This is a genomic window from Tigheibacillus halophilus, from assembly GCF_042683165.1.
In the GTDB taxonomy this organism is placed as follows: domain Bacteria; phylum Bacillota; class Bacilli; order Bacillales; family Amphibacillaceae; genus Tigheibacillus; species Tigheibacillus halophilus.
In genome coordinates this window covers 220,857-336,199 of record NZ_JBHUIZ010000006.1, presented here as the reverse complement: position 1 = coordinate 336,199, position 115,343 = coordinate 220,857, and the positions used below count along the sequence as shown (strand labels likewise).

The window sequence follows — 115,343 nt, the reverse complement described above, 5'->3', positions numbered from 1 at the left end:
ACGGCATTCAACGCCCCTAACCGAAGGAATTTTAAAAATGAGGTGATGGCTACCAACACCCATGGTCGGTTTTTAAACATTTCTTTTAAAGATTCCGATAATTTTTTTCGATCTTTTGCTTCGATATACTCTGAGTAACGCTCTTTGCAGTTTTTAAATGTAAGAAAAAAGAGTATTCCCGCTATAACCGAATACAAAGTTATTGTAAGTGGAAAACCAACTTGTTCATTACCTTTGCCTAAGAAGTTAACTAATGGCAAAGTAGCTGCGGAAACGATTACGGTACCCACTGCAAGCCCCATAGCTCGATAACTGCCTAGATCTACTTTTTCTTTAGAATCTCTTGTCATTGTAGGTGCCAGTGCACCATATGGTAAGTTAATTGCTGTATAAATCATCCCCAATAGCAGATAAGTAACATATGCGTACATCAATCTCCCTGTATCCGAGAAGTCTGGGGTGATAAAAGTTAATACACTTATAATCCCTAACGGAATTGCAAGATATAGTAAATAAGGTCTTGCCTTCCCATGCTTCGTTTTCGTCCTGTCAACAATCACACCCATAATCGGATCATTTGCCGCATCCCACAATCTAGTTATCAAGAATAAAGTACCGGCTGCTGAGGCAGAAATTCCATAAACATCTGTGTAAAAATAGAGTAGATAACTAGTCACCATCCCCCATACAAACGCAGACGCCATTTCTCCATACCCATAACTTATCTTTTCTTTTAAACTTAGTTTATGTCGCTCACGACCTAGTTTTGTTTTCTCTCTCGCAAAGGCTTCCATATTTTAACTCCCTTTTTTTAGATTACGAGCAATTACACGCTTTACGTATAGAACTACGCCAAATCATCTAATGTTGTATATCATTAGATGACTGGCGGCTGTTAAAAAAGAGAAAACACCTCAAGAATTTATATCCATTCATTTTTCAATTCTGCCAACAAAACTAAAGGGGGTGTCTTCTACTTGGTTAAAGCTCAGAAATTAATATGACAACTAGCAATGAGGGAAGGATCTTTTTATACTTTGAACAATAGATTTTTGTACATGAACCTATTCAAGTTCGTCAATTTGCACAGATTGACCTGTTTCAGCTGATTTATAGAGCGCTTCCAGTATCTGCGTTACTACATAAGCTTGTTCTGGTTTCACCATCGGTTCTTCGTCATTCACCACGGCATCTATCCATCGTTTAGCCTCCAGATAGCCTATATCTTCCTCCGCTTGCAGGGAAGGCATCAAATTACTTGGCTGCGTTTCCATTTCTAGCAATTGGTCATGTTTTGATGTATTCAATACCACATATCCTTCGTTTGCATCTGCATCTCCAAACATCTCGGCTCCAGCTTCTGTTCCACACAATGTTACTTGACTTTCTTTTGGGTTAATTACATTAAGCGCCCAAGAAGCCTCTAAGGTAATAGTTGCACCATTTTCCATTTTTATATAACCAAAAGCAGAATCTTCTACACCAGCAAATTTTTCAGGGTCCCAACGCCCAAAAATATTCCCATCTGGTTTATCATTTAATTTACTATATGTTGAACCCATGACTGATTTCGGCTTATAATTATCCATCAGCCATAGCGTTAAATCCAAGGCGTGTGTTCCTATATCGATTAGTGCTCCGCCTCCTTGTTTTTCCTTATCTAAAAACACTCCCCATGTAGGAACGCCTCGACGCCGAACAGCATGGGATTTAGCAAAATAAATTTCACCTAATTCCCCATCCTCAATTAGTTGGTTTAAAAAGAAGGAATCTCTTCTATGTCGATGTTGGTATGCTACAGTCAATTTTTTTCCTGTGCGCTTTGCAGCCTCCACCATTAGTTTTGCTTCTTTTGAGTTAATGGCCATTGGCTTTTCACACATTACGTGCTTCCCAGCTTCTAATGCATCTACAGTGATATTAGCATGTGAAATGTTTGGAGTTAAAACTTGTACGACATCAATGGATTCATCTTGTAAAAGTTCTTTATAATTCTCGTAAACTACAGCATCTTTTGTTCCGTACTCAGCTGCTGCCTTATCCGCTCGTTCCTTAACAATGTCACAAAATCCTGCAAGAGATACTTTGCTGCCTAACTTTGATAATGAAGGTAAATGCTTTTGAAACGCAATATTTCCACAACCGATAACGCCTATTCTCACTCTTTCTTTTGTCATAATGTCTGTCCTCCTAGAACTTATATTTACCGATTAATGCCACCAACAACTTCTAGTTATTGTAAACCGGCTTTTACAAATACCTCTGCCATAGCTTGACCCGACCTCTCCGCAAGGATTTCACTTGACTCTACGGGCTCTTTTTCAGTAAGAACCTCTTGTGAAACAACCCCAGCGTATCCTACATCTTTTAATGCCTTTAGGAAACCAACAAGATCGATGATACCTTCACCAGGGTATAGCCTTCCGTTGTCGAGTATCTCTTTTCTAGGCAACTCAGGTCCATCATTAATATGAACATAAGCTATTTTTGCGGGATCAATAGCTGTAATATCCTCAATTTTTCCTCCAGAAGTATACCAATGAATGCTATCCAGTAATACTCCAACATTCGGCTCGCCAATCATGTCAATCCATTCTAGAGTTGTTGGCAAGTCCCAAATAAATTCATTTTTGAACAACTTCCTCATGTGATATGGTCCAACAAATTCTAAAGCAATATTGCAACCATATCCCTTAATCATTTGTGCACATATCTTTATTCGATTCGTTAACTTCATTAAATGCTGAAGAGGATCTTGATCCGTGGAAGGCATGAAAAATGTATTAAAAATTTTGCACCCAAAAGCTTTTGCTATTTTTGCATCTTCCAGTAAGTCTGGTAAATCATTGTAAAATGCATCGTCTGAGTTTCTCCAATCGACTGGAAATTGAATTGCGCCAATTTGCACCTGATTCTCCTGTAAAAATTGCTTTGCACCTTCGATTCCTTTTGCCTCGATTAGCTCTCTTAAGGCATTTCCATCTGTATCTACAACATCAATATCATTTTTTGCAGCAAGTATAATGTGTGTTTCAAGATTTTTTAGATTACCTAGTCCGTCTCTTGTCAAACCCTTAATCATTGATTTTCACCTCTAATGATGTTAATTGAGTACTGTTATCTGCCAGTTGATCTTTATCACCAACAAAAACCAAGCAAATATTGTGCTAAGACCAGTTGCAACAAACTGGGTAACTCCTTCTACGGCTTTTGAAGTTTCTATAAAATATACACAATCGAACGTATTACATAAAAGGGCTTACATTTATGCAAAGTACTTTACTAATTTGCGGAAATTGAATGTCAAATTTGTACTTTGCCACTTTTATGAATCCCTTTTATTTAATACAGCAACAGAAAATAAACTTTTTAAGGCCGAATCCCCCCTAATCCCCTTCATTTATTAATATGAGTTTAATAAATGTCACTTAAATTGCTCAGTTCTTTATTTTTATATGATATACAATCAATTAAATCTTCACATTAATAAACTAAGTTTGTTAATTGAATGTTAACACTATATTTCTTGCTACGCAACTGTAATTATATAATTTTCCCATTTGTCTGTTCAGGGGAAATATTCTATTGGTTCTAAATAAGGAGTGATTGTATATGGCAAAATAAAAGTACATAGTAATGCAGCGTAAAATACATAACACTGCACATGAAAAAGCAAAAAATAAAAAGGCTTGCCAGCCTCCAAATTCCCTCCACTGTTATTGATGTCTAATCAAAGCAGCGGAGGCCGGAAGGAATGCTGACAATGCCTACATTCCCTGAAAACCATTTTGTATTACCGAATAAGTAAGTTTCATAGCATTTGCAGTCTTCATATCTCTCAACTAAAAAGTATTTTAAAGTTTCTTACACATTTATGATAAAATAACTAGAAAGCTTGAAGTTTTGTAAATAATATTCCCAGTTTAGGCTTGTATAGCCAGGGAACTTAAATAGAGATCCTTCAAGTAACCCCATGTTAATATATACTATGAAAGAAGTGGCGTATCGAATGTCGAAAACAAAGCGGAGCTTACTTTTAATTGCATATTTTTTAATATTATTTTTCGTCATAAAAATCAACGCAACAGCTATTGTTGAATGGTTGAATAAAAGCATGTTTCCAGATTACACTATTGATTCTACACAAGACTTTCATGATTCTTTTTCCAACGGAATTTCTTTAATATTTATCTCGACGATATTTCTATATTCAATCCTTGGGACAGCAATTGTCAGTATTTTGATTATAGATATACTTATGATTGGCCTGATTTTTGCAAACCAAATCAAAGTTGTGGAACGAAATGAGTTTATCACTTTCTCAGAGATCAAAACAGTTGCGTCGCCCAAAGAGCTTTTATCTTTCGTAGATGTTTCCCCTGCTTTTGCGCTAGTAATAGTTTGTACAGTTATATTAATTCTAGCTGGTTTGCAATTTTTGATAATCAAACTTTCAAAGAAGCTTCACTTTTATATTAATAAGTGGATCCGAGTAACTTTATTGCTATTGTCATTAACGTTTCTCATCATGATATTCATCAAACCCAACTACTATAATGCACATCTTTTAAAATTCGAAGAGACCCATAGCCATAATTTCAATCCCTTAAAACGTGCCCGGATGGATGGATTTTTACCAACTTTTATGCATACTGTCAAACCTATTTATATGGATAGACCTGCAGGGTATAACAAGGTTAAGATAAAAGAAATTTCACAGAAACATAGTAAGTTATCCCAGAGAATTAATAAAGAACGCGATAAGTCTTTAAACGATTCCGAAACACTTCTTTATTTAAGTGAATCATTCATGGACCCTAAACAGCTTCCAGGACTTTTATTAAATGAGTCACCAATTCCTTTTATTACTCAAACAGTTAAAAATAATATAGGCGGTTCTATGTACAGCCAATATATAGGTGGCGGCACCGCTAATTTAGAATGGTCAGTTTTAACATCTTTCAGTTTGGAAGTTTTTAATGAACCACTAGTGGTGACCCCTTACTCTGATTTCTATGCAGATTCAAAAAACAAACATACCATATTGGATTTTTATGACAAAGAAAAGGTTGCTGTCCATCCTTATACTGCACATCTTTACAATAGAAAAACAGTCTACGAAAAAATAGGGTTTGATAATTTTCGATACCTAAATCATGGAATTAAACATACAGACAAGTTGGGAAACCACAAAAGAGTTTCCGACGAAGCTTTGAATAAGGATATTTTGGATGTGATGGATAAAAACAATGTAGGTCTTATTCATATTTTATCTATGCAAAATCATTCGCCATATAATAAAAAGATTCCAGAAATGGGTTACAAACCTGAAATAAATACAAATATTTATCCGAAAAAGAAAGCGGAAGGATTATTCAACTATTTGCAAGGAATCCATGCAACAGACAATGCAATTAAAGATTTAGTGAATGAATTGGGGAAATCCAACAAAGATGTTAATTTACTGTTTTATGGTGATCACTATCCCAGCGTTTTCAGAGGCACAGAAAATCAATTTAAGGGCGATGAACTCCATCATACCCCATGGTTTATATTCATGAATAATGGCAGAAGCCAGGAGGGGATGCAGCTTGAAGATCTATCACCCGCATTCTTTGTCCCATTATTATTAAAGGAAGGAAACTATTATGTTTCACCCTATCAAGGGCTTATGAATACTTTACTGACAAAAGGGGTCAAACGAATAGGAAAGGATTATGTTGTCACAAACGAAGGCAAACTGTCCGATAATCAAGTTCCAAAAGATTTATTGGCAATGGTCAACGACTATCGGATTATTCAATACGACGCACTTTTTGGCCATAATTGGTTAGCTGATGACTTTTATACAAAAGTAAAATAGAATAAAAATAAAAGGCATATCAACCATCTTCAAACATCTAAGATGGTTGATATACCTATATTAACTATTTCGTCTTCTTCGCTTTAACACTAGGAACAGCAGAACCACTAGTACAAGGATTAAAACACTCATTATAATCATCATCTGTGTTTCATTTGTCTCCTGCTCTGATTTCACTTTCTCTCCGCTATTCTGATGCCCATTGATATCGCTTAATGGGAATGCATATACTTTCGAATCCTGACTACCGACAAATAAGGTATCATTGATAATGACTGGACCTGCAGGGGCTAGCTTGCCATTTAGTTCTTTTCTCCCAACTTGCTCACCAGTTTTGGCATCCAAAGCATACACAAAACCCTTCGTATTCGTAAAGTATACAATGTCATCATTTGCAACTGGAGGAGCCTTCATAACTTCATCTTTAAATTTCCACAGCTGTTTACCTGTTTTCAAGTCATACGAATAGAAGGTTTTTGCTATAGGGCTTCCTACATATATATTATCTTTGTAGATAATCGGGGCACCAGATTTATTGTTTTTAACAAAATCTCCTTTACCCATGCTTCGTTTCCAAACAATCTCCCCTGAGTCCACCTCCATCGCATAAAGGAAATGTTCAGGATCCCCCTTATCTCCCTCAACTGCTGTTGTGACGACTAAATTGCCGGAAATAGCTGGCGGAACATCATCCAATCCCGCAAATACACTTGGAAACTCAGTTTGCCATTTGAGTTCATCGTTTTGCAAATCATACGCGGAAAAAGTGAAAGGATTTGGACTGCTACCTCCAACATATAATGTCTCATCCTTGATATTAGGTGCAGACATGCTTACGGTATGTCCAATATTTTCTTTATGTAATAGCTTTCCGGAATCCGGATCCAATTTATATAGATGCCTGTCTCCTGTGACAGCGTACACATAGCCATCGTTGTACGCAGGCGTCGGCATAACCTCACCTTGTGTCTTATATTCCCAAAGCGTGTCCCCCGTTTTAGCATCCAATGCGATTATGCCGCTTTCACCTGTTCCACGTATCCCATTTTCCTGAAAGAACCGATTCCCGTAGCCCACATATACTTTACCTTCGTTGTAAATCATTTCAGAATGGATCCAGTTTGGGGCCTTGCTTTGCCAAATTTTTTTACCCGTATTGATGTCAAAAGCAAACAAATCTCCTGAATTATGATTTCCTATGAACAGTTTATTCTCCGCAATAACCGGCGTAGCTCTAACCTCATCCTCTGTCTGAAATTCCACGTACTCCAATGGCTCAGCACCATTATCAAATACAGCGTTTTTATCACTTTTCATACGGTATTGATGCCATTCATCCGGCCCAAAATTTTTTGCATCTATGTGTAGGGGGGATGGACTCAAAATGATTGACAGAAACAAACCTATACTAACTATGTTAAACTTAATTTTTGCCAAATTTAGCCTCCTATAAAAGTATCTTTACTCATTAGCCTGTTCATTAATTACTTCTTCCCACTCTCGTTTAAATCTCTCTTCGTTATATTTTCCGGCCGTATTTAAAGCATTATCTGACATTTTCTTCCTTAAATTAGTATCATGCATTATTTGAATGATTCTATCAGCCATTTTTTGAACATCGCCCATTGGGACAATAAAACTATTAATCCCATCTTCAATTAAATCCCCTGGTCCGTATTTTGTATGGTATGAAATAACTGGTGTTCCAACAGCCATGCTTTCTGTAATAACCATTCCAAATCCCTCTTGCCTGGATGTTAAAATTGAACACGCAGCACCATGGTATGCATCTCGGACATTATTTGTATAACCCATTAAATATACATGTTTACTCAGATCGAGTTCATTAATCAATGTCATAAGATTTTCCTTCTCTTCTCCAACACCATATATGTGGTATTGCGCATCCGGAATCGCCGAAACAACATCCTTAAAAGCGCGAATTGCTTGGTCCAACTGCTTATCTCTATGCAACCGAGCTACAGTTATTGCCAAATGAGGTCTATAGGTTTCATTTTTATCACTCTCATTTTTGATATCATTTATTTGCTCACTGGAATGAGGAATAACAGAGATGTTATTTGCATTGTTGTATATTTTCTGAACATCTTGCTTTTGCTGCTCTGTTAAAAAAACGAGGCGGTCAAAATATCCAGCTTTTTGAAATAAACGATGAAATCTTTTTTTCACTTTCTTTATATTAGTAAAAGGTTCTCCTAAATGGTTGAAGTGTACTACAGCTATTTTTTTAATGTTATCATGAGTAACATTCATTAACATCTCATCGAACTCTCTTCGTTCCACCATTACTGTCGGATGTTTATATGCAGCTAATAACTGGTTCAACCATACTGTCTGTAAATCGTATAGATTATCATATTCTGCTGCCGTATCCCCAAACGTAAGTGTTCTTTGTTCCTTTGAATTCTCTGGATTAACCCATACACTCATAAAACAATTTCCTCTGGCATCGAAATATCTGTCCAGGCTAGGCTTGTTATAACTTAAGTCCATTTCCCTTGATCGAATCAATAAACCATCGTTATCGTATTCCTCCCTGCATTCACGTTGTCTGCCTCGACTCATATAATCTATAAACTCTAGCTCACCTTTCTTATTAAACCGTTTATACTTGATATACAAACCATTAGTGTAGTAACGAAAAGCCCTTCCATCCGCTAACCTGTCATCTGGGAATGCAGTTAAACCTTTTTCTTGTATTTGATACTTTGCTTGCTTGAAATTTTGCTTCTTTTTCTTTTCATTACTTCTCATCTCATGAAAAAAATTCAACACTTTAACATTCCGGGATAGTTCTTTTCTTTTTTTCAATTGATTTATTTTCTTGGTGAAATACTGTTGGTAAAGCATCGTAATAATAACAACTTCCTCATGCAATTCAGCCAAGGCATTAGCGCGCGTAAGCACTGCTTTGGTCACACCGCCTCTGTTAGTATCAAGTGAACTGGTCAGGATAATAGGTGTTCTGTTTAACATATTAACTCTCCCCATATAGTATTTTTAAGCGGATAAAACAATGTTTAAAATTCATACGTAATTGGACACATTTATATTCAAACATACTCCACCATGAAACAGCCTACCCCCAAATTCGTTTAACAACTCTTTCACTAGACTTGCCGTCTTCAAGGCGACAAAATCTCTGGCAGAATGCCTCTACCTCTTTATCTGCTTTAAAATGCTCATGTTCTAACTGCCTTACCGCTGCAATAATTTCATTTGTGGTTTTTACCAATGGACCAGGTGCCTTTTGTTCGAAGTCAAAATAAAAACCACGTAAGTTATCCCGATAATCATCAATATCATAAACGAAAAAAAGCATTGGGCGTTTTAAATTCGCGTAGTCGAAAAACACGGACGAGTAATCAGTAATCAGAAGATCAGAAACCAAATACAAATCACGAATATCCTCATAAGCAGAGAAATTATATACAAAACCTTGATAGTCACTCAGATCAATATTCTCAGCAATCAGGTAATGCATTCGCAACAAAATTACATATTCATCGCCAAATTCCTGCTTCATTTGTTGCAAATTCATCTGAATATCGAATTTATATTGTCCTTTTTGATAAAATTGATTGTCTCGCCACGTTGGCGCATAGAGGATGGTATTTTTATTTAAGGGAATCCCCATTTTTTCTTTCAACGTCTTTATCTTCCCGGGGTTATTATGCGTAATTAAGTAATCATTTCTTGGATACCCGGATTCAATAATTTGTTTATCAAAAGCAAAAGCATGTTTAAAGATTTCCGTAGAATACGGATTGGGAGAAATCAAATAATCCCATTTGCTTGCTTCAAATAAAAAATTCTGTTTATATTTTTCCGTATCAGTTCCAGGCATCAACACTTGTTCCATATCCGCTGCAAGACGTTTCAATGGAGTGCCGTGCCAGGTTTGGATATACTTTGTGCGAGAGTCTTTTGGGATCCATAAAGGCAATCTCGTATTGATTACCCAATACTTCGCTCTGTTCATGATCCATAACCACTTCAAAGATAAACGCTGCACATATTGAATATCATTTTCTGAAAATGTTGCCATATGTCTGCGGTCAGCACTCCATATTAACTTATATTCAGGGTGTTTTTCCCTTAGATATTCATAAAGGGCACGAGGGTTATCACTATACTGTTTCCCGTGAAAACTCTCAAAAACAATCATTTTCGCATCTTTTGAAATTACCTTCCCTATAAACCAAAATAGGAGCTTATAGACCTTTAATAATAAGGAATAAATATTATTTTGCATGTGCTTCACCAACTCTAAAAAAGAGGGAGTGGCTTCGCTCCTCCCCGTTATTCATTTTCGAATACAACCTCAACAGTTTTTTTCGATGCATCTCCATCATCCCATTTACAAAAGCGTTCGTAAAATATTCTATATTTATCCCTATAGGACATTTGCACACCGTCTATGTCTTTAATCGAACGAACTATTTCATCCGTCGAACGCAAAATGGGACCCGGGACTTCATTTTCCACATCTATATAGAAACCGCGCAACGTATCACGATACTTTTCCAAGTCGTACATAAAGAAAAGAATTGGACGCTTTAGATTAGCATAATCAAAAAACACAGAAGAATAATCTGTAATAAGCATATCTGATACCAAATATAATTCGGCAATATCATCATAGCTGGAAAAATCATAGGCAAACTGCTCGTATTCAGTGATGTCCAGTACTGATGCAATAAAATAGTGCATCCTCAGAATGATGACATATTCATCTCCAAGTTCTTTCTTCATTTGATCCAAGTTCATCTGCAAAGTGAATTTATATTTTCCCCTGCCATAAAATTCATCATCCCGCCAAGTAGGGGCATACAAAATTACCTTTTTGTCCAAAGGCAGCCCCATTTTTTCTTTCAATGCACGTATTTCTTTTTCAGTATCTCTCTTATACAAAATATCATTACGAGGATAACCAAACTCCAACATTTTCCCATCGTACTTAAAGGCCCGTTTGAAGATTTCTGAAGAGTACTGATTAGGAGAACTTAGATAATCCCAGCGCCTTGATTGGTCATAAAAATGTTGTTTATAATTAGGATCTGCTGAATGGACATCATCCATATCGAAGACCAAATGCTTTAAAGGAGTACCGTGCCAGGTTTGCAGATATATGTTTCCTGCAGGTTTATCCAAATATCTTGGAAGTCTGGAATTGCTGACCCAATACTTTGATTTGGCGAGATAATAAAAATACCTCAGGCTGAAACGGATTACCTGTGTTGCATTCCCTGGGATATCTTTTTTTTCATTGAAACTCCATACGAATTTATATTCAGGATTATTTTTTAGCATATACTCGTATATATATTTCGGGCTGTCTGAATAATTTTTGCCCAGAAAGCTCTCAAAAAAGACTAGTTTTTCGTCTGCTTTTCGTTTTAAGAAGAATTTTTTATAGATATAAATATAAAATTTTCTTTTCTTCTTAAGACCATTTCGCAGCTGTCGCAGTTCATGATGTCTCTTGCTGACTCTAATATATTTTTTCAAATTGTTGACGAGGATAGGCTTTGCTTCATTTTTCAAAACCCAGCTATACTTGTTAAGTTCTTTAGAATCAATCAATTGAAAGGATTCTGCCAGTTCATTAAATAAAGGCATAATCCTCGTTTCATCTAAAAAATAAGAGACAATGGTTTTACGATAAAAGTTCAAAAAATGCCTGTCCAGATAATCCAGCGCTTTTTGTATGTCTTCTGCTTCCTCTTCTGTTTCACTTTCATCTAAAAAACTAATGGCTTGTTTTTTTAATGAATTGTATACTCTCATGTAACTTTTAATTTTTACCTCGGTATCTTGCTGGCTCAACGACGGATTATTAATTGCATCATTTCTTTTCCTTTTAAAATAAACCGCTTCTTTCACATATGGTATTTGGCCAGCAACCATAAATGCCGGCACCATAAATGTGAGGTCAGAATAAAGCCGCACATCTTCGTCAAAGGTCAATTGATTATCACGGACGAAATCCGCCCTAAATAAACTATTTAGTACTGATTCATTCTTAATCAACGTATACTTTTTATCTCCATAGATTTTTACTTGGTAGAGACCATCCAGAATGACAGCTAACGCACTGCTAAAATACACTTTTCTTGTTTGACCTCTTATTATATTGAATTCTTTGATGTGGTTTATTAAAATTTCAATTGTCTGCTTCGGTAAGTAGTCATCACTATCCATAAAATAGAGAAACTCGCCTGTCGCTTTCTCTATTCCAAAATTTCGGGCAGCAGCTACACCCATGTTTGCAGCAAAGTGATGAAGCTTTATTCGTTTATCTTGCTTTGACAGTTCTTCCAAGGAATTCGAACAAGCAACCGAACTGGCATCATCGATCAATATGATTTCAATATTTTTATATGTTTGTTCTATTAATGAGCCGATACTTTTTTTTAGAAATTCTGTCGTGTTAAAAACAGGGATAATCACCGATACCTTGCCCATATACTAATCACTCCGTTGTTTTTCTAAATAAGTTATATTTTCTTCAATAGTATATCACAATTAACCTTTATTATATTTATTATACGTTACCCTAATCGACATGAAATTAAAAAAGCCCCGCGGGGACTTTTTTAATTTTTTCTTTTTAAAATAGCGAATTGCTCATTTAGAACGAAACATATTTGCAGTCTTCAAGGCTGCTTTAACGGATTTTCTATTCAAAGTGCCTTTCAGGTATTTTATTTCTTTATTCTTTTTCTTTAAATCGGATTGCAACTGTTTTATCGTTGTATTTTTAGCAGACATTTTTTTAGCATTTTTTTCTTCTATCATTGGATAGTAGGACTCAAATCTATAGGCAATTTCTTCCATATTGCATCCGCTAATGGGATTTACAGGTTTCTTGAACTCTACTTTTTTCAGTTGCTCATTCAGCGGTACAATTTTAGGTTCTCCATTTTTATAAATATGGTCCAGGTCATTTTTATTTAGAAAATCAATGAAATGATCGAAATTCTTGCCCTGTTTTTTTGTAGGACTTTGGAAATCTGCTTTTTCAACCAAATCCTCAAGACGTGTTTTCTCAGTAATATCGTTCCACCATACGTGGGTCAAACCATGGTACTCAGTTAATTCGCGCATGCGAGCGTCTTTTGGTATCAGAATACTTGGTGTTCCAGCAATTGTCGCTGTTATATTTCCATGCAACCGTGCTCCGAAACTCAAATCAGCTTGCCTAAGGAAATCAAGCCAAGTTGGTACATTTAAAAAGAACCTAACCCTATCGCTCATATATAAATGATCTGACATTTTTACAGGATAATTATCATTGGACTTTTCAATAGGTGGAGCACCAACATAAGCCAATACCAATTCTTTCATCCATTGTGGAATGAAGTAATGATTAGGGTAATCGTCCAAACTCCTAGTAATGAAATCTAACACGTTGTTTTGAGAAAGCTTTGATGAATTTACGCAGATCATGGAGTCTTTGGTAATATTGGTATTCCGAATTTCTAATTCTCTTCCAAAGGAATACATAGAAGGACAGCCTATCACTGTATGGTCAATACCTTCCCTAAAACCGAGACGATTCAGATATTTAGACGTAATTTCTCCACGGAGACCAATAATATTCGACTTTTCCAGAACAGCACTAACGAATTCTTTTACGTCTTTATCAAAAGAAAATCCTTCATTCAACTTTGGTTCAAATGGGGCACGGAGCCCCACTCCGATTACATACACAGGAATTTTGAGCTTTTTGATCAATTTCGTATATTTACGTAAAGTTGGAACGAACTGGTCACGAAAAGCATCCGCTAACGGTATGATATAGCCATCATATTTTTCATTGATCTCATCCGCTCTACTTGGATCATAATTGTAATAGTCTGGCGTGATTGTAACATCTTCTGTCATTAGTGTCCTGAACACACTATATTGATAGACAAGGTTTCCAACATTCCCTCCAATTGAATTATTGGATATAATATGGGTTGCATCAAATGTATCAAACGGTGACATTCCAGATCTTATTAGATAATTTTTCATGTTATCAGTTCCCTTCTATTTTTTATCAAAACTTTTGCATGCTGTATCTAAACTTTTGCTTATGACTGTTCTTCCTGTTCAGCAATCGATCGCTCAAACAGTTCAATTCTTGAGGTAGGCGGAGAAAGTCTGATTTTCGTTTCCTTTTCTTCTTTGCCATCGTCTTCCAAGCTGGGTATTATCAATTCATCCACTACGTTTTTGGATGCCTGTCCTAAAGTATCACCGAAGAAATACTGCACGAAGGGCTTGATTTTCTCCATTTCGAAGTCTTTATTATCAATTGTTTTCAAAAGTTCTTCCGTGGATTTAACCAACGGACCAGGAATGAAATCGAAATAATTATAATAAAAATCCCGATCCTGTATATATTTCTCCACATCGTAAGCAAAGAATAACATAGGCTTATTCAATAATGCATATTCAAAGCAAACAGAGGAATAATCCGTAATAAGTAAATCCGTAATCAACAATAAATCATTAATTTCCCTGTAATCACTTAAATCATAAAAGAAATCTGCAAATTCATATGGTATATCTAATTTATTTTGCACAAAGGGATGAATTTTAAAAAGGAATACATACTCTTCATACAGCTGTTCATACAATTTTTTCAGATTGAGCACTTCAAATGGATAATGTGCAGAGGCTTGCCCATTTCCCCGGAAAGTAGGTGCGAATAAGATCACCTTTTTGTTTTTTATAAATGGATATTTTTGATAAAGCGTTTTGATAACATGTTGTTTGTACTCTTCATCAAAGAAGATATCCGACCGTGCAACACCCGTGGCAAAGACATTATCAATGGATACCCCAAAGCCTTCTGCGTAATTTTTTCTGACACCTTCACTGCTAACTGCCACTTTTGTATAATTCCTGTGATTTTTAGATCTGGGAGATGGCCCGCCAGGTCTGCCCAGCCTGCTGAATCCAAATGTCTTGAAGGCGCCCGCAGCATGCCAAACTTGTATCAAATCAGCGTTTTTACGTATTTTCAGCGGATAAATCATAGGATAAAAATCATCCAGTAATATAATCTTGGATGTAGCAAAATGAAAGGCTATCCGAACTAAATCAAAAACTGATTTTTTATTGTTAATCCTTTCGTTGAATAAAAATTTGATATCCAAATCCAGGTTTCGCTTATACAATTCTTCGTAAACGAAAAAGAAGTTACCATTCAGCTCTGAGCGACTGTCTGAAGCAAAAGCTACTTTTTTTTGCTTTACTGGAAGTATGCAGAACAAAATGTACATAAGCTTGAAAAAGCGACGTTTCAGCGCCTTCGTGTATCTACCTTCATATGCCTCGCTGTCTTCAACCAGCTCCCTCGGATCATAAGATTGCAGCAGGGAATTTTTTAATTGTAGTGTTTTCGTATATTTATCTAGAACAAAAAGCAAATTATATTTCAAAACTTTTTTGGTTGAGAAGTAGTGAAGCTTTGTAGTATACAGCCTGTCTCCCAGGAATTTTTTTGCACTTGAGAGCGGGATGATTTTTTCGTATTTCACATCATCCTTGTCCTTCTCCATCTGTTCCAATTTTATATATACATCATACTGCCCCGCATCCAAAGGCCTTTCGTGGTTAATTGTGGATAAATCAATGCTTCCTTGGAAGCCGCTCAACTGTTCCATATCGCCTAGCTCTGCCTCATCAGAAACATCCCGTAATGGACAATTGGTCAATGGAATCTGGTACATTTCTTTTTCAAGAATTTCATCATCCGTTAATTCCACACATGATTCATCCTCGTTATCTGTGCATACACTGTTAATTTGCCGATAATTATCGAAGTCTATTTTAGGTATGAGCAGCAGGGTTTTTCTGATTCTATCCTCTTCATAAGTGGGCAAGCCATCTACTGAAGCATAACCTTCAATGTCGAGATATGGCCCGTATATGCTTAACTTCGTAATGTCACTGCTCACTCTGGCATGCCGTTTGATTTCGGCTTCTTTATTATCGATGGATGATATAAACAATAAAAACACCTCTATTTCTCAGTTGACAGGAAATGCTTGACAATCCTGGCAGTCGCATGATCAACATGGTCAAAATTATATGAAATCATTCTGCTTGAATCGAAATATTCTCCCTTATTTCTTGCGTTGATCCAAGCAGCCAATTGATTCGTTTCCTGTATCACTGCTGCATCAGATATAGACTCTATATCTGTGTAAAACCCGCGATTCTCCCTATATTCATCCAGGTCTGGGACGAAATGTGCCATCGGTTTATGCATTAGCGCAAATTCAAAGACCGAAGAAGAATAGTCTGTAATGAATGCATCCGCAACCAACATCCATTCATTGATCCCTCGGGAGTCCGCAACAATTATATTGGGACATTTCCTAAGTTCTTCAATAGATGAACTGTTCATGTATGGGTGTGGTTTAAATATAATACATTTATCCCTATTCAATAGACTGGATAATTCAATTACCGCTTTCGCGACATCCAGCTGTGTTTCATGGTGGGAACCTTTTGCGCGGTATGTAGGAGCCATCAATATATGAACGTTATTCTTATTCTCTAAGAATGGATATACTTTATGCATTTCAGTCTTCAAACGATGGGACAGAGCTGCATTAGTTAGTAAATCCGTTCTTGGAATACCCAAAGCAAAAATACGTTTCAAATTCATATGGAATGCTTCAGCGTAAAATGAAGCAAACTTTTGTGCAGATATGTAAACAAAGTCATAATTGGAATGAATGGGAACCAACTTAAGGTAAGATGTTGTGGGTCCGAACTTGCTCCCAACTGTACTATGTCCAAATTTCTTAAAGGCCCCCGCAGCATGCCATAATTGAACCACTTTCAGCTGTTTATCTGGCTCAACAAGATAGATTGGCAAATAATAATCATCCAAAACCAGATAACGTGCATTTGATAAAACAATAATTTCTTTAAACAGCTTAAGATTCATCTTGTTCACTCCATGAACAAGATGAATCTTCATTTCCGGGTTCTGTTTTAGTACTTCTCTATATACCAATCGCAGATTATCATCTAATTGATCAGTTCTATATAATGCGATGACCATTTTTTTACTATCTTGTTTCCGAAGAAGACAAGCACACTTATAAACAACTTGAAAACATATTTTGTAAATCACCACATAGATATTCTTCAAAAAACGAAGATATTTCATTTAGATCTTCCACCTCATGACAGTCTTGCCCCAGGAACTGGATAAATCACTTTCAAACGCCTCAGTGATCTCACCAAGTTTTGCAACATGATGTACATTGCCAACAAGTGTACCTAGATAATCGACTACTTCAGGATAGGCTTTATATATATCGACAGTTCGTTGAAAGTCTGTAGCGCCACTTCTGCTGCTGCCAAGCACGGTTAGTCCTTTTTCCAATACCATCCTTGTGTTGACTTCCACTGGGTATTCACTTACCCCTAGCAAACAAACAGTACCTTCAGGATTGATATGATCGATAATTTGATCGATTGCATATTGACTGCCTTTGCCTCCTGCACATTCAATCGCGTGATCGATGGTAAGCGTTTCAGGAATTTCATCAATTTTCACAGCGTCATCAACAAAGGAAAAATGGCTTAATTTATAATCTGTTTTTCCAAAGATGATCACTTTACTGTCTGGATAGAGTTTTTTCAAAATCAAGCAAGCGATATACCCCAAATTGCCGTCTCCCCATACACCAAACGTATCTCTCTTTTGATGTGCTTTATGTTCAAATCTGCTTATCGCATGGACAGCAATTGTGACAAGCTCTGTGAACGCTGCAACATCCATATTCAATTCTTCGGGTAGTTCTACTAAACGATTTCGATTCATGAATACATAATCCTGCATGAAGCCATCGTAGCCGCTAGACCTAAACTTGCTTGTCCGTAAATAATTTTCAGCGATATAAGGATCCGCCTCTGTTGGTGTATTCGGTACCATCACTACCTTCGTACCAATGGGAAGCTCTTTTGCCGGATCGAATACCACCTCTCCAACACCTTCATGGATTAAAGCCATCGGGAGTTTCTTTTTCATTGCTTCTTTCCCTCTGGAACCTGTATAGTACCGTTGGTCCGCAGCACAAATCGAAAGATGTGTAGGGCGTACTACAACATCGTTTGCGATAATACTTTTGTCCTTGTAAGTAATCTCAAACTGCCTCGGCGAAACAAGTCGGTATACTTGGTTGATCATTTATCAATGCTCTCCTTAATAATCGCATTGGCAACTTTTAAATCATAAGGGGTAGTTACTTTAATATTGAATATTTCTCCTTGAACCAACTTCACTTTTTCATCACTAAGTGAAAAAATCTTACAGGCATCGGAGAGTATCTTCTTGTCCGCTACTGATAAATTGCCATAAAGTTCTTTTAGTTTTTTTATATGAAACGTTTGTGGTGTCTGTCCTTGATACATATAATCTCTTCGCGGAATAGAAGAAATAAATGTTTCATCAGTAGATTCCACAATGGTATCAATAGCCGGGATTACAGTATCCACAGCGCTGTTTCTTAAACCATGCTCAATATTCTCTTCAATAATACGATGTGTCAAGAATGGTCTTACTGCGTCATGGGTAACGATGATATCATCATCATTCAGACCGTTCTCTTGTTCGATATAATCAATGATATTCATAATTGTTTCGTTTCTATCCGTTCCGCCACTAACGACTGTCACTACTGGAAGGTCTATACTATATTTTTTCAATATATCATTCGTATGGTTAATCCACTCTTTAGGTGTTGCAATAATAATTTTTTCGAATTTGTTATTTAACAAGAATTTCTCAATGGTGTGTACAATGATTGGCTTGTCGTTTAATGTCAAAAATTGTTTAGGCATTGGAACATTTCCCATTCTTGTTCCTTTTCCACCTGCTAAAATACCAGCATAAATCAACTTTTTCACCTCGTAATGGTTATTATGGATATTATAACATATTGTCGAAGAAGTTCATCCTTCAGCTGAAATTTAATGGTTTTGGTCTTCTAAAAATCAAAACCTCTTGTATAATAGTCAGTTTAAACAACCATTACACAAGAGGCAAAATTAAACTCCTAATAATTCTTTTTGTTTTTGATACCCCTGTTCCTTATACGTTTCTCTTTCTTCTTTACTCATTTTCTTCCATTGCTTCAGAAACTTCTGGTACTTAGGCATTACTTCTTCTACAGTTCCGAAATCCTTCACCATTCCATATTCCAGCCATAAAATTTTCTCACAAAACTGTTTCATTTGGCTGATGGAATGACTGACAAATATCATTGTTTTACCTTGGTCTTTAAACTCTCTCATTTTGTCAAGGCTTTTTTCGGCAAATGCTTTATCACCAACAGAAAGTGCTTCATCAATGATTAAGATATCTGGATTGACACTGACAGAAATAGCAAACCCAAGCCTGGACTTCATCCCACTGGAATAAGATTTCACAGGCTGGTCGATGAATTTATCCAGTTCTGAAAACGAAATGATATCCTCTTCCATTTCTTTAACTTCTTTTTTAGAGAAACCAAGCATTAAACATTTTAACTCAATATTCTCTCTGCCTGTGAGTTCCCCTTTCAAACCCGCAGAAACAGCGATTAAAGCTGCCTCTCCGTTCACCTGAATTGTTCCGGAGGTTTCCGGTACTATCCCGGCAATGATATTAGATAAAGTAGATTTACCTGAACCGTTTATCCCGATAAAACCTACAACGTCTCCTTTTTCAGCTGTAAAATTAACATTTGCCAACGCGTAAAAATCCTGGCCATAGTTTTTCGAAGTAACTACATCCAACAATTGCTCTTTTTTCCGTTGATATAATTTATACTTTTTAGAAACATTATTTACAATAATTGATTTTTCCATAAATGTCACAAGCCTTTACAGGAAGTCGATGAAATGTCTTCTGAACTTGACATGCAATTTCGCACCAATCAGGAACAGTACTATTACTAATCCCCAAAAATAAATCGTGTATTCCCAATGGGTGATGAAATACCAATCTACACCGAACAAGGCAGAGCGATATCCTTCAATTAGGTAAATAAGTGGATTTAATTTCAGTATTTGCACCATTTCAGGGAAACTTTTATTCAATATAGAGAGCGGCCACAGTATACCCGATACATATAATAACATTCGCAGCGAAGAATTAAGCAACATATGAAAATCCCTTACTATTGTCGAGAGTGTCGACGTGATTAACGAAATTGCAAAAACCAAACAATACGCTGCAAACATAAAATAAATGATCTGAAGGTAATATATATTCACATAGAACCCACTAAGCTGTAAGATACCAATCGATACAATCAGCATGATGATATGAATATACAGTTGAGAAAAAATAATGTAGCTCGGAATGACACTCATTGGGAAATTCATTTTTGAGAGCATCCTAAGCTTTGTATAAATCGACTTCGATCCTTGAATAATTGATTGATAACAGAAATTCCACAGAAAGAAAGCTGCCAGTAACCAACTGAAAAACTGGATCTCCACTCCCCCTACTTCGACCGGATCCCTGCTTCTCAAAGTACCAAAGACAAACCAATAAATTAGGATTTGGATGGCCGGGTTTAAAAACTCCCAGAGTATTCCCAAATAGTTATTTTTATTTTTACTTTTCAATTCATATAACGATAATCTTCTGATCAAATAAAAATTTCTTATCTGTTCCTTGATAACAATAAAAGCTGATTTCATAAGTATATCCTCTCAACTTGTACATATTAAATTTATGGCTGTTTATAATAATTTAACTCATTAGTACCATTTATAGATTATACAAGTTTCCATTTTAAAAAACAATCGTACGAAAAGGCCTACTTTTTTAAGCAGGCCGATTGATAAATTCCTACCTTTATAGGAAAGAAACACATATATCTAATCTTCACTAGCATCCCGGATACCAATCGTTATCGACTCAGCATTATCATTCTCCGGTAGGTCGATTATATAATAATATTTACCTCCAGAATACATTAAGGCATTTTTAGATTTCAATTGGGGTTCACCTAGTCGTGCAGTAATCATATCTTTAGCGGCAGGGTTTGTCTGTAAAGTAACAGAAGTTATTTTACCATCTTTCACAGTATGATCTCGGTCAGCATATTCCATTGTTTCCTCATTCTGCCCTAATATTTCGGTATGATTATTCAAATCAATCCCCAATAATTCATCTAAGCTAGCTACCAAACTATCATCTGAAGAATTGTCTTTAATGATTGTCAATAGCTTGGAACTGATCCAACCAGTTTCCTTATCGGAATCCACGCTGGTAACTTGCAGCCATTCCACATCATTTTCTTCATCGGCGTATGAGTCACTCACTTTGTATGGGCTGCCAAAACCGGTCACAGATGATGCTTCACTGTCCAAATCATGTTCAGCCCGAATATAAGCACTACGCACATTAACATATCTTATATCATCTTGCTCCTCCATCTGATTGTCATTATCCTTATTTTGATTATCAGAAGAAACGACCGGATTATTGTTAGGCCCTTCTGTGTTTAGATTTTTATCCGTTTCATTTTTAATAGCCGTGTCTGCAAAAAATCTATCTATCAAGTCAAATTTATAATTGGTAAACATCCCAGCTCCAACTAACAATAAAATAAATAATATGACAACAAAGTATTTTATTCTTTTCTTAAAAGATTTAATACTGCTCCTTGTTACCCTGGAAGCCGTTAAGGTCTTATCTTCCTTTTTCTCTTCAATTACAACTGACTGTTCCACTTTCATCAGTTTACTGCGTTTTTCATTAACCATTTTCTTGAATTGAAGTTTTTCTTCTTTTGACATGGCTTTGTATTCCTTTAGAAAAGTCTGGTATTCGGGAACAACTTCTTCTATTGTTCCGTAAGCCCTGACCATTCCAGCCTCCAGCCATAACGCCTTTTGACAAAACTTTTTCACCTGTCCAATCGAATGACTGATAAAAAAGATCGTTTTCCCTTTTTCCTTGAATTCATTCATCTTATCAAGACATTTATTAGCAAAAGTTTGATCTCCAACTGACAATGCCTCATCTATGACAAGAATATCCGGATCAATATTAATCGATATAGCAAATCCAAGCCGAGATTTCATACCACTTGAATAATTTTTTACCGGCTGATCAATAAATTTACCAATATCGGCAAATTCTTCTATATCAGGCATCAGTGCCTTCGTTTCCTTTTTACTGAAGCCGAGCATTAAACATTTCAATTCAATGTTTTCCCTTCCAGTCAACTGACCGTTCAAACCAGAATTGATAGCAATTAAAGCTGCTTGTCCATTGAGTTTAATTTCCCCTGTAGTTGGAGGAGAAATTCCTGCAATCAGGTTGGATAAAGTTGACTTTCCGGCTCCATTAACACCAATCACACCAATGACATCCCCTTTTTTCGCCGTAAAACTTACATTTTGCAATGCGAAAAAGTCCTCCCCGACTTTTTCGGGGAGAATGACACCTTTTATTTTATCTTTTGGATTGTCGTACATTTTGTATTTTTTTGTAACGCTTTTAAAAACAATAGAATAGGGCATAATTGTATACTCCAATTTAGGTGTTTATGTTCTGTTTTTGCTATACTGCATCAGACGTTTATTATCAATAGATTTATAATTCAGCAGTTTATTCATTTTGTTAGATTTCAGTAGAATATAAAATATCACGATACTCTATCTGTATTTCTTCTTGCTCCAGCCAATTAAATCATATTTCAATTTTGTTGGGGTTAAAAGCTTGTTTAGTTATCAGCCCAATCCCACAATTATTTGCTGTTTTTATTAAACTTTCGTCTTTTCTTTTTATCACTCCTTGGATAGAAAAGTCCCTTACCTCCTCCAACGTCTGCTGAATCGTTAATTTTATTGTGCTTACAATTTATACTTTACTAATCAACTCTACTTTTGACGACTTATAATTCACCCTTTTACATTACCTAATTAAATATTTTTCTTGTCATACCTTTTTTTATTGGATATTTTTATTTAACAGATATTTGATAGTTATATCATCTAAATGATTCATAAAATCCTTATAATAACTGGAATTAAGATGGTCTGGTGTATTATTTTCGGGATGGTTATAAAGAGAATAATATTCTTTCTTTTCAAGGTTAATAATGTTTATATTTGGTAATAATTTAATAAAGTATTCTTCCATATATTCAAACAAGTAATTACTGCGTTTTACATGTTTTATTTTACCTTTAAATTTCTCTATTTTACCATCTTTTGTTTTGTATTCCTCCGTCTTCCGTACTCTCTGTAAAATAATTCTTTCTTGAGGAATGATTTGCACAATCTTTTCAACAAATTTATCTAATGCTTCTTGCCATAATTGTAAATAGCTATGAATATTCTGATGAGATAAAACATCAGAATTTTTATCTACTTCATAAAAAAAATTCATATTTTTTCTTAACATATAATTAATAGTTATTATATGATTAGCATCTAAGTACAATATATCCTTTGATCCATCAATGTAGAAGTCCAATATAAGAAAATCAGGGTTAGTTAACTTCAATTGAGTAAAAAAGTCTTTCTTAAAATCGCTTCTTAAATAGTTCACTTCTCTATCGTTAAACCCTTCAAATTTATCTTCGGGAAATTCCACGGGGCTACTCATTAAACTGATAATAGAAGAATGGAATTGTGTATACACTAACTGATATTTTTGCTTGTAATCAGGATTGTAAAAATCATTTGAGCTAAAAGCTAAGCGACTAAAGCAAGAACCCGAAACAGCTATCTTTACAGTGTTACTTGCAGTCTTATATGTTTTAGCTTTACAATTAATTGCTAATTTATAATTAAAAGAAGTTAATCTCATCTGATAATTTTTATTTAATTTAATATTTTGATCTGGTATTGACAGTTCCCTATTTATATAAATAGGTGCATGAAATATTATACCCGTTTTTCGATCTCTTAATTCTCCAAAAAAAGTATAGACTGCGTCGTCTTCAAGTCTTATTTCATTTAGGATTTTCATTATTGGAATATCCGCGGAAAAATTATTATTAAATTGGTGACATGTTAATTCCCTGACAGTATTTATTAACTCTCCATTATCAAACGTTGCTTCCTTTTTTAAAATAAATTTGTCAATCGTCAACCCTTTTACTATTCCTTTTAGTTTTATTGACTCTTCAATTTCAATATGATTCAGTTTAAATAGAGATTTATTAATAGAAATAGTTAGTGATAAGGCATTCATATAGTTTTTGTAAAATTTCATTTCTACTGTATTTAATATGTAATGACGAATACCGACAATCCCTGAAGACAGATTAATATTAAATGGATATTCATTCATTAAATTTTCTTTTTCATTCCAGATTTTAATATAAACGTCCCAAGTCGATTTAGGTTGAACAATTTCATATTTAATTAGTTCTAATAAGTCCACTTTTGCCGAGTAATAATTTTTATTTTTTTCAAATACCGGAAAAGTGATAACTTGATGGTGATACAATATGTCTGGCTGAATCCTCTTTTTAAATACAAGAGATATGTTGCTTCTACTTTTAATATAAACTAAGGAATCAGCAAATACAGATAAATCTATCAAAAATTGATTATCAACTATCATCCCATTAACGGAATTTATATGGACCTCTTGTTGTTTTACCATTATTGCCAAAGTGTCTATCTTTGTTTTATACAGCTTTGCTTCATAAAGTGGAATCTCAGCAGATAAAGACACCGGTGAAAAATCGATTTGCTGTATAGAAATTTTTTCGACTTTATTTCCAACAGAAATAAAACAATCCCATACTCTACTTTCAAAGAATTTTCCTTTTAGTTCATTGATACTAATTACAGCTGTAAAAAAACTTTCCCTCCAATTTATTTCCAAAAAAATTCTTTTTGGAATAAAAAAATCATCATAGTCAAGTCTTTCTTGAAAGAAGATACTAGGTTTATTCGTAATTAAATGCTTTGCAGATACCGAAGTCTCACCACTCAATAAAACTTTACTATTATCTTGGGAATATTTAATTGAAACAAATTTGGCCAACATTTTTATAATCCCCTATTTCTTAAATATTTATCCAACATCTGAATTATTATAAGATAGGTACTTTACGTAATTGAGAAAGTACCTATCCATCTGGATAAAAACAGATATCAGTTAGATAATTATTAATTTTATTTTGATAGACAAGTTTCGAAGTTATCCATTGCTATAGAATTATATTTATAATAATCAAACCGTTCCATTTGAACCACATTTTCTTCGTTTGCAATAAAGTTTAACCCTTTTTCAAGGCCTCGAATACTATTCTCTACAAGTAATCCGAATTTCCCGTTTTCCAAAACTGTTCGATTTGCTACTATATCAGTTGCAATTATTTTCATACCCAATGTCATCGCTTCTAATAACACCATTGGCTGCCCCTCATAATGAGAAGAAAGCACAAAACTATCACACTTTCTCATAAAAGTAAAAGGGTTTTCTAACTGCCCCATTAGATAAACGGAATTTTCCAAATCCAAATCACTAATTATGTTTTTTAAATATTCTTTCAATGGACCTTTCCCCAGAATATATAGTTTACTATTTTTGTGTTTTTTATGGAAGTTAGAAAATGCATAAATCAGATTATCCTGAGCTTTTTCGGGAGAAAGTCTTCCCATATTGACAAAATTAATGTTTTTCTTATCAGGATATGGAACAAATTTATTATCTACCTCTACTCCCAACATTTCTCTTATGATTAAGGCATTTGTATCTAACCAGCCTAACATCTCTCCTCCTTTCATTATTTGCGCATACGTCCCTTTTTGAGTTACTACTTCTTTTTGAATTTTTACTAGACTATAATTATATTCTTTCATATTTGTTGCTATTTTCTTAGCTCTCTCTAAACCATAGGGTTTGTCCCAGAAATAGTCTTTATACCTTGGTTTGACCGTAGCAATATAAGATATTTCCTTTTCCTTTAACAACACTGGGTCTTTAACAATATCAAACGCCCTAGAATCTAGCCAACCTATCTTTGTATTCTCTATCTCAAACAAATAATAAGTTCCTTTTTTCGTATCATTTATTGTTATTATTTTAGCAACTTCTCCAGTAAACTCCTTAGCCATGGCTACTTTCTTAAAACCAAAATTAGGATAAGCTTTTGTCCAAATCGTATGGTTTTCTGGATTGGCTATTTTTCCATATATTTTACCGTTTATATTATTCTCTCTTAATGTTCTATTTTCAATATTATCTATAACTCTCTTACACACCTTGTAATTCTTCAACAAGATTGTTTTTCTTTTTCGTAAAACTTTCCATTTCTTTATACCTTTCATAGAATCATAAAGGGTACAATCTTCAACAACTTTTAAAGCCGAGTTATCGATCCACCCTATTACTGTGTTGTTAATTGAGATACGACTGTAGACAGAATGTTGAGTTTTTGCCTCTCTGTCTATTTCAAAAATAACCCCTTTATAATCTTTACTATTAGAAACCTTTACCATATCCGTAACCTTATAAGGTTTTGACCAGATATGGTTCCCTGTAGGTCTTTCTAACTTAGCAATTTTGTTGACTTTCTTTTCGTAAAAAATAGTATCGGGCTTTAACTCCACAGCTCTACAATCAATCCATCCAATAATTTGATTATTATAGCTGAATTTATAATAAGTATATTGCTTATTCTCAAATTTTCTAGAAATAAATATTTCAGCATTTGCAAAATGTTTTGCCAATACATACTGCGTTGCTTTTGAATTGCCCGGTAAGGTATTCCAAACAAGGTATCTATTAATGTCCCTTAATAAACCTCTTGATTTAAAATTCTCTGTATATAATTCGCTGCTCTTTTCGATAACTTCAGATTCTTGTGACTCAGATTGAAGGATCTTATCGGGGTTTATTGAATTCATTACATAAACAAATTTATTATAATCTGCATACTTGATTAAGTTATTTCGATTCAGTTCCATTGTTCCTTTTGATACGCTAACTAATTTATCAAATCGATGGTAAACAGAAAAAAGTCCTCTCAAATTAATTCTATGAGGTCTCTTTCCATTTACTTTCCTCTCGCTATCTGAGAGCAAATCATTATGCATATAGCAAATTTTTTTCTTTGCTTCCGCTGCTAAAAGATACTTTGCCCAAAAAAGGCTGTATCCACTAAAATCAATTACATAATCGAAATTTGTTTTTCCGAATAAGCGTCTATGTTCTCTCTTGTATGCTTTATCCGGGTATAATTTTTTTCCTAAAATCCCCTTTTCTCCTCTATTATGGATGAATTTATCCCTATAAACTTCACTTATCTTATAATTAGCGAGTCCAGGCTTAAAAAGTAGCCGTACATTCATATTCACCTTATTTAGGTTTTTTATAACTTCTTTGGAATGCGGAGTAGCAGAAAAACAACTAACATCGTATTTATTGTAATCAATATTATTCATTAGGTTAATAAAAGACGAAGTTATTCCATTATCTCTCATTCCGCCAGGATAAATTAGTATTTTCTCTTTTTTTGATTGGCAACATGTGAGTGTATTAATTTTCTTAGAAGACTTTTGAAAGATGTGATTAACAATCCTTTGTGTTACTTTTCCGTCATCATGTTCAGTATATAGTTGTTTCATTTCTTTATATTTATCATAATAAACTGGTTGAAGTCTAGCTATATTCTTTATAGCCTCAACAAGTTCCTTGGCGTTATAAAGAATTGGACCAGGTAAATCTTCGTTTTTTAAATACTGTCCTCTTTGCTCACTGTAAATATCTGCATCCCACGTATAAAATAAAATTGGCTTATCTGTTACAAGAAAATCAAAAAACACGCTTGAGTAGTCAGTAATTAGCAAATCCACTATAGATAATAATTCATTCGTATCCACATAGTCGGGGATCAATTGTCTCTGAATCTCAGGATAATCAGTAGCTTGCCTATATAAAAAAGGATGGACTTTTATAAAAACGTTATATTTGTTTCCAACTCTTTTTTTTAAATATTTTATATCAGCAATTATTTGTAAGATATTATTTTCAACCCTAGATACACTTGTCCCCTTCCAAGTAGGTGCATATAAAATATTTTTCTTGCCTTTTTCAACAATTACATTTAAATCCCTTAAATATTTAGTGAAGCTCTCAGGGTTTGTATTTAGAGTCAAATCTATTCTTGGATAACCTTCTTCAATGATAGTCCCCTCATAAAGGCCTTCCAGTTTATAACTAGTTGTAAAAATTTTTGTAGTATGGCTGTTGGGACTCAAAATATAATCAGTACTCAAAAAATTCCTTAAAACATTTTGTGAGTGTGAAGGATCACCTGGTATGTCAAACCCCATATTTTTAAGTGGGGTGCCATGCCATGTGTTAATATATTTTTGATTTGCTTTCGGAATAAAAAACGATTGAAAGGTAGAGTTATTAATTAAGTATTCACTCGTTATTAAGTATTTTAAATATTTTTTTGAATTACGTTGAACAAATTTAACGTTTGGATAATTTTTATATTTATCAATTACATCTGAGAGAGTATTAAAATCCTGTACTGACCATATATGTTTGTATTGTTTGAAATCTTTGTGGTTCAGCATATATTTGAATATTGCATATGGACTATCAGTAATACTTTCTCCATCACGGCTTTCGTACAAGATTGTATTCTTCTTTATTTTCAATTTATCATAGTATCTGGAATAACGATTAACACGATTATGTCGTTCCCTAAAAAGGTAATTAGCAATCGGTTGCTGTATAAAATCTATTTTCCGTTTCAAAATTTTCTTATGCACTTCTGGAAACTCCTTTATGACAAGATTAATGATTATATTTCTTTATCCACATCGCAACATATACTATAAGATTTTCGTAGTAGAAACCCCCTTTTTCTCAATAATTTATCAGATCTGTTTTCTTCAATTCACCTATAACACAGAAACCGAACCTCTTTTTTATTCAATTCTACCTTCAAAGATATATCAGATAGGTTAATTTAAAGTTTTTCAAGAAATACGACATTCTATTTTTACCAGGCTTGTTGATAAAAAATTCAATTCCCAATCAAACTCCGATATCTCAGTGCTTTTTCTAAGGCTAATCGGCTTCAATTAATTTTTGGCTTTATACTAAACCAATTTTTTTTCTTTTTCTAATTTCTTCTCTATAAATTGCAATATACTTTCACGCAATTCTCTGTGCTGTAATGCAAACTCTATAGTGGTTTTAACAAACCCTGTTTTCTCCCCAACGTCATAACGTTTTCCTTCAAAATCATATGCATAAACATTTTGTATGTTATTTAATTTTTGAATTGCATCGGTTAACTGAATTTCTCCACCTGTTCCTATTTGTTGTGTTTCTAAGAATTTAAATATCTCCGAAGTAATTACATAACGTCCCATAATAGCCAAATTGGAAGGAGCAGTTCCTTTTTCTGGCTTTTCAACAAAATTACTTACTTGATACAACCTACCATCAATTGTTAGAGGGTCAATAATACCGTACCGATCTGTTTCATTTTCTGGAACTTTTTGAACACCAATAACCGATGAACCTGTTTCATCATATTTACGAATTAATTGCTGCAAACAAGGAATTTCACTTTGAACAATATCATCCCCTAAAAGAACAGCAAACGGTTCGTCACCTATGAATTTACGTGCACTCCAGACGGCGTGTCCCAACCCCTTAGGCTCTTTTTGTCGAATATAATGGATGTTAGCCAAATTAGAAGATATTTGCACTTTTTCCAAAAGATCAATTTTCCCCTTATTCAACAGATTATTTTCCAATTCGGGAGCACAATCAAAATGATCCTCTATCGCCCTTTTCCCTTTACCTGTAACAATGATAATATCCTCTATACCAGAAGCTACAGCTTCCTCCACGATATACTGAATCGTTGGTTTGTCTACAATTGGTAACATTTCTTTTGGCATTGCTTTAGTGGCGGGTAAAAACCTTGTTCCAAGACCAGCCGCTGGTATGATCGCTTTTTTGACTTTTTTCAATTTATATATTCTCCTCATTTAGTAGTTTTTTCTATATGATGCAACAATAATTTAAAATTGGTTAGAATCAGCGTAATTATACCATAATACATATTTTAAAAATATGGCAATTAACGTTTTTCGACATAATTCTTTATGCACTATAATACAAAATTAAAGTATCTGTTAATTACACTTTTGTTACTTTATTACTATACTACTTCTAAAATACATTTCAACCCCAAAAAGCAGACTACCATATAATGTTCAAAAAACATTATATGGTAGTCCTTGTTTAAATTTCTCATTTATAAACCGGTATATCCAAATACAAAGTATATGAATCTAATTGTTGATACAAATCATACATTCTATTAATCTGCTTTGAAGCCCAGCCAATATCCGTGGCATATTGTTTGCCAAATCTTCCGGTCTCGTCCATGGCCCCAGGATTCCAGCGCATTTTATATAATGTATTTAGTTTGCGGTTTTCACCGTTATTACCTTTGATATAATCATTACCTATAAAATCTGCTCCACCTACGATTGCTTTATAAGGTGTTGTCCAACCTTCTTCATATGCTTTTTTTGCGCCGCAATCGATTGGACAGCTGTCGTAAGCTCCAACGCCGAACATATTGTAGACGGTCGTTCCATTGTATTTTACACCTTTAGCAAGTGTTGAAGTTCCATTGCCAGTCTCAAGTAAAGCATGTGAAATCAAGTAGACATCGTTGATACCATATTTTTTACCGGCATCTATAAATGCAGTTCCTTGCCCGGCTAAAGTTCCTTTACCCTTCAAATAATTATTCAATACGGTCACAGTTGCTCCGCTTGGTTTAGAAAGGTCAAGGAATTGGAATTTTTGTTTTGAATCATTGATAAAGTTATTTGGATCAAGATAATATTTCACATCAGCTGCTTTAGCGTCAACCCAATAAAGCTGATACCAGCCATTGACACTTTTTTTAATGGACAATCTTTCTCCTTTATAAACCTGATCCACGATGGCATAAGAAGCTCCCGGGCCCTTCCTGACATTCAATACATCCGCAGTCACGTAATATTCGCCGTTAGAAATTTTTACATATTCACTGCTCACATACTGCGTATAACTGTCCGTTTGCGGGGTAGCTTTCATTTGTATATTAACAGCCTGATCAAGTGTTAAGTTATATTTAGTTGTCGTATTTGCAGACTTAGTGAGATACGATTCATGAATCCACACGGTTTTACCGCCTATTTTCCCACGATACCACAACTGTTTTCCTACTTGAACAGTCACGTCAACTGAAAATTCCTGTCCTTTATACTTGGAAAGGCTATTAAGTTTTACTTCCTTGCTGCCGCCCCAGGCTCGCTTATACCCTTTTCCAGTGCCTTTTGCATAAAAAGTTTTTTTCTTTTTGTCAACTATTTTTCTTGTATGCCAAGTTACATCTGACTTTTTAATCCAGCCTACTACCCCGCTTGTACTGCTTGCTTCTTCGCTAAGAAGATAGTAAACAGTGCCACCGGCAGAGGCTTTTTTCTTAATATAATACACTTTGTTCAAGTAAGTAGTTCCTGCTTTAAAAGTGTTGGATGAATTACCCAGCTCTTTATAAATAACGGCACTGCTTTTTTTAATATGTCCTAATTTGTTAGTGCTTTTTTCATTGATAGCTGTCAGATCATCCATATGAATCCAAACTGTTTTACCGCCTATTTTTCCGCGGTACCACATTTGTTTTCCTACTTGGACTGTGACTGTGGCGACGAAAAAGTCGTTTTTATATTTTGATAAACTATTAAGCTTTATTTCTTTGCTGCCGCCCCAGGCTCGCTTATACCCTTTCCCAGTACCTTTTGCATAGAAAGTCTTTTTCTTTTTATCCACTACTTTTCTAGTATGCCAAGTTACATCTGACTTTTTAATCCAGCCTATTAGTCCACTGGTGCTGCTTGCTTTTTCACTCAGCAGGTAATACACAGAACCACCGGCAGATGCCTTTTTCTTAATATAATAGGCTTTTCCAAGGCGGGTGCTTCCTGCTTTGAAAGAAGTGGATGTATTTCCAATTTCTTTATATATGGTGGCAGTACTTTTCTTAACGTGCCCTAATTTGTTTGTGTTTTTTTCGTTAATGGTAGCTAGCTCATTCATATGGATCCAAGCTGTTTTACCGCCTATCTTTCCGCGGTACCACATTTGTTTCCCTACCTGCACAGTGACTGTTGCCGTAAAAAAATCATTTTTATACGGAGACAAGCTATTTATTTTAAGATCTTTACTGCCGCCCCACGCAAGCTTATAACCTTGGCCGGTGCCTTTCGCGTAAAAAATCTTAGTCTTTCTGTCAACTATTTTCCTGCTGTGCCAGGTCACGTCCGACTTCTTGATCCACCCTACTACCCCAGTGGTACTGCTCGCCTGCTCACTCAACAAATAGTATACAGTGCCGCCGGCAGAAGCTTTTTTCTTGATATAGTATACTTTATTTAAACGGGCATCCCCAGCGTTAAAAGGGGAAGAAAGATTATTGATATTTTTATAGATTTTGGCATTACTTTGCTTTATGTGTCCAAGCTTATCCGTACTTTTCTCAGTCACCTTTTGCACTTTTTTTACATTTGCTTTCATTTGGATAGACTGTTTATTCATTGTACGGACTTGTGTTTCATTTTTGGGGTCTTTTTCATCATTATTGGCTGGCTTGTCATCATGGTCTTCAGCATCTTTGTTCCCTTCATCAATGGAGGAATCCGGGTTTTGCTGTGGTGTATCTTCCCCAGTCTGTTCGCTTTCAGATTGTGGAGAATCGGAATCAGATGATACGTCCTCTTTTTCGTCCTTTTCCTCTACTTTTTCATCAGTAGTTGCTTCTTCTTTGTCAGCATCCTGCTGCTTCTGAACATTCTTATCATTTTCATTCTCTACTTCTTTATTAGTGTCTGTTGAGCTATCTTTCTTTGGATCAGATTTATCCTCATTTTCTTTAACAGTCCCATCGCTGAGTGTACTGTTGCTTTGGACATCCTTCTCATCCCTCGTTTCAGCAAAAGCGGCTACAGGGAAAATATAACTGAACATTACCATCAACGTTATAATTATGGAGAGCTTTTTCATTTTCCTTCCTTTCTACATAGCATCATATTTTGGCCTAACCTTGTTTAGTTTCTTTCTGAAAAAATGTAGAGCAATTTTAAGCTTATTCATCTCCCCTTTCTACTTATTTATTAAAAATATGACAAAAATCCCCATATTTGGTAGTATACCATATTAGATTAATAGTTTTAACTACTTTTTTCCTATTTTTCCAGTAATTGATAAGTAATATTTATACAAATTGAAACTATCTACTTCTGCACACATTAAAAATATCAAAAAAGCAGGAAGAATATTGAAATAAACATACTCTTCCTGCTTTCACCTATTTCTTATATACGGGGACATCTAAATACAAGGTATAAGAACCAAGTTGCTGATATAAGTTGTACATCGTGGTAATTTGTTTGGAAGCCCAGCCAATATCTGTGGCATACTGCTTTCCGAATCTACCTGTTTGCTCCATCGCACCGGGATTCCATCTCATCTTATACAATGTATTGAGTATCCTATTTTCCTTATTTTCACCTCGAATATACTCATTTCCAATAAATCCAGCACCGCCCACAATTGCCTTGTATGGTGTTGTCCATCCTTCCTGGTACGCTTTATTTGCGCCGCATTCTATCGGACAGCTATCATAGGCTCCGATTCCGTACATGTTATAGACGGTTTTCCCTTTATACAAGACCCCATTCGCTAAAGTTGAACTGCCGTTCCCTGTTTCGAGCAATGCATGTGATAATAGATATACATCATTCACTCCATATAGTTTACCTGCATCTACAAACGCTTGTCCCAAACTTGTAAAAATGCCTTTATCCTTCAAATAATCATTGAATACACCAACAGGCACACCACTGTTTTTAGATAGATCAAGAAATTGGAACTTTTGTTTAGAATCATTTACAAAGTTGTCAGGATCAAGATAATACGTAACATCTGTCGGTTGAGCCTCTACCCAGTATAATTCGTACCAGCCGTTGACAGTTCTCTTGATAGAAAGGTGCTCTCCCCTGTATACCTGTCCTACTACTGCGTAAGACGTTCCTGGTCCTTTGCGTACATTTAGAATATCTCCATCAACATAATAGACTTTTCCTGCTTTATCGTATTTTACGTAAGCGCTGCTTACGTATTGTTGGTACTTGTCTGTTTGTGGAGAAGCTTTCATTTGAATAGCTAAAGCTTGCTCAAGCGTTAGCATATAATTGGTATTGATTGTCGTGGACTTTGTTAGGTGTGTTTCATCCATCCATATTGTCTTTCCTTTCAGTATGCCCCGGTGCCAAATTTGCGAGCCGACTTTTACAGTTGCATTCACAGAATATTTATCTCCTTTGTAACTCGACAAATTAGCAAATACTACTTCCTTACTACCACCCCATGCATGTTTATAACCCTTGCCAGAACCCTTGATATAAAATGTTTTCGGCTCTCTGCTGACTACGACTCGGTCTTTACAAAGAACATCTGCAGATTTAATCCATCCTATCACGCCTTTGCTTGCACTGGCTTCCTTGCTCATAAGATAGAAAATTTCATCGTTGACCGTTGCTTCCTTTTTAATGTAGAATACCTTTCCTGTTAGACTGCTTCCAGCTTTCGAAACGTTCGAAGCGTCTCCAATCGTTTTGTAAATGATTGCATTACTGCTTTTTATTTGTCCAAGTTTATCCGTTTTACGCTCTTTTTTATTGCCTAGGCCATTCATGTGAATCCAGACACTTTTTCCCTCAAGTGTACCACGATACCACAATTGTTTTCCTATTTTGACAGTGATATTCACTGCAAACAGCTTTCCTTTTTGAGTAGATAAATCACCATGCACAATTTCTTTTTTCCCGCCCCAAGCACGGGTGTACGCCTTGCCAGCTCCGCTGATATATAAATTTTTCACAGTTTTATCAATGATTGAGCGGGAGTGCCAAGTCGTATCTGTTGCCTCCACCCAACCAATCACACCATTGGTTGCGCTTGCCTTTTTGCTAAGCAGATAATACAGTTGACCATTGATAAAGACTTGTTTCTTGATGTAATAGACGTTTCCTGTGAAATTATTTCCTGCATTAAAGGAGGATCTTAAATTATTGATATCTTTATAGATCTTCACACTTTTATTTTTAATATGACCCAATTTATCCGTAGTGGTGACCGAAACGGTGTATACCTCAGAAGATGAAAGCCAAACTTTCTTACCGCCCAATTGACCGCGGTACCATATTTCCTCCCCCACTTGGACAGTAGCATCAACTATAAAACTTATTTCCTTAAACTGAGATAAATTTTCGAAGACGACTTCTTTTTCCCCGCCCCATGCACGGGAATAGGCTTGATTTATTCCTTTTATATAAAAATTTTTCGTATTTTTGTTGAGTAGTTTACGGTTCTTCCAAGTCAAATCGCTGGCTTTCACCCAGCCAATAATACCTTTTACAGCACTAGCTTCCTTACTTATTAAATAGTAGGTATCATTTCCCACAATTGCTTGTTTCTTTATATAATAGACTTTATACATATAGGTATTTCCCGCAGTGAAAGAGTTTGATAGATTATTTATATCTGGATAGATTTTTACATTGGCTTTTTTTAAATGAGCAAGTTTATCTGTTTTGCTTTCTTTGACCGCAATTTTTACATTCTTTGCTTTAAACTCACCAGCGGCCTTAATCTGTCTGTTATTATCAACAGCATTGGGGTCTTGTTTCATTATTCTATTGTTATTTGTTATATTTTCTTTTTCGGAAACAGGCTCTTTAGGATTAGGTGAAGCCTCTGCTTTCGAATCAGGAGTCTTTGTTGCCTCAGAATTCGACTCTTCAAACTTGTCGTCTTCCACGGGATGCTTAACTGGTTTAATTACTTCGGTATCATTTTTAGGTGATATGGAAAGATCTTCATCCAATTGCTCCTTAATAGGCTGATCATTTTGAACTTGATCATCCTCCTCTACTTTTGTTTCCATTTCCCCAAAAGTAGAAAGCGGGAAAATAAAACTGAGAAACAGCATAACAGAAACGGATAGTGATATTTTTTTCAAGTTCCTTTGTCCTTTCAGCATCTTATCGATATGCTTGGCCCTTAGGGCGTGTAGTAAAAAAGCCTTTTACAGATTAAAACATGAAACGCGAAATCGGACTTTCTGAAAAAAGTATTCATTAAATGTTCAGCTCATCAACTCCAATTTGGTAACTTATTATGCCTTTATTATCGTCAGCAAAAGAAGCCCATTTAACTGTAAACGGGTTTATTTTAAATTTTTCAACCTGGAATTTTCATCAAAAAAAAGGAAAACCACAACATTGTTGCAGTTTTCCTTTTGAAATAAAATGTAATAACACTTACTATCATTCAATTCCTCTGTTTAGATGAAAATTCATTCAATATGTTGCGTAGCAGCTTCTTCATCAATAGTATTTTTCCCATGCTCACCCAAAATCAAATAGTCTAGCTCCCCTTTCGGGATCGCATGGTATTCTTTATATTTGAACAGATAAAACACCACTCCAAGGACAACCCAGACAATCAGTGCGATCAGAGATTCTTTTCCTAAAGCAGCCGGAGAACCAGGGACAAGCAGCAGCCCGATGAATACCACACTAGCGATAATACCGACGAGGGCCAGTAGCTTTTTAAGCGGTGCTGCCTGCTGCTTATCATTTAATACGCCATTCTTGGACCATTTGAAAAACGTATATGCTGTAAAACAAGTATATAGATAAGCTATAGATACACCGATCGAAGACATATCGACGATCCACATCAGCACTTCCCGGCCGAACCAAGGTGCAAGCATGGCTAAAACGACAGTAAAGATGATGCCCACATACGGTGTTTTATATTTCGGGTGCAGTTTAGAAAATGCTTTTGGAATCACCTTTGCACGTGACATGGCGAACAGCAGACGGCTGGATGAAATGATGAAACCATTCAGGCCTGTGAAAATTCCCATAGTTAGCGCCACTACGAGAATGATCAAGCCCGCGTTGCCAAGCACGCCTTTAATAGCGACAGCGGTTCCCCATAGATAATGCTTGTCCACCAGATCAACCCAAGGCTGCGTCATGGAAGTGACGATAATCATGAAGCTGTATAAGAGTGCAGCGGCAATCAAGGCAAAAATGATTAGTCCGAATGCTTTTTGGGAAGAAAAATTGAATTCTTCAGCAGCCTGTGGGACATTATCAAATCCGACAAATGCCCAAGGTGAGATAGCGACAATCGATATGATTGCTGCCATGCTCGACATGCCAGGGTGGAATAATGGCTTCACATTTTCTAATCCAGCTTCAGGTGAAGCACCAACCAGAAATGTAAGTAAAAGGACACCGGCAATCATGATGACGCAAAAATAAAACTGCATACTTCCAGATAAGCCAGTATCGCGGATATTGAACCAGGCGAAGATACCTAGTGTGACGGCTGCGATAATTACTTCCACGAGGTAAACGTCCCAGCCGGCCAATTGGTACATTTGCAGGTTTTCAACAAATGACGGAAAAACGAATTTAAACATCAGCGCAAATGCCGATACGTTCAAGGCGACAATACAAATATATCCCAATGTCAAAAACCATCCACAAATGAATGCGTGGACCCTGCCAAGGCTAACGTAAGCATATGCAAATTCCCCTCCTGAAACTGGAAAATTTTGGACCAATATACCATAACTGACAGCAATCAGCATCATCAATAAAGCACCAATGGTGAAGCCGATGATGACACCCATCGGTCCGGCCTGCCCCAACCAGTCTGTCGGCTGGACAAATGCTCCCCAGCCGATCGAAGATCCTAGCGCAATCGCCCAGACCCAGTGCTGTTTAAGTGTTTTGTTCAATTTCTTTCTCTCTTCCATTTTCGCTCTCCTTCATATGAAGCTTTATGTAATTAAAATGAATAGTAGCTAAGACTCAGGTTTCAGCGGAAAGCAATTCACACCTTTTTAATATATTTCCATAAAATGATGTTGGATATCCTTACTTGTTCCTCTAAATGAATGCAGTTAAACATCATTTGCTGTATTTCTTGTAAAATATTAAGAAACTTTGCCACGGCGAAAATTTCGTTGTTGATCGTAAAAAGATAGCTTTACATTCATACATCAGGCATTCGGCACTCGAATGCTCACTAAAATAAAATCACCATGGGGCTACTATTGCTTGTTTATCATTATTGATTTTGAATAAGCTAAGTGTAAGTAATGTTTTTTGGAGGAGGCCATCATGTTTAAAGAAATCATCATCTTCATCTATTTAATACTCTTCCGGATTGTGTTTAACATATTCCGCCTTCTTCCCTTACAGCGCGGAAAGACCGTCTTTGTCGCATCTTTTGAAGATAATATTTTATATACGTTGCGGGATGTGGAAAAACAGACAGATGAACGGATGATTGTTCTGCGGCTGTCCGATTGGAAGGTAACGATTCAGGAAACAGCGCGGATTCGGGTTTTAGAATTCGCTTTCCCTCATATTTTCCACTGGTTCCAAGCAGTTTATCATCTAGCCACTTCAAAAATTATTTTTGTAGATAATTATTACGGCTTTCTGGCTGCAGCAAATGTGAGGAAAGAGGTCTCTGTCATCCAACTGTGGCATGCTGCGGGGGCTATCAAGCTGTTCGGTCTGCGAAACCCCGCTATTTCGGAAAGACCCGCTATCGCAAAGTGGCGTTTTCGAAAGGTTTATCAACATTTCGACCATGTGGTGGTGGGCTGTGAAGCAATGGCAGGAATTTTTCAGGAGAGCTTCGGAATCGATCATGAAAAAATGCTGCGTACTGGTGTACCAAGGACAGATTTCTTCTTTGACCAGCTTGCGTTAGAAAGAGAACGCGAAAAATTTTTACGGCAATATCCCGTTATCAGGGACAAGCAGGTCATTCTGTATGCTCCTACTTTCCGAAACGGACCGAAAACAACCGCTGAGTTGCCACTGAATATAAACGAGATGTGCCAGTCCTTATGCGAGGATTATGTATTGTTTTTACACCTGCATCCCGCTGTCAAGGTGGATATATCCATTTCCAATCAAACGTTTGTTATAGATTTATCCGACTATCACAACGTCAATCACCTGCTTGCGTTCACCGATATCTTGATTACAGATTACTCTTCAATCCCATTTGAATTCAGCCTGCTGGAACGCCCGATGATTTTTTTCGCGTATGACGAAGAAGCATACAGCGTAGCAAGCGGCTTCTGGGAACCATATGAAGACATGGTGCCCGGACCGATCGTTAAAAATACAACAGAATTGGTGGATGCATTGTTACAAAAAGATGCTTTCGATATGGATGCAGTGCGAAAGTTCGCACGGAAGTGGAATGCTTATTCAAGGGGTAGGTCAAGCCAAGCATTGGTAGAGCGATTCTATCGGTCATAAAATGGCAGGATTTCAGGCTTTCCATTTCTTCCTGTTTAGGCGGCGATGAATCCATGATATTATCCAGCACAACACGATCCCGGTGAATGCGCCTGTACTGTCAATCGCTACATCTCGTACTTCTCCTGATCTTCCAGAAACGAACAATTGGTGAAATTCATCTGACATGGCATACAATACACATAGCAGCCATGCGTATATAATCGCCCGTTCCCCTGAGATACCGCTCTTTTTCCAAGCCTGCAAGGTAAGTACGCCTAACAAAAAGTAGGCAGAAAAATGTGCCGCTTTTCGAATCCAAAAATGCAGACCTTCCACTGTGATGGCTGCATCTGGTAACCATTGATGTACGGTGTTCACTATAGCTGCTGTGACTCCCGAACTTAGGGCACTGGATGAGCTTGACGGTTGATGGGACAGGCAGAAAATCACTGCCATCCACACGATGACGAGCGTCCAGGCTAACCATTTTCTTTTCATATGTATTTCCTCATCCATCTCTCTATGTTTGTTGCCATTATATCATATCTGTTTCATGCAGCATTTGATTCAGTATAAAAAACGATTCTTTACTGGTAGTTGTTTCATCGGATAATAAGTCCAAACCAGAGATATAATAACTCATGCTCATTTTGTTGGAGAGGATTTTGTTATGAAAGGTAAACATGGCCACTATCATTTACTACTTCGTGTGGTGTTCATTTCTTTATTGGTCATCTTCACATGGAAACCGATGGAACCCGGTGCAGAAGAGTCCGCAGATCCGTTCCGAGTGCCAATCCTGACATACACTGCCATAGGCAATTATGAAGGCAGAGGTACAACAGAATTATACGTGACTGACAAAAATTTCAAACTCCAGATGGAATATCTGAAAGCTTCGGGTTACACACCAATCACTTTCGATGACCTACAAAATGTCCGTAAGTTCAACAAGCCTGTACTCATCGCATTTATCGGAGGAGACCAGACTGTATGGAAAGCTTATCAGATACTCCAAAATATGGAAGAAGACGAATTTCAAGCCAAGGCCACTTTATTCATGATTGTTGGACAAATTGGAGAAAAAAATCGTCTTTCTGAAAATCAGTTAAAAGAGATGAGTGACTCGGGCATCTTTTCTATGCAATCCAACACATTCACCAACGCTGATTTGACAGTGACAAATAATTTTCCGCATGAGCTAGGTGACAGCAAACAGAAGTTAACCGAAATCACCGGCAAAAAAGTGAACGCGATTGCCTACCCGCTGGGAAAATATGATATAAATGCTGTCAAAGAAGTTAAAAAATATTATCAGTACGGTTTGACAGATAGCGCAGGATTTGTGAATGAAAAAACCGATCCATATAAATTGCGAAGACTGCGCGTCGATGTGTATACGACCCTGGCACTGTTTAAGGAATTCGTCCATCCCAGACTGGAGTGAGAGCTGGGCTTTTGTCCAGTGGTGCGGGGGCCTTCTTGTCAGTTTGTAGCATTTTCTTGTCAGGAGGGGGGGTATCTTGTCAATTGAGTTCACTATCTTGTCACCACGCTACTTTCTTGTCAGTTCGCAGCATTATCTTGTCAGAGGAACGCGCTTTCTTGTCAGTCCCCAGCAGTATCTTGTCAGATAAACGAGTTATCTTGTCAAAGGAGCGGACCTGCCAACAAAAAAACGATTCCGCCCTACCACTTTCAGCAAGAATCGTTTTTTTAATTAAACCAGATACACTGCAAGCGCGATGATGGCTACAATAAAGGTAACACTATAAATCCAGGTTAAAATAGGTACATTGGATTTTAAGGAATTTGATTCATACGCGATCGATCTTTCCAATTCATCCTGTGCTGTCCGTCCTTCTTTCTCATAGGTTTGCATTTTATTTTCGATCTGCTTAAAGAAAACCAATGTTATGCACAGCGCTACAATGAGTAATAGTATTAAGAATACGATAAGTCCAATAAACACGGCAGGCACCTCCTAACTTGCTATGTTGCTTTTGCTTCCAATAGGCAGTTGGTTTTTAAAAAACAACTTCTTTACATTCATTGTACCTTGGAAGATAGCCAACGTCACTCCCATATGATAAATAATTATGACAATATACGGACAGGTTACTTATAAATACGCATGGAATAAGAACATCACAAAAACACGCTATCATTGGATCTAGCGTGTTTTCGTAATCTATCTAATCCGCCAAACATACGACTGACCGAAGCCGATCAGCTTATGCTTGCTTTAGAAATATTTAAATCGGCTTCGTTTCAATCAGTTCATCCACCAAATATTCTCCATCCACTTTTTTCACGATCACAATCGTCCGATACGTTTTGGTGCTTGTGTCCCCATCGATTTCTATTTCAAAGGTTTCTTGGAGCGTCACTTTCCAGGTATTGTCGGATACCTCCGAAACACTTTCCAGTTTGCTCTCCAGCCATTCTTCATAAATATCCTTTTTTTCCACGTAGTCGATGTAATCCTCGGCTTCTTTTCTTCTGGGACCATCCTTGGTGATATAGCCGCTCATAAAGGAAAATTCGCGATAATTAATCGCATCTACGCTCGCCTGTGTATAGGCATCCATCATGTCCTTGATATCAGCGTTACGCTCCTGCGCTTTCGCATTTGCGACTGTCTCCTTGCTAGGGGCATAAAGTTTTTTGTTGCCAGCAATTGTTTCTGTCGCTTCAAAATAACCCCAAGGATCACCAGGTTCCCAATTATCCACTGTCCACGTGTTCTTTTTCGGATCATAGCTAAGGCCGATTGTCGCAATCCATTCATTCCCGCTCAACTCAGCTTTTTCGGAAAGTTCATGGTAGTCTTCGGATGTTTTAAAATCAGTCATTAAACGAATGGACATATTTTTATCATCTTTGCCGGTTGAAGCTGTGAGAGAATTTTTATCGATTCCGATTTCTTCAAGCTTTCCGGAATAATAGGTGTCCTCTTCCATATCGTCTTTAACCACTTTCTGGACATTGCTGGAGGCTGCCTGCAACGGTTTGACACTTTTTTCTGCCAACGATTGCACATATTGTTCACCAAATTGCTTGATGGTTTCTTTGACTGCTTTGAAGTCTTCAGGCGTAATGATATCAGCCTCCATTGCAAAATCGCTATCAGTCACTTTCACGGGTGCGGATGTCACATCTCCCCAAGGCATGGCTACTACTGTCTGTACAGTTTGCGAACCATCCAGAAGTATCGGCCCGATTTTCTTGGTGATGCCTCCCTCACTGAGCGGGATTTTTTCATCATGCAATTTGATGTATGCCTTAGACGTGTCGAATTTATCGGCGTTTGTCACCGTAAATGTCACTTTAGCGACAGAGATATTCAAATCGACGTTCGTATGATCTCCGTACACATCATTTAACATGACTTTTTCCTGCTTGCTTGTCTTGCCATATTTGCCGTCATAATCAGCTTTGACCGTGTAAATGCCTGGCATCAATGGGCCGTAAACCGTTTTTTCCTCGCTCTCTTGATATGGTGTCAATGTTTTATTGTCAAACGTGTACCCAATATCATCTTCCGCTTTCTTCATCGCTGCATATTGGTCTTTCCCCTGCACGCGATGTGCTTTATAGAACAGGAGAAACTTTCCATCTTGCTCAATCGAAACGTAATCGGACAGTTCATCTGTCCCTTCTTGTTGGATGAGTTTGATAAAAGCTGCCGCTTCCTGTTCGCTGATGCCAGATCCGTCTTTATGAATCATCATCGACTGCACTTTCCCCTTGTTTTTCTTATCAACCGCCTTCACGAAGCGCTTTTGCACAGCTTCTGGTGATTGATACCAATTGGCCCAGACACTGAATCCAATGATGAGTACGATAAGCGCAGCCACAGAACTCCAAATCACTTTATTACGCTTGCGCATCGGCTTTTTCACAGACGGTCTCGCGCTACGTGACAGACTGTCCTGTTTTGGCCGGCTGCTTTCCTTCTGTGTGGAGAAAGCCTCGCTGTGTTTCTCCGCATGCACGGCATTCGAAGATTCGGATACTAACGGTGTGCCGCAATGAATACACACATTATGCTCTGGCTGTGCTTCTTTGCCGCAGTTTTTACAAAATCGGTTCATTATCTGTTACCTCCTAGAAAATACTATCCAGGCTGTCCAGGAGATTCCCGATAGACGAATCAGCCAGTATGGTGAAATAAATGCCGAATGCGATAGCGGCCAAAACGAGATAAAGCAAATAACCATAATAGGCATCAAAGGTTTTGGCAGATTTCGTAAGCAGGTTGCTGATCAAATACAGCGGCATGCTTGTGATGAGCAGGCCAATCGCAATCAGAAAAACAATTGATCCGACTGTATTGGCTTTGAGCAAAAGCAGCAGGAACGCAGCCAATGCAGCGACATCGATCAAAACTGTATGCGCACCAAAAAAACTGACAAGCGATTTAAATTGGATGTTTATTCCCATGATTTTGCTGGCAACAAATAAAATAACCAAAACGATTGCGACAAGAATCACACTGTAAAGAAAAATGTTGCCTGCAATAGAGAAGAATGGGATATCAACATCCGGAACGCCCCACATACCGCCATAGCTGTAAGCTGATGCAATGTTTCGCACAAGCCAATAACCGGATAAAGAAAATAGTACGATTGCGATCACGATACTGATCAGGCCATTCTTAAACTCAGATGGCCCTTTATGAAATATAACGGATGGCTGTTTCAGATGCTGCACGAAATAAGCCCAAAAAGCCTTTGATGTATATTTCATCTTGTCCATTGCATCGTTATGGCTGTCAGTCGCTGTAGCAGTAGTTACCGCCTCTTCATATGTAAATTGCTGCGGCCGTTCCGGTTGATTGACCGTCTGCTGCTGCACATCCTCAGTTGGCACATGTTGATGTTGATCAATCTTTTGCTCCTCCGGCTGCGCCTTCTCCACTGTCATCGGGGAGCCGCACTTGCCGCAAAACTTCCCTTCTTGTTGTTCAAAGCCACAGTTGATGCATTTCATATTTCAGTTCCTCCTCGTAAAATGTTAAGTCTATGTACCTATTTTCACAAAGACTCCTACCATTATAGCAAGTTTTGGCATAGTTGCCATTTCTTTTTTGAAATATTTACCTTGCTTTTTATGGGCGGGGATGGCGGGCGTGTTCGCTGGCTTGCTCATTTGCTTGATGTGGGCGGGGTTACATGTCATTCTGCTCGGTTTACTTGTCAGGTCGGGAGCTTTACTTGTCAGATTGGCGCATTTACTTGTCACTCGCGCTCTGTTTCTTGTCTGCAGCCTGGACTCTTGGCTCTTGGCTGAGATTACTTGTCTAATGCGGTGCTTTACTTGTCAGATTCGGCATTTACTTGTCAATCACGCCTAATTACTTGTCAGCGGCCTGGACCCTCGCCCACACGGCCACTCCGCCCACTTAAAAAACCGCCACCAATGCTTTCATGCATTGGTGGCGGCGATAATTTGTATGATCGTTTAAGGCAGGAGCCATCCGAAAATGCTGCCGATCAAATTATTGACGCGATCTACAATAAATCCGACTAGCCCGCCCAAAAATCCATTATCAGCTTGTCCATGGCCATTGCCGTTGCCATTGTTATTGTTATTGCCATGTCCGTTGCCGTTACCGGAATTTTTGTCAGCTTCCTTTTCGATCACCACATGTTGAATCGTTTCATGTCCGCCCAGATCAACGACTTTGAATTCAAATTCATTCTTGCCGTCTTTCAAATCAAGGTTAACATCGACTTTTTCATTGAATTTCACCATATCATATGGCTCTGAAAGCTCATGCTTGTACACTTCATTACCATTGACATAGAGTTTGATGTCATCGAAATTGTCTTTGATTTTCGCGGAAACCTTCACTGTGTCGGTTTTCACCTTTTCAGCCGCTTTAACATTGAGCTTCGCTTGCTTCGTGTCAACGAAGAACTTGCGTGCAATGTCTGTTTTATTTCCGGCGGTGTCTGCAGCTTGGATTTTCGCTGTATGATAACCATCTTTATATTTCACTGTCAAACTGAAGTTATAGCGATCGTTGGCCTTGTCATAATCCAATTTCGCTTGCTGGCCATCAATGGTTACTTCCTTTAAGCCGGATTTGTCAGTAGCATAACCCGAAAAGACAACCTTTTTGCCTGACTCGATTCCAAGGAATTCAGGGGTTTTCAAGTGCAAATCCGGTGCAGTGGTATCGACAGCCTGTGATGCTTCTTCTTCCTTTTGGTTACCGGCATAGTCGACTGCAACAACAGAAAGCTTCTGGTCCTTTTTCAGCTTCTTGACTAGCTGATGTGTTGTTTCGCCATTCGTGTATGGCTTGTCCAAAATGGATTTGCCATCGACCAATACATCCCAGTATGCGAGTCCGCTGCCGCCTTTTTCGTCTGCAGCTTCAACGCTTACCTTTTGCTTATCGCTGTCAAATGAAACCTTCAGCGATGGAGCTTTCGTATCTACTTTGACAGGGATTTGCAAGTTCTGTGCCTTTGCGCCTGGGTAATCTACTTTGCCGGAGACCTGCAAATAATACTGGCCGTCTGCAGCTGTTTTCCCGTCGACTTTTCCATCCCAAATATTTTCGCCGGACAAGTTGTACATTGGTCCTTCTCCGCCATCATAATAATTTTTGCGCAAAAATTCTTCTGTGCTGATGGTCCGCACAACTTGTTTATTTTTATCCAGCACTTGGTACTTCACGTCTTTGGCATTACGCAATGTCGAGAAAATCAGTAAAGCGTCATCTTGCACATGATCACCATTTGGTGAAATAGCAATTTTGGCAGGGTCCAATTCGCCGCTGTTCAAATCTTCGCCCAAGAATGCGTAGTCATCGTCGCCGGCAGATGTAACGATGCCTGTCATGCCGTAATACGTATCAGCATCCCATTCTGGTGTATCAAAAATCGGTGCCTTATCCCACTGGCCTTTGAAGCCGACATAAGGAACATGCAATGCAGGGTTGTTGTCGGATGGATCCGTTAAAGTGACAAATCCTTCCAGCCAATAACCATTTTCAAAGTAATTTTGCAGCAAGCCATCTACCTTGCTCACATTGATAGAAACTGTGAACGATGCTTTGCCGTCTGCTGGAATTTCTACTTTATTTGTCTTTTTGCCATCGATTTTGATATTGACATCCTCTGTCAAATCCAACGCAGCGTTATCATTTGGCAATACGAGATATTCACCGCCGTTATTCAATGGCTGGTCTGTTTGGGCGTTCGCTTTGACATCATAAGAAACAGCTTTATCAGAGAAGTTTTCCGCTGTCAGCTCGAATGTTGCCTTGTTGCCCTTGATTTCCTTCAAAGCTACTTTTGCTTCATGTGTTTTCGACTCAGTTACCGTCACTGGTGTTGAAAGTGCTGCATGCAGCTGCATGAGTCCAGCTCCCTGACGGCGAGGTGATACAGGTTCCTCTTCAAAGTCCACGATTTTTGCAGTATTCATCATCAGGTTTTTCGCATGGTTGACGCGATCGGCATTTTTCAAGTTGAATTCATCCCGAACACGTTCCAATACAAGTGCACTGCCGCCTGAGACATGTGGTGCGGCCATCGATGTACCACTCATTAAACCGTATTGATCATCATTCAATGTAGATAAAATTTGTCCGCCCGGCGCGGTGATTTCCGGTTTGAAATCCAGGCTCGGAGTCAGTCCCCATGAGGAGAAAGCGCTCATTTTACCTGCGTCCGGATTTTGAATATTTGTCTTTTCACCTGTAAAATCGATGGTTACTTTTTTGCCGTCTTTCAAGCTTGTCGCAAGTTTGTCTCCATCGTTCTTCAGCATGAACAGCTGCGGAATCTCAATCTCGCTATCTGAAGCCATATTCACGATGCCATCCGTGTTATTGTAGATGATCACACCTTCGGCACCGGCCTTCTGCGCGTTTAGAGCCTTATCGACAAAACCGATATCTCCGCGTCGGATCAATGCATATTTGCCTTTGACATCTTTTCCTTCCAGCTCTTCAGGTGTTCCAAGTCCTGCTTCAACGACATCGAATGTCGTTTTAACATAATCATCCGGACTGGTTTCTCCTGCTGAAAGGAATGGTGCTTGTCCTTTTTCATCACCGATGTGATATTCCAGTGCATCGACAGTGATGTTGGAGTTTTCAAAAGAAGCCACTTGTGTGGAATCCAGCGCCAATCCTGGTGATCCGCTTACCCCATAGTCTGGATTCGAAGCCAGCGGATAGTAAAATCCTTCGCCAAACATGTTCGAGTTACCTGCTGAAATCGACATAAGAATGCCATTATCAACGGCACGCGTCACAGCTTGCTGTTCTGCAGAGTCAGAATCTACAAATCCCGCTGTAGAACCGAGACTCATATTCAAAACATCCGCTTCCAGCTTGATGGCGTCATCAATCGCTTTGATATAAATATCCCCATAAGTGGATTTCATTTCCGGATCGTTGCCGAAAACCTTCAAAGCGAGCAGCTGCGATTCGGGAGCGATCCCTTTGATGCCTCCGTTATCTTCATCGCCATTGGCTCCGACAGTACCAGCAACGTGCATGCCATGCATGGATGCTCCTTTGTACAAATCACGGATTTCATCATTCTCATCCATATAGTTGTAGCCGTATGGCACCTTTTCTGTATAGAATTTACCAGGCAATGTGTTTCCTAACGCATCGACTGTTCTTTTGTTAAGCTTTGGTTTAGTACCATCGCTCAAAATCATGTCGCGGTGGCTTGGATCGATTCCTGAATCGATGATACCAACGACCATTCCCTGGCCTTTAAAACCATAGTCACGCCAAGCTTCCTGTGCTTGGACAAGCTCCTTGCTGTATTTCATTTGCGGTTTTACTTCCGGACGCTTGTACTCATTCACGATATGAACGCTTTTGACATCTGGAAGTTTTTTGACAATATCAATGTCTTTTTGCTTCAGTTCTGCACTAAAACCATTGACAACTGTGTTGAATTCCTGAAAATATTTCGCTTTCACTTTTTTCGTCTTGATGTCTGCTTTTACTTTTTTCTGTGTAGCTTGCGCAGCTTTTTGCAGTGACTGCTGATCTGTTTTAGCGAGGCTCTTGAACATAACACCTTTTTTGGTCGCTTTTTCAATTGGCGCCTCGCCCTTCATTTCCACAATGACACGGACTTGCTTGTCCGGATCCTTGCTCTCTTTCAACTTCTGTGTGTGTTGTGTTTTCGCCTTATGTACATTCGCTTTTGGCAGCTGTGCAGCCGACGCGAAGGCGATATTGCTGAAGGCTAATAGAAAAATCGCCAGCAATATTCCGATACGCTTGTACATAAACTTCCCCCTTTGTTTTGTCCACTGATGCCAGGAGCTGTTATGTATGATGTATGTCTTTCCAGCATAGTGACATAATTTTCAAACACTATCATCATAAAATAAATTCGAAAAGTCAAACAAGTGCCAAAAGTCCCGGTCCTTGTAAAAAAGTCCTGTTTTTGGCAAATAAAAGAGGAACGAAATATTTTCGTAAGCCATTCCATATAGTGCTACAAATCCCTTTAAGATGGGTGCTGACAGCAAATTGTCTATGGGTAGCATGGAAACGACGATGCATTTGAAAAGAAAGTCGGCAACTTGACTGTGTGGGGGATGAAGCCATTTAAAATAAGGAACCTTTGTATCAGGTGAGCAGTGAAAACAGTATTATGCTGGTGAAAACGCAGCGCTGGCGCGGTACATTGAACTCAGTAAGGTTCTCTCGGGTGTCCTAAAGCCATTTTATCCATTGATTCTCAGGATAATTATACGATTTTATTACTGACCTTTCGTTAGCAGGATGCACAGACAAGAGATCTGTATATAACTATTGGTAAATCATGGAAATCTGCTTATTTTTACATATATCGTCATTATATTACCGCCTTGTTAAAAATCCGATAAACCCTTTTCATTTTGTATTTTCATAGTATAATTGGGATATGATGAAGACATGGAACGAGCATCAGACTTGATACATGGAACAAACAGGAGGTTTCCTCAATGAGAAAAGTGATCACATATGGGACTTATGATTTACTCCATACGGGACACATCAACCTATTGCGCCGGGCCAAGGAGTTTGGCGATTATCTGATTGTAGCGATTTCTTCAGACGAATTCAATGCATTGAAGGGCAAGAAAGCTTACTATACATTTGAACAGCGCAAGGCTATTCTGGAAGCTGTCCGCTATGTAGACGAAGTGATCCCCGAAGACAACTGGGAACAGAAAATTTCCGATGTTCAGGATCATGATGTCGATGTTTTCGTGATGGGAGATGACTGGGAAGGTAAATTCGACTTTTTAAAAGATTATTGCGAAGTCATCTATTTGCCGCGCACAGTCGGTATTTCCACTACCAAAATCAAAAAAGATCTGAATTTGAGAAAAAATGATTAGAGAACTGGCAATTACTGTATATCTGCTTGCATTTCGGTTCGTATTTTCCATTTGCAAGCTTTTTCCTATGCAAAAAAAGACCGTTTTTGTCGCATCCTTCGGAGATAACATACTGCGGACATTACAAGAAGTGGAGCGGCAGACAGATGATACAATTGTTGTGCTAAAAACCCCTTCCTGCCAGACAGACTTTGATAAACGCCATCTTGTGCGGCGCTTTGAAACTGGCAATCTGGCAGATTGGATAGCTGGCATCTATCACCTGGCAACGGCCAAACAGATTTTCATAGATAATTATTTTGGTTTTCTCGCAGCCTGCCATTTTAAAGAGGATGTCCACTGCATCCAGCTATGGCACGCCAATGGCGCCATCAAACAGTTCGGGCTGCTGGATCCCTCCAATGGGAAAAGAGCGCAGCGAGCATTATCTCGTTTTCAGCTAGTTTATGACCATTTCACACAGATAGCTGTCAGCTCGGAAAAAATGGCCGGTATTTTTGAACAATGCTTTGGGGTGGATGATTCACGGATGCTGCGATATGGTACACCAAGGACAGATTTCTTTTTTGATCGCTCGGAGCAGGCTGCTTCTCTGGAAAAACTGCAGGAAGAATTTCCGGTCATCCGTGAAAAAAAAGTCATCTTATATGCCCCTACTTTCCGTGACCAGGAGCTGGATGCACCGGCAATTGCATTGGACATGGATAAAATGTACCAGCGTTTCCATCATGAGTATGTCATTTTTTTACGGCTCCATCCCGCCGTCAACCATACTTATGAAAATAAGCATCCCGGCTTCGTGTACAATGTATCGAATGGTTTTTCCGTCAACGAACTGCTTGTGGCCGCTGATGTATTGATCACAGATTACTCGTCGATTCCTTTTGAATATGCATTGCTGCACAGGCCAATGATTTTCTTTGCCTATGATTTGGAGGCGTACATGGTAAACAGAGGTTTCACGGAAAACTATACCGATTTGGTACCGGGTCCGATCGCACGCGATACAGATGATGTGATGGACATTTTGGAAACAGGCTATTTTGACATGGAGAAGATCAGCCGTTTCGCTCGTGAATGGAATGAATATGCACACGGGGAATCCGCAGCAAGTCTGGTGGAGGCAATCTACTATCCAGAACGCGTTGCAGAACCACAAAAAGCCGGACAAAACGCATGACTGATTGCTGCGTTTCCCGGCTTTTTTCTATGAAAATACTTTTTATCCGATCGTTTGAAAACCCATCAAAAGCAAAAAGATGAGGACAATCAGCGCAACAAAAGTGAGAAAACCTTTCCAGCTGGAGAAGCCATGTGCCCCTGCGATCGCTTTAGATACGGTAACGATATACCATATTCCCAGCACTAGATTGACAAGCAACGCTACGAGATTGAGCATCATTTGCCCCGGATCCAAGGACACTTCCGCAGAGGAAAACAATGCGGCACCGAATACACCTAATGCGAGTGGCCAATAAACGACCAGATAACCAAGCATCGGAACCTGAGCGAATGCCAGCGCATGGAATACGGAACGCCATGTGCCCTTTCCCCCAAACAGCCTGCCCAGCCAATAAGAGAGTACACCGTAAATCCCCCATATGACCGCGCCGTAAAGAATGGCGCGAAGCAGACTGATGCCAAGTGTATAGCCAAGAGAATGAGAATCTCCTGAGTGAACCTCCTGGGCGAAGCTTAATGCGACATGTATACCAAGTATCCAGATAAGAAGATAAGTGGAGACGGTAAACCGCTTATCCGAATCGATTACCGTTTGCTTGGGATGCAGCCACATTCGCAGCCAAGGACTAGGATTTTTCTGTACCTTTGTTTCATTTTGCTTCATGGAATTCCTCCCCATTTTTTGCGTTTTTTTATGTAAATGCCATACAGTAATGTCTCATGTTTTCGATATGTTCAATCTTCATGATGGTTCTTGCGTGCTTTTTTTCGAAATGGCCTTGTGAGCAAGTCGACAATCGGTTTTTTGCCGCCAAGCACTAAACCCGCAATCTCAGCAATCACATGCATGAATGCAAGAACTACCAGCGTGATAAGCAATGATGTGATAAGACTTGCTTCTGAGAAAAGGAGGGCCAATATACCAAAAATCGCACTGAATGCATATAAAATCAAAACAGATTGTCTGTGACTATACCCCGCGGAAAGCAATCGATAATGCAGATGCTTATTATCTGCCATCATGATGTTTTCCTTTTTTCGCATTCTGCGTATGATTGCCAAAAACGTATCCAGAATCGGAAGGGCCAAAATAATGACTGGGATGATGAAACTGAACAGGGCAATATTTTTAAACAAACCAAGAATGGAGACAACAGCAATCATATACCCGAGAAAATTCGATCCGGTATCCCCCATGTAAATTTTTGCCGGATAAAAATTATGATAGAGAAAACCCAGATTAGAGCCGATCAACGTGATGCAAAGGTATGCGGCGAGCACACGAAAATCGATGATCGACATGGCAAGCATACTGGCAAGCGCGATCGTTGCAACGCCTGTCGCCAGACCGTCCAAGCCATCAATAAGATTGATCGCATTCGTGATACCCACTATCCACAATACCGTCAGAAATACACTGAAGAAACCAAGGTCCACCATACCAAAAAAAGGCAGTGTCACCTTTTGAATCACAATATCAGCCGATATCAAGATAGAAGCAGCAATCAGCTGCCCTGTCAATTTGACAACCGGCCTGATGGTATATTTATCATCAAGCATACCGGTAATGACAATGATAAGCGCCCCAAGGCCAATGGCAGCCAGATCATGATGATATGGCGTCAAGTACAACACACCAAGCACGGTGCCTATGAACATGGCGAGGCCACCCAGCCTCGGTGTAACGATTTTATGTATTTTACGATGATTGGGATAATCCACAGCCCCGATTCTCATCGCCAGTTTCTTGACCGGATACGTCAATACCAATGTACTGACAAGTGATATAGCAAAAGCGATCAATAATTCGCCGTAATTGAACATGATGGATTCTCCTACCGTAATGTCATCTTGCCAGAAAAAAATGTCAAGTATGGAAATATCTTGCTGAAAATGGCTCCAATCCTGCAGATTGTACAGAATAGCCCCATCTTTCCTACGTAAACCGACAGCAATTGCACGCGCTAAGGTAAATTATAGCGAAAGTTGGAAGCATTTAGCAAGAGTGTCGGGCATTTCCAGTTGTTTTATTCCTTTTTGATGGAGAATAGGTGACGCGCCATCCTTTTTAGGGGGCGCGCTACAAGGCGGAATGTGGTTGCTCCCTAGTGCTTTTTCTTGTCGAGAGGGGCGCTTTCTTGTCAAATCGGGCAGTTTACTTGTCAGTTTCATCCCTTTACTTGTCAGTTCGCTCATTTTTCTTGTCACCGGCCGGGATTCTCTTCTCTTCACGGTGCTCTCTTGTCAGATCGGGTAGTTTACTTGTCAATTCCACCTCTTTACTTGTCAGTTCCCATGATTTACTTGTCACCGGCAAGGATTCTCTTCTTTTCACGGCGCTTTCTTGTCAGATCGGGTAGTTTACTTGTCGGTTCCACCTCTTTACTTGTCAGTTCCCATGATTTACTTGTCACCGGCAAGGATTCTCTTCTTTTCACGGCGCTTTCTTGTCAGATCGGACAGTTTACTTGTCGGTTCCACCTCTTTACTTGTCAGTTCGCATGGTTTACTTGTCACCGGCCGGGATTCTCTTCTTTTCACGGCGCTCTCTTGTCAAATCGGACAGTTTACTTGTCAATTCCACCTCTTTACTTGTCAGTTCGCATGATTTTCTTGTCACTGTCCAACAGGCACTCTTCCACAACGCTCTCCCCAGGCCAAAAAACTTTCCCCCATCTACAAGACATTTTGTGCAGCAATCTTCCTGAGCCTTCCGAGGTCCAAATGATACAATCTATTCCGAAATGTACCAGTATAAGGTAAATCAAGCTTTGTTAACAGCTGGGAAGCTACAGTGACAGATTGCAGTTTTGTGAAACTGCGAAACTGCTGATTGCTGATAGTAGGTTTGATTAATAAGTAATAATCCATCAATGCCCGGATATGTGCATCTCTGCTTTTTTGCTGGCACTTTATACACTTCCACCAACCAAAATCACGCACCATGCTTAATTGTTTGCATTGCTGGCATAAGACGCCTGGCAATAGCTCATGCTCTTCAACCATCAATTTTTTCCTATAATTTGGGATCAATGGCTCGTGGGCTTGCAGCAGCAGGGATGATAGTGTATCCAGGTGTTTTTGAGTAAGGCACGCACGCGGGTACTGCTTTTCCAGACGATGTAATCTTTCAGGAAAGTTTTCGGCATGCATCACTTTATCGTGGAAAGCAGCATTGGGTTGGTCTGTCGAAATGATGGTGGATGGCCTGCTGATAATGACAAGGGGGATGATTGGTATGGGGGGAAATCCAGACTGCTTGAGATACATTTCCAGCTGTTGTGCCTGTCTGTTCACTTGTGTCATTGGATATGGGAATCCTTCTTCCACGTCATTCTTCGTGCGGATGAGTTGCTGTGCAAGCTGGTTGAAATATAGTTTTCCAGACAAATTCTTGACTTCCAGGATAGGTATAAAATAGGGAGTGATGATCAGCGTATCCATCTGAAAATAGAGGTCGTTTTTCCACGGGATGCGAAGCCCATGGAAAATGCGATAAGATTTGTTGCTGATGAAATTTAAATAATAATCAATGGCTTGTTCTCCTGTAAATCCTGCTTGTACGATCCCTTTTTCCTCAGCGAACGCTGTTTGCCTTCTGTCACTAGCTAGGAGCCGTAATGACATTGCTTGCAGTACGTCCAAAGCCAAAGGGTATTCCCTTTGTTTTATTATGTCCAATGAAAAATACACCTCCACATAACCCATTCTATTCATAATAATTCGACGAAAGCTATAAGAATTCCTGCAAATTCGACACGCAACATTAAATTAAATTTCTGGCCTCCAGCAAACTCCATAAAAAACAGGATGCCCGCTCCCAGCACAGGACATCCCGTTTTCTTATAATCTTGCAGTTTATCCAAGCAGTTCTACAGCCTGATCCAAAACCTTATCTCCTTTGATCATGCCGTATGCCATCTGATCGATAACAGCCACTTTGATTCCCTTTGGTTCAGCTTGCGCCTTGATTTTCTTTTCCAAATAACGGACTTGCGGACCAATTAGAATCACATCCAGACCATCCAGATGGTTTTTCAATTGTGCCTCGCCCACTGCGTCAATATCCGCGGTGATCCCTCGCTCCTCCGCGGACTGGCGCATTTTCTTGACAAGCAATGATGTGGACATTCCAGCCGAGCATACAAGAATAATTTTCATCTTATTTTTCCCCCTCCAAAGACTGCATTTTTTCATACATATCAATCATTTCATTGGCCAGATCCTTGACTGTCATTGCCGTCATCAGGTGATCCTGGGCATGGATGAGAATAACGGTCACCCGATTTTCCATCCCATTCGCTTCATCCTGCAGCAATTTTGTCTGCAAGTGGTGGGCTTCTGTGAATTCTGCGTCCGCCTCTTCTATTTTTTGTCTGGCTTCCGCAAATTCATAGGCCTTGGCATGAGAAATGGCTTCCATTGCGAATGAACGCGCATTTCCGGCGTGCAAAATAATCGTAAAGGAGAGCATTTGCAATTCTTCCGTTGTCTGTGGCATCATTTTCCCTCCAATCACTGCCGGCTCCTAGAATCCTCTGCGGGTCCGGCATCTCACAAATTCATGGTATGTTTATCATATTGGAAATCAGCGGTTCCGCCAAGCGTATCCGCTTACAATTTCCTGACGAACCAATAAATCTCGTAATCTATCAGCTTGCTTTTTCCATCATGCGTTGTTTGAGTGCTCTGACACCAGCTGAAACAAACGGGATATATATGAGCACTGCGATGGACAGGTTGATGACTTGCAGCAATATACCTCTCCAGCTGCCGCCAGTGACAAGATATCCGCTTAAGATTGGCGGTGTTGTCCATGGCAGGATGGCGACTGTTTTGGGCACCAGACCTGTTGCCAGGGCAAAATATGAAATGACGGTCAATACAACTGGGATGAAAATGAATGGTATCAAGAATACCGGATTAAGTACGATCGGCAAACCAAATATGACTGGTTCATTAATATTGAACAACCCTGCCGGAGCTGACAACTTGGCTACTTCGCGATACGGATGATTTTTCTCTCTGCGTATGACGAAAAACACGGCTATGAGCAAAGCGATGGTCGTTCCAGATCCCCCCATGTAAACGAAAGCATCAAAGAAAGGCTTAGTCACCACATAAGGCACATTGAAAGCGGACATACCGTCAGCAAATAATTTTGCATTCTCTTCGATCAATGGCAAGTAGATTGGTTCGATAACGGAGCCAATGATGTTCGTGCCATGTAATCCAAAAAACCAAAGGAAATGATTTGCAAAAGCAACGATCATCGCTGCCGGTAAGGTATTACCGAGGCCTTGAAGTGGTTTTTGAATACCATTGAATACGATTTCAAAAATGCTCGTTCCAGCAAAAACGCCCATGCACGCCTGGAATAAACCGACAAGAATCAAAATCAATACGGCCGGGATCAACGCGACAAATGACCTTGCTACCCCATCAGGCACTCCTTCAGGCATCTTGATGGTGAATTTCGATTTGACAAGCACACGGAATAGTTCAGTTAAAACAATTGCAAGAATAATAGCGATAAACAATCCCTGTGTTCCCAGCCATGCGACGTCAAGTCCCCCATCCTTCGTCCAAGGGACAAGCATGATGTATGCGGCTCCGGAAATCAAGCCGGCAGACAGGCCATCCACCTCATACGATTTCGCCAAATTATAGGCGATGGAGAAGGCAATCAGCAACCCGATGACGGCAAACGTTCCATTCCAAATCGATCCCCCTACTTGCTGCCAGTTTCCCTCACCAAATATGCCATTCAAGATGTGGACCAGATCGAATTTGCCAAAAGGCGGGAAGTTATTGATCAACACGGCGAGTGATCCGACAATGATCAGCGGCATAATTGCCACAAAACCATCGCGAATCGCTACGAGGTGCCGCTGTGACCCAATTCGTCCAGCAATTTCAATAAACTTTTGCATAAATGGATTATTCATTCTGTAAAGCCCCCTTATTTTTGAAATTGTGGTAAGTATGCTTGATTCGCTGCCAACATTTCATCCAGCAGTATCTTACTACTTTCTTCATCGGCGACCAGCGGGTTCATGAGAAATGCGAGATATGCATCTTCATAGCTTCCGTTGATAGCCGCCTGGATAACCAGCTCTTCAAATGCTTTCATATGCTGGATCGCACCTTTCACCTGATAAGGCAGCTTACCGATTGCCAGCGGCTTTGGACCATCCTTTGTGATGACGCAATTCACTTCGATCACCGAGTCATCAGCGAAATCGGAAATAGCACCATGATTACTCGTGTTGACGGTTTGAATATCCCCTTTGTCATTATATATCGAATCCATCAAGCTGCACGCGACATCACTGTAGTACGCACCTCCTCTCTGTTCCAATTCCTTCGGTTTCACACGCAAATCAGGATTTCTATATAATTCAAACAGGGATCCCTCAAGCTGTTGTACGACTTCTGCCCTTGTGCCGTGCGCTTCGAATGCTTGGATATCTTTCTTCAAAACCTCTCTTGTATGGAAATAATATTCATGATATGGATTCGGCAAAAGCCTGGTGGCTGCGATGAATGTTTTCGACCAGCCAAGGCTGACAATATTGGCCGGGGAATAATCGAGATCATCGCCTGCCAGCTTTTCAAGTACCTCTTCTGTACGGTTTATACCGTTGACAAAGACATTTCTTCCAAAAACAAAATGATTCATTCCGACGAATTCGATTCTGACGGTGGACGGATCCACATTCATGATTTCGGCAACAGAGTGACGCATATTATATGGGATATTGCAAACACCAATCACTTTGTCGTGAGCAGAATGTTTCAGGAGCGCCTCTGTCACCATGCCGGCTGGATTCGTGAAGTTGATCATCCAGGCATCCGGGCAAATATCATGGATATCCCGGGCTATATCCATCAACACCGGGATCGTGCGGAAAGCCTTCAAAGCACCACCGGCACCATTGGTTTCCTGGCCGATGTATCCATGACTGAGCGGAATTCTTTCATCCGACGCCCGTGCTTGCAGTCCGCCCACCCGAATCTGGGTGGTTACGAAATCAGCGCCTTCCAATGCCTGCTTGCGGTCTAACGTCCATGATAGATTGATAGGCTTTTCTGCTTCTTCAATCATGCGTGCTGCCAGCCGTCCCACAATTTCCAGCTTGCCTTTCCCTGCTTCAATATCCACCAATACAATATCGGTTACAGGAAAAGCGTCATATCTAAGAATCATACCCTCGATGATCTCTGGTGTATAACTGGAACCTCCGCCGATAACTACTACTTTCAATGTCATATTATCCCTCTCCTCAGATGTACGATCATTTATCCTGGTTGCGTTTTCATTCATATTACTAGCAAGTAGTCATTACACTTGTCATAACCTTTAAATGTAATGTATCATACAAATATAACATTGTCTATAACTTTTATTGTTATCTGAAAAATATTTGTTATGACAAGTTAGTCTTTCGTTGTCAGTATTTGTATTATCCTGTACACTTAAGAAAGCGAATAGTTGGAGGAGTCGGGATATGGAAAAAACACAATCATTACATGCTTATATCAAGGAAGAATTGCTCGACAGGATCAAGGCCGGAAAATATTCTCCTGGAGAAAAAATCCCGACAGAACTGGAGTTATGCAAGGATTTTGATGTGAGCCGGACCACTGTTCGGGCTGCATTGAATCAGCTGACATTGGAAGGTTATTTGAGCCGGATACAAGGCAAAGGGACGTTTGTTGCAGAACAAAAGGTGAAGCAAGCACTCTCCAATACGATCAAGCGCTATAGTGATCAAATTGCGGTACAAGGGAAAAAAGGCGTTGTCAGTGTGGTGAAAATATCTGTCGTGCCAGCCAATGACATTTTAAAACAATCACTGGATGTGGCACTCAAAGCCCCGGTCCAGCGAATCGAAAGGATACGCAAAGCCAATGGGGAGCCGACACAATTCGAAATAGCATACATTCCGTGGGACATTGCGCCAGGCATTGAGGAAAAACATGCTGAAACATCTTTGTACGCTGCTTTATCTGACATATTCGATGTGCGGGTCGCCAAAACGACAGAAACAATCGAAATCGCCCTGGCGGATGAACGAACAAGTAAATACTTGCATTGTGAAGAAGGTATGCCATGTTTCTATATGGAAACCATCGCAGAAGACGCAAAAGGCAATAAAGTGGAATTCTCCCGCTCCTATTACCGCGGAGACAAAACAAATTTCACCATCGAACGAAACTATTGATTGACACACGGAGAATAAAAGAATGGGGACAGTCTTCCTTCTCGTTGCAGCACAGTGATCACGGGATGAAAGATATGCTCCTCTGATTGGAGGGTTTGCGGATGAGAGTTTTGTTTAATGCGGATGATTTTGGACTGACAAGGGGCGTGACTGATGGCATTATCCAGGCTCATGTGGATGGTCTTGTCAGTTCAGCCACGCTAATGATGAACGGGAAGGCTGTTAACTATGCTGTCACACAAGCCAAAAGGCACCCTTCTTTAGATGTGGGAGTCCATTTGGTACTGACATGGGGAAAGCCCCTGTCTGATGATGTAGCGGAACTGCTCGACAACGACGGCTGCTTCAAATTTAAAAATACGTATGCTGAAATGCCTGCACCGAATACAGAACAGGTCGAAAAAGAATGGCGCGCCCAATTGGAAGCTTTTCTGGCAACTGGTCTGCCGCTGCACCATATTGACAGCCATCACCACGTGCATGGATGGGAACCGTTAAAGGATGTCGTGGTTCTTTTGGCAAAAGAATACCAGGTACCTGTCCGTTATGTTGATTCCCTAAAAGACCATCCCGATATTTGCCTGACTGAATCGCTTTTTCTCGATTTTTATGATGATGGTGTCAGGGAGGATATATTCAAGCGGCTGTTACAGGTGAAAACTTCATCTGTTGAAGTGATGACACACCCAGCTATAGTGGATGATGCATTGCGCGAAGTCAGCTCCTATACAGATAAACGTCAGGAGGAATTACGGCTGTTGACCTCGCTGCCAATACCAGCCGGTGTTGAACTCATGTAAAAAAGCCCCACGCCCGAGGCACGGTCTAACCTCTGGTGTGGAGCTTCTTTAAGACAGTATATTGATACTGTAAATTATTTCCACGAACTAAAAATATCGCCAGCATTTAGAGATGGATAAGAATATTGACAAGCTTGCCGAAAGGATCCCTAACATAAAATCGCCGGACTCCCCACGGTTCCTCAGTCGGTCCATATTCAATCGGAAACCCCGCTTCTTTCATGCGGATGAGGACGCTATCCAGATCATCAACCTCAATTGACAAATCAGGCACAGGTGTTCCGGATCCCCCTTCTGAAAGGAAACTGATTTGAGTATCCATTTTCTCATGCGAACCGTATGTGGCAATAAATCCCATATCCATCAGCTGATCAAGTCTAAGTATTTCACCGTAAAAATACGCTGCTTTAGAAATGTCCTGCGTCTCAACGTTCAAAACAATTCGTTTGACCTTCAATCTTTGCCCCTCCTATGCAAAACATGGTCCAATAATAGATTACGGGGAGCTATTCTTTTCCTTGAATTTTTCTACCTTCACCCCGCGCCTCCGCTGATTAACATCTCTTCAATATAGCCTGCGCTTAAAAAGGAAGGTCTTGAAAAAGGGCAATAGTGATCATTAATGTCGACAAAGTACCGAAAGAAGTTAAAATAATGATTTTTCGGTTATTTTGTTCTTTGGAAGGTTTCATTATTTCATATATGACTGCAATCCATATCATTGTAGATGCAACGGCAATCATACCTATTGACATATCTCCCACACCTCTATTTTATAAATTAGTATAGCTTACAGTACACCAATGGCTTATTGCTTTATAAATTCACTTTAAATACATAGCTCACTTTATCGTAATTCATCTTTTTTTCGTAAAATCGGTGAGCCTCGGTACGCTTTAATCCTGATGATAATGCAACACTTTTGTAGCCATTATCTTTAGCCCATTTATGTACATAGGATAATAGTTTTTCACCATAACCATTTGAACGCTTATTTTCATCAGTAACCAAATCACACACCCAAACAAAGCGACCGTAATAAAGTGTAATCATAGGCTTAAATCCTGTAGCCGCAACCATTTCATCTTGATCATCATACAGAGCGAATAATCTATACCTGTCCCTTTCCTTGGCCTCCATGACCAAGTCAAGATACGTTTCTTCATGAAGATGCGTACGTAATTGATTCATTACCGGAAAGGCTTCAAGGATCTCTTCTTCCGTTTGGAGTTCTTTCACAGTCAGCATGCCCATTACCAAGCCCCTTTTTTATTTGTACTAGTTCATGGTTTTATTCAAGATAGTCCGATCACAGCATAATCTTTTACCTATAAGCTTACTCTTACATGAATCAAATTTAGTTTCAATTATCATTCGTAAACGGTCACGATTATTCCATCCATATTGTCACCTGAAATTTTATATTCATGGTTTTCCGGTATATGAATCACCATGTTTTCGGAAAAAGGATAATAAGAAACAATATATTTTTTACCTTCCACCTTAGCCGAAATTTTCTTCTTTTCCTTTAAGTAATCTAAATATTCCTCCAAGACAAAATCCTTTTCCTTCATAATCGCACTATGCGGCAAACCAACATACCGAATATGCCATGGTTCATATTGAATTCCCGTTATATCCGTTTTATCCTCAGGATATCGTAAAATGAATCCGTATTTCCAAGCATTTTGGTCAATCCATTCTCCCTCAGGTGCTTTCTCCATCGCCATTTTAGTTGTGCCTACGTCCAGAGATAAACCTAAATTGTGTTCGCTGTAGCCTGCTGGCAAGGCATAGTCAGAGCCTTTTTCTTCATAGAGTTTATGTTGCTCATCAAAGTCCCGAAAACCACTGGTAATGAAAAAGTTAGAAACTCCTTCTTTTCCTGCAGCAGCCATCATATCTGAAAATTTATGTGCGATATCCTCAGATAAGTAGGTTCTTTCCAGTAAACCGTATCCTTTAACTAAATCATTGTGCGCATATAGATTGACGACATCTGACTTAATACTTTTTTGATGAACTGGATACTTCTTGTTGACCAACAGCAGATTTCCTTGATAAATTTGTTCTTCCTTTACATCTACTTGCTTGCTATTTTCGGATGACTCTCTATCAGCTGCTTCATCATTTTCATGTTGATCATATTTCTGCACTTCCACATTTGGTAAATTTGTGTTTGATTCAAAAAACGATCCCTTATACATAAAAATCAAAAACAAACACAGAAGTAATAGTATTAAAAATCCCAACTTTTTCACTTTCAGTTTCCTCCTTATTCTGCTCTATTTAAAAGAATAAGTAAAACTATTTAAAAAAAGAGTGGGGTAAATCTTAAATTTTTCTTAAATCATGCATTTGGACTTGGCCCAATCTGATTATTTTGTTCAGTTTCTTTTGGTAAGCGGACTTCAAAAGTTGTTTGTATGACGCTGCTTTCAGCAGTAATGGATCCATTATGCTGCTCGGCAATATTTTTCGCAATGAACAGGCCCAACCCTGTACTATCCTCTTTATGCGTTCGGGCTTTATCCCCGATATAAAACATCTCAAAAAGATGCGGAAGTTCATCCGGTGGTATGCTACCTCCATAATTCACAATTTGTACTACCACTTCATTATCTTCAATGAACCCATTCACATCGACATACTGACCATCGTATCCATAACGAATGGCATTGGTGATAAGATTTTCGAACAGCCGTGCCAGGAGATCCCCATCGCCAAAAATGGGCAGATGACTCGTACTATTCACTCGGACAGTCAAATGATTGTTTTCAAATAAAGGATACAATTCTTCAATTAATTGGTTAAGCAGATCAGTTAAATGCAAACTTTTTTTATCTACTGGCAGCATACCATAATTTATTTTAGTTATCTCAAATAATTCATCAATCAGCTTTTCTAAGCGTTGGGATTTTGTAAAAGCAATGGTTAAAAAATGCCTGGCCTGTTCTTTCGTCAAGCTTTCATCTTTCAGGATTAAATCCAAGTAACCTAAAACAGAAGTCAGCGGTGTACGCAGATCATGTGCCAGGTTTACGATTAACTGATCCTTACTGCTTTCCGAAAAATCCCCTCTTTCTATAGCTTCTTTTAACTTTTCACTTGCGAGATTGATGTCTGTCGCGATATCGTTAAATTCATCATTTGAGTGGATGTCAATTTGATGTTGAAAGTCTCCGCGAGCAAGGTAGTGAATTCCCCTGGAAATCTTATTGAAATAAGCAGAATAGCGTTTGGTGAAGATAAAGAAAAACAATATGGAAAGTGGAATAAATAAAAGCAAAAAGAAATGAATGTCTCCAATTCTGTACATAAATGCACGAAAATTGGACAGTGTATCTCCATACTCAACCTGGGTATGATAATAATATTGAAGTATTTTAAAGATTATATAAGTTATAGTACCCGCCAGAATCATACTTAATCCAAATAACATGATCATTTTTGAGCGAAAACTTCGTATGATTTTAACCATTGAACGTATACCCGACTCCCCAAACAGTTTTAATTAATTTGTTTTTTTGTTTATCTTCTTGCAGTTTTTTCCGTAATGTTCGAATATGTACCATCACGGTATTACCGCTTTCAAAATAGGCTTCGCCCCACACCTGCTGAAAAATGTTTTCCACACTATACACTTTTTTGGGATGGCTGGCCAGTAAATACAAAATATCAAATTCTTTCGGAGTGAGCTCCATATGTTCACCGTAAAGCGTAACCGACCGTTGATCAGGAGAAATAACTAATCCGCCAAACTCAAGATTTGATTTATTTTCATTCTTAGCCCGATTCAATGTCGTAAATCGCCTTAACTGGGCATTTACACGAGCTACCAATTCGATAGGAGTGAATGGTTTCGTCATATAATCATCTGCTCCAATTACAAGCCCTTGCACTTTATCAAAATCAGATGTTTTGGCGCTCAAAAATATGATAGGCATGTTATACTGTTCCCGAATACGCTGTGTTACTTCATATCCATCCAGTTCCGGCATCATAATATCTAAGATGAGCAAATCAAAGGTCTGATTCTCGACAACACGAACAGCATCTTGACCATTCGATACTTTCACGATATGGTACCCTTCTTTCTCTAAATGAAAGGCAATCAGGTCAGCAATTTCCTTCTCATCATCAGCAATTAGTATGGAAATACCTTTCATATTTCTCCTCCTAAACAAGGTTGACATAGCGTTCCTATGCAATTCCAAAAACATTTTTTAATAATTACAGTTATTAAATTGGAATGCTCTACTATCTAGTTTTCCAAAGGTAAGGCTATCTGACAAGTTTAGTGTAACATGCTTTTTAAAACATTTTTAGGCATGACTATTAACAACTATTAGCTCATATTTTCCATATAGCGTGTGGATCCCTTGGTCCAGCATCCCTCCGTTTCAGGAATAAGCCAATCTCTTCAAAATTAATAAAGCCCGCGATACATAAAATATCACGGGTTCAATGCCATCTCTCTGGCTATTATTCATCCGAACGTCCATGCAAATGCGAGATTCAGCCATTCTGGTTCTGCAGATGGTGTGTGAATCAAATAATCCTTCAGATTCCTCAACACAGCAGCATTATCTCCTGTTGCATGATGAATCGTTTGATTCATAGCCCCTGTGTTAATCAAAAAAACATTCATTAGCATACTTCCAAATGCAAGCCCGCCAATAAAAAGGGATTCAAATCCCCCGTGGCCGATCCCATAGGAAATACCATCTTCCCAGTCATGTGATTTTTGCAATATGTACCGAAACCCTATAAATCTGCCCACTTCTTCAAATACCCCAGCTGCTAAACCGCCATATAAGGCATAAAAATATGGATTCTTAACCCATTTCATCGTCACTGGATTCATATCAAGGACATAGGCATGCAGCATTTTTTCAAGAATTAATGCGAAAACAATAAAGATCCCAGCCCCGACCAATACATGTTTCCAGGAGACTGTAAATCTCCGGTGAAAGAAAATTAAAAAGGCAACAGGTACACCAATCGCCAACATCACACTTATCATTAAAAATGTAATAGCCAGTGAATCAACCAATGGCCACAAAGAATCCTTACCGTTTCTTATCCTGGATAGCAATCACTTTCTGTACAAACCATTTCACACCAGCAGCCATAGCAATATAAATTGGGAAGGAGTAAATATATTTCCATCCGTGCAGTACATAAATATCCATCCAGGCAAAAAGGGGTTCAAATATGAATGTTGATATGGCGGCCATAATAACATGCGCAATAAGAAAGGTCTTCCATTTTGAAAACCATTGATAAATCAACATATAAATAATAGGAAGAGCAGTCATATCTACCGGGGTTAATGGCGGAAACATTTGAATAATTTTATAACCGTATGTCCAGAGGGAAAAAACAATACCGATAACATCAAGCAGCGTAGCTATGCCGAATACAGCGAACCCGACAACAATAATTTCTAACAATCGCGTCTTGTCGGTCAATTTCCACCAAATAAACCAGGGAAGGATTGATATAACAACCAGGAACCACCAATTGAACGAAAATAAAACATCATCCATCCATCGTTGATAAGTTGTTTTGAATAAAAGCTCCTGAACTTCCTTCAGGTCATTTATTGACACCGGGGAATTGTCATATTTCATTTTTCGTACCTTTCCGGCGAAACAGCATGCGTTGTACTCCTATTTTCAACCAACCTGCCAACGATAATGCCCAGTATTGCAAATCCAAGGCCACTATAAAGAGGTTCATAAAAAAAGATGACCAGGCTAATCCAAGGGTCATACCGGATGCTAATCCGTATAGCTCACCTAATCCTTTGGTTTTTCTAGTAGGCTCCGGAACATTATTTGCTCGAAGCTCCCGGTTAATATCATGTGACCTGTTGTAGAGCTGTCCGAAGCCATATAGTGTAGTGGACCATAATAAAGCAGCCATCGGCGATTTGTATGATTGATCGTTCATATTTGTCCACCTTATAAGACGAAGTATCCTTAGGTTGCCCAAAATAGTTTTTTATATTTGTTTTTGTTTTCAGCGGGAGAGGGATAGAGCCCCGCAATATGGCCTATTTTAAACACTGGATACTGTTTTTTCCGATGAGCGTCAGTTTGATTAATATCATTTAACTTCTTTCTCCTGATTCAAATCTGCAATTAACTTGTTGAGTTTTTCATTTTTCTCTTTGTCTAATCTTATTTTTGTATTCATAAATTTAATTACCTTAAAGGCAAAATAAATTCCAAATACAGTGACCACTAAATAAAACAAGTTGATAATCATAGGTACGTACAAAAGCCAATCTGCCCAGGGTGAAGTTGTTGTCATTTCAAAAATGCCTCCTTTAGTTAAATAATCGCTCGACTGGGGGGGAGTGTTCCTTCGAACCGACATCTTGTCAATTCTTAGTTTTTTTGTAAGCACTGATAACGCTCAAAAAGATGACTAATAATGCTATGATCAGAACGATAGGGTTATCTTTTCCAAACATGCTCCCGAGTACATGATCAAATGAGGGAACTCCGAAAAAAGATAGAACTGGCGGGATGATAAACAGACCTATGAAAATACCAATATTAATCTGACAGTTATTCCTTTTCTACTCAAATAACTCCCCCTTGGTTAACATGAGGCAATGGCCTCTTTAACGTTCTCACCACACAATTATTATGATTATTGTAACAAACTTTTTTATGGTTTATCGAGAGTTATTTTGAGTATTCAAGCTTTTTTTACAAAACCACATTAATTTCTCATCATCGGTCAGCTGCCAATCCGTGCATGATAAAATCAATGGTCTGCTGTATTTCCATGTCATCATCGTGCTCCTGATTAGGCTGTAAGATGAAACGGTTGATAAGCAACCCAAGAATGGAAGGTACCATCATGCGGATCATATCCGGAATCGCTATATCTTTCAATTCCCCCCGCTCTTTGAAATAGGTAAGCACCTTGTTTAGCTGCGGGTACATTTTTGTCTTGAAGACATGCTTGATTATCGCCTGCATATCCGGATGAAAAGCCAGTTCCTGCAATAATATCCTTACTGCAGGCGTGTTCTCCGCAGCAAATGCGAACCTGTTGCGGATGAACACATCCAAAAAGCTGCGCATGTTTTTATGTGACGTATGAACAGCTTCTTCAATAAATTGTTCGACAAAATAAGTTGCCGTAAAATCTACGATTGCTGGTGCGAGTACCGCCTTCAACAACTCTTTCTTGGTGCGATAATGCCGAAAAATTGTCCCTTCCGCTACCCCCGCCAGCTTAGCAATCTCACTGGTGGAGGTATTGAAATAACCTTTCTTAGCAAAAAGTTCAATGGCCGCATGCAGGATATCGACCTGCTTTGGAGTCAAATTTTTATCCTGTTGCATTTTTTTCATCTTATTTTCCGGTGTGTTCTCTTCATTCATTTTACCCCTCCGTTCACAGCTTACGGTATTTTTTCAGGGCGGCGATGTTTAATAAGACGAACAATATCGCCAAACCGCAAATGACAGTCAAATCAACCCAGACATCTGTTAAATGCTGTCCCCGAATCATGATTTCTCTTAACGCATCCGCCCCATAATGCAATGGCATCATTTTGCCGATTTGCTCCAGCCAATCATAGCCAAAATGGAAAATGCCGGCAAAGAATATTTGCGGAACAATCACAATCGGAATAAATTGCATCACTTGAAACTCATTATTCGCATAGGTTGATAACAGTGTGCCCAATCCAAGTGCTGAAAGTGCCAGCAAAACTGCAACGATCAACACCTCCCACAGCTGGCCGACCATATAAATATCCAAAACGAGCACGGAATAAAGCACAACCAGCACAGACTGTACGATAACAAATATGCCAAACCCGAGAAAATAGCCGCCAACTATTTCATAGCGCTTGATCGGCATGGCAAGGAGTCTCTCCAATGTTCCCTGTGTACGTTCACGCAAGAATGTGATTCCTGAAAGCAGGAAGGTAAAAAAGAAGACGAAAAATCCGATAAGTGCAGAGCCAATATTATCAAACATATTTAAATCGCCGGAACCATGAAGGTATTGGATGTCCATAGGCTGTTTATGCGAATCCAGTTCCCCGGAAGCCTGTGATAAAACTTTTTGCACTGCGGAAGTAGCCGTGGAGTCGCTTCCTTCAACAGTGACGTTGATCGTTTTACCTCCCCACTGCACAAAAGCATCAATTTCTTCATCCTGCATTGCCTTCCTGGCTTCATCGGGTGCCATGTTTTTCAATGTGGCATCTTGTTTTTCCAATGCCTTTTCAAGTGGCGCTGGCAAGCTGCTGACAGCGATCGTCGGTTCATAATCATTGCCGTTGAAGACAAGCCATAACAGTGTCATGATAAACAACGGTACAATGAATAATAGAGCCATACTTCTTTTATCGCGTAAAAATTCCAATATGATTCGTTTGGCAATCGCCCAAATCCGCATTTACTCCACACTCCCCGCAGCTGATTTTCCGTGCTGACCATAATATAAAAATGCTTCTTCTAAAGTACTCGATTTGCTGGCTTCCTGTAATTCAGCAGGGCTTCCCTGAGCAATGATCCGGCCGTTTCGCAACATGGCAAGGCAGTCACATTTCTCCGCCTCGTCCATGACATGTGTAGTAATAATGATAGTCGTACCCTGGTTTTGCAGATTCTTTAGATCCTTCCAAATGGAAGCACGCAAAACCGGATCGATGCCTACAGTAGGTTCATCGAGAACAAGCAGTTTTGGATAATGCATCAATGCTGCGGCCAGCGACATCCTACGCAGCATCCCTCCGGAAAAAGCCGCCAGTTTTTTATCAAGATGATCCGTCAAATCGACCATCTTCGCAATGTCTTCCACTCTCCGCTTCCGCCTGCTTTTACGGATCCCATAGATACTTGCAAAAAATAATAGATTTTCCCGTGCAGTCAGTTCACTATATAAGGCGTCCGACTGCGCCATGTATCCGATAGAACGCATTTGTTTTAGCGAAGGCATGACAGTATCTTCAATAACTGCGGTGCCATCTGATGGCTTTAGAAGACCAAGCATGATTTTAATAAGTGTTGTTTTGCCGGATCCCGACGGACCAAGCAGCCCAAAAATCTGCCCTTCAGGAATCTCAAGAGAAATGTCCTTTAAAACCTCCTGATGTTTGAAGCTTTTTACGATATGGTTCAATTGAACAAATGACATTGAAAAACCTCCCTTTTATTGCTGCTTTCGCAAGCAGCTTATAGCTGCGCTACTAACATATCGGCATTAAACGCTGGAGTTTGCACTCCTTGATATTTGCGTTCATACACTTTCAGTTCTAACAAATCGATTTACGCGTCACTGCCCTCTTTCATAGCACAGGTTTTCCCATCAAAGAATGATTCAAATAAGTAAATGAGTGATTACTCACTTTTATTTTATGACTTATTTTCCAACATTGCAATGAAAAGATGACATTGTCTCTGGCTGGAGGTTTTTTGCAGTCCAGAACACATTTTAAGGTGCCATCAGCATCGCTGAAACAACCGCTCTATGACGTGCCAGACGGTGGCTATGTGCCTTCCCTGTCACTTTGCTTTCATTGTTCACAGGGATATAATATAATGCATATGCTGCGGCAAGGCATCAGTCTAATCCTTGCCTTGAAAAGGTCTCATAAACGATGTTTTTTACATAAAAGTTGGTGAAGAAATTGAAAGATCGTGATTTGATTGCGAAGACTTGCATACTTGCCGGAAAAATCATGCTGGAAAGTGGTGCGGAAACATATCGTGTGGAAGATACGATGGATCGCATCGCTGCCGCTTTTGGTTTAGGTGACGCGCAAAGTTATGCCACACCTACCGGGCTTCATTTTGCCGCTGAAAGCGCCGCTATCCCCGGATTCATCCGTATCTCCAAACGAACAACCGATTTACATAAGATCGCAAAGGTGAACCATATTTCCCGGGCTATTTCAGCCGGACAATTGGAGGTAGGAAACGCCTACCAGAAACTGTTGGATTTACGGAATGATACGCAAAAATTTCCGAGCTGGCTGCAGATTGTTGCCGCTGGGGTGGCGAGTGGGTGTTTCGCTATTATGTACGGTGGTGCCTGGCAGGATTTCCTGCCGGCCATCTTCACAGGGGGAGCCGGTTTTACCACAATGCTCACTATCGATCGGTTCTTTGGTATACGTTTCTTTGCAGAATTCGCCGCATCCCTTATCATCGGCCTGCTGGCTGTATTTTTTGTTTACATTCATTTTGGCATCGTGCTGGAGAAAATCATTATCGGTGCTGTCATGCCGCTTGTCCCCGGTTTGCCCATCACCAATGCTGTACGGGATTTGATGGCCGGCCATCTGATCGCCGGCGTTTCCAAAGGAGTGGAATCACTGCTTACAGCCTGTGCGATCGGTGCAGGTATCGCGGCTGTGCTTGCCTGGTTATAATTTTTCACGTTGCCATACCAATTGCTACTACTGAAAAGAAAGGAACCTGCTATATGTCTGCCACAGATTGGATTGCTCAGCTTGCGACTAGCTTTGTTGCATCTGCAGGATTTGCCATTTTATTTAACGCTCCCCGAAAAACGCTAATCCAGTGCGGACTGGTTGGTATGGTTGGCTGGATACTATATTACGTGCTTACACAGCAGGGTATGGACATTTTGCCGGCAACTGTTTTAGCTGCGATGCTTGTCGCTGTGCTCACCCAAATTTGTGCGAAACTGTATAAAACGCCCATCATCATTTTCATTGTAGGAGGAATCATCCCGCTCGTCCCTGGTGGTATGGCCTACAATGCAATGCGACATTTTGTGGAGAACGACTATTATACCGCTGTGGAATATTCCGTCAAAGTGATGTTGCTATCCGGGGGTATCGGCTTTGGGTTGATGTTCTCCGAGATTATCAACCAAATTATAAAAAAAGCTTGGAAATGAATCAGGTTGACTGTGAAGCCGGTATACGGGAGGGACACGTTTCCTGTTTGCAAGGAAGCCGCTTTTCCTGCGATATCGGATCATATGGATGAGGTCCGACAATACAAGCAGGGGCCTACTTCAAATCGGTCAGGAAACACCTTGGTCCATAGCCCAAACTGTGTTCCGTCTCCCCTCGCGATACCTTGGCATCTTCTCTATCTATTCAGTTTGCAAAGTTGATTTTCGTGGATAATGGCTATAAAATGGAATACGACTATGCAGAAAAATACGTTTAGAATAGAGGTTCAATCGTGGAAGAACAATTAAAACCAAAAGCAGTGATTGTGATTTTCGGCGCTACCGGCGATTTGGCAAAACGCAAGCTTTATCCTTCCCTGTATCGCATGTTCCGGTCGGGCAAAATAGAAGATTTTGCTGTGATCGGTGCGGCGCGAAGACCTTGGACAAATGAAAGTTACCGCGAGAACGTCGAACAATCCGTTAAAAATATAGATATGCGTGACAAAGATTTGCAGGCTTTTTCCTCCCGCTTCTTCTACCAGCCTGTTGATGTCACCAATTCCGCTTCTTACCAGGATTTGAACAGCCTGATACAGGAGCTGGAGGAAGATTTTCATACAGAAGGGAACAGAGTCTTCTACCTGGCAATGGCTCCAGAATTTTTTGGTATCATTGCAAAAAATCTGAAATTACATGGGCTAAAAGACAGTGCTGGCTGGAAACGTCTTGTGATTGAAAAGCCTTTCGGCCATGACTTGCCTTCAGCCAAACAGCTTAACGAAGAAATTCGTTCTGCCTTTGATGAAGATCAAATTTATCGTATTGATCACTATCTCGGTAAAGAAATGGTGCAGAATATTGAAGTCATCCGCTTTGCCAATGGTTTATTCGAACATTTATGGAACAACCGTTTCATTTCTAACATCCAGATCACTTCGAGTGAGTCGCTTGGTGTCGAAGAACGTGCTCGCTACTACGACCATTCTGGTGCGACAAGGGATATGGCACAAAACCACATGATGCAAATGGTAGCACTTTTGGCGATGGAGCCCCCAATCAACTTGACAACGGAAGAAGTCCGTTCGGAAAAAATCAAGGTGCTTCGGGCCATGCGCAGCGTTAACCCGGAAGATGTAGATGCGTATTTCGTCCGTGGACAGTATGGTCCAGGTCAAATAGCCGGAAGCGAAGTCACAGGCTATCGTGAAGAAACCGAAGAGCTGCAGGATTCTGATACGGAGACATATGTTGCCGGAAAAATCATGATTGACAATTACCGTTGGGCAGGCGTGCCATTCTACATTCGCACAGGTAAACGCCTGGCTGTTAAATCAACAAAAATCGTCGTCGAGTTTCAAAACATCCCGATGAATTTATACTATGAAAATAAAGATGACCAGCACCCGAACCTGCTCGTCATCAATATCCAGCCTGAAGAGGGCGTCACGCTTTACCTAAATGCCAAGAAGGATAAGGTTGGGCATGCCGAGCCGATCAAGCTGAGCTATCGCAACAACCTGACAGATCACGGCATTAACACACCAGAGGCATATGAAAAACTGTTGTATGACTGTCTGCTTGGTGATGCGACGAACTTCACCCACTGGGATGAAGTTGCCCTTTCCTGGTCTTTCATCGACTCCATTTTGGCAGGCTGGCGCATGAAGCGGCCGGCATTCCCAAATTATGCGTCAGGTACAATGGGGCCGGACGCAGCAAACAAATTACTTTCCAAAAACGGTCATCATTGGTGGCCGGTTGAGGAATAAAATAACCCATAAAACCCCCGGCTCTTTGCTGAGCCGGGGGTTTCTGGTTGTAAAATGAAAAGTCGTACAAGAAGGAGCTCCTTTTCGTACGACTTCGTTATATTATTTATCCATCCATTCGGTATGGAAGGTTCCTTCTTTATCAACGCGCTGGTACGTATGGGCACCGAAATAATCGCGCTGTGCCTGCAACAGGTTGGCTGGAAGGCGTTCGCTGCGATAACTGTCATAATAAGAAAGTGCTGCAGAAAATCCGGGTACCGCAATGCCATTTTCCACTGCAACCATAACCACTTTACGCAATGCCTGCTGATAGCCTTCCGCAATCTCTTTGAAATAAGGATCAAGCAGCAAGTTCGCGATTTCCGGATCCCTGTCGTAAGCATCTTTGATCTTTTGCAGGAAAGCAGCACGGATGATGCATCCGCCACGGAATATCATCGCGATTTCACCATAATTCAGGTTCCAGTCAAATTCCTTGGAAGCTGCACGCATTTGGGCGAATCCCTGAGCGTATGAGCAGATTTTACTCATGTACAGCGCTTTGCGCACTGCTTCGATCAATTCTTTTTTATCGCCTGTGAAGGCTTCGTTATCTGGACCGGAAAGTACTTGACTTGCATGGACACGTTCTTCTTTCATCGCTGAAATGAAGCGTGCAAACACAGACTCGGTAATAATTGGCAGAGGAATCCCTAGATCAAGCGCACTTTGGCTTGTCCATTTTCCAGTACCTTTCTGGCCGGCCGTATCAAGGATGACATCCACCAATGGTTTGCCGGTTTCTTCGTCTTTTTTTGTGAAAATATCAGCGGTGATTTCAATCAAGTAACTGTCTAATTCGCCCTGGTTCCATTCCGCAAATACTTCATGCATTGCATCTGCATCCAACCCAAGAACATCTTTCATAATGGCATATGCCTCGCAAATCAGTTGCATATCCCCATATTCAATACCATTATGGACCATTTTCACATAATGCCCCGCGCCATCAGGTCCGATATAAGTCGTACAAGGCTCACCATCCACTTTGGCTGAGATAGCTTCCAGAATTGGTTTGACTAATTCATGCGCCTCTTTCTGTCCGCCTGGCATAATGGACGGTCCATGCAATGCACCTTCCTCGCCGCCAGATACCCCTGTACCAATAAAATGAATGCCGTGCTCGCTTAAAAACGCATTTCGTTTCTGCGTATCTTTATAGAATGCATTCCCGCCATCGATCAGAATATCACCTTTATCCAAATGTGGCAGCAGCTGATCGATCGTTGCATCCGTCGCTTTACCAGCCTGAACCATCAACAGGATTTTGCGCGGTTTTTCAAGTGCGTCCACGAATTCCTCCATACTGTAGGTCGCTGCAACATCTTTATTTCCGGCTTCTTTCATCATGTTGTCGGTCTTTTCCGAAGAACGGTTATAAACCGCAACAGAGTAGCCTCTCGATTCAATATTGAAAGCCAAATTCTTTCCCATAACAGCCAGTCCAACAACACCAATCTGCTGTTTTTTTGCCATGATGTATCTTCCCTTCCATTATCTTCGGTTTCCAAAACAATTAGTCATTAGCTCTGTGAAAATGAAAAAATTTCAAATGACTATTCAAAACTACTATACCACGAGCACTGCGGAAAGTGAAATACATCGCATAGTGTTTTCAGCGTGGAAATTATTTGTTTTGATAAGAGGCATTCACTTTTTTTGCGTTTTGTAATGGGGGTATTGCTTTAAGAGAGGCTCTATCAACAATAATTCTACGTTTTCTGGGATGTCATTGCTTTGAGAGAGGCTCTATCAACAATACTTCTACGTTTTCCGGGATGTCATTGCTTTGAGAGAGGCTCTATCAACAATAATTCGGCGTTTTCTGGGGTGTTATTGCTTTGAGAGAGGCTCTATCAGCAATACTTCGACTTTTTTTGGGATGTTATTGCTTTGAGAGAGGCTCTATCAACAATAATTCGGCTTTTTCTGGGATGTTATTGCTTTGAGAGAGACTCTATCAGCAATACTTCGACTTTTTTTGGGATGTTATTGCTTTGAGACGAACTCTATCAGCAATAATTCGGCGTTTTCCGGGATGTTATTGCTTTGAGAGAGACTCTATCAGCAATACTTCGACTTTTTTTGGGATGTTATTGCTTTGAGAGAGGCTCTATCAACAATAATTCGGCTTTTTCTGGGGTGTTATTGCTTTAAGCGATGCTCTATCAACAATTATTACGCTTTTCCAGAGCATGAGTGCTTTAATAACGAATTTTTCATCATCCGCACACCTATCCAACGCAGGGCCTTTTACATGTCTGTTCACACATAATATGCCCACCTGCGATTTCCTTTTTTTGTATACTGCTGAGACAGTATATTTTTAATCGTTGCCTTCGTCCGGTCCACTTGACACCAGTCGTGAATGATATTTGCCGTCATCTTATCTTCCGGAAATAGCATCTTGAATTCTTCGGCTGCTCTGATAATGGCGTCTTTAACCGATTCTTGAAACCCGCAGCCTTGGCATATAACTGATCTATTCTCTATCTCGATGGAAAAAGTATGACATTTCATACAGGTAATCCCTTTTTGGAGCTGTTCATAATCGTATGCAGGAAGATTTTTAAAAGGGGGCTCGGCGATGTGGCGTGCCAGTAATTGTTCTGCCAATTTTCGATGCTGATCCGAAAGCCTGGAAGGTGTTGCATGGCATTTTTCCATATGGCGCTTAAGCTGGCTTGAAAAGATAATTGGTTTGTCCATTGGCGCTTGGTATAGGGTGAATTGCGGGTTTATAAAAACAACGGCGGAGTCGATGGATAGCTTGGCCCCGAGGCTATGCATCAACTGACTTAGTAAGGTGACACTTCGATTGAGCTGGTGAATCGGATTGGTCAATTCTACGTTTGATGTATTGCAGAATTTGTCCTTATCAAAGTAATAGTCACCATGATAGTTTTTTATTTCGTAAATGTACAGTTGTTTTTGCATAATGAGCAGGGAGTCAATTTGAAACATCGTATGATTTACTTCTAATAACAAATCATGGAGTATGAGGCACTCACACTGCAGTTTTTCGATGAAATCATCAAATCTCATTTCACCTTCGAAGCCTTTTTTCAAATTAAAATAACGCTGTTTCTCCTTTCTTTCCAAATTCATTCGTTTGTTTAATAATTCTAAGATAAATAGTTCTTTTGACTTTGTGCGCTTTTTAACCAGCATATCCGCGCCCACTTCCTTTCATTATTCTAAAGATTTTATTAGCAAAAACGGGGGATGAACGATCTGTCCACCCCCGCCAAAATATATTAAGATTTTCGTCTAGTGATCTTTGCAGTTAAGTTATCCAAATACGTATAGACTACGGGCACCAGGAATAGCGTGAATAAACTGGATATACCCAGTCCGAAAATGATTGTGATTGCCAGGGGCTGCTGTGTTTCCGCTCCTTCTCCGAGCGCCATTGCCAATGGCACCATACCAAGAATGGTCGTCAGGGTTGTCATCAGGATCGGACGCAGCCTGCTTCTGCCCGCCTCGACTATCGCTTCATGGCGATCCATGCCGCGCCGCCGTAATATATTAATGTAATCTACCAGCACAATCGCATTGTTGACGACGATACCAGCCAGCATAATAATCCCGATAAATGCCGGGATGCTCAATGGCAAGCCGGTGACAAACAGTCCAAGCAGGACGCCGATAACCGTTGCTGGCATGGAGAACATGATAATGAACGGAAACAAAAAGTTTTCAAATTGGATGGCCATTACAGCATAAACCAAAAATACGGAGAAAATCAGCGCTTTTGCCAGGTCGGAAAAAGAATCAACCATATCCTGTGCCTGACCGCCCATCGTGTAGCTGTATCCCTCGGGTAGTCCCATTGCGTCCATTTTCTTCTCTACATCGCTGACAACACTGGCCAAATCCCTGCCAACCACATCCGAAGTGATGTTCATTTGTGGCTGCTGGTTTTCCCGAAGTAATGTGGCCGGGCCTTGCACCTGTTTAAAAGTCGCTATCTCTTCAAGAGGGACCATTGCTCCCGATTGGGACTGAATTTTCATATCCTCTAAATCACTGATCGTACTGCGCTCCTCTTCAGGGTACAGCAAGGTGATATCCATCTCATGCCCCGCCTCCCGGTACTTACCAGCGACCTGTCCGGAAAACTGCATTTGCACCTGGTTAAGCACTTGGTCCTGTGTCAGCCCATACATGCCCGCTTTTTCTTTATTGATTGCAATATTCATTTGCGGAACACCTTCTGTAACAGCTGATTCCAGGTTATTAACTCCTTTTATTCCGGAAATTTCTTTCATCACTTGGGTGGATAATTGGTTGAGCACCTCATGTTCCGGCCCATTAAGCTGAATCTGGATTGGATCACCCATGTTGACATTCGCACCCATCTGGCTGACATTGATTTCAGCTCCTGGAATGGTTTGCAGATCCTTATCCAGTTTTTCCATCAGCTGCTCTGTCGACTGATCACGTTGATTTGGAGATACCAGTTGGATCGTATATGTCGCCTTGTGGCTGTCTCCTCCTCCTGTGCCATAATCACCGCCTCCGACAGTGACGTAGTCCGTTTCAATATCTTTTTTATATTTGCTTATTTTATCTGTTACCTTCTCTACGACCTTTTCCGTATGTGACAAAGAACTCCCGCGGTTGGTTTCCACCTTCACTTGAAGCTGTCCCTCATCCGAGGCAGGAATGAATTCCGCTCCAATAAGTGGCACAAGTGCAAGGCTTCCCGCAATAGCAAGGATCGTGACCAATACAGTGGTTTTTCGATATTTTAAAACACCGTTGAGTCCGCGAGCATAGCTATTGTTCACTTTTTCCATGAAGCTGGCAAACCAATAACGCCGCCCATGGTCATCCATCGCCCTCGACAAGAGCTTAGAAGACAGCATCGGAACCAGTGTCACTGCCACGACCAGAGAGGCAATCAAGGAGAAAGACACTGTCAATGCAAGCGGTGTGAATAAATCTGATGCAATCCCTTTGACGTAGACAATCGGCAAAAAGACAACCAATGTCGTCGTTGTGGAAGCAATGACGGCTGGTGCCAGTTCAGAAGCTCCTTTTGTAGCTGAATCAAACAGGCTGTACCCTTGCTGCCGGTACGAATAAATATTTTCTAAAATGACAATGGAACTGTCAACCATCATACCGATTCCGAGTGCCAGACCTCCCAATGTGAGTACGTTCAGCGTTTCCCCGGTAAAATACATCAGTGCAAACGTGGAGATGACAGCAATCGGGATAGACAAGCCGATAACGAGCGTCGCCCTGATACTTTTCAAAAACAGCAGCAGAACCAAAATGGAAATCGCGCCGCCCAACAGTATATTTTGTATCACCGATGATATGGAAAGTTTGATAAAATCAGATGTATCCATGACCACCTTCAAATCAGCATCATGCGGGATTTTTTGCTTGATCTGATCCATGCCGCTCCGGATGCTGTCAGAAACTTGCACCGTATTGGCATCGGTCTTTTTCATCACTGACAAAACTACCGCTGGCTTGCCGTTGACCAATGTGGTGGAGTCAGATGCTTTATAACTTTCCTTCACCTTCGCCACATCATCCAGGTGTATAACAGCACCAGCTGATGTTTGCAATTGTGTTGCCGCTATATCTTTCAGGTTGGTGAATTCCCCTGTGATTCGCAGCTGTAGATCCTTGTTACCCTTTTCCACGGTTCCAACAGAAGCTGTTTTATTTTGGTTTGAAAGGGATTGGGCGATAGTCTGTGCGTCAACGCCGTATTGCTTCATATGTGCCTGATTAAGATAAACCTTGATTTCGCGTTCTTTCGCCCCTTCCACTGAAACCGACCCTACCCCTTCCTGCCTTTCAAAAAAGGGAACGAGCTGGTCATCGGCCAATTGGGTGAGACTCGCAGCGTCCTTGCCAGTCACGCTGACCCACATTACAGGAAGCTGATCTGGGCTGAAGCGCATGATTCTTGGATCACCAGCATCATCTGGCAATGCACCTTTAGCCTGATCGATTTTTTCACGTACATCGAGTAATGCCTGATCCAAGTCTGTACCATTTGAAAACTCCATCATCACCAGTGACGAACCTGATTGTGACTGAGATTGTACTGTTTCAATGCCCTGTACAGTACTGACCGCTGATTCTATCGGCCTGCTGATTACATTTTCGACTTCCTGTGGTGCAGCATCCTGGTATGATGTGGCTACGACCGCAACCGGCAAATCAATTTTTGGAAACAGATCAACGACCAAATTCCGGACAGAAACAACACCGAGCGCAATGATCGCCAACACAATCATGATGACACCGACAGGTCTTTTGACAGATGTGTTTACAATCTTCAACGTTTATTCCTGCCTTTCCGATGCTTTGACTTTGCTTTGATCCGTAATGGTCAGTTGCCCGTCAATGATAATCTGATCTCCCTGATTGATATCCGCCTTCACAGCGCTCTTGTCAGATTGGGATTCCTCGACCTTCACCTTCACCTCATGTGCCATACCCTTTTTTACGACATACACATAGGTTTGTGCATCTTTTTCCACGATGGCTTCCGTTGGAATGATAAAAGCGTCTGTCACTTTTTTGACAGGGAGCTCCAGTTTGGCAATATCTCCAGCAATAAAAGAATCATTTTTATTGGCGACATCTGCTTTTACGGTGTATAAACCATCATCACCAGGCATTGCCCCAACCGACTTAACGGTTGCACGATATGTTTTATCTTCAAAAAGGATGTCATATGCTGTATCCTTTTTAAAATGCTTGCGTACTGCACTTGTTACAGAAAGCTCCAGCGTCATTGTGTCCGCATCAGCAATCATGGCGACAGGATCATCATTGGACACAGAAGCATCTTCTTCCGCTTTGAGCTGCAGCACCACACCATCTTCCGGTGATTTGATTGTCTGTTTTCCGGCAGGCGTTGATAAGGTGAAAAGCACATCATCCTTTTTCACATGGTCCCCTTCAGATACTTCAAGCTCCTCCGTCTTCCCCGGGGCCGGGATCGTAACGGGCGTCATCTTCTTCGGTTGCATACGGCCGTATACAGTTCTATCTACGGCCAAATCCCCTTTTTGTACTTGGGCTGTTTCCACCCTCGTTCGCTGTTTTTGAGCTTGATCCTGAGAATTGTCTTCACTGTTGCACGCTGCAAGCAAACCCATCAGTACTACAGCCCAAACGACCATCAAACGTTTTTTCATATGTACAAGCCTCCTTTGGCCGGTAATTTGTCATACGGTAAAATCACATGATGCTGCCGCCGCTTTTGGCAGATTGTGCAGCATAGTATGTATTGTACATACTTGGTCTGTTCAACCTGGCAATGATTTGGCTGGTTCGTTTATGTTGCATATCGACTGTATTGGCAGAGCTTGGAATATAAATACCCGTCCCATCAAGGAACTGCACATAACATCGATTGTCGCGTTGTTCATAAAAATCGATTTGATAGAAAGAAAGCCAGGCACAATCTTTGCGTCTGGTTGAACTGGTAGGAAGCATATAGATGGCTTTTTTGGCATCAATCATGAAGGGTATTTTACTGGTGATTCCATAGTATTCTCTGATTGCTTTTCTTCTTCCGCTGAGGGTTGAACCATAAAGAATACAGCTGTGGTCCAAAATCATCTCCGGTGTGTATATGGAATGGATTTCATGCTTTCCTTCCAGTACAGTCGCCCGATAGTATGCTGACCGGCTGGCTAAAATCGCTTTCGTATGTTCCGTGATGATGTAAACGCTCTTATGATCGGTTTGCAAAGGACTCCCTCCCCCTGTGGGAATACGGACAGTCTTGACAGCAGCCGGCTCATAGCTTTTTTACCGGCCGGCTTTACGGCAAAGGCAATGCTTTTTCCCTCATCTGCCGAGACTGTTCTTCCACTTTACAGCACTTATTTGATAGCAAAAGTGATTTCTGCCTCACAAGCCAGCTCACCGTCGACAGTCGCCCGGCCTTTACCTTTGCCGATTGGCCCTTTAACACGGATGATTTCAACCTCTAACCGCAGTTGATCGCCCGGCTTGACTTGTTTTTTAAAGCGGCATTTGTCAATACCTGCAAGAAATCCGATTTTTCCTTTGTTTTCTTCTTTGTCCAACATCGTGATCGCGCCGACTTGGGCCAAAGCCTCTACAATCAATACGCCTGGCATGACCGGATACGCAGGGAAATGACCCTGGAAGAATGGCTCATTGGCTGAAACATTTTTCAAGCCGACGACGCGGTTCCCCTCATCGACCTCCAGTACTTTATCCACTAGCAAAAATGGGTAACGGTGCGGAATGATTTCTTTAATTTGTTCAATATCCATGCTGGTTGAACGCTCCTTTTTCAATTATGCTGCTATATATTCATCTTGCATTCATTATAGCAAAATATGTTTAAAATAACCGCTGACAAGGTAATTAATCCATAAGGACAGCAAATGTATAAGATTTCACTTAAACAACAACAATAAAATAAAGGAGTGAGTGCAAATGCTTTGGACGATATTTATTATTTTGCTTATCCTGTGGATTCTGGGCTTTTCTTTCCATGTTGCAGGCGGCCTGATTCACATTTTGCTTGTGATTGCTCTGATTGTCTTGATCGTACGTTTAATCACAGGAAGAACACCTTAAAGGTTTAAACCACAATTTAATGAATGAATCGTGGTGCTTATATTGCAGATGGACAACATCTGCAAAACTTCCAGCATACCGCCGGATCCCCGGCGGTATTTTGCTGCTGTGTTTTAAGCCCTGATCATTATTCCATACACATTTTAAACAAAAAACACCCTCACTGTGCCGGACGGAGGATGTTGTGGTTCTCATGATATCATTTTTCTTTTTTCACAATGTCGACAATATGCTGCCAGGTTTCTTTATGCAATGCATCAAATGGATTGCCGTTTCCAATCACACCATAGCCTATCATCAGTCCAATGACCAAGGCTGCCGCAGCCAGTACGAGCACAATGATGACGCGCAGCCATATCGGAAGAATGCGCAGTCGCGGTCTTCTGGATTTACGCCGCTTTTCACCCTTTTGTTCATGTGCTTTTTCCTGCTCTTTGCGTTGACCCTTTTGCTGTTTGTCCAACTGCTTTTCTCTATGCTGTTTTCGGGATTGCTTTTCGGCCGGTTTCTGTTGGCGCTCCATCTGTTTTGTTACCATTGCTTGTTTCTCTCCATTCCCTGTTCATCCATTTCCGGTAAAAATCCATACACTAGTTTACTATAGTTTAAATGAATGTGTATCGTCAATACCACAGGGTATTTTGTACTTGCTGCCCGTCTGTCAGCCAACGCTTATGACCGCAGCTGATTGACGAGGGATGACATCTGGTCTGCCATCGAAATCGTACGCGAATTGAACTGATAGGAACGTTGTGCCATCAATAACTCGGACATTTCCTGAGAAACATCCACATTAGACGTTTCCAGTGCTTTCGGTTGCAATATATCCTGGTTAGCAGGCACTTCATTCATGATTTCATTCGCAGCTGCAGCGCTCACATCAGGGATGCGAAAACGGTTATCTCCGACAGCCTCGAGACTGCGGGGCCGTATAGCCTCTGTTACAGCTAATTTCCCAGCCAGCTGACTTTGCCCATTACGTTCCACCACAATATCGCCGTTTGACGAAATATCGATAGCATTGAAACCATTCTGTATCGTAATCGGGCCGTTTTCCCCAACAACCGGATATCCGTCTCCAGTTGTCAATGTGACAGTGTCTCCCGTGGCCGAAGGTTGCAAATAAAATGAGCCATCCCGGGTATACTGGGTTTCATTACGGCCATTGCCGGCCACCTGGATTTGGAAAAAATGATTATCGTCCAGCAAAGCTGTATCAAGTACTCTGTCAGTTTGCTGAATGGAACCGGTGCTGAAATCAGTGTTGACCGAGCCGAGCCTTGCACCGGATCCGACACGGATACCTTCCGGAGTCAGTCTGCCCTCGGCATTTTCCCGCCCAGACATATTGTTGATTTGCTGAAAAAGCAGCGAAGAAAATTCTGTCTGTCTGTTTTTATATCCAGTTGTCTGACTATTAGCAAGGTTATTTCCAATTAAATCCATCTTCTGCTGCAGCTGGTTCATGGATACAGCCGCCTGAATCATTGATCGAGATGTCATCATCGATCCCCCTTATACGGTTCTGGATGAAGATCAGCCATTGACACGGCCCACTTCATTCACTGCCTTGCCCATGCTGTCATCATAGGCTTTTAAAACACGCTGGTTCATTTCGAAAGTGCGATAAGCTTCCATCATCTGTGTCATCGCATCCAATGGGTCAACATTGGATCTTTCCAATGCCCCTTGCGCAATCTTGAACCCGGCCCCCTGCGGAATTGGCTGTGTATCCCCCTGGTACAGGTCATCGCCCTGTTTGACTAAAGCATTTGCATCTGCAGCATAGCGGATATCCAGAGTAGTTGTCCTGCCTTCCACTGATAGATTACCAGTTTCATCAACGGTATAATCCATACCGTTTGTCTGGATCCGTTCACCAGCTTGATCAAGTACATAATAACCTTGATTCGTGACAAGGTAACCAGCTGCATCGACAGTGAAATTTCCGTTACGTGTCAGAAGCTTCTCGCCTTCACCATTATCAACCGTAAAAAACACATTCCCATTCTCATCAGGGAAGTTACCGTTAATAAGTGCCAAATCTGTTTGCATGCCGGTTTCTTTTATATCTCCTTGTGTAAAGTCCGGCGTCATTTCCTGCACATAAACGCCAGTGTTCAAGCCACCGACCGGATGTTTGGCAGCATTTCTGGAACCATTTTTCAACGGGGATTGCGTGGAGGAAATTTCCTGTAAAAGCATTTCCGGAAAAGCCCGTACAGAACTGCGATCCGCTTTATAACCGGGTGTATTGGCATTTGTAATATCATTCGACAGTGCTTCCTGTCTGCGCTGCTGCGCGAGCATGCCGCTTGCAGCAGTATAAAACCCTCTGAGCAAATTGTTCACTTCCCTTTTTCACAGCAAGGAAGGCATAATTCCGCCTGTCCTTACTGCATCAGTGCAATGTTGGCGCTTCGGTAAGAGGTATGTATACGAGCGAGTGTACGACATTTACCATGATTTTTAAACCTGGACTATTACACGCTTTTTTTACAACCCAATCCTTTTTTGGAAAATAGCCCTTCAAAATGAGGTTTCCCATTTCGATATGACGGGTATTGAATCAATATGAACGGCATTTCTATGCTTCATCCCAGCTTGGATTGTTCCTCACCGGTACTCAGACAACGCCTTTTCGATCGATTTTATCTATGTTTTCCAACATGGCGCCAGTACCTTTAGCCACGCAATTCATTGGTTCTTCAGCAATGAATACAGGGACTTTCAGCTCTTCAGCCAGTAATTCATCAATACCGTGAATCAATGCTCCGCCACCCGTAAGAATGACACCTCTGTCTATTATATCGGCAGATAATTCCGGCGGTGTATGCTCCAGAACAGATTTTGCAGCCTGGACGATCATGGCAACAGATTCACTTAATGCTTCCTGAATTTCTTGAGAGCCGACAGAAATCGTCCGTGGCAAACCAGAGACCATATCACGGCCTCGAATTTCCATTTCTTCATTTCTGCCATCAGGAAATACTGTCGCTACATTGATTTTGATGGCTTCAGCGGTCCGCTCTCCGATGAGCAGCTTGTACTTCTTTTTGATGTATGTCAAAATTTCCCCATCAAACTTATCACCGGCCATTTTGATCGATTCAGCCGTTACGATGTCACCCATCGAGAGTACAGCTACATCAGTCGTACCGCCACCAATGTCAACGATCATATTTCCGCTCGGTTGGAAAATTTCCATGCCGGCGCCAATAGCAGCAACTTTTGGCTCTTCTTCCAAATAAACCTTCTTGCCGCCTGATTTTTCGGCAGCTTCTTTAATGGCTTTCTGTTCCACTTTGGTGATATTGGTCGGGCAGCAAATCAGCATTCTTGGCTTGGACAAGAATCCACGTACATTGATTTTATTTATAAAATGCTTGAGCATCGCTTCTGTTACATCAAAGTCTGCAATCACACCATCTTTAAGAGGGCGGATAGCTTCAATGTTTCCTGGTGTCCTGCCGACCATTCTGCGGGCAGCTTCCCCTACTTCCAGCACGCGGCCGGTCGTACGGTCCATCGCTACAACGGATGGTTCGTTTAAAACAATTCCTTTTCCTTTCACATGAATCAACACATTGGCTGTGCCGAGGTCAATTCCGATATCCCGAGAAAACATGCGTTATGGTCCTCCTAGTGTTTACTTTTGCATTGCGAAAGAACACAATACAGCTATTATACTATTTTACCACAAATTTCAACATTTAACTGCAAAATCTGGCAAAAGAATACGAACTTTTTTATAGTTAGCGTGGTAAACCCGGATCAGTTTGTCATATTCTTAGCGTTTCCTTTGACCCTTTGTGTTTTTTTAAGTAAAATATCTTTAACTAAATAGGTGATGGAGTTCACCTAAACCGCCAAGTGCTAATGACTCCTGCCAGTTACCCTGGCAGGAGTCTGTTTTATTCCTTTTTCGCATCATTTTCAGCAGGAAGGAAAGTGTAATGAACACGACGAAAATATTCTGTAAACGATTGGTGAATGCCGCGTTTTTTAATGGAGGTTGTTTAAATGGTTTATCTTGCTGTCGGGTTGGCGGGAATCGCCGGCTCTTTGCTTCGCTATTATATCGGCGTATTATTTTTGGTTTCGGGGCAAGGAGTTTTCCCATGGGCAACATTGGTCATTAATTTATTAGGCTGTTTTCTGCTCGGTTTTATCACTACCTATATTGCCAAGATCGGCAAATTACACCCCCATCTGGTAACAGCGATCGGCACTGGTTTCGTCGGATCCTTCACGACTTTTTCCACGTTCAGTGTGGAAACTGCCACATTATTGAAAGAAGCGCATACCGTACTCGCACTCCTATATGTATTCATTAGTGCACTTGGCGGCTTGCTGTTTTCATTGCTAGGCTATAAATCCGGTGAATTCATCCAAAGAAAAGGAGCTGAAATGTGATGATTTTCCATGCATTCCTCGTCGGGATCGGCGGTTTTTTTGGAGCGGTAGCGCGTTTCGCCCTTAGCAGGTGGATGAATAAGCCTCATTATTTTCATTTTCCTATAGGTACTTTGACGGTCAATCTATTAGGTTCTTTTTTATTGGGGTTGATTATCGGCGGGCAGTTTGGTAATACGATATCATTAGGCTTAGGAACTGGATTTATGGGTGCTTTTACAACATTCTCCACCTTTAAATTGGAAAACATCCAGCTTCATTTGGAAAAAAAATGGCCGATAATGGTCACCTACCTGGCGATTAGCTATATCGGCGGCATTCTGCTGGCGTTTTTAGGTATGGTGATTGTCATGTAAGTATATGGCAAGCCAAGAGCCACAGCGTCTTCTTCCACAGCTGTGACTCTTGGTACAGCAATGTATACATTTCTTCTCGGGCGCACGACACCACCTTTACGATTTGCTTTCTCCTATATTCACCTGCTGGCTATCACCCCCCTCAAGAAGGTTGGATAGTGAGCTGAAGCCATCTTAGAGCACTCCCATTTTCATTTTTATACAGGTTCAGCTTGTTTATCGTTAGAATCCGTCTGATATTTTTTTCTCGTTGCCTCTCCTCCCCGCAGATGCCTGATGGATTTGTGATATTCCAGTATTCCTTTGACCTTATTGGCCAGCTCAGGGTTTATTTCAGGAAGCCTTTCGGTCAAATCTTTGTGGACAGTACTTTTGGAAACACCAAATTCTTTTGCAATCATCCGGACAGTTTTCCTTGTCTCTACGACATGTTCCCCTATCCTGATCGTTCTTTCTTTGATGTAATCGTGCACATCGTTCTCCTCCCTATGATGAATATTTCCGAGGTGCAGTTTGAGACAAGGCGTTCCAAGCAGGTCTTCTTGTGCATTGGATACACTCGTGAATGATTTTCAGAAGAGATAAACAATGTGGCTGTCATTCAACAGTGGGAGCGAGTCTTCCTATTAGGTTTTTTGTTGATACATTTCAAAAATCGTCACCCGGCAACAACACATGGTGCAATCGACTATACATGCTGCAATGTTTCTTTATCGATGTATAGATCACTTAAAAAATCCAAATTCGTGTAAAAGAGCCACATAAGCTCTCACCTCAGAAGCTATGGAATACTTGATTTGTAACATTTTATTACGGTTGTGACAGGAATATGATTAAAAATCAGCCAATAAAAAACAGGACAAACTGTTTTTTTCTAAAAATTACAAACTTATTTTATTCATTAAAGCGGGATAATTCCGTTGGGAAATCTGGAAAGCTTTTAGATTCGCATTCTTCCGCTTACTGCTTTTCGGCGGGGATTAGTCCTGTCTCAGGTCGTCATGATCAGGTACACTTTTATACGCTGTATTATGCACGCATGTTTACATACAAACATGTGGAGTGATTATGAAATGGACACATGTTGAAGGCAGGAATCCTTGAATGCTGAAGTATCTGGAGAAGAGAATGGAGGGGGGATTAAAAATACTTCATTCAAAACAGATGGACCGATGCATCTTGCCCATGCATCGGTCCATCTGTTTTTGCTTATATCAATAATTGCGTTCAGCCGTTTTATTGCAGCTTACGAATTTGAAACAAAAATATAATACAGTCGTGCGTATTAAATTACCACACGGTTCCTCTTTCCGGAGCATCCGGAGTGATATCACTTACTGGTCCTGCTGAAACTAGAAGTACACCTGCGACAATAATTGCGTAGAATAATTTTTTCATTTGAATTCCTCCCCATTTGTTTAAAATATAGTGGTTGGCTGAACCCAAGATTGAACAATCATTTGAGACCTGTTTAGTTGATTGTCTCCCCAAAAAGCTTTTTCATGGCGTTTAGCGGGAGTCTTGCAAAAAATAAGTCTCCCTGTTTTTCAATAAAGTGGTTATAAGAGGCTGTGAGTAAATCTTTATCCCGTTTGGCTAGACCCATATAGTACAAATCGAATGGGTTTGACAATGGTGAGTTTTCGAGGATAGCGATGGCTTTACTTATGTTTCCTCTCGCTATCTCCAGATGCGCCTGTTCAGATTGGTCTACTGTCTCGATCCCCTCTGTTTCTCCGAAATGTGCGGACAGGAAAGGTATATTGTGAATCTTGATGGTATCAATCACTTTCTTCGCACCGATTCCTTCCGCGAGGCTTAGTGCTGCGTTAAGATGATACATACCTTGCTGATAGGTATCGAAAGTGTATGTTAATCCAAGATTGATATGGATACTTGCTTTGATTAAATCACTGCTTGTTTGTGTCAATGCCCGAAATGCGTATTTTCTTGCAATGATAAGCTCATTTCGTGACCAATGGTACATGAACAAATACTGATTCAGTCGGTTGTGAAAGCAGGAAAGCAGAAAAACATCCTTGACATTGCTGAATAATCTCGGCTGCATATCTAAAAAATTGCCTACTTGGCCGAAATGGTTCATATCCAAGTACAAAAATGCTTTCGTGAATTCAATGACACATTTCAATTCAGGATCCTTTGTTTTAATTTGCTGCAACTGGTGAAGCATTTCAACGCGTGAGCCGTTTTCTCTCCGGTCAATCACGTACTGATATACCCGCCCCCATTGCCTGTTAGAGGGATCCGAATGTGCTTTATTGATGTCGATCAGCTGCTGCAGTTCATGAAAATAGCTATTGGCATATAGAAATTCCATGCCTATACGCTGTGTGTATGCGCTATCACTTTTCAAGCAATAAGTACACATCATATCCAATGCTGTCTGCTGACCATGTTCCGCTTGCAAAGAAGATAGTATTTCAAAAAAGTCATCTGTTTCAACCGATAACCTTTTTCTTTCCGGATAAGGATATCCCATTTCAAGCTTCCCTTTCTATTATGATAAATGAAGCGAGCGTTTCGTTGCTGAAATCTTGTAGCAGGTCATTCGATTGCTTTCTGTAAATAATTGTAGAAATATAGCTTTAGAATCGTAGCTTTTTGTCGTAACTTGTTGGTTAATTGTAATGATACCATTAATCAACGTAATTTCAAGATGAATCGCTCGACATATTTTTTAAGAGACGCAAAAAAATCCTAGTAATTATAAAGATTACTAGGACTTTTAGTCTACTTCTTTAACCGGAAACACAGCTTTTAAGCGTGTTTCGATGTTGTTTTTTCAGCTGCTTCTTTATCTGATTTAGATGATTCATCCTTTTTGGAAGAATCTTGTCCGTCTGTTTCAGGTGCATTGTCATCAACTGAATTGTCATCAGCTTGTTCTTCTTTTTGCTTATCTGCCTGATCGTCAGCATGGTCGGACTCATTATCTTCCACTTTACCCTGCTCATCTGATTGATCCTGATCCTGGCTTTGCTGTCCATCTTCCTCAGCCTTTGCATTATCATCTGTTTCGGAGACATCTTTTGCCTGAACGGCTTCAAGTTTGCTCATTGGCTGATTGAAATACTGCTCAGGGTTGACTTTTTCTCCCGATTTGCTCAACTCGAAATGAACATGCATGCCATTGTCTTTACCAAACAGACTGTTGCCGGCTGTGCCGAGCTTGTCGCCTTGTTTGACATTATCACCTGTTTTGACAGCAACATCTTCTAAACTTGCATAATACGTTTTGACATCATCACTATGTGCCATGACAACAACATTACCAAGCAATGGATCTTCTTTTACTTCTTCGACCGTACCGCTCAGTGATGCGGTGACATCAAAAGTCTTTTCATCTTTGGCAGCGAAATCGATCCCTTTGCTTTGATAATAACGACTGTTGTATAGAACAAGTGCTGCTTGTCGTGATTTTTCATCTGCGTCATATTCAAAAAATTTAGTTACGATTTCTGCATTTGCCTGTTCCGCAACTGGCATCTTAATATTTTCTTCCTGATCCACGACTTCCTGAGCATCCTGGTCATGCAAGCCTTTCGTGTATGCATCACCTGGCTCCTTACCTGCCTGTGGAACTTTGTCCAGATTTTGATACCAGACTACTACAGAAACCAAAAGTGCGGCGACAACTAGATAAACAGCTGGGAAAAACCATTTCTTCCGATAGATTTGGCTCCATTTATTTTTTGGAGTACCATTATTTTCCTCTTTCATGAACATCACCTCAGCAACCATTCTGTTCAGAAAAGGAAATATCTATACATGCCACGAAAAAAAATTTACAGATTTCATGTGTTTTTTCAAAGATGTTGGGGATAGTAAGGAGATTTGCTTTTTTGATGCGGACCGTTTTCCCAGTATGAAAGGAAGCTGGCACATCTCTTGCTCTAGGCTTCCATTAAAAGCAGACGCCTGTAGTGCAAGTGAATGGGATTACTAAATAAGTACAAATTGCGCGATTACAAGTAAAATAAAAAGCTCGGTAGTTCCATCTGTAGATGACTACCGAACTTTAACCATTTATTGGGGGGTCTATCCCCTTTTGATCATCGCGATACCAGTTTTGGGGCCGTTTCCGGCACGCTTGTTATAGCAACGTCTTTATAATAATATTTCACGATTTCTTTGTAATTCTTCCCTTCCTTGGCCATACCGTTTGCGCCATATTGGCTCATGCCTATACCATGCCCAAAGCCCTTTGTAGTGAAGATGAGATAATCGTCCTTTTGTTTAACGGTAAAGTCGCTTGAGCGCAGAGCGAGCTTCTCACGTACTTCCTTTCCGGAAAAAGATTTATCTGCAAGCTTGACTTTCTTGACACGATGACCGCCAGTCCGGCTGATTTCTACCGGGACGCCGCCACTTGCGGGTAACGGAACTCCCAGAGCTGTACCGACATCTTTGACAGCCATGGTTTTTTGATCCATGAATTTCGGTGATGACTCATCCCATGGACTTTTCACACTCCGTAAATAAGGCAGCTTATTGCTCCAATAATCCTCTGAGTTTTCTGTATAGCCGTTACTTGTAGAGAAAAAGGCTGGAAATATCGGTTTTTCCTTATAGGTAAGAATTTTCCCTTTTGAAGCTGCCACCGCTTTTTTAATCTTACTCATTTTCTTATCATAATCTTTCCCCATGATTTTACGGAGTTCCGCATCATTCCTATATACTTGATCCTGCTCTGTATCTGTCACATATCCATCGGGATCTTCCTTATTGGATAATTGATAAACCACGTATGTCCTTGCCGCCAATGCTTGTGCCTTTAAAGCTTCCATTTCAAATTCTGCTGGCATTTCGTTAGCCACCACCCTTGTCACATATGTTTCCAAAGGGATATTTTCCACTTCTTTGGTTTGGTGGCGCATCACAGCGACAGACATACTGTCTTCCTTCAGCCCGTCATCCGTTTTTTCCATGGCTGTTTTAGCTTCTCCTTTATTCTCTTTCGAAACGTTTTCCGCTGCAGAATCATTTGTGAAAGGAACCACAATCAATGTTGGGACGATTAAAATAAGTGCAACCAAACCGGCTGCCAGCAAAATAGCGGGGGACTTCCAGGTGTTATTGGCCAGCTTGAAGCTATTTCCAGGACGTTTGATACCAGGAAGACGTTGATTTTGCATCTGCTTCAGTGTGCGTGCTCTTTTCTGTCTCTTTTTCTGGCGCAAGTATTTTTGATAGTTTTTCAAGTAGCGAGCCTCCTTGTATCTTTCTGGCTGAGACTAAAAACGATAGAAGGTTGTCTTTTTGTTGATAAAAACAAAAGATAAGAAAACCATCGCTCCTAGCATCCTCACTATTAAATTTATACAAGGATTGTGATAATAGAACCTGAAATTTCCTGACTGCCCTTGAGACAGGAGAAAGAATGGCGTTTAAGATTTTACCCATATCAAAAGCCCTTTTCATGTATTGGAAGAGGGCTTTTAATATGGAGGAGTATTGTACTTGGACAGAGGGTTACCTGCCTTGAATATGGACAACAGGTGATTGATTTCCCTGCGTTTTCGGTATATCGTTTTCATATAAATGACAGGCGACAAAGTGGTCTTTATCAATTTCCTGCCATTGTGGCTTTTTCTTCGAGCAAATATCCATCGCCATCGGGCAGCGAGTGCGAAAAACACAACCACTGGGCGGATTGATCGGACTCGGCAAATCACCTTCCAATATGATTCTTTCTCTTTTTTCCTCCAGATCGGGATCTGGAATGGGAATCGCCGATAAAAGTGCTTTTGTGTAGGGATGGAGGGGATTCTCATATAATTCCTCACTAGCGGTCAATTCGACCATATTGCCTAAATACATCACACCAATCCGGTCTGAAATATGCTTGACCATTGATAAATCATGGGCGATGAACAGAAATGTCAGCCCTTTCTCAATCTGAAGATCCTTCAGCAAATTGACGACCTGGGCCTGAACAGATACATCGAGTGCTGAAATTGGCTCATCTGCAATAATGAATTCTGGTTCCAGCGCCAAGGCTCTGGCGATACCGATCCGTTGCCGTTGCCCTCCGCTGAATTCATGTGGATAACGGTTAGCGTGATCGCGGTTCAGCCCGACTTCTTCGAGCAGTTGATACACTCTTTCCCGCTCCTGCTTCTTTGACTTATATAATTGATGGACTTGCATCGGTTCTGAAATAACTTCCTTCACTGTTGACCTGGGATTGAGCGATGCATAAGGGTCTTGAAAGATCATCTGCATGCTCCGGTAGAAATGGAATTTTTCTTTCTCTTTCAAACGATGAACATCCTTATCACGGTACAGCACCTGTCCGTCGGTTCGATTGTACAAGCCCATGATGGTACGCCCAATCGTCGATTTACCACAGCCGGATTCACCGACGAGACCGAACGTTTCGCCTTTCTGGACTTCAAAACTGACATCATTGACAGCCTGAAGCATCTCGCCTTTCCCCATATCAAAATACTTTTTTAGTGATTTCACCTGCAAAATCGGCTGATCCATGTTATTGTTCTCCTCCCATCATTAGCAACCAGCATGTAAACTGTTTACATCGTATCAAGATTCCTTTTTCCAATAGCGGCGGATGGTGCATAATTCCGGTTCATATTTGCTGCCTGCCAGTGAAATGATTTCAATTCCCTTACCTGTCTGTGGCGCATGCAGCATATTGCCATTCCCCGCATATATACCGACATGATGGATGCTTCCTTTTCCTGCTTCATGGGCAAAAAAAAGCAAATCACCCGGCAATGCTTTCTGATACGTAATTTCCTTGCCTGACCCGGCTTGATCAGAAGCATCACGTGCAATGATATAACCGGCAGACTTGTGCATCATATGCGCAAAGCCGGAGCAGTCGTAGCCAAAGCTGCTCATGCCGCCCCAGAAGTAAGGCAGCTGCATGAATTGCTTTCCGGCTGCTAAAATATCCTGCCCGCTGCCAGTAGGCTCCAAGCCTGTTGTACGTGTATGAACAGTAATATCAGTTTCCAATAATGATCCTTTTCCCTGTGGCGTGCCGACAAACGCTTTTCCCTTAGAAACCGCAAGCAGTGGAAGGGTGGTCATAAAACTGAGCTTGATTTTCTGCTGCGACTGTTCATCTTGCATCCAGGCATTTTTAGCGGTCACTGTAATGGCTTTTTCTTTCATCCAAACTGTTTTGGTCGTTTGCCGCAGTTGCGTAATCGGGACCCACCCCGGATAACCACGTTCATCCTTCTTGGAAGCTTGCGCTGGTATGACTACTTTTGCCCAGTCTCCATGTGTTTCGATCACTTGCACCACATCGCCATAAAGCAGCTGGGTTTGTATCAAATTATCTTCGCTCCATGCCAATTTCTCCGTTGTCGTCAAGCTGGAGAGCCAGTTTTCCATATCTACCGCATTGGTAAGCGCCGGCCTGTCTATTTCCCGGGGTGATGCAGGGGCGGTCCAGACTGTGGCAACCTGGACCGCTGTTACCCATATTGTTTCCGGCAATTGGTCAAACGTTTGTTTAAACATGGTGCCCCACCTCCATTCGCCACCTTTTTAACATACACATACACCTGGCTCGATCGTCAGCGACTTTTCCGCTGTATCCAGCGTCGCGTTAACCCCAAGTGGTAAAGGGAAATTCATCGAACAGTGACCGATTTGAAATCCCGACATCACCGGTCCTTGAAAATCTGCGAAATAATCATTGTATACTTCAGTCAATGTTAGTGTTGGCTGCCCGGTGTCCGCCTTCGAAAAATCTCCGATGATGACTCCCGCAGCTTGCTGAATTTTCCCCGAGAGCCTCAGCTGATTCAACATGCCGTCCACCTTATATGGCACCTCACCTACATCTTCTATCAGCAATAGCTTGCCCCTTGTATCTATTTCAAAAGGAGTTCCCAAGGTGCTTACAATAAGCGATAAATTACCGCCGATGATTGGAGCTGTCGCGCATCCGCCGGCAATCACAAACAGCGGCGAGATGTCTTCATTATAATGCAGCAGGACTGGCGAAAAACATTGCTGAAACAATCTTGCTGCACGTACATCAAAATTCGAATCTGCCATATCAGAAGCTGGCATCGGTCCGTGAAATGTCACCAAACCTGTTCGCTGGGCGATTGCAGTATGCAAAAAAGTGATATCACTGTAGCCCCAAAATATTTTAGGATTATTTCTGATCAGTTCATAATCAATATCAGCGGCAATGCGAGCAGTTCCATAGCCCCCGCGGGCACAAAATATCGCTTTGATTTGTGGATCTGCAAACATTTCATGCAGATCTTGCAATCGCTGCTCATCTTTGCCGGCCAAATAGCCACGCATGGATTGTATATGCTGCCCATACTGAATATTTAATCCCATGCGCGTGAAAAATTCCGCTCCTTCCTGCAATTTTGACAGATCAGGCGGTCCTGCCGGGGCGATCATACCGATCGTATCTCCTCGCCGCAGATTTTCTGGCAATATCATAAGATGATTACCTCTTTCCTTTGCTTCTATGTAGGTTGAATGGTATTTTCAATCCACTATGCTTTCTCATAAAACGAGGATGGCCCAGATACTGAAATCGTACTTGGGCCAATCTTCGTCCAATCTTTTATTGTTTGTCAGCCCATTTCAATTCGACATAGCCTACCGGGTGACGTACAACACCTGTCACGCCATCCTTATAAATAGTTACCTGATTGTAAAAATGTATAGGGAACAGCGGCATTTCATCCGCAAGCAGTTTTTCTGCCTTGGACATGGTGTCCCAGCGTTTATCCTCGTCTGCTTCTTTCTTCGCGTCTTTGATCAATTTGTCATATTCTTTGTTGGACCACCCTGTACGGTTCATAGACGAATCCGTGATGAAGCTTTCCAGGAAGTTGATTGGATCGCCATAATCGAACAGGAACGAACTGCGTGACAATTGATGTTTCAACGCCTTTTGATCTTCTAAAAAGACATTCCACTCTGTATTCTCTAATGTGACATTCACCCCAAGATTATCCTTGAACATGCTTTGCATCGTTTCAGCAATCGCCTTATTATCTTCGTCTGTATTATACGTAAGGGTCACCTTAGGCAGTTTATCGTAACCTTCCTCCTTCATCCCTTCCTCAAGCAATTTTTTCGCTTCATCAGCGTCGAATTTGACCAGGTCCCCGTATTTATCACGGAAATCTTCATCGTCCGGATTTTTAAACCCGTGTGAAACGTACCCTTTAGCAGCCTCTTCTTTCGTCTTGGTTACATATTTGACGATGTCATCTTGATTGATAGCCATTGCGAAGGCTTTACGAATCTTTTCATTTTGAAACGGTTCCTTTGTCACGTTAAAACGGTAAAATGCCAGGCCTGCTTGCTCTTCGATTTTTACATTATCGCCATCAATTAATTGATCAGCAAGCTCTGACGGAATGTCAGTCATATCAAGCTCACCCGATTCAAACATTTGATATTCTGTATTCGTATTGTTGACCATCGCCCAATGCACTTTATCGAGCTTTACATTATCAGCATCCCAATACTGGTCATTTTTTTCCATCAGCATATGATCATTATGCTTCCATTCAGCCAATTTGAAAGGTCCATTAGAAACGAAGCTGTCTGCTTCGGCGTGCCAATTTGGATTATCCTTGGCGACTTTCTCATTAATCGGGAAAAAGGCTGGATTTGTCAAGATATTCAAGAAAAATCCTGTCGGTTCTTCCAATGTCACTTTCAATGTCTTATCGTCAACCGCTTCGACACCAACATCCTCGGCAGAACCTTTTCCGCTGTTATATGCCTCCGCACCCTGGATAAAATAGGCAAGAAAAGCGGCGGCAGAGCCTGTATCCGGATCAAGCAAATATTGCCAGGAATACACAAAGTCACTGGCCTTTACCGGATCACCGTTAGACCACTTGGCATTTTCCCGCAAATGAAATGTATATGTCTTGCCGTCTTCGGAGACATCCCATTTCTCGGCAATGGCAGGTTCTGGCTGATCATCTTTTCCAAGACGTGTCAATCCTTCCATCAAGTTGTTCAGCGAGTTCCATGATACCGCATCAAATCCGCCCGCCGGATCAAGTGATGTCGGTTCATCACTGTTGTTCATGTACAGGGTTTTTTCCCCATTCTGGCTCTTGTCGCCATCAGCATTGCCAGTTTGCTTCTGGTCATTTCCTTTGTCTTCTTTACCGGCATCTTTATTGGCGGTGCATGCCGCCAGTGTGAGGACTGCAAAAATAGCCACAAGAAAAACCAACCACTTTTTCATTTCTTTTCCCCCTTTTGTTTAAGTTGTTGCAGCTTGGGCCAGAAGTTTTTTGGCCCGTTCATCCTGCAGCCAGCAATCAACGCGATGTGTATCTGTCAATGTAGTCTGTGCAGGATATGCTTTATCACACACCTCCATGGCGAACGGACACCGTGCTGTAAACGGACATCCTGCCGGGGGTGAGAATAAATCCGGTGGCGTGCCATCAATAGGTTTCAACGACTCCCCTTTTAAATCCAGCCTTGGTACGGATTTGAGCAGTCCTTTCGTATAGGGGTGCTCACTTTCATAAAAAATTTCTCTTTTCGTGCCGACTTCAATAATTTTACCAGCGTACATGACAGCAATCCTGTCAGCTATTTTGGCTACAACTCCTAAATCATGGGTAATCAATATGATAGAAACGCCGGTCACATTCTGTATTTTTTCGAATAATTCCAGGATCTGTGCCTGAATTGTTACGTCCAGCGCAGTTGTCGGCTCATCTGCTATAAGCAAATCAGGTTCACAAATCAAAGCGATTGCAATGACTATACGCTGGCGCATCCCGCCGCTGAATTGGTGCGGGTATTGCTTCATGCGCTCTCTCGGGTTCGGAATTCCGACAAGTGTCATTATTTCAATTGCCTTCTGCTTCGCTTCCTTGGAGGAAATATCTTTTTGATGTTGTTTCAAGCCTTCGACCAGCTGGGTTTCGATTGTCAAGGTCGGATTCAGTGCTGTCATCGGATCCTGAAAAATCATCGAAATATCCACTCCCCGGATTTTACGCATGCTTTTTTCCGAAAGCCGCGTCAAATCCTGCTGTTTAAAAACGATACGTCCAGCGGTGATTTTTCCGGGGGGATCAGGAATCAAGCGCATAATCGCGTTGGAGGTCACACTTTTCCCGCATCCCGATTCTCCAACGATAGCAAGCGTTTCTCCTTTATGTAACGTAAAACTTACGCCGCGCACCGCCTGCACAGTACCGCCATACGTTTTGAATGTGACATGCAAATTATCCACAGTCAATATGTTTTCCAATGTTGGCACCTACTTTCTCAGCTTAGGATCAAGTGCGTCCTGCAAACCGTCACCAAGCACGTTGAAGGCGAACATGGTGAATGAAATGAAAAACGCCGGGAAAAACAATGTCCACCAATTCCCAGACAATATCGCGCCAAGGGAATCATTCGCCATACTTCCCCAGCTGGCGAATGGAGACTGAATGCCAAGGCCCAGAAAGCTTAGGAATGCTTCTGCAAAAATGGCTGAAGGCACAGTCAATGTCAACTGGACAATGATCGGCCCCATCGTATTGGGAATCAGATTTTTCCTGATGATCCGTCCCGGTTTCGTACCGAATGACTTGGAGGCAAACACAAATTCATAGTTCTTGATCTGCAATACTTGCCCGCGCACGATCCGCGCCATGCCAACCCAGCCGGTTACTGTCAGGGCTATGATGATCGTTAACAGACTCGGGCCCATGACAACGAGAAGCAGGATGACAACAAGCAAATACGGTATACCATAAAGTATTTCAATGATGCGCATCATCATGTTGTCTGTGCGGCCGCCCTTATATCCAGAAATTCCACCGTAAACGATGCCGATCACGCAATCAATCAATGCTGCCATCAACCCGACAAATAAAGAAATACGCGCACCGTACCAGGTACGGACAAACACATCACGTCCATGTGAGTCTGTACCGAACCAATGATCTGTAGATGGCGGCTTGTATTGGTTCGGCAAATCTATGGCGCCTACATCATACTTAACCATATACGGACCAAAAATCGCCATGAATGTCAATAGCACCAAAAAAACGAGCCCGGACATTGCCAGTTTATTCTTCAGGAGACGTTTCCATGCATCCTGCCAGTATGATAAAGAGGGACGTGATACCTTTTCCGCATTTTGCAAACCTTTATCCTGCCATTTGAACCATTCATCAGGCACTTTGGCCGGAATTTGGCGTGGCGTTTGATCAGCAAATTTCATCTTCATTCTCCCGCCTTCTTATGTAATTTTATCCGAGGATCCAAAATGCCATATACGATATCGACTAAAAACAGTGCAAAAATCAAGAAAGCGCTGTAAAAAACAGTTGTCCCCATAATGACTGGGTAATCACGCTGGTTGATGCTTTCCACGAAGTATCTGCCCATCCCCGGGATAGCAAATATTTTTTCAATGACAAACGTTCCGGTCAAGATACCGGCGAGCAATGTGCCCATAATGGTCACAACTGGCATCAATGCATTTTTAAGCGCATGCTTGAAAATGATTTTCCATGGGTTCAGCCCCTTCGCCCTCGCCATTTTAATATAATCCTGTGTTAGAACCTCCAACATGGTGGATCGTGTCAGCCTCGCGATGATCGCCATCGGCCCTGTCGCAAGCGCTATGATTGGCAATACCATATGCATAGGGGAAGACCATGTCGCTACTGGAAAAATACTATGGCTGACAGCTAGCTGTTGAATGAGTAAAGTTGCCAATACAAAGTTCGGTATCGAAATACCAAGAACAGCTATCGTCATGGCAAGATAGTCGATGATGCCGTTATGTCTCAGAGCAGCAATAATGCCCAATATGATTCCCGAAATGACTGCGACAATAATAGTCCACATCCCCAGTTCGAAGGAAATAGGGAAGCCATTGCCAAGCAGATCGTTGACTGTCCGGTCAGGCTGCTTGATGGACGGCCCGAAGTCAAATGTAATGATTGATTTTATGTATAACGCGTACTGTATGTAGTATGGCTTGTCTAAGTTGTAAAACGATTCCAAATTCTTTTGAACCTGTTCGGTCGTCCCACGCTCCTCATTTAATGGCGAACCCGGTATGGAAACCATCAGAACAAATGTCAAAGTGACAATGATCCATAAGGTAACAACCATGATGAGCAGCCTTTTCAGGATGTATTTCAACATTTGCTTCACTCCTACAATGACGGGATTTTACGAGCGCAATCCAAAGCCCCAAATGAACCCGGCTCATTCAACCCGGGCTGATAGAACAGTTATTTTACAAACTGTTCTTCATGCATGCCTATGACAGCGATTACAAAAAATGAAACCATTTTTTCAATAGAAATATTTCCTGTACTTTTACTAATTTTCTTTAAATATTACCATAGATTTTTTCTTTTGAAAAGAGAGGCTCCTAAATTGCCAGTGGAAGAACCTTCTTTTCTCTTCTATATACATTGTCGATAGTCTGGGAGTGTAACGCTGGGAAATATAAAAGAGCCAGACATCGCTGTAAAAACCCGTTTTCGGGTTGCTACAACTACGTCTGGCTCTCACAAGCAGCCTATGAAATAATGGATTGACTGTATCTTTAATTCGCAGCGAAACGCTCTGAAGAAATATCTGCGGTTTCAGCCGACACCGTTTCAGCACTGCTCGCTTCATCGTTGACACGCTCCACATCAGCACCAAGCGCTGCGAGCTTGCCCGCAAAATCGACATAGCCACGGTCTAAGTGCTTCAGTTCAGTCACCCTCGTATAATCTTCTGCAACAAGGCCAGCCAGGATCAAAGCAGCTGCCGCGCGTAAATCTGTTGCCGCAACTTCAGCGCCCTGCAAGTCAGATGGCCCTTCAACAATCACACTGCGTCCTTCGATTTTCATTTTCGCATTCATGCGTCTGAATTCCTCTACATGCATGAAGCGGTTTTCAAATACAGTTTCTGTGATGACACTTGTACCCTCTGCTTTCAGCATCAATGACATCATTTGTGACTGCATATCTGTAGGGAAACCTGGGTATGGCAATGTTTTAATATCCGTTGCTTTCAACTGATCCGTACCAATGATTCTAAGACCATTTCCTTCTTCCAGCACCTGCACATTCATTTCCTCCAGCTTGGAAATCACTGGACGCAAATGCTCGCTTACAGCATTTTTAATAAGCACATTTCCGCCTGTGATAGCCGCAGCTACCATGAAAGTACCCGCTTCAATACGGTCGGGAATGATATTATGTTCTGCACCGCGAAGTTTCTCCACTCCCTCAATACGGATCGTTTCTGTTCCGGCACCGACAACTTTGGCGCCCATTTTATTCAAATAGTTAGCCAGATCCACGATTTCAGGTTCCTTAGCACAGTTTTCCAAAACTGTTTTTCCTTCAGCAAGAGCAGCTGCCATGATAATATTTTCTGTTGCTCCGACACTAGGCATATCCAGATAGATTTTCGCGCCTTTGAGACGGCCATCAACCTTAGCCTCGACAAAGCCGTTGCCAACATGAACTTCCGCACCCATCGCTTCAAAGCCTTTCAAATGCAAATCGATTGGACGCGAACCAATTGCACATCCTCCAGGCATTGCAACTTTTGCGTGTCCATATCGGGCCAATAACGGTCCCAGCACTAGCACTGAAGCGCGCATTTTTCTAACATATTCAAATGGAGCCTCTGTCGTCAATTGATTTTGCGCATCAACTCTCACTGTATTATTCTCAAACATTACATCCGCGTTCATATTACGTAATACTTCATTTATTGTATACACATCAGCAAGCACCGGAACTTCATGGATGGTACTTACTCCTTCACTGGCAAGAATACTGGCTGCGATTACTGGCAGTACTGCATTTTTAGCACCTTCTACTTTCACTTCACCATGAAGCTTTCTGCCACCTCTTACGATGATTTTTTCCATGTTACAATTCTCCTTCAGATCCAATTTCACTATATTAATATTCATTTATCAAGATAGGTGTTCCAATCTCTATTTGCTTCGTGTCTTTCTTGACTGTTGCCAGGGCAATTTGCACATTGACCGGTTTTTTATTTATGTTTAACTGATGATTCCATAGTGGTGTATACCCGTATATATGTTTATTAACCCTTGCATGAGAAATTTTGTCAGTAACTGTCTCAACTTGTTGTAAATCAATCATCTTTGTCATGTAATTTAGAAAACGTTCAAAGTCCATTATAGCATCAGGCTTCGTTTTCAGACAAGCAAATGTTTCACGCCCTTCCGAAAAAAAACGATCGACGATTTCCTTCGTACTTTTCTTGTAATTTTCTTCTGCATTCTTGTCCCATACTGAGCCCTTAATGACAGCAGTAAACTGGGGTTTGAATTGCTTCGATTTCGGAATCACAGCATTATATACTACGGAAATATTTCCCTGTTTATGTATGTTCCTAAATGAATATTTTATACTGTTTTCATTTTCTTTTCCAGTCGTTTTTGTATCTTTTCGTAATTCTGTCATAATCTCTTTCAACTTCTTTTCATTCATATGTTCTCTAATGGTCACTTCCCATTGGTCGATTGCATTTTCATCGTAGGAAGTGACTGTATCTGCCAATTGGATCATCTCGTCGGTTTCGTAACCGTCGGCAAAGGATATATGTAAAAGGAAACTGCCAGCCAATATAGAAACGATTATTTTTTTCATCAAAAATTCCCCCTCGTCCATTCTTTTTATCATTATGAACAAGGGGGAACGAATACATACCACAAAATTTGATAGCATACTAGATTCATATAAACCTTATAAGAAACTGCTATGTCTTGCTAATCCGCTGCGATATGGAATTGTAAGATGACAGAGGTTGAATCTCACAAAGTACATTGCATCTTAAGGCGCCCATCCAGAGAAATACAGCAATCGAAAAACCCGCCCCAGCTAAGTTCCCCGGGGCGGGTTCTTGGGACAGTGCCCGCAGCTTGCATGATCAAACTCAGAACATATAAACAAGCTGCTGGGACCACTGCAAAAATTCCAGGAAGAAACGGCTCACGCTGGCGCCGATGACAATTGCGACGAATAGAAGAAAAATTCTTCCCAGTGCAGGGTGGCCTTTTCGTATGATAGGATCGAAATTCACTCCTTGCATCATCCGCCATGTCAAGTAGATGAAGAATAAATGCGATATCATGCTGACTAACGCAGTTTGACCAATCGATAACATGTTAAAACTCCTTTTTGTAAATAATCAATGTAACCTTCTAATTGTGTTACTTCTTTGCGAAACAATTTCTATGTACGAAGTATATATGACACTGTGCCATGAAGAAATTTCTTTGTCAAGACAGGGATCACTGCTTGGGACTTTACTCGTTTCGACAAGCCGTGCGCAGTGTTCGATATTATTTTCATTTCCCGGGAAATATCGACGGAAATCGCTTTCCATTTTGATTACTTTTCCTAAATGACCACGAAAGCAAAAAACTCCCACAACTGATGTCATGAGAGTTTTTCTTTAGTCACGAACAACATCCAATCTGTTCATTGCTCGTTTGAGTGCTAATTCTGCCCGCCTGAAATCAATATCGTCTTGTTTAGACTGCAAGCGTCTTTCGGCACGTTCTTTGGCTTCTTTTGCCCTTTGCACATTAATTTCCGAAGGTCTTTCCGCCGTTTGTGCAAGAATGGTCACTTTATCTGGACGGACTTCCAAAAACCCTCCGCTGACAGCTAAATGATTGGTGTGATCTGCTGCTTTCAAACGGACATCCCCAATCACCAATGGCGCAACCAACGGTATGTGACCAGGCAAAATACCAAGTTCTCCGCTTTGTGCTCTGCAGCTTACCATTTCAAATTGATCCTCTAAAACCGGACCATCAGGAGTAACAACACTCACTTTTAGTGTTTTCAATGTAACCCCTCCTTATAGAAAGGGATAAAACAGGGTCCGACCTTTCCTCTCTCAAGGTAAGAGCGTGCCCTATTCTGTATCCCGATCACTTGATAGAAAATTTTACTGCATGTCTTTCGCTTTTTCGATTACCTCTTCTATGCGGCCGACAAGGCGGAATGCATCTTCTGGCAAATCGTCATATTTTCCGTCAAGCAACTCCCTGAAACCTTTGACCGTTTCACTTACAGGAACATATGAACCAGGCTGGTCGGTAAATTGTTCTGCAACGTGGAAGTTTTGTGACAGGAAGAATTGAATGCGGCGCGCACGTGCCACTGTCAACTTATCTTCATCAGACAATTCATCCATACCTAGGATAGCAATAATATCCTGCAATTCACGATAGCGCTGCAATGTTTGCTGCACTTCGCGAGCAACATCGTAATGCTCCTGACCAACAATTTCCGGGTCTAAAGCACGTGATGTGGAAGCAAGTGGGTCCACTGCCGGATAAATACCTTGCTCAGATAATTTACGATCCAAGTTGGTTGTTGCATCCAAGTGGGCAAATGTTGTTGCAGGAGCCGGGTCAGTATAGTCATCGGCTGGAACATAAATTGCCTGGATGGAAGTAACGGAACCTTTTGTAGTGGATGTAATACGTTCTTGCAGCTGTCCCATTTCCGTTGCAAGTGTCGGCTGGTAACCAACGGCTGATGGCATACGGCCAAGCAACGCGGAAACCTCAGAACCTGCTTGTGTAAAACGGAAAATGTTATCAATAAACAATAGAACGTCCTGTCCTTGTTCATCACGGAAATATTCAGCCATTGTCAATCCTGTCAGCGCAACACGCATACGCGCACCAGGTGGCTCGTTCATCTGTCCGAACACCATCGCTGTTTTCGCGATAACGCCGGAATCTTTCATTTCATAGTAGAGGTCATTACCTTCACGTGTACGTTCACCTACACCAGCAAATACGGAAATACCGCCATGCTCCTGTGCGATGTTGTTGATCAATTCCTGGATCAAAACGGTTTTACCTACACCAGCCCCACCGAACAGACCAATTTTACCTCCCTTGATATAAGGTGCAAGCAGATCAACTACTTTAATACCAGTTTCAAGGATGACTGTTTCTGTTGAGAGCTCATCGAACTTTGGAGCCTCACGGTGAATAGGGTCTTTTCGTACATCATTTGCTAGCGGTTCATCAAGGTCAATTTTTTCACCAAGTACGTTGAATACACGTCCAAGCGTGATATCACCGACTGGCACGGAAATTGCTCTGCCAAGATCTTCTACAGCCATACCGCGCTGCAAACCATCTGTTGAAGACATGGCAATTGTCCGAACAGAATTATCGCCAAGATGCAAGGCAACTTCTAATGTGAGTTCCGTTGCTTCTTCGCCATCTTTGTTATTGAATCGGACAGTTAAGGCATTGTAAATTTCTGGTAGCTGGTCATCGTCAAATTTGACGTCAACAACAGGTCCCATGACTTGTGTAACATGTCCTTTACTCATTGCTTTCCCTCCTAACGAACTTTCCTTGGAACAATGTACTGTATGATGACAGCTTTGTTCACATAAACGATATCCTGGTCGGCGTCACTGCTATTCGAGTGCTGCTACCCCGCCGATAATTTCTGTGATTTCTTGTGTAATGCCTGCTTGGCGTGCACGGTTATACGAGAGCGTCAAATCATCGATCAATTCATCCGCATTATCCGTTGCACTCTGCATGGCCGTCATGCGTGCAGCATGTTCACTGGCCTTCGCATCGAGCAAAGCACCATAAATCATGCTTTCTGCATACTGCGGCAGAATTACTTCCAAGATTTCTTCCTCACTTGGCTCATATTCATACTGGCTTCCTGATGCAGTGCTTCCCTCTACATCCGTAATCGGAAGAAGTGTCTTTTTGGTCACTTCCTGGGAAATCGCACTTACATAATGATTATAGAACATGATCAGTTCATCGATTTCTTCGTTTGCAAACATTTGCACTGATTCAGCAGCCAGCTTCTTCACATCGGAAAAATTCGGCTGATCAGGCAAGCCCAGAATACTTTTTGCAATCGGCAAATCACGTTTTCTGCAGAAATCATAACCCATCCTGCCAATCGCGATGATCGTATATTCATCAGGCGATTTGTGGCGTGCTTGGATAGTCTGGCTGAGAGCACGTAAGATACTGCTGTTATAAGCTCCGGCAAGTCCACGGTCAGCAGTGATGATCAAATAGCCAGTTTTTTTGATATCTCTTTTCACAAGCATTGGGTGATCTGCATTCGTGTGTGAGGAGATTTGTGTGACAACCTCCTGGATTTTTTCACTGTAAGGCACAAACTGATGTGCATTTAGTTCTGCCTTGTTCATTTTGGAAGCAGATACCATCTGCATTGCTTTCGTGATATGTTTCGTATTGGCTGTCGAATCAATCCGTTGTTTAATATCTCTTAGTGATGCCAAGTGCGTTCACCACCCTTCCTGACAAAGGTTGGAGCAAAAGCTGCATACAAAAGCCAATTTAAACCCTTGCTCCATTCATTGCATGTTTATATGGTTTGAATTTGCATCAATTGATTACTTTTATTGTTCAGAAGGCAAGAATGTTTTCTTGAATGATTCAACCGCGTCATTCATGTCAGCAGCTTCTGGCAGCTGTCCTGTTTCGCGAATTGATTTCAGCAAATCCGCACGGTTGTTATCAAGCCAGAGATGGAACTCATCTTCAAAACGCACAATATCTTTTACAGCGATATCGTCAAGGAAACCTTTTGTCAGCGCATAGAGGATCATTACTTGCTTCTCAACAACAAGCGGTTTATGCAGCCCTTGTTTCAGAACCTCAACTGTACGCTCACCACGGTTCAGTTTCGCCTGTGTAGATTTATCCAAATCTGAACCGAACTGTGCAAATGATTCCAATTCGCGGAAAGAAGCCAAATCCAGACGGAGTGTACCGGCAACTTTTTTCATCGCTTTGATTTGTGCTGAGCCACCTACACGGGATACAGACAAACCAGCGTTGATTGCTGGGCGCACACCGGAGAAGAACAAATCAGATTGCAAGAAAATTTGTCCATCTGTAATCGAAATGACGTTTGTCGGAATATATGCAGAGATATCGCCTGCTTGTGTTTCAACAAATGGCAAAGCAGTCAATGAACCGCCGCCAAGTGCATCACTTAGCTTCGCTGCACGTTCCAGCAGGCGTGAGTGCAAGTAGAATACGTCCCCTGGGAATGCTTCACGGCCTGGCGGACGACGAAGCAGCAAGGAAAGTTCACGATATGCTGCAGCTTGTTTAGACAAATCATCATAGACGACAAGCACGTGTTTACCGTTGTACATGAACTCTTCACCCATGGTTACACCAGCATATGGTGCCAGGAATAACATTGGCGCTGGTTCAGATGCACCGGCAGAAACAACGATTGTATAATCTAATGCTCCGTAACGGCGGAATGTTTCTACAGTTGAACGAACAGTAGATTCTTTTTGGCCGATAGCTACATAAATACAAATCATGTCCTGATCTTTTTGGTTCAGGATGGTATCCACAGCAACCGTTGTTTTACCAGTCTGGCGGTCCCCGATGATCAATTCCCGTTGTCCGCGGCCGATTGGTACAAGCGCGTCGATCGCTTTAATACCTGTTTGCAGAGGCTCATCAACTGATTTACGTGCCATAACTCCAGGTGCTGGAGATTCAATTGGACGTGTTTTTGTCGTGTTGATTGGTCCGACACCATCGATAGGCTGTCCCAATGAGTTCACCACACGCCCCACTAATTCCTCACCTACAGGTACTTGCATGATACGTCCAGTGCGGCGAACTTCATCGCCTTCTTTGATTTCTGTATATGGTCCGAGGATGACAATACCAACGTTCGACTCTTCAAGGTTTTGTGCCATACCCATGACGCCATTGGAAAATTCGACTAATTCCCCAGCCATGACATTGTCAAGACCGTGTGCACGTGCGATACCGTCACCGATTTCGATAACTGTACCGACATCGCTCATTTGAATATCAGAATCGAAATTTTCGATTTGCTGTTTAATCAGCGCGCTGATTTCTTCAGCTTTAATGCTCATACCATTTCACCCCTATCTTCAATTGTTCGCAAGTTTCATACTGCGTTCGATCCGTTTTAGCTTCGAGCTGACTGTGCCATCCAGAATGGTATTTCCCAAACGGATTTTCACACCGCCAAGAATGGAAGGATCAACGATATTTTCAAATTGGATTGTATTCTTTTGAAATCTGCCTGCAATCGTCATTCCCAATTTATTCAGTTCATCATCTGTAAGCTTGCGAACGGAATACACTTTTGCTTTAGCAGTCCCTTTCAATTCATCAGCCATATTTTCCAATGCTTCAGCCACATCCGGAACCACATTCGTACGATGGCGCTCCACAAGCAATTTTAACGTATGAATTGCTTCCTTGGATGCATCGCCGAATACAGCGTCGATGAATTGCATTTTCTTTTCGTTGGATACACTTGGATGTTCCAAAAAGATTTGCAAGCGTGGATTATCCTCGAATGCCTTTTTGATCACGCCGAATTCTTCCACTAGTTCATCCAGTTGATTGTCTTTGGTGCCGAGTTGAAAGAGAGCATCTGCATATCGATTGGCAATTACAGCTTCACTCATCGCTCTTCTCCCACCTCTTTAATATATTCATTGATCAGTTGTTCCTGATCCTGTGCATTGATTTCTTTTTCAATCACTTTGCTGGCAATAAGGATGGACAGTGAAGAAACCTGATCCTGCAATGCTTGCAGCGCACGCTCTTTCTCGTTGCGGATTTCTTCCTGCGCTGACTTTTTGATGCGGTCCGCTTCTTCACGGGCAGAATCGATAATATCCTGCTCCTGGCGTTTGCCGGCATTCTTCGCATCTTCTATCATTTTTTGCGCTTCTTGTTTTGTTTGTTTCAATTGTTCAGCTGCTTCTTTTGCAGACTTTTCCGCTTCAGCGCGGCTTTTTTCTGCAATTTCAATTTCGTTGGCAACATATTCTTCACGTTTTTGCATCATATTGACAACTGGTCCCCATGCGAACTTTTTCACCAATGCCATCAGGATGATGAAAGTGACCAGCATTACGAGCATATCCCCGACACGGAAACCGCCCAATGCTGCTCCAATTGTCATGCTTGGAATCATTGACTGCACATGTGTCACTCCTTTCACAATCTTTAAAGATCTTGAAACCCTGCTGAAGAGGCCAGTTCAAAAATCAGATCATCCTCATTTTTGATCACGCTCTTTAAACGTCAGTTCATAAACAATGGCGAAGCATGGAATACGTATCTTCGCCTTTTAAAGTTAGTGGTGCATGTACAAACATGCGCCTACACATCTGCAGTTGATTATCTAGCCAATGCAATAAAGCCGATAACGACACCGATGATTGGAAGCGCCTCTACCAAACCGATACCAATGAACATGGTTGTTTGCAATGTACCTTTCAATTCCGGCTGGCGAGCAATACCTTCAACAGTACGTCCTACGATCAAACCGTTACCAATACCTGCACCAAGTGCACCCAATCCTACTGCGATTGCAGCTGCTAATATACCCATTATAAAAGTCCTCCTCGAATTTTGTTGTTTTTTATGAATGAGTTTTTAATAGAAATTTCTATTAAAATGATTAAAACCAAGATTCAAATCCATCAATGTTCTTCGTTCACTTTATGTGAGATGTAGACCATGGACAGCATCGTGAAAATGAATGCCTGGATCCCGCCAATGAAGATACTGAATCCCTGCCATACTATCAAAGGTATGACACCTAACATGCCAATGCCCCATGTTGTTACGAGGCCTGTCAGCAACGCGAGCAATACCTCACCTGCATATAGGTTACCGAATAGTCGCAAGCCCAGTGTCAGCGTGTAGGAGAATTCTTCCAAAACTTTGATTGGGAAGAATGGAATGAAAGGTTGGAAGAAACCTTTTCCATACGCCTTTACGCCCCGCATTTTGATACCGTAATAGTGAGACATGACTAGTACCATGACGGACATGGTCAATGTGATGCCCGGATCAGCAGTTGGTGATTTCCACCATACAGTATGGCCAACAACACCAGTCGTTATGACGCCGAGCAGGTTACCTACCAAAATGAATGTAAACAGCGTCATGGCAAATGGAAGGAAGATTTTTCCCGTTTTCCAGTCCATCGTATCACTGATGATTCCTTTAACGAATTCAAGAAGCCATTCCATGACATTTTGCGCACCTTTCGGCTTCATTTCCAGTTTCCTCGCGCCATATGCGCAAAGTACCAATACGATCAGCGCTGTGACGATGACCATTATCACATTGGATAAGTTAAAATCAAGCCATGAAATTCCAAATACATTTTCCACAATCGGTGCATCGTGATTCACTACATTTCACCCCGCTTTCGTACCCTGTCCTTTTTGTTGTTGATGAAGAATTCTATTATAATGACTGGATAAGAAGTCATTAACCCAATTAACACTGCAACAAGTTGGAAATATGCCTCAAACTTGAGCGCAATCATTACAGCGATGATGGCTGCCGCAAACCTTGAAATCATACCGATTCCCTTCGCCCGCTGTTTGTCTGCCACTGCGTTCGCCAATTCCTGCGTTTTCTTTTGCAACAGGAACAGGTTATAAAAACTGACAGCACTTCCCAGCAATAGACCTAAAAAAAGACGGACGTAAGGTGTAAATGCAGCGCCGAGCAAAAATATCGCCAGCAAGTACAGCATCCATTTACGTTCGCGGATGATCATCCGATCATATTGTGACATGTTTTTACTTCCTCCAATGAAAATACGCCACTTTTGTACGCAAGCACCCATCAATTGGAAATCAAAATGAAAACAAAGAATCTCCAAACAACCTGTTGCTTCTTTTTGCATACTGCGAAAGGGATGTTGACGTGGCTGCAAAAGCATGCGCAAAACATCATTCCCCAACTGCTTTCCCTTTCGACCATGCTCTGAGTGGATATACATTTCAACATTGCTATAGCATGATATACCGATAAAAATGTTTTTGACACATAAATATGGCAGTTTAGTATGTAAACCCTATCATCCTACATTAAGAAAGTTTACATGAGCTATAGTACGATGTCAAACAGATGTCTGCCTTAATTTACAAAAATTGCAAAATAAGGTCCGACAGCAGAATCATGGCGAAAAAAAGCGAGTGATGAAGTACTTGAAAATGCAAGAATAGTCATCCAAACCAATCCGTTCGATGCAGAGCCTCCTTGATTTGTATTCATTCTTACTTTTTTGAACTTTTTGTTACATTGTCAGAAACAGTGATAAATATCACTCCATCAACACAATGCGCAAATGAATGACGGATTTCCTGATTCAGTACCAATGTTAATACTCATATTGCTTGCAGTATCACGAGTTACCCAATCTTATTATAGCGAATCGGACCATCCTGTGAGTTGACATTTTTGTGAACAAATAATGACATTTTGAGATAGGCGTACGCTTCGACTTAAAGATCTGCCGATCGCTATATGCTCAATTATACACAATCTCTGAACAGGATGGTAGACCGTTAGAAGATTTTATTAAAACGGAGCTGCATTTTCTATTGGTTCATCTGCATTCCCATACCTCAGTGAACGGTACCTGAAAGAGAAGGAAGCCAGATACTGCAGCTCCGCTAAGGGGACCAGCACCCTTGCGTGCAGCTTGAAGGGTACCGGAATCTTAATGATCAATCTTCGAAATCTACTGGTATTTCCTGTGTTTCGTAATGGCCGTCTTCTGTTTGGACAGTGAAAAGCAGTACGTATCTGCCTGATTCAGGGATCAGCTTTTTGTCCAACTTTCCCTCGTTCATTCCTTGCTCGGCATCATCCAGCATTAATAACTTGCTTTTATATAAAAGTGTGTCCGGGTCATATAGTATGGCTTGGACGTTCTTGGCTGCTTCACTCAAATAAAAACGATAGATGTACGCATCCTCTGAAAATGGCTTGAGAGAAAACTCGATTCCTCCGGCTTTCGGGCTTTCTGCTTCCTGATTGATATACAGATATGGCAAATGGAAAACTTTCTCGCCGTCCGATAAGCTTAACCAGCCTTGGTGGAGCCCTTTTTTCAGCAAAAGCGGCAGCAGATTGAGCTGGATTTTCACTTTTTTCTTTTCTTTTGGGGCCACCGTTACCGTTTGCGGTAATTGCCAATTCATCCCTTTTTGCACTTTCGGAATATCAAAATGATATGTTTTTTTTCGTTTTGATGTATTTTCAATTGTTATTTCCGCAGTATCTCTTATCGTTTTTTTTCCAGTTTTTCCAAAAGCAAGTGAACCATTATAAATGACTGTGTCCGCATGTATGGCTGCTTCAGGTTGTATTTCTCCCATGCCCTGGACATTTGCAGGAATGGTCTTTTTATTCTCAGCGTATACATTCGCGGTGGTTTCTAATGCTGCAGCAATCTTCTCATTGCTCCAGTCGGGATGCGCTTCTTTCAGCAATGCTGCTGCTCCTGATACATGTGGTGCCGCCATGCTGGTTCCCTGCAATGCTTCATAGCCATCCGGGACAGTACTGACGATATTGGTACCTGGAGCAGATACATTCGGCTTGATTTGCCAATTCACCGTTACGGGCCCTCTTGAGCTGAACGCAGCAATGCCTGCCTTCGTTTCCATCACTTTCGTATCCACATAAGGGAATTGTTCGCGGCTATAGTCTGCAAGCACTTTGCCATCTCTTTGAGAAAGCGCAGCAACAGGAATCTGCAGCGGTTCATCCTGTCGATCGTTTGATTCAACTGAGCCCTGGAAATCACCCGTTTCATTATTATATATCAGCACCGCAGCCGCGCCATTGCTTGCTGCCTGTTGCGCCAATTCTCGAAAAGGGGTTTTGCCTCTTTTGATCAGTGCTATTTTACCTCTGACACGCGAAATATCTGTTGTTACCGCATAATCCCTGTCCAAATCCCATGGCAGAGAACCGAGCATTAGACGCATATGTATTTGCTTTTGGTCTTGTTTCGTGACAAGTACTGGAACATGCTGTGCGTTGGAAGAAGCACCTACAGAGAATGATTTCACCGCTGTAGCGGGAGAGCCGACAGTCCAATTTTCTGGCCCGGTATTACCGTTGGCCGTAACCACTAACACACCCAGCTCACTTGCTTTATTGACAGCGATGCTAGTCGGGTAATCTGGTCCATTGACCGAATTTCCCAAAGATAGGTTGATAATGTCTACACCGTCCTTGACTGCTTGTTCCAAAGCCGCGATGACCTGAGCGGAAGTGCCGGAACCTCCTGGACCGAGCGCACGATACGCATAAATAGACGCATCAGGTGCGACACCCTTTAAATCACCATCTGCGGCAATAATGCCTGCAACGTGTGTGCCATGCATTGTAGGTTCACCTTGGTCGGGTTTCGTTTCCATCGGGTCGTCATCCAAATCGACTAAATCATAGCCGCCCTGATAATTTTTTTGAATGTCCGGATGGCTATAGTCTACGCCTGTATCAATGATGCCGACTTTGACACCTTTTCCTGTATAGCTGGTCGTGTTAATATCACTTGGCAAAACAGCACTTTCATCTGCCTGAAGCATATCTTTCAATTCAGATGTCATTTTCCTGCGATCCGAAGGGCTGGTATAGTTGGCATCTTGATGTTGATTTGTTTGGTAAGTATTGACAGGGTGTACTGCCTTCACAAAATCCAGGGAAGCGATTCTGGGGAGTTTATTAGGTTTTGTTTTGATTGCCAACCCATTAAACAGCGTATCATACACTGCAATCACTTTTGTTTGGGGGAAATAAGTTTGCAGATAACGCTTGTGCGCTTGTGCGTTTCCTTCTACTTCAATAATGACGGAGGTTTCACGTTCTTGTTTTTTACTGTCCTGTCGTTCCGGGTGGCTGTAGCCTGTTATTGGGGAAAGTATCCAAAAGCATAGAAAAAACACCAGCAAACGTTGAATAAAATGTGATTGGCACATAAAAAAACCCCTTTCGACGCCTAGTCTGCACCAAAAAGGGGCAAAGCATTCCAAAAAAATAGCAGGGACTTCCCCTGCCGCTGCACTACCACATTAACATTTTAATGCTTTCGTGCAGCGGGGGACTGTCCCCATTGCAAAATGGTGTCGGCAATCCGCCGTGATGCTTGTCCATCTCCATAGGGATTGACGGCTTTTGCCATTTGATCATGTGCTTTTTTATCAGAAAGCAGTTCATTTGCCATGGTATAAATTGTTTCTTCCTCTGTACCGGCAAGCTTCAATGTACCGGCTGCAAGACCTTCCGGGCGTTCGGTAGTGTCACGCAGCACGAGCACAGGCACTCCCAGTGAAGGGGCTTCTTCTTGAATACCGCCAGAATCTGTCAAAATAAGATAGGAGCGGCTCGCGAAGTTATGGAAGTCTACCACGCTTAATGGATCAATCAATTTGATGCGTTCATCGCCTTGAAGGATTTCATTAGCTGTCTGACGTACGGCCGGATTCAAATGCACCGGGTAGACAACCATGATATCATCATGTGTCTGCACAAGTCGCTTGATAGCCCGGAACATGCTCTCCATATTCGAACCAAGGTTTTCGCGGCGATGAGCAGTCATGAGCACCAGGCGTCTGCTGCCAATGTCATCCAAAATTGGATGATGGTAATCTGGATCAACCGTAGTCTTCAGGCTATCAATGGCAGTATTACCGGTAACAATGATCGATTCATCGGCCTTGTTTTCCTGGAGCAGATTTTGTCTTGCCTGTTCTGTTGGGGCAAAGTGCAAATCAGCGAGCACGCTAGTTAACTGGCGATTGACCTCCTCTGGATAAGGAGAAAATTTATTCCAGGTTCTGAGTCCTGCTTCTACATGGCCAACTGCAATCCGGTTGTAAAACGCAACAAGCGATGCGGTGAATGTTGTACTTGTATCTCCATGTACAAGGACCATGTCCGGTGCAGTTTCTTTCAAAATTTTTTCCAGCCCGTCCAATACACCTGTCGTGATTTGGGATAGTGACTGTCTGTCTTTCATGACATTCAAATCGAAATCTGGCCGGATACCAAAAATGTCAAGCACCTGGTCAAGCATTTCCCGATGCTGGGCCGTTACGGTGACAATAGGCTCAAATACGTCAGAACGTTTTTTCAGTTCCAAAACGAGCGGTGCCATTTTAATAGCCTCCGGCCTCGTTCCGAAAATGGCCATCACTTTCATGCGTCGATTCATTTACAACACCTCAAGTGTTCGTATTATTTCGTGCCGAACAAGCGATCTCCGGCATCACCAAGTCCCGGAATGATATATGCATGATCATCCAGCTTTTCATCCAATGCCGCCAGATAAATGTCAACATCCGGATGAGCTTCCTGTATTTTTTCTACACCTTCAGGCGCTGCAATCAAGCACATCAGCCGGATTTGCTTTGCACCGCGTTTTTTCAAGGAATGAATGGCATCATTGGCCGACCCGCCTGTGGCAAGCATCGGATCAATGACGATCAGTTCACGTTCAGAAATGTCTTTAGGCAATTTTATGTAATATTCCACAGGCTCCAATGTTTCCGGATCCCGATAAAGACCAACATGTCCTACACGAGCCGCAGGAATCAGCTTCAGCATGCCGTCAACCATTCCGAGACCTGCGCGCAATATTGGAACCAAGCCGATTTTCTTTCCAGCAAGCACTTTTGCTTTTGTTTCCACGACCGGTGTATTGATCGTTGTTTCTGCAAGTGGCAGGTTTCTGGTGATTTCAAACGCCATCAACATAGCCACCTCATCAACCAGCTCCCGGAATTCCTTTGTACCCGTATTTTTATCACGGATGTATGTCAGCTTATGCTGAATTAGTGGATGATCCAATACATATACTTTACCCATTTCAACCGCTCACTCCTTTAGTTTATTTGTGATCTTCCAGCTTATATGCTGATATAGGCCAAAAAGCCCGGATAACAGTTAAAGTTGAAGCAAACCCTCCAACTTTGTTAAAACTGTCCTTAAAAATTTACATCTCTCAAATTGTACTGAAAAACAGACTACGATTCAAGTATATAGAAACAGACACGTTGCAATCCTTGCTTATCGGTGAAGACCACGAGCTATTTGTACAATAACACTAAAAAGAATGCCCGACATCCAATGATGGGGCATTCTTTTCGTTTCATCAAGCATACGCATATAGCGGGAATCGGGCAGTGATGTCCGAAATTTGCTGGGCCAGTTGGTCCAACACAGCTTGATCTTCTGTATTCTTCAAAGCTTCAGCAATAATCGCTGCGATGTTTTTCATTTCTTCCTCTTGGAAACCGCGAGTTGTGACAGCTGCAGTGCCTATGCGGACACCACTGGTGACAAACGGGCTCTCTTTATCGAATGGAATCGTATTCTTATTCGTTGTGATACCAATATCATCCAACACTTTTTCCGCGGTTTTGCCTGTGAGGCCAAGCGCGGATACATCCAATAGAAGCAAATG

General features: G+C 40.9%; 97 protein-coding genes, 2 pseudogenes and 1 riboswitch (1 of these 100 only partly in view). Of the genes and pseudogenes, 14 read left to right on the top strand and 85 right to left on the bottom strand.

All coding sequences use genetic code 11. The annotated features are described in order from the left end of the window. The 3 genes from ACFSMW_RS09960 to ACFSMW_RS09950 all read right to left on the bottom strand — a co-directional run. Window positions 1-794: the 5' portion of an MFS transporter gene (locus tag ACFSMW_RS09960; protein ID WP_390355257.1), read on the bottom strand. 574 nt of this gene lie to the left of the window's left edge; the window shows 794 of its 1,368 coding nt (coding positions 1-794); the start codon lies at window positions 792-794; its stop codon lies off the left edge, out of view. 270 nt (window positions 795-1,064) lie between these two features. Next, on the bottom strand, window positions 1,065-2,177 hold the full coding sequence (locus ACFSMW_RS09955; protein WP_390355255.1) for a Gfo/Idh/MocA family protein: 1,113 nt from the start codon (window positions 2,175-2,177) through the stop codon (window positions 1,065-1,067). A gap of 56 nt (window positions 2,178-2,233) precedes the next feature. Further along, window positions 2,234-3,082, bottom strand: a complete 849-nt coding sequence (locus tag ACFSMW_RS09950) for a sugar phosphate isomerase/epimerase family protein (RefSeq protein WP_390355253.1) — start codon at window positions 3,080-3,082, stop codon at window positions 2,234-2,236. A 927-nt stretch (window positions 3,083-4,009) separates the two neighbouring features. Here ACFSMW_RS09950 and ACFSMW_RS09945 point away from each other — a divergent pair. After that, window positions 4,010-5,863: an LTA synthase family protein gene (locus ACFSMW_RS09945; RefSeq protein ID WP_390355252.1), complete on the top strand. Its 1,854-nt coding sequence runs from the start codon at window positions 4,010-4,012 to the stop codon at window positions 5,861-5,863. Window positions 5,864-5,923: 60 nt separating this feature from the next. On the opposite strand, the gene ACFSMW_RS09940 is transcribed toward ACFSMW_RS09945, so the two are convergent. From ACFSMW_RS09940 to ACFSMW_RS09855, 18 genes and pseudogenes are all read right to left on the bottom strand, one after another. Then, window positions 5,924-7,300, bottom strand: coding sequence for an outer membrane protein assembly factor BamB family protein (locus ACFSMW_RS09940; protein WP_390355250.1), 1,377 nt, complete (start codon window positions 7,298-7,300; stop codon window positions 5,924-5,926). Window positions 7,301-7,324: 24 nt separating this feature from the next. Continuing rightward, window positions 7,325-8,860, bottom strand: a complete 1,536-nt coding sequence (locus tag ACFSMW_RS09935) for a glycosyltransferase (RefSeq protein WP_390355248.1) — start codon at window positions 8,858-8,860, stop codon at window positions 7,325-7,327. A gap of 103 nt (window positions 8,861-8,963) precedes the next feature. After that, window positions 8,964-10,190: pseudogene (locus ACFSMW_RS09930) on the bottom strand (CDP-glycerol glycerophosphotransferase family protein); the annotation flags it as partial. After that, complete coding sequence (locus ACFSMW_RS09925) at window positions 10,187-12,352, bottom strand: bifunctional glycosyltransferase/CDP-glycerol:glycerophosphate glycerophosphotransferase (RefSeq protein WP_390355246.1); 2,166 nt, start codon at window positions 12,350-12,352, stop codon at window positions 10,187-10,189. The pseudogene ACFSMW_RS09930 and the gene ACFSMW_RS09925, both read right to left, overlap by 4 nt. A 162-nt stretch (window positions 12,353-12,514) precedes the next feature. Beyond that, entirely contained in the window at window positions 12,515-13,906 is a 1,392-nt protein-coding gene (locus tag ACFSMW_RS09920; RefSeq protein WP_390355245.1) for a polysaccharide pyruvyl transferase family protein, read from the bottom strand. 59 nt (window positions 13,907-13,965) lie between these two features. Beyond that, window positions 13,966-15,894 (bottom strand): CDP-glycerol glycerophosphotransferase family protein, encoded by a 1,929-nt coding sequence (locus tag ACFSMW_RS09915; RefSeq protein WP_390355243.1) that lies wholly within the window; start codon window positions 15,892-15,894, stop codon window positions 13,966-13,968. Window positions 15,895-15,905: 11 nt separating this feature from the next. Beyond that, window positions 15,906-17,066 (bottom strand): CDP-glycerol glycerophosphotransferase family protein, encoded by a 1,161-nt coding sequence (locus ACFSMW_RS09910; RefSeq protein ID WP_390355241.1) that lies wholly within the window; start codon window positions 17,064-17,066, stop codon window positions 15,906-15,908. After that, window positions 17,067-18,092, bottom strand: coding sequence for a ribitol-5-phosphate dehydrogenase (locus ACFSMW_RS09905; RefSeq protein ID WP_390355239.1), 1,026 nt, complete (start codon window positions 18,090-18,092; stop codon window positions 17,067-17,069). Then, window positions 18,089-18,802, bottom strand: coding sequence for an IspD/TarI family cytidylyltransferase (locus ACFSMW_RS09900; RefSeq protein ID WP_390355237.1), 714 nt, complete (start codon window positions 18,800-18,802; stop codon window positions 18,089-18,091). Before ACFSMW_RS09900 ends, ACFSMW_RS09905 begins: the two co-directional genes overlap by 4 nt. 150 nt (window positions 18,803-18,952) lie before the next feature. After that, complete coding sequence (tagH, locus tag ACFSMW_RS09895; RefSeq protein ID WP_390355236.1) at window positions 18,953-19,753, bottom strand: teichoic acids export ABC transporter ATP-binding subunit TagH; 801 nt, start codon at window positions 19,751-19,753, stop codon at window positions 18,953-18,955. Between the two features lie 15 nt (window positions 19,754-19,768). After that, window positions 19,769-20,593 carry an ABC transporter permease gene (locus ACFSMW_RS09890; protein ID WP_390355234.1) on the bottom strand — a complete coding sequence of 275 codons (825 nt, stop codon included), beginning with the start codon at window positions 20,591-20,593 and terminating at the stop codon, window positions 19,769-19,771. 180 nt (window positions 20,594-20,773) lie between these two features. Next, on the bottom strand, window positions 20,774-22,426 hold the full coding sequence (gene tagH, locus ACFSMW_RS09885; protein WP_390355232.1) for a teichoic acids export ABC transporter ATP-binding subunit TagH: 1,653 nt from the start codon (window positions 22,424-22,426) through the stop codon (window positions 20,774-20,776). A gap of 430 nt (window positions 22,427-22,856) precedes the next feature. Continuing rightward, window positions 22,857-24,914, bottom strand: coding sequence for a DUF6270 domain-containing protein (locus ACFSMW_RS09880; RefSeq protein WP_390355230.1), 2,058 nt, complete (start codon window positions 24,912-24,914; stop codon window positions 22,857-22,859). A 128-nt stretch (window positions 24,915-25,042) separates the two neighbouring features. Continuing rightward, complete coding sequence (locus ACFSMW_RS09875; RefSeq protein WP_390355228.1) at window positions 25,043-28,657, bottom strand: CDP-glycerol glycerophosphotransferase family protein; 3,615 nt, start codon at window positions 28,655-28,657, stop codon at window positions 25,043-25,045. Between the two features lie 333 nt (window positions 28,658-28,990). Beyond that, window positions 28,991-29,875 carry a UTP--glucose-1-phosphate uridylyltransferase GalU gene (gene galU, locus ACFSMW_RS09870; protein ID WP_390355227.1) on the bottom strand — a complete coding sequence of 295 codons (885 nt, stop codon included), beginning with the start codon at window positions 29,873-29,875 and terminating at the stop codon, window positions 28,991-28,993. Window positions 29,876-30,158: 283 nt separating this feature from the next. Continuing rightward, window positions 30,159-32,966, bottom strand: coding sequence for an N-acetylglucosaminidase (locus ACFSMW_RS09865; protein ID WP_390355225.1), 2,808 nt, complete (start codon window positions 32,964-32,966; stop codon window positions 30,159-30,161). Window positions 32,967-33,270: 304 nt separating this feature from the next. Continuing rightward, window positions 33,271-35,985 (bottom strand): N-acetylglucosaminidase, encoded by a 2,715-nt coding sequence (locus ACFSMW_RS09860; RefSeq protein ID WP_390355223.1) that lies wholly within the window; start codon window positions 35,983-35,985, stop codon window positions 33,271-33,273. A 336-nt stretch (window positions 35,986-36,321) separates the two neighbouring features. Then, complete coding sequence (locus ACFSMW_RS09855) at window positions 36,322-37,800, bottom strand: APC family permease (RefSeq protein ID WP_390355222.1); 1,479 nt, start codon at window positions 37,798-37,800, stop codon at window positions 36,322-36,324. Between the two features lie 367 nt (window positions 37,801-38,167). Between ACFSMW_RS09855 and ACFSMW_RS09850 the strand changes: the two genes are divergently transcribed. Further along, window positions 38,168-39,328 carry a CDP-glycerol glycerophosphotransferase family protein gene (locus ACFSMW_RS09850; RefSeq protein ID WP_390355221.1) on the top strand — a complete coding sequence of 387 codons (1,161 nt, stop codon included), beginning with the start codon at window positions 38,168-38,170 and terminating at the stop codon, window positions 39,326-39,328. A gap of 12 nt (window positions 39,329-39,340) precedes the next feature. On the opposite strand, the gene ACFSMW_RS09845 is transcribed toward ACFSMW_RS09850, so the two are convergent. Continuing rightward, the gene (locus ACFSMW_RS09845; protein WP_390355219.1) at window positions 39,341-39,808 is read right to left on the bottom strand and encodes a VanZ family protein; all 468 of its coding nucleotides are present in this window, start codon (window positions 39,806-39,808) and stop codon (window positions 39,341-39,343) included. A 172-nt stretch (window positions 39,809-39,980) separates the two neighbouring features. Between ACFSMW_RS09845 and ACFSMW_RS09840 the strand changes: the two genes are divergently transcribed. Then, a complete protein-coding gene (locus ACFSMW_RS09840) occupies window positions 39,981-40,757 on the top strand; it encodes a polysaccharide deacetylase family protein (RefSeq protein WP_390355217.1) in 777 nt (258 codons plus the stop codon). Between the two features lie 273 nt (window positions 40,758-41,030). Here ACFSMW_RS09840 and ACFSMW_RS09835 read toward each other — a convergent pair whose 3' ends face one another. From ACFSMW_RS09835 to ACFSMW_RS09820, 4 genes are all read right to left on the bottom strand, one after another. Beyond that, window positions 41,031-41,282: a hypothetical protein gene (locus ACFSMW_RS09835; protein ID WP_390355216.1), complete on the bottom strand. Its 252-nt coding sequence runs from the start codon at window positions 41,280-41,282 to the stop codon at window positions 41,031-41,033. Window positions 41,283-41,565: 283 nt separating this feature from the next. Next, a complete protein-coding gene (locus ACFSMW_RS09830; RefSeq protein ID WP_390355214.1) occupies window positions 41,566-43,407 on the bottom strand; it encodes a TcaA NTF2-like domain-containing protein in 1,842 nt (613 codons plus the stop codon). Window positions 43,408-43,420: 13 nt separating this feature from the next. Then, the gene (locus tag ACFSMW_RS09825; RefSeq protein WP_390355212.1) at window positions 43,421-44,305 is read right to left on the bottom strand and encodes a hypothetical protein; all 885 of its coding nucleotides are present in this window, start codon (window positions 44,303-44,305) and stop codon (window positions 43,421-43,423) included. A gap of 471 nt (window positions 44,306-44,776) precedes the next feature. Beyond that, on the bottom strand, window positions 44,777-48,589 hold the full coding sequence (locus ACFSMW_RS09820) for a S8 family serine peptidase (protein WP_390355211.1): 3,813 nt from the start codon (window positions 48,587-48,589) through the stop codon (window positions 44,777-44,779). A gap of 705 nt (window positions 48,590-49,294) precedes the next feature. On the opposite strand from ACFSMW_RS09820, the gene tagD reads away from it, so the two are divergent. Continuing rightward, window positions 49,295-49,693 (top strand): glycerol-3-phosphate cytidylyltransferase, encoded by a 399-nt coding sequence (tagD, locus tag ACFSMW_RS09815; protein ID WP_390355210.1) that lies wholly within the window; start codon window positions 49,295-49,297, stop codon window positions 49,691-49,693. 67 nt (window positions 49,694-49,760) lie between these two features. Next, a complete protein-coding gene (locus ACFSMW_RS09810) occupies window positions 49,761-50,873 on the top strand; it encodes a CDP-glycerol glycerophosphotransferase family protein (RefSeq protein WP_390355209.1) in 1,113 nt (370 codons plus the stop codon). A gap of 42 nt (window positions 50,874-50,915) precedes the next feature. On the opposite strand, the gene ACFSMW_RS09805 is transcribed toward ACFSMW_RS09810, so the two are convergent. The 9 genes from ACFSMW_RS09805 to ACFSMW_RS09765 all read right to left on the bottom strand — a co-directional run bounded on the left by ACFSMW_RS09805 (window position 50,916) and on the right by ACFSMW_RS09765 (window position 58,148). Further along, complete coding sequence (locus ACFSMW_RS09805) at window positions 50,916-51,539, bottom strand: Yip1 family protein (RefSeq protein WP_390355207.1); 624 nt, start codon at window positions 51,537-51,539, stop codon at window positions 50,916-50,918. 71 nt (window positions 51,540-51,610) lie between these two features. Next, window positions 51,611-52,699 carry a glycosyltransferase family 4 protein gene (locus ACFSMW_RS09800; RefSeq protein WP_390355206.1) on the bottom strand — a complete coding sequence of 363 codons (1,089 nt, stop codon included), beginning with the start codon at window positions 52,697-52,699 and terminating at the stop codon, window positions 51,611-51,613. A gap of 352 nt (window positions 52,700-53,051) precedes the next feature. Further along, a complete protein-coding gene (locus tag ACFSMW_RS09795; protein WP_390355204.1) occupies window positions 53,052-53,186 on the bottom strand; it encodes a hypothetical protein in 135 nt (44 codons plus the stop codon). Window positions 53,187-53,278: 92 nt separating this feature from the next. Further along, entirely contained in the window at window positions 53,279-53,416 is a 138-nt protein-coding gene (locus tag ACFSMW_RS09790; protein WP_390355202.1) for a hypothetical protein, read from the bottom strand. 135 nt (window positions 53,417-53,551) lie between these two features. Next, window positions 53,552-54,556, bottom strand: a complete 1,005-nt coding sequence (locus tag ACFSMW_RS09785; protein WP_390355201.1) for a nuclease-related domain-containing protein — start codon at window positions 54,554-54,556, stop codon at window positions 53,552-53,554. 177 nt (window positions 54,557-54,733) lie between these two features. Then, window positions 54,734-55,036 carry a PTS sugar transporter subunit IIB gene (locus tag ACFSMW_RS09780; protein ID WP_390355200.1) on the bottom strand — a complete coding sequence of 101 codons (303 nt, stop codon included), beginning with the start codon at window positions 55,034-55,036 and terminating at the stop codon, window positions 54,734-54,736. A 1-nt stretch (window position 55,037) separates the two neighbouring features. Beyond that, complete coding sequence (locus ACFSMW_RS09775) at window positions 55,038-55,376, bottom strand: PTS lactose/cellobiose transporter subunit IIA (RefSeq protein WP_390355199.1); 339 nt, start codon at window positions 55,374-55,376, stop codon at window positions 55,038-55,040. 151 nt (window positions 55,377-55,527) lie between these two features. Next, window positions 55,528-56,823 carry a PTS sugar transporter subunit IIC gene (locus tag ACFSMW_RS09770; RefSeq protein ID WP_390355198.1) on the bottom strand — a complete coding sequence of 432 codons (1,296 nt, stop codon included), beginning with the start codon at window positions 56,821-56,823 and terminating at the stop codon, window positions 55,528-55,530. 14 nt (window positions 56,824-56,837) lie between these two features. After that, window positions 56,838-58,148: a 6-phospho-beta-glucosidase gene (locus ACFSMW_RS09765; RefSeq protein ID WP_390355197.1), complete on the bottom strand. Its 1,311-nt coding sequence runs from the start codon at window positions 58,146-58,148 to the stop codon at window positions 56,838-56,840. Between the two features lie 238 nt (window positions 58,149-58,386). Here ACFSMW_RS09765 and ACFSMW_RS09760 point away from each other — a divergent pair, with 238 nt between their 5' ends. Continuing rightward, entirely contained in the window at window positions 58,387-59,103 is a 717-nt protein-coding gene (locus tag ACFSMW_RS09760; protein WP_390355196.1) for a GntR family transcriptional regulator, read from the top strand. Window positions 59,104-59,204: 101 nt separating this feature from the next. After that, a complete protein-coding gene (gene chbG / locus ACFSMW_RS09755; protein WP_390355194.1) occupies window positions 59,205-59,903 on the top strand; it encodes a chitin disaccharide deacetylase in 699 nt (232 codons plus the stop codon). A gap of 106 nt (window positions 59,904-60,009) precedes the next feature. Here chbG and ACFSMW_RS09750 read toward each other — a convergent pair whose 3' ends face one another. From ACFSMW_RS09750 to ACFSMW_RS09690, 13 genes are all read right to left on the bottom strand, one after another. Further along, on the bottom strand, window positions 60,010-60,360 hold the full coding sequence (locus tag ACFSMW_RS09750) for a VOC family protein (protein ID WP_390355193.1): 351 nt from the start codon (window positions 60,358-60,360) through the stop codon (window positions 60,010-60,012). A 124-nt stretch (window positions 60,361-60,484) separates the two neighbouring features. Continuing rightward, window positions 60,485-60,658: a hypothetical protein gene (locus tag ACFSMW_RS09745; RefSeq protein ID WP_390355191.1), complete on the bottom strand. Its 174-nt coding sequence runs from the start codon at window positions 60,656-60,658 to the stop codon at window positions 60,485-60,487. A gap of 61 nt (window positions 60,659-60,719) precedes the next feature. Continuing rightward, on the bottom strand, window positions 60,720-61,157 hold the full coding sequence (locus ACFSMW_RS09740; RefSeq protein WP_390355190.1) for a GNAT family N-acetyltransferase: 438 nt from the start codon (window positions 61,155-61,157) through the stop codon (window positions 60,720-60,722). Between the two features lie 116 nt (window positions 61,158-61,273). After that, entirely contained in the window at window positions 61,274-62,164 is an 891-nt protein-coding gene (vanY, locus tag ACFSMW_RS09735; RefSeq protein WP_390355187.1) for a VanY-A/VanY-F/VanY-M family D-Ala-D-Ala carboxypeptidase, read from the bottom strand. Window positions 62,165-62,253: 89 nt separating this feature from the next. Next, complete coding sequence (locus tag ACFSMW_RS09730) at window positions 62,254-63,384, bottom strand: sensor histidine kinase (RefSeq protein ID WP_390355186.1); 1,131 nt, start codon at window positions 63,382-63,384, stop codon at window positions 62,254-62,256. Then, on the bottom strand, window positions 63,377-64,072 hold the full coding sequence (gene vanR, locus ACFSMW_RS09725) for a vancomycin resistance response regulator transcription factor, VanR-F/VanR-M family (RefSeq protein ID WP_390355185.1): 696 nt from the start codon (window positions 64,070-64,072) through the stop codon (window positions 63,377-63,379). Before vanR ends, ACFSMW_RS09730 begins: the two co-directional genes overlap by 8 nt. A 320-nt stretch (window positions 64,073-64,392) precedes the next feature. Further along, entirely contained in the window at window positions 64,393-64,959 is a 567-nt protein-coding gene (locus tag ACFSMW_RS09720) for a YhfC family intramembrane metalloprotease (protein ID WP_390355184.1), read from the bottom strand. A 16-nt stretch (window positions 64,960-64,975) separates the two neighbouring features. Continuing rightward, window positions 64,976-65,539, bottom strand: a complete 564-nt coding sequence (locus ACFSMW_RS09715; protein ID WP_390355182.1) for a CBO0543 family protein — start codon at window positions 65,537-65,539, stop codon at window positions 64,976-64,978. Continuing rightward, window positions 65,529-65,861, bottom strand: a complete 333-nt coding sequence (locus ACFSMW_RS09710; RefSeq protein ID WP_390355180.1) for a hypothetical protein — start codon at window positions 65,859-65,861, stop codon at window positions 65,529-65,531. Before ACFSMW_RS09710 ends, ACFSMW_RS09715 begins: the two co-directional genes overlap by 11 nt. 156 nt (window positions 65,862-66,017) lie before the next feature. Then, a complete protein-coding gene (locus ACFSMW_RS09705; RefSeq protein WP_390355178.1) occupies window positions 66,018-66,224 on the bottom strand; it encodes a hypothetical protein in 207 nt (68 codons plus the stop codon). Between the two features lie 428 nt (window positions 66,225-66,652). After that, a complete protein-coding gene (locus tag ACFSMW_RS09700) occupies window positions 66,653-67,312 on the bottom strand; it encodes a TetR/AcrR family transcriptional regulator (protein WP_390355176.1) in 660 nt (219 codons plus the stop codon). A 13-nt stretch (window positions 67,313-67,325) separates the two neighbouring features. Beyond that, window positions 67,326-68,339, bottom strand: coding sequence for an ABC transporter permease (locus ACFSMW_RS09695; RefSeq protein WP_390355174.1), 1,014 nt, complete (start codon window positions 68,337-68,339; stop codon window positions 67,326-67,328). Beyond that, a complete protein-coding gene (locus tag ACFSMW_RS09690) occupies window positions 68,340-69,080 on the bottom strand; it encodes an ABC transporter ATP-binding protein (RefSeq protein ID WP_390355172.1) in 741 nt (246 codons plus the stop codon). It lies immediately after the preceding gene. Between the two features lie 484 nt (window positions 69,081-69,564). On the opposite strand from ACFSMW_RS09690, the gene ACFSMW_RS09685 reads away from it, so the two are divergent. The 3 genes from ACFSMW_RS09685 to zwf all read left to right on the top strand — a co-directional run bounded on the left by ACFSMW_RS09685 (window position 69,565) and on the right by zwf (window position 72,583). Further along, the gene (locus ACFSMW_RS09685; RefSeq protein WP_390355170.1) at window positions 69,565-70,317 is read left to right on the top strand and encodes a threonine/serine exporter family protein; all 753 of its coding nucleotides are present in this window, start codon (window positions 69,565-69,567) and stop codon (window positions 70,315-70,317) included. Between the two features lie 53 nt (window positions 70,318-70,370). Further along, window positions 70,371-70,811, top strand: coding sequence for a threonine/serine exporter family protein (locus tag ACFSMW_RS09680; RefSeq protein WP_390355168.1), 441 nt, complete (start codon window positions 70,371-70,373; stop codon window positions 70,809-70,811). A gap of 290 nt (window positions 70,812-71,101) precedes the next feature. Further along, on the top strand, window positions 71,102-72,583 hold the full coding sequence (gene zwf / locus ACFSMW_RS09675; protein WP_390355446.1) for a glucose-6-phosphate dehydrogenase: 1,482 nt from the start codon (window positions 71,102-71,104) through the stop codon (window positions 72,581-72,583). Window positions 72,584-72,685: 102 nt separating this feature from the next. Here the strand turns inward: zwf and gndA are convergent, their stop codons facing one another. From gndA to fabZ, 6 genes are all read right to left on the bottom strand, one after another. Continuing rightward, window positions 72,686-74,101: an NADP-dependent phosphogluconate dehydrogenase gene (gene gndA / locus ACFSMW_RS09670; protein WP_390355167.1), complete on the bottom strand. Its 1,416-nt coding sequence runs from the start codon at window positions 74,099-74,101 to the stop codon at window positions 72,686-72,688. A gap of 789 nt (window positions 74,102-74,890) precedes the next feature. Next, the gene (locus ACFSMW_RS09665; protein WP_390355165.1) at window positions 74,891-75,796 is read right to left on the bottom strand and encodes a nuclease-related domain-containing protein; all 906 of its coding nucleotides are present in this window, start codon (window positions 75,794-75,796) and stop codon (window positions 74,891-74,893) included. Between the two features lie 86 nt (window positions 75,797-75,882). After that, complete coding sequence (locus ACFSMW_RS09660; protein ID WP_390355163.1) at window positions 75,883-78,939, bottom strand: efflux RND transporter permease subunit; 3,057 nt, start codon at window positions 78,937-78,939, stop codon at window positions 75,883-75,885. Window positions 78,940-78,942: 3 nt separating this feature from the next. After that, the gene (locus ACFSMW_RS09655; RefSeq protein WP_390355161.1) at window positions 78,943-79,803 is read right to left on the bottom strand and encodes an efflux RND transporter periplasmic adaptor subunit; all 861 of its coding nucleotides are present in this window, start codon (window positions 79,801-79,803) and stop codon (window positions 78,943-78,945) included. 43 nt (window positions 79,804-79,846) lie between these two features. Then, window positions 79,847-80,362, bottom strand: a complete 516-nt coding sequence (locus tag ACFSMW_RS09650) for a competence protein ComK (RefSeq protein WP_390355159.1) — start codon at window positions 80,360-80,362, stop codon at window positions 79,847-79,849. A 134-nt stretch (window positions 80,363-80,496) separates the two neighbouring features. Beyond that, complete coding sequence (gene fabZ / locus ACFSMW_RS09645; protein ID WP_390355158.1) at window positions 80,497-80,916, bottom strand: 3-hydroxyacyl-ACP dehydratase FabZ; 420 nt, start codon at window positions 80,914-80,916, stop codon at window positions 80,497-80,499. 166 nt (window positions 80,917-81,082) lie between these two features. Here fabZ and ACFSMW_RS09640 point away from each other — a divergent pair, with 166 nt between their 5' ends. Beyond that, window positions 81,083-81,226 carry a lmo0937 family membrane protein gene (locus ACFSMW_RS09640; protein ID WP_390355157.1) on the top strand — a complete coding sequence of 48 codons (144 nt, stop codon included), beginning with the start codon at window positions 81,083-81,085 and terminating at the stop codon, window positions 81,224-81,226. Window positions 81,227-81,425: 199 nt separating this feature from the next. Here the strand turns inward: ACFSMW_RS09640 and ACFSMW_RS09635 are convergent, their stop codons facing one another. From ACFSMW_RS09635 to mreB, 4 genes are all read right to left on the bottom strand, one after another. After that, complete coding sequence (locus tag ACFSMW_RS09635; RefSeq protein WP_390355155.1) at window positions 81,426-81,764, bottom strand: DNA-directed RNA polymerase subunit beta; 339 nt, start codon at window positions 81,762-81,764, stop codon at window positions 81,426-81,428. 134 nt (window positions 81,765-81,898) lie between these two features. Beyond that, on the bottom strand, window positions 81,899-82,729 hold the full coding sequence (locus ACFSMW_RS09630; RefSeq protein ID WP_390355153.1) for a flagellar hook-basal body protein: 831 nt from the start codon (window positions 82,727-82,729) through the stop codon (window positions 81,899-81,901). A 33-nt stretch (window positions 82,730-82,762) separates the two neighbouring features. Beyond that, entirely contained in the window at window positions 82,763-83,569 is an 807-nt protein-coding gene (locus tag ACFSMW_RS09625) for a flagellar hook-basal body protein (RefSeq protein WP_390355151.1), read from the bottom strand. A gap of 283 nt (window positions 83,570-83,852) precedes the next feature. Beyond that, entirely contained in the window at window positions 83,853-84,854 is a 1,002-nt protein-coding gene (gene mreB / locus ACFSMW_RS09620; RefSeq protein WP_390355149.1) for a rod shape-determining protein, read from the bottom strand. A gap of 209 nt (window positions 84,855-85,063) precedes the next feature. After that, window positions 85,064-85,122: riboswitch (Fluoride riboswitch) on the top strand. A gap of 127 nt (window positions 85,123-85,249) precedes the next feature. Between mreB and crcB (ACFSMW_RS09615) the strand changes: the two genes are divergently transcribed. Continuing rightward, window positions 85,250-85,642, top strand: coding sequence for a fluoride efflux transporter CrcB (crcB, locus tag ACFSMW_RS09615; RefSeq protein ID WP_390355148.1), 393 nt, complete (start codon window positions 85,250-85,252; stop codon window positions 85,640-85,642). Window positions 85,643-85,644: 2 nt separating this feature from the next. Next, on the top strand, window positions 85,645-85,998 hold the full coding sequence (gene crcB / locus ACFSMW_RS09610; protein ID WP_390355445.1) for a fluoride efflux transporter CrcB: 354 nt from the start codon (window positions 85,645-85,647) through the stop codon (window positions 85,996-85,998). Window positions 85,999-86,195: 197 nt separating this feature from the next. Here crcB (ACFSMW_RS09610) and spoIIID read toward each other — a convergent pair whose 3' ends face one another. After that, on the bottom strand, window positions 86,196-86,471 hold the full coding sequence (gene spoIIID / locus ACFSMW_RS09605) for a sporulation transcriptional regulator SpoIIID (RefSeq protein WP_390355146.1): 276 nt from the start codon (window positions 86,469-86,471) through the stop codon (window positions 86,196-86,198). Between the two features lie 627 nt (window positions 86,472-87,098). Here spoIIID and ACFSMW_RS09600 point away from each other — a divergent pair. Continuing rightward, window positions 87,099-87,269: a hypothetical protein gene (locus ACFSMW_RS09600; RefSeq protein WP_390355145.1), complete on the top strand. Its 171-nt coding sequence runs from the start codon at window positions 87,099-87,101 to the stop codon at window positions 87,267-87,269. A 200-nt stretch (window positions 87,270-87,469) separates the two neighbouring features. On the opposite strand, the gene ACFSMW_RS09595 is transcribed toward ACFSMW_RS09600, so the two are convergent. The 26 genes and pseudogenes from ACFSMW_RS09595 to ACFSMW_RS09470 all read right to left on the bottom strand — a co-directional run. Further along, entirely contained in the window at window positions 87,470-88,498 is a 1,029-nt protein-coding gene (locus ACFSMW_RS09595) for an AimR family lysis-lysogeny pheromone receptor (protein ID WP_390355143.1), read from the bottom strand. 278 nt (window positions 88,499-88,776) lie between these two features. Then, window positions 88,777-89,739 carry a peptidoglycan DD-metalloendopeptidase family protein gene (locus tag ACFSMW_RS09590; RefSeq protein ID WP_390355142.1) on the bottom strand — a complete coding sequence of 321 codons (963 nt, stop codon included), beginning with the start codon at window positions 89,737-89,739 and terminating at the stop codon, window positions 88,777-88,779. A gap of 332 nt (window positions 89,740-90,071) precedes the next feature. Then, entirely contained in the window at window positions 90,072-91,220 is a 1,149-nt protein-coding gene (spoIID, locus tag ACFSMW_RS09585) for a stage II sporulation protein D (protein WP_390355140.1), read from the bottom strand. A 271-nt stretch (window positions 91,221-91,491) separates the two neighbouring features. Next, window positions 91,492-92,508 carry an ABC transporter ATP-binding protein gene (locus ACFSMW_RS09580; RefSeq protein WP_390355139.1) on the bottom strand — a complete coding sequence of 339 codons (1,017 nt, stop codon included), beginning with the start codon at window positions 92,506-92,508 and terminating at the stop codon, window positions 91,492-91,494. Window positions 92,509-92,562: 54 nt separating this feature from the next. Continuing rightward, on the bottom strand, window positions 92,563-93,513 hold the full coding sequence (locus ACFSMW_RS09575) for a C40 family peptidase (RefSeq protein ID WP_390355137.1): 951 nt from the start codon (window positions 93,511-93,513) through the stop codon (window positions 92,563-92,565). Between the two features lie 27 nt (window positions 93,514-93,540). Further along, complete coding sequence (locus ACFSMW_RS09570; RefSeq protein ID WP_390355136.1) at window positions 93,541-94,461, bottom strand: S66 peptidase family protein; 921 nt, start codon at window positions 94,459-94,461, stop codon at window positions 93,541-93,543. 127 nt (window positions 94,462-94,588) lie between these two features. Then, window positions 94,589-96,241, bottom strand: coding sequence for a peptide ABC transporter substrate-binding protein (locus tag ACFSMW_RS09565; protein ID WP_390355135.1), 1,653 nt, complete (start codon window positions 96,239-96,241; stop codon window positions 94,589-94,591). Between the two features lie 18 nt (window positions 96,242-96,259). Continuing rightward, window positions 96,260-97,267, bottom strand: a complete 1,008-nt coding sequence (locus ACFSMW_RS09560; protein WP_390355133.1) for an ABC transporter ATP-binding protein — start codon at window positions 97,265-97,267, stop codon at window positions 96,260-96,262. Between the two features lie 9 nt (window positions 97,268-97,276). After that, window positions 97,277-98,230 carry an ABC transporter permease gene (locus ACFSMW_RS09555; RefSeq protein WP_390355443.1) on the bottom strand — a complete coding sequence of 318 codons (954 nt, stop codon included), beginning with the start codon at window positions 98,228-98,230 and terminating at the stop codon, window positions 97,277-97,279. 2 nt (window positions 98,231-98,232) lie between these two features. Continuing rightward, entirely contained in the window at window positions 98,233-99,165 is a 933-nt protein-coding gene (locus tag ACFSMW_RS09550; RefSeq protein WP_390355131.1) for an ABC transporter permease, read from the bottom strand. 409 nt (window positions 99,166-99,574) lie between these two features. Beyond that, entirely contained in the window at window positions 99,575-100,903 is a 1,329-nt protein-coding gene (gene murA / locus ACFSMW_RS09545; RefSeq protein ID WP_390355129.1) for a UDP-N-acetylglucosamine 1-carboxyvinyltransferase, read from the bottom strand. 34 nt (window positions 100,904-100,937) lie between these two features. Continuing rightward, a complete protein-coding gene (locus ACFSMW_RS09540) occupies window positions 100,938-101,654 on the bottom strand; it encodes a YwmB family TATA-box binding protein (protein WP_390355127.1) in 717 nt (238 codons plus the stop codon). A gap of 286 nt (window positions 101,655-101,940) precedes the next feature. Next, window positions 101,941-102,171, bottom strand: coding sequence for a DUF1146 family protein (locus ACFSMW_RS09535; RefSeq protein WP_390355125.1), 231 nt, complete (start codon window positions 102,169-102,171; stop codon window positions 101,941-101,943). 291 nt (window positions 102,172-102,462) lie between these two features. Next, the gene (locus ACFSMW_RS09530; protein ID WP_390355123.1) at window positions 102,463-102,861 is read right to left on the bottom strand and encodes a F0F1 ATP synthase subunit epsilon; all 399 of its coding nucleotides are present in this window, start codon (window positions 102,859-102,861) and stop codon (window positions 102,463-102,465) included. Window positions 102,862-102,963: 102 nt separating this feature from the next. Beyond that, complete coding sequence (gene atpD, locus ACFSMW_RS09525; RefSeq protein WP_390355122.1) at window positions 102,964-104,373, bottom strand: F0F1 ATP synthase subunit beta; 1,410 nt, start codon at window positions 104,371-104,373, stop codon at window positions 102,964-102,966. 90 nt (window positions 104,374-104,463) lie between these two features. Further along, window positions 104,464-105,321, bottom strand: coding sequence for an ATP synthase F1 subunit gamma (gene atpG / locus ACFSMW_RS09520; protein ID WP_390355121.1), 858 nt, complete (start codon window positions 105,319-105,321; stop codon window positions 104,464-104,466). Window positions 105,322-105,441: 120 nt separating this feature from the next. Next, a complete protein-coding gene (atpA, locus tag ACFSMW_RS09515; protein ID WP_390355119.1) occupies window positions 105,442-106,953 on the bottom strand; it encodes a F0F1 ATP synthase subunit alpha in 1,512 nt (503 codons plus the stop codon). An 18-nt stretch (window positions 106,954-106,971) separates the two neighbouring features. Beyond that, window positions 106,972-107,517, bottom strand: a complete 546-nt coding sequence (locus ACFSMW_RS09510) for a F0F1 ATP synthase subunit delta (protein WP_390355117.1) — start codon at window positions 107,515-107,517, stop codon at window positions 106,972-106,974. Beyond that, window positions 107,514-108,032, bottom strand: coding sequence for a F0F1 ATP synthase subunit B (atpF, locus tag ACFSMW_RS09505; protein WP_390355442.1), 519 nt, complete (start codon window positions 108,030-108,032; stop codon window positions 107,514-107,516). The genes ACFSMW_RS09510 and atpF overlap by 4 nt, the downstream gene beginning before the upstream one ends. Window positions 108,033-108,238: 206 nt before the next feature. Next, entirely contained in the window at window positions 108,239-108,451 is a 213-nt protein-coding gene (gene atpE, locus ACFSMW_RS09500) for a F0F1 ATP synthase subunit C (protein ID WP_306065339.1), read from the bottom strand. Window positions 108,452-108,543: 92 nt separating this feature from the next. Further along, window positions 108,544-109,263, bottom strand: a complete 720-nt coding sequence (atpB, locus tag ACFSMW_RS09495; RefSeq protein ID WP_390355115.1) for a F0F1 ATP synthase subunit A — start codon at window positions 109,261-109,263, stop codon at window positions 108,544-108,546. Beyond that, the gene (locus ACFSMW_RS09490; protein WP_390355113.1) at window positions 109,263-109,655 is read right to left on the bottom strand and encodes an ATP synthase subunit I; all 393 of its coding nucleotides are present in this window, start codon (window positions 109,653-109,655) and stop codon (window positions 109,263-109,265) included. Before ACFSMW_RS09490 ends, atpB begins: the two co-directional genes overlap by 1 nt. 937 nt (window positions 109,656-110,592) lie before the next feature. Next, complete coding sequence (locus ACFSMW_RS09485) at window positions 110,593-112,857, bottom strand: S8 family serine peptidase (RefSeq protein WP_390355112.1); 2,265 nt, start codon at window positions 112,855-112,857, stop codon at window positions 110,593-110,595. A gap of 101 nt (window positions 112,858-112,958) precedes the next feature. Continuing rightward, window positions 112,959-114,092: a non-hydrolyzing UDP-N-acetylglucosamine 2-epimerase gene (wecB, locus tag ACFSMW_RS09480; protein ID WP_390355110.1), complete on the bottom strand. Its 1,134-nt coding sequence runs from the start codon at window positions 114,090-114,092 to the stop codon at window positions 112,959-112,961. A gap of 23 nt (window positions 114,093-114,115) precedes the next feature. Beyond that, window positions 114,116-114,745: a uracil phosphoribosyltransferase gene (gene upp, locus ACFSMW_RS09475; protein ID WP_390355109.1), complete on the bottom strand. Its 630-nt coding sequence runs from the start codon at window positions 114,743-114,745 to the stop codon at window positions 114,116-114,118. Window positions 114,746-115,031: 286 nt separating this feature from the next. Then, a pseudogene (locus ACFSMW_RS09470) lies at window positions 115,032-115,343 on the bottom strand (serine hydroxymethyltransferase); the annotation flags it as partial.

What these genes read in the sequence shown, in the direction of transcription:
- ACFSMW_RS09590 (WP_390355142.1), bottom strand. Translation starts at nt 89,739, where the DNA reads ATGAAAGAGGAAAATAATGGTACTCCAAAAAATAAATGGAGCCAAATC.
- ACFSMW_RS09805 (WP_390355207.1), bottom strand. Translation starts at nt 51,539, where the DNA reads ATGAAGCAAAATGAAACAAAGGTACAGAAAAATCCTAGTCCTTGGCTG.
- crcB (WP_390355148.1), top strand. Translation starts at nt 85,250, where the DNA reads ATGGTTTATCTTGCTGTCGGGTTGGCGGGAATCGCCGGCTCTTTGCTT.
- ACFSMW_RS09945 (WP_390355252.1), top strand. Translation starts at nt 4,010, where the DNA reads ATGTCGAAAACAAAGCGGAGCTTACTTTTAATTGCATATTTTTTAATA.
- ACFSMW_RS09745 (WP_390355191.1), bottom strand. Translation starts at nt 60,658, where the DNA reads ATGTCAATAGGTATGATTGCCGTTGCATCTACAATGATATGGATTGCA.
- ACFSMW_RS09950 (WP_390355253.1), bottom strand. Translation starts at nt 3,082, where the DNA reads ATGATTAAGGGTTTGACAAGAGACGGACTAGGTAATCTAAAAAATCTT.
- upp (WP_390355109.1), bottom strand. Translation starts at nt 114,745, where the DNA reads ATGGGTAAAGTATATGTATTGGATCATCCACTAATTCAGCATAAGCTG.
- ACFSMW_RS09635 (WP_390355155.1), bottom strand. Translation starts at nt 81,764, where the DNA reads ATGGTAACAAAACAGATGGAGCGCCAACAGAAACCGGCCGAAAAGCAA.
- ACFSMW_RS09890 (WP_390355234.1), bottom strand. Translation starts at nt 20,593, where the DNA reads ATGAAATCAGCTTTTATTGTTATCAAGGAACAGATAAGAAATTTTTAT.
- ACFSMW_RS09665 (WP_390355165.1), bottom strand. Translation starts at nt 75,796, where the DNA reads ATGCTGGTTAAAAAGCGCACAAAGTCAAAAGAACTATTTATCTTAGAA.
- ACFSMW_RS09705 (WP_390355178.1), bottom strand. Translation starts at nt 66,224, where the DNA reads ATGACAACAACTTCACCCTGGGCAGATTGGCTTTTGTACGTACCTATG.
- ACFSMW_RS09825 (WP_390355212.1), bottom strand. Translation starts at nt 44,305, where the DNA reads ATGAAATGCATCAACTGTGGCTTTGAACAACAAGAAGGGAAGTTTTGC.
- ACFSMW_RS09690 (WP_390355172.1), bottom strand. Translation starts at nt 69,080, where the DNA reads ATGTCATTTGTTCAATTGAACCATATCGTAAAAAGCTTCAAACATCAG.
- ACFSMW_RS09865 (WP_390355225.1), bottom strand. Translation starts at nt 32,966, where the DNA reads ATGAAAAAGCTCTCCATAATTATAACGTTGATGGTAATGTTCAGTTAT.
- ACFSMW_RS09830 (WP_390355214.1), bottom strand. Translation starts at nt 43,407, where the DNA reads ATGAACCGATTTTGTAAAAACTGCGGCAAAGAAGCACAGCCAGAGCAT.
- ACFSMW_RS09485 (WP_390355112.1), bottom strand. Translation starts at nt 112,857, where the DNA reads ATGTGCCAATCACATTTTATTCAACGTTTGCTGGTGTTTTTTCTATGC.
- ACFSMW_RS09855 (WP_390355222.1), bottom strand. Translation starts at nt 37,800, where the DNA reads ATGGAAGAGAGAAAGAAATTGAACAAAACACTTAAACAGCACTGGGTC.
- ACFSMW_RS09955 (WP_390355255.1), bottom strand. Translation starts at nt 2,177, where the DNA reads ATGACAAAAGAAAGAGTGAGAATAGGCGTTATCGGTTGTGGAAATATT.
- ACFSMW_RS09695 (WP_390355174.1), bottom strand. Translation starts at nt 68,339, where the DNA reads ATGCGGATTTGGGCGATTGCCAAACGAATCATATTGGAATTTTTACGC.
- ACFSMW_RS09535 (WP_390355125.1), bottom strand. Translation starts at nt 102,171, where the DNA reads ATGTTATCGATTGGTCAAACTGCGTTAGTCAGCATGATATCGCATTTA.
- mreB (WP_390355149.1), bottom strand. Translation starts at nt 84,854, where the DNA reads ATGTTTTCTCGGGATATCGGAATTGACCTCGGCACAGCCAATGTGTTG.
- ACFSMW_RS09730 (WP_390355186.1), bottom strand. Translation starts at nt 63,384, where the DNA reads ATGGTTAAAATCATACGAAGTTTTCGCTCAAAAATGATCATGTTATTT.
- ACFSMW_RS09595 (WP_390355143.1), bottom strand. Translation starts at nt 88,498, where the DNA reads ATGGGATATCCTTATCCGGAAAGAAAAAGGTTATCGGTTGAAACAGAT.
- atpD (WP_390355122.1), bottom strand. Translation starts at nt 104,373, where the DNA reads ATGAGTAAAGGACATGTTACACAAGTCATGGGACCTGTTGTTGACGTC.
- ACFSMW_RS09845 (WP_390355219.1), bottom strand. Translation starts at nt 39,808, where the DNA reads ATGAAAAGAAAATGGTTAGCCTGGACGCTCGTCATCGTGTGGATGGCA.
- ACFSMW_RS09555 (WP_390355443.1), bottom strand. Translation starts at nt 98,230, where the DNA reads ATGAAATTTGCTGATCAAACGCCACGCCAAATTCCGGCCAAAGTGCCT.
- ACFSMW_RS09540 (WP_390355127.1), bottom strand. Translation starts at nt 101,654, where the DNA reads ATGAAAAAAATAATCGTTTCTATATTGGCTGGCAGTTTCCTTTTACAT.
- ACFSMW_RS09640 (WP_390355157.1), top strand. Translation starts at nt 81,083, where the DNA reads ATGCTTTGGACGATATTTATTATTTTGCTTATCCTGTGGATTCTGGGC.
- ACFSMW_RS09765 (WP_390355197.1), bottom strand. Translation starts at nt 58,148, where the DNA reads ATGACATTGAAAGTAGTAGTTATCGGCGGAGGTTCCAGTTATACACCA.
- ACFSMW_RS09575 (WP_390355137.1), bottom strand. Translation starts at nt 93,513, where the DNA reads ATGTTTAAACAAACGTTTGACCAATTGCCGGAAACAATATGGGTAACA.
- ACFSMW_RS09760 (WP_390355196.1), top strand. Translation starts at nt 58,387, where the DNA reads ATGGAAAAAACACAATCATTACATGCTTATATCAAGGAAGAATTGCTC.
- ACFSMW_RS09925 (WP_390355246.1), bottom strand. Translation starts at nt 12,352, where the DNA reads ATGGGCAAGGTATCGGTGATTATCCCTGTTTTTAACACGACAGAATTT.
- ACFSMW_RS09710 (WP_390355180.1), bottom strand. Translation starts at nt 65,861, where the DNA reads ATGAACGATCAATCATACAAATCGCCGATGGCTGCTTTATTATGGTCC.
- tagD (WP_390355210.1), top strand. Translation starts at nt 49,295, where the DNA reads ATGAGAAAAGTGATCACATATGGGACTTATGATTTACTCCATACGGGA.
- ACFSMW_RS09780 (WP_390355200.1), bottom strand. Translation starts at nt 55,036, where the DNA reads ATGAAAATTATTCTTGTATGCTCGGCTGGAATGTCCACATCATTGCTT.
- ACFSMW_RS09570 (WP_390355136.1), bottom strand. Translation starts at nt 94,461, where the DNA reads ATGATATTGCCAGAAAATCTGCGGCGAGGAGATACGATCGGTATGATC.
- atpF (WP_390355442.1), bottom strand. Translation starts at nt 108,032, where the DNA reads ATGATTCCAAGCATGACAATTGGAGCAGCATTGGGCGGTTTCCGTGTC.
- vanR (WP_390355185.1), bottom strand. Translation starts at nt 64,072, where the DNA reads ATGAAAGGTATTTCCATACTAATTGCTGATGATGAGAAGGAAATTGCT.
- ACFSMW_RS09850 (WP_390355221.1), top strand. Translation starts at nt 38,168, where the DNA reads ATGTTTAAAGAAATCATCATCTTCATCTATTTAATACTCTTCCGGATT.
- murA (WP_390355129.1), bottom strand. Translation starts at nt 100,903, where the DNA reads ATGGAAAAAATCATCGTAAGAGGTGGCAGAAAGCTTCATGGTGAAGTG.
- ACFSMW_RS09820 (WP_390355211.1), bottom strand. Translation starts at nt 48,589, where the DNA reads ATGTACAAGCGTATCGGAATATTGCTGGCGATTTTTCTATTAGCCTTC.
- ACFSMW_RS09565 (WP_390355135.1), bottom strand. Translation starts at nt 96,241, where the DNA reads ATGAAAAAGTGGTTGGTTTTTCTTGTGGCTATTTTTGCAGTCCTCACA.
- ACFSMW_RS09630 (WP_390355153.1), bottom strand. Translation starts at nt 82,729, where the DNA reads ATGACATCTCGATCAATGATTCAGGCGGCTGTATCCATGAACCAGCTG.
- ACFSMW_RS09880 (WP_390355230.1), bottom strand. Translation starts at nt 24,914, where the DNA reads ATGTTGGCCAAATTTGTTTCAATTAAATATTCCCAAGATAATAGTAAA.
- fabZ (WP_390355158.1), bottom strand. Translation starts at nt 80,916, where the DNA reads ATGGATATTGAACAAATTAAAGAAATCATTCCGCACCGTTACCCATTT.
- ACFSMW_RS09910 (WP_390355241.1), bottom strand. Translation starts at nt 17,066, where the DNA reads ATGAAATATCTTCGTTTTTTGAAGAATATCTATGTGGTGATTTACAAA.
- ACFSMW_RS09800 (WP_390355206.1), bottom strand. Translation starts at nt 52,699, where the DNA reads ATGTTCAATTACGGCGAATTATTGATCGCTTTTGCTATATCACTTGTC.
- ACFSMW_RS09655 (WP_390355161.1), bottom strand. Translation starts at nt 79,803, where the DNA reads ATGAAAAAACGTTTGATGGTCGTTTGGGCTGTAGTACTGATGGGTTTG.
- tagH (WP_390355236.1), bottom strand. Translation starts at nt 19,753, where the DNA reads ATGGAAAAATCAATTATTGTAAATAATGTTTCTAAAAAGTATAAATTA.
- ACFSMW_RS09490 (WP_390355113.1), bottom strand. Translation starts at nt 109,655, where the DNA reads ATGTCACAATATGATCGGATGATCATCCGCGAACGTAAATGGATGCTG.
- atpE (WP_306065339.1), bottom strand. Translation starts at nt 108,451, where the DNA reads ATGGGTATATTAGCAGCTGCAATCGCAGTAGGATTGGGTGCACTTGGT.
- atpA (WP_390355119.1), bottom strand. Translation starts at nt 106,953, where the DNA reads ATGAGCATTAAAGCTGAAGAAATCAGCGCGCTGATTAAACAGCAAATC.
- tagH (WP_390355232.1), bottom strand. Translation starts at nt 22,426, where the DNA reads ATGCCCTATTCTATTGTTTTTAAAAGCGTTACAAAAAAATACAAAATG.
- ACFSMW_RS09550 (WP_390355131.1), bottom strand. Translation starts at nt 99,165, where the DNA reads ATGTTGAAATACATCCTGAAAAGGCTGCTCATCATGGTTGTTACCTTA.
- ACFSMW_RS09580 (WP_390355139.1), bottom strand. Translation starts at nt 92,508, where the DNA reads ATGGATCAGCCGATTTTGCAGGTGAAATCACTAAAAAAGTATTTTGAT.
- ACFSMW_RS09700 (WP_390355176.1), bottom strand. Translation starts at nt 67,312, where the DNA reads ATGAATGAAGAGAACACACCGGAAAATAAGATGAAAAAAATGCAACAG.
- ACFSMW_RS09770 (WP_390355198.1), bottom strand. Translation starts at nt 56,823, where the DNA reads ATGAATAATCCATTTATGCAAAAGTTTATTGAAATTGCTGGACGAATT.
- ACFSMW_RS09920 (WP_390355245.1), bottom strand. Translation starts at nt 13,906, where the DNA reads ATGAAAAATTATCTAATAAGATCTGGAATGTCACCGTTTGATACATTT.
- ACFSMW_RS09905 (WP_390355239.1), bottom strand. Translation starts at nt 18,092, where the DNA reads ATGATCAACCAAGTATACCGACTTGTTTCGCCGAGGCAGTTTGAGATT.
- ACFSMW_RS09510 (WP_390355117.1), bottom strand. Translation starts at nt 107,517, where the DNA reads ATGAGTGAAGCTGTAATTGCCAATCGATATGCAGATGCTCTCTTTCAA.
- ACFSMW_RS09935 (WP_390355248.1), bottom strand. Translation starts at nt 8,860, where the DNA reads ATGTTAAACAGAACACCTATTATCCTGACCAGTTCACTTGATACTAAC.
- ACFSMW_RS09715 (WP_390355182.1), bottom strand. Translation starts at nt 65,539, where the DNA reads ATGAAATATGACAATTCCCCGGTGTCAATAAATGACCTGAAGGAAGTT.
- wecB (WP_390355110.1), bottom strand. Translation starts at nt 114,092, where the DNA reads ATGAATCGACGCATGAAAGTGATGGCCATTTTCGGAACGAGGCCGGAG.
- ACFSMW_RS09740 (WP_390355190.1), bottom strand. Translation starts at nt 61,157, where the DNA reads ATGGGCATGCTGACTGTGAAAGAACTCCAAACGGAAGAAGAGATCCTT.
- ACFSMW_RS09840 (WP_390355217.1), top strand. Translation starts at nt 39,981, where the DNA reads ATGAAAGGTAAACATGGCCACTATCATTTACTACTTCGTGTGGTGTTC.
- gndA (WP_390355167.1), bottom strand. Translation starts at nt 74,101, where the DNA reads ATGGCAAAAAAACAGCAGATTGGTGTTGTTGGACTGGCTGTTATGGGA.
- ACFSMW_RS09775 (WP_390355199.1), bottom strand. Translation starts at nt 55,376, where the DNA reads ATGCCACAGACAACGGAAGAATTGCAAATGCTCTCCTTTACGATTATT.
- chbG (WP_390355194.1), top strand. Translation starts at nt 59,205, where the DNA reads ATGAGAGTTTTGTTTAATGCGGATGATTTTGGACTGACAAGGGGCGTG.
- ACFSMW_RS09680 (WP_390355168.1), top strand. Translation starts at nt 70,371, where the DNA reads ATGTCTGCCACAGATTGGATTGCTCAGCTTGCGACTAGCTTTGTTGCA.
- ACFSMW_RS09810 (WP_390355209.1), top strand. Translation starts at nt 49,761, where the DNA reads ATGCAAAAAAAGACCGTTTTTGTCGCATCCTTCGGAGATAACATACTG.